At 60.3% G+C, this 90,124-nt stretch carries 82 protein-coding genes (1 of these 82 running past the window's edge); 46 read left to right on the top strand and 36 right to left on the bottom strand.

The features are described 5' to 3' along the window. Together traF and traA are read right to left on the bottom strand one after the other, a co-directional pair. Window positions 1-340 (bottom strand): conjugative transfer signal peptidase TraF (gene traF / locus LQK81_RS22760; RefSeq protein ID WP_442967176.1); only part of this gene is annotated, 340 nt, incomplete at its 3' end. 14 nt (window positions 341-354) lie between these two features. Beyond that, complete coding sequence (gene traA, locus LQK81_RS22755; protein WP_230808701.1) at window positions 355-3,657, bottom strand: Ti-type conjugative transfer relaxase TraA; 3,303 nt, start codon at window positions 3,655-3,657, stop codon at window positions 355-357. 245 nt (window positions 3,658-3,902) lie between these two features. On the opposite strand from traA, the gene traC reads away from it, so the two are divergent. The 5 genes from traC (at window position 3,903) to LQK81_RS22730 (ending at window position 7,258) form a co-directional block, all read left to right on the top strand. After that, window positions 3,903-4,199, top strand: a complete 297-nt coding sequence (gene traC / locus LQK81_RS22750) for a conjugal transfer protein TraC (RefSeq protein ID WP_230808700.1) — start codon at window positions 3,903-3,905, stop codon at window positions 4,197-4,199. Between the two features lie 4 nt (window positions 4,200-4,203). Then, on the top strand, window positions 4,204-4,419 hold the full coding sequence (traD, locus tag LQK81_RS22745) for a type IV conjugative transfer system coupling protein TraD (protein WP_230808699.1): 216 nt from the start codon (window positions 4,204-4,206) through the stop codon (window positions 4,417-4,419). Further along, window positions 4,406-6,325: a Ti-type conjugative transfer system protein TraG gene (gene traG, locus LQK81_RS22740; protein ID WP_230808698.1), complete on the top strand. Its 1,920-nt coding sequence runs from the start codon at window positions 4,406-4,408 to the stop codon at window positions 6,323-6,325. Before traD ends, traG begins: the two co-directional genes overlap by 14 nt. Window positions 6,326-6,581: 256 nt before the next feature. After that, window positions 6,582-6,839: a WGR domain-containing protein gene (locus tag LQK81_RS22735; protein WP_230808697.1), complete on the top strand. Its 258-nt coding sequence runs from the start codon at window positions 6,582-6,584 to the stop codon at window positions 6,837-6,839. 140 nt (window positions 6,840-6,979) lie between these two features. Continuing rightward, entirely contained in the window at window positions 6,980-7,258 is a 279-nt protein-coding gene (locus tag LQK81_RS22730; RefSeq protein ID WP_230808696.1) for an HU family DNA-binding protein, read from the top strand. Window positions 7,259-7,301: 43 nt separating this feature from the next. On the opposite strand, the gene LQK81_RS22725 is transcribed toward LQK81_RS22730, so the two are convergent. Both LQK81_RS22725 and LQK81_RS22720 read right to left on the bottom strand, forming a co-directional pair. After that, the gene (locus LQK81_RS22725) at window positions 7,302-7,472 is read right to left on the bottom strand and encodes a hypothetical protein (RefSeq protein ID WP_230808695.1); all 171 of its coding nucleotides are present in this window, start codon (window positions 7,470-7,472) and stop codon (window positions 7,302-7,304) included. Window positions 7,473-7,786: 314 nt separating this feature from the next. Further along, window positions 7,787-8,095 carry a DUF736 domain-containing protein gene (locus tag LQK81_RS22720; protein ID WP_168808684.1) on the bottom strand — a complete coding sequence of 103 codons (309 nt, stop codon included), beginning with the start codon at window positions 8,093-8,095 and terminating at the stop codon, window positions 7,787-7,789. 495 nt (window positions 8,096-8,590) lie between these two features. Here LQK81_RS22720 and LQK81_RS22715 point away from each other — a divergent pair, with 495 nt between their 5' ends. Beyond that, window positions 8,591-8,779 carry a hypothetical protein gene (locus LQK81_RS22715; protein WP_230808694.1) on the top strand — a complete coding sequence of 63 codons (189 nt, stop codon included), beginning with the start codon at window positions 8,591-8,593 and terminating at the stop codon, window positions 8,777-8,779. Between the two features lie 3 nt (window positions 8,780-8,782). Here the strand turns inward: LQK81_RS22715 and LQK81_RS22710 are convergent, their stop codons facing one another. Next, window positions 8,783-9,706 (bottom strand): ArdC family protein, encoded by a 924-nt coding sequence (locus tag LQK81_RS22710; protein WP_230808693.1) that lies wholly within the window; start codon window positions 9,704-9,706, stop codon window positions 8,783-8,785. 274 nt (window positions 9,707-9,980) lie between these two features. Next, window positions 9,981-10,568, bottom strand: a complete 588-nt coding sequence (locus LQK81_RS22705) for a hypothetical protein (RefSeq protein WP_230808692.1) — start codon at window positions 10,566-10,568, stop codon at window positions 9,981-9,983. 312 nt (window positions 10,569-10,880) lie between these two features. Between LQK81_RS22705 and LQK81_RS22700 the strand changes: the two genes are divergently transcribed. After that, entirely contained in the window at window positions 10,881-11,111 is a 231-nt protein-coding gene (locus LQK81_RS22700; RefSeq protein WP_230808691.1) for a hypothetical protein, read from the top strand. Window positions 11,112-11,264: 153 nt separating this feature from the next. On the opposite strand, the gene LQK81_RS22695 is transcribed toward LQK81_RS22700, so the two are convergent. The 8 genes from LQK81_RS22695 to LQK81_RS22660 all read right to left on the bottom strand — a co-directional run bounded on the left by LQK81_RS22695 (window position 11,265) and on the right by LQK81_RS22660 (window position 22,276). Further along, window positions 11,265-11,447 carry a hypothetical protein gene (locus tag LQK81_RS22695; protein ID WP_230808690.1) on the bottom strand — a complete coding sequence of 61 codons (183 nt, stop codon included), beginning with the start codon at window positions 11,445-11,447 and terminating at the stop codon, window positions 11,265-11,267. Beyond that, window positions 11,419-13,188, bottom strand: a complete 1,770-nt coding sequence (locus tag LQK81_RS22690; RefSeq protein ID WP_230808689.1) for a ParB N-terminal domain-containing protein — start codon at window positions 13,186-13,188, stop codon at window positions 11,419-11,421. Before LQK81_RS22690 ends, LQK81_RS22695 begins: the two co-directional genes overlap by 29 nt. A 338-nt stretch (window positions 13,189-13,526) precedes the next feature. Beyond that, on the bottom strand, window positions 13,527-13,844 hold the full coding sequence (locus LQK81_RS22685) for a hypothetical protein (RefSeq protein ID WP_230808688.1): 318 nt from the start codon (window positions 13,842-13,844) through the stop codon (window positions 13,527-13,529). A 718-nt stretch (window positions 13,845-14,562) separates the two neighbouring features. After that, window positions 14,563-19,653, bottom strand: coding sequence for a DEAD/DEAH box helicase family protein (locus tag LQK81_RS22680; RefSeq protein WP_230808687.1), 5,091 nt, complete (start codon window positions 19,651-19,653; stop codon window positions 14,563-14,565). A 101-nt stretch (window positions 19,654-19,754) separates the two neighbouring features. Continuing rightward, window positions 19,755-20,156, bottom strand: coding sequence for a DUF3085 domain-containing protein (locus tag LQK81_RS22675; RefSeq protein WP_230808686.1), 402 nt, complete (start codon window positions 20,154-20,156; stop codon window positions 19,755-19,757). A gap of 13 nt (window positions 20,157-20,169) precedes the next feature. Further along, the gene (locus LQK81_RS22670; RefSeq protein WP_230808685.1) at window positions 20,170-20,778 is read right to left on the bottom strand and encodes a DUF1419 domain-containing protein; all 609 of its coding nucleotides are present in this window, start codon (window positions 20,776-20,778) and stop codon (window positions 20,170-20,172) included. Between the two features lie 138 nt (window positions 20,779-20,916). Beyond that, entirely contained in the window at window positions 20,917-21,879 is a 963-nt protein-coding gene (locus LQK81_RS22665; protein WP_230808684.1) for a DUF3991 and toprim domain-containing protein, read from the bottom strand. Between the two features lie 220 nt (window positions 21,880-22,099). Next, window positions 22,100-22,276: a hypothetical protein gene (locus LQK81_RS22660; RefSeq protein ID WP_025419229.1), complete on the bottom strand. Its 177-nt coding sequence runs from the start codon at window positions 22,274-22,276 to the stop codon at window positions 22,100-22,102. Between the two features lie 495 nt (window positions 22,277-22,771). Between LQK81_RS22660 and LQK81_RS22655 the strand changes: the two genes are divergently transcribed. Next, window positions 22,772-23,623 (top strand): DUF3800 domain-containing protein, encoded by an 852-nt coding sequence (locus LQK81_RS22655; RefSeq protein ID WP_230808683.1) that lies wholly within the window; start codon window positions 22,772-22,774, stop codon window positions 23,621-23,623. Between the two features lie 40 nt (window positions 23,624-23,663). Here the strand turns inward: LQK81_RS22655 and LQK81_RS22650 are convergent, their stop codons facing one another. From LQK81_RS22650 to LQK81_RS22640, 3 genes are read right to left on the bottom strand one after another with little or no spacing between them, the layout of a single operon-like run. Then, the gene (locus LQK81_RS22650) at window positions 23,664-26,927 is read right to left on the bottom strand and encodes an error-prone DNA polymerase (protein ID WP_230808682.1); all 3,264 of its coding nucleotides are present in this window, start codon (window positions 26,925-26,927) and stop codon (window positions 23,664-23,666) included. Further along, complete coding sequence (locus LQK81_RS22645; protein ID WP_230808681.1) at window positions 26,927-28,438, bottom strand: Y-family DNA polymerase; 1,512 nt, start codon at window positions 28,436-28,438, stop codon at window positions 26,927-26,929. Before LQK81_RS22645 ends, LQK81_RS22650 begins: the two co-directional genes overlap by 1 nt. Further along, a complete protein-coding gene (locus tag LQK81_RS22640; protein ID WP_230808680.1) occupies window positions 28,359-29,114 on the bottom strand; it encodes an ImuA family protein in 756 nt (251 codons plus the stop codon). Before LQK81_RS22640 ends, LQK81_RS22645 begins: the two co-directional genes overlap by 80 nt. A 207-nt stretch (window positions 29,115-29,321) precedes the next feature. Here LQK81_RS22640 and LQK81_RS22635 point away from each other — a divergent pair, with 207 nt between their 5' ends. From LQK81_RS22635 to dinB, 3 genes are all read left to right on the top strand, one after another. After that, window positions 29,322-29,582: a hypothetical protein gene (locus LQK81_RS22635; RefSeq protein ID WP_230808679.1), complete on the top strand. Its 261-nt coding sequence runs from the start codon at window positions 29,322-29,324 to the stop codon at window positions 29,580-29,582. Between the two features lie 82 nt (window positions 29,583-29,664). Further along, a complete protein-coding gene (locus LQK81_RS22630) occupies window positions 29,665-30,342 on the top strand; it encodes an SOS response-associated peptidase (protein WP_230808678.1) in 678 nt (225 codons plus the stop codon). A gap of 77 nt (window positions 30,343-30,419) precedes the next feature. Then, window positions 30,420-31,502, top strand: a complete 1,083-nt coding sequence (dinB, locus tag LQK81_RS22625; RefSeq protein WP_230808708.1) for a DNA polymerase IV — start codon at window positions 30,420-30,422, stop codon at window positions 31,500-31,502. 359 nt (window positions 31,503-31,861) lie between these two features. Here dinB and LQK81_RS22620 read toward each other — a convergent pair whose 3' ends face one another. The 4 genes from LQK81_RS22620 to LQK81_RS22605 form a co-directional block, all read right to left on the bottom strand. Then, complete coding sequence (locus tag LQK81_RS22620; protein ID WP_003551724.1) at window positions 31,862-32,008, bottom strand: DUF1127 domain-containing protein; 147 nt, start codon at window positions 32,006-32,008, stop codon at window positions 31,862-31,864. Between the two features lie 170 nt (window positions 32,009-32,178). Further along, window positions 32,179-33,159 carry a 3'-5' exonuclease gene (locus LQK81_RS22615; RefSeq protein WP_230808677.1) on the bottom strand — a complete coding sequence of 327 codons (981 nt, stop codon included), beginning with the start codon at window positions 33,157-33,159 and terminating at the stop codon, window positions 32,179-32,181. A gap of 637 nt (window positions 33,160-33,796) precedes the next feature. Continuing rightward, the gene (locus LQK81_RS22610) at window positions 33,797-34,825 is read right to left on the bottom strand and encodes a hypothetical protein (protein ID WP_230808676.1); all 1,029 of its coding nucleotides are present in this window, start codon (window positions 34,823-34,825) and stop codon (window positions 33,797-33,799) included. A 282-nt stretch (window positions 34,826-35,107) separates the two neighbouring features. Further along, window positions 35,108-37,864 (bottom strand): AAA family ATPase, encoded by a 2,757-nt coding sequence (locus LQK81_RS22605; RefSeq protein ID WP_230808675.1) that lies wholly within the window; start codon window positions 37,862-37,864, stop codon window positions 35,108-35,110. Window positions 37,865-38,364: 500 nt separating this feature from the next. Between LQK81_RS22605 and LQK81_RS22600 the strand changes: the two genes are divergently transcribed. Then, complete coding sequence (locus LQK81_RS22600; protein ID WP_230808674.1) at window positions 38,365-39,150, top strand: hypothetical protein; 786 nt, start codon at window positions 38,365-38,367, stop codon at window positions 39,148-39,150. A gap of 10 nt (window positions 39,151-39,160) precedes the next feature. Then, the gene (locus LQK81_RS22595; RefSeq protein ID WP_230808673.1) at window positions 39,161-39,991 is read left to right on the top strand and encodes a hypothetical protein; all 831 of its coding nucleotides are present in this window, start codon (window positions 39,161-39,163) and stop codon (window positions 39,989-39,991) included. A gap of 98 nt (window positions 39,992-40,089) precedes the next feature. Here the strand turns inward: LQK81_RS22595 and LQK81_RS22590 are convergent, their stop codons facing one another. Genes LQK81_RS22590 through LQK81_RS22570 form a run of 5 tightly spaced genes read right to left on the bottom strand, consistent with a single transcriptional unit; the run spans window position 40,090 to window position 43,345 of the window. Next, the gene (locus LQK81_RS22590; RefSeq protein ID WP_230808672.1) at window positions 40,090-40,599 is read right to left on the bottom strand and encodes a hypothetical protein; all 510 of its coding nucleotides are present in this window, start codon (window positions 40,597-40,599) and stop codon (window positions 40,090-40,092) included. Further along, window positions 40,596-41,078 (bottom strand): very short patch repair endonuclease, encoded by a 483-nt coding sequence (locus LQK81_RS22585; protein WP_230808671.1) that lies wholly within the window; start codon window positions 41,076-41,078, stop codon window positions 40,596-40,598. Before LQK81_RS22585 ends, LQK81_RS22590 begins: the two co-directional genes overlap by 4 nt. Continuing rightward, the gene (locus tag LQK81_RS22580; protein WP_230808670.1) at window positions 41,068-41,649 is read right to left on the bottom strand and encodes a hypothetical protein; all 582 of its coding nucleotides are present in this window, start codon (window positions 41,647-41,649) and stop codon (window positions 41,068-41,070) included. The genes LQK81_RS22585 and LQK81_RS22580 overlap by 11 nt, the downstream gene beginning before the upstream one ends. Further along, window positions 41,646-43,163 carry a DNA cytosine methyltransferase gene (locus LQK81_RS22575; RefSeq protein WP_230808669.1) on the bottom strand — a complete coding sequence of 506 codons (1,518 nt, stop codon included), beginning with the start codon at window positions 43,161-43,163 and terminating at the stop codon, window positions 41,646-41,648. Before LQK81_RS22575 ends, LQK81_RS22580 begins: the two co-directional genes overlap by 4 nt. Beyond that, a complete protein-coding gene (locus LQK81_RS22570) occupies window positions 43,160-43,345 on the bottom strand; it encodes a CopG family transcriptional regulator (RefSeq protein ID WP_230808668.1) in 186 nt (61 codons plus the stop codon). Before LQK81_RS22570 ends, LQK81_RS22575 begins: the two co-directional genes overlap by 4 nt. Window positions 43,346-43,563: 218 nt before the next feature. Here LQK81_RS22570 and LQK81_RS22565 point away from each other — a divergent pair, with 218 nt between their 5' ends. The 5 genes from LQK81_RS22565 to LQK81_RS22545 all read left to right on the top strand — a co-directional run bounded on the left by LQK81_RS22565 (window position 43,564) and on the right by LQK81_RS22545 (window position 53,375). Next, window positions 43,564-45,054, top strand: a complete 1,491-nt coding sequence (locus LQK81_RS22565) for an ATP-binding protein (protein ID WP_230808667.1) — start codon at window positions 43,564-43,566, stop codon at window positions 45,052-45,054. 4 nt (window positions 45,055-45,058) lie between these two features. Beyond that, complete coding sequence (locus LQK81_RS22560) at window positions 45,059-47,803, top strand: Z1 domain-containing protein (protein WP_230808666.1); 2,745 nt, start codon at window positions 45,059-45,061, stop codon at window positions 47,801-47,803. Further along, window positions 47,800-48,795 (top strand): PD-(D/E)XK motif protein, encoded by a 996-nt coding sequence (locus LQK81_RS22555; protein WP_230808665.1) that lies wholly within the window; start codon window positions 47,800-47,802, stop codon window positions 48,793-48,795. The genes LQK81_RS22560 and LQK81_RS22555 overlap by 4 nt, the downstream gene beginning before the upstream one ends. Further along, on the top strand, window positions 48,788-50,863 hold the full coding sequence (locus LQK81_RS22550) for an AIPR family protein (protein ID WP_230808664.1): 2,076 nt from the start codon (window positions 48,788-48,790) through the stop codon (window positions 50,861-50,863). The genes LQK81_RS22555 and LQK81_RS22550 overlap by 8 nt, the downstream gene beginning before the upstream one ends. A 112-nt stretch (window positions 50,864-50,975) precedes the next feature. Beyond that, the gene (locus tag LQK81_RS22545) at window positions 50,976-53,375 is read left to right on the top strand and encodes a type I restriction enzyme HsdR N-terminal domain-containing protein (protein WP_230808663.1); all 2,400 of its coding nucleotides are present in this window, start codon (window positions 50,976-50,978) and stop codon (window positions 53,373-53,375) included. 77 nt (window positions 53,376-53,452) lie between these two features. Here the strand turns inward: LQK81_RS22545 and LQK81_RS22540 are convergent, their stop codons facing one another. Then, complete coding sequence (locus tag LQK81_RS22540) at window positions 53,453-54,592, bottom strand: RHE_PE00001 family protein (protein ID WP_230808707.1); 1,140 nt, start codon at window positions 54,590-54,592, stop codon at window positions 53,453-53,455. 189 nt (window positions 54,593-54,781) lie between these two features. Between LQK81_RS22540 and LQK81_RS22535 the strand changes: the two genes are divergently transcribed. Then, window positions 54,782-55,930, top strand: a complete 1,149-nt coding sequence (locus LQK81_RS22535; protein ID WP_230808662.1) for a site-specific integrase — start codon at window positions 54,782-54,784, stop codon at window positions 55,928-55,930. A gap of 180 nt (window positions 55,931-56,110) precedes the next feature. Beyond that, window positions 56,111-57,754: a hypothetical protein gene (locus LQK81_RS22530; RefSeq protein WP_230808661.1), complete on the top strand. Its 1,644-nt coding sequence runs from the start codon at window positions 56,111-56,113 to the stop codon at window positions 57,752-57,754. 99 nt (window positions 57,755-57,853) lie between these two features. Here the strand turns inward: LQK81_RS22530 and LQK81_RS22525 are convergent, their stop codons facing one another. The 7 genes from LQK81_RS22525 to repA form a co-directional block, all read right to left on the bottom strand. After that, entirely contained in the window at window positions 57,854-58,912 is a 1,059-nt protein-coding gene (locus LQK81_RS22525; RefSeq protein WP_230808660.1) for a hypothetical protein, read from the bottom strand. A gap of 239 nt (window positions 58,913-59,151) precedes the next feature. Continuing rightward, complete coding sequence (locus LQK81_RS22520) at window positions 59,152-59,742, bottom strand: hypothetical protein (protein ID WP_230808659.1); 591 nt, start codon at window positions 59,740-59,742, stop codon at window positions 59,152-59,154. Continuing rightward, the gene (locus LQK81_RS22515; protein WP_230808658.1) at window positions 59,712-60,092 is read right to left on the bottom strand and encodes a hypothetical protein; all 381 of its coding nucleotides are present in this window, start codon (window positions 60,090-60,092) and stop codon (window positions 59,712-59,714) included. The genes LQK81_RS22520 and LQK81_RS22515 overlap by 31 nt, the downstream gene beginning before the upstream one ends. Then, window positions 60,070-60,450 (bottom strand): hypothetical protein, encoded by a 381-nt coding sequence (locus tag LQK81_RS22510; RefSeq protein WP_230808657.1) that lies wholly within the window; start codon window positions 60,448-60,450, stop codon window positions 60,070-60,072. Before LQK81_RS22510 ends, LQK81_RS22515 begins: the two co-directional genes overlap by 23 nt. Before the next feature lie 148 nt (window positions 60,451-60,598). Continuing rightward, a complete protein-coding gene (repC, locus tag LQK81_RS22505; RefSeq protein WP_230808656.1) occupies window positions 60,599-61,843 on the bottom strand; it encodes a plasmid replication protein RepC in 1,245 nt (414 codons plus the stop codon). Window positions 61,844-61,999: 156 nt separating this feature from the next. Next, entirely contained in the window at window positions 62,000-62,995 is a 996-nt protein-coding gene (gene repB, locus LQK81_RS22500; RefSeq protein WP_230808655.1) for a plasmid partitioning protein RepB, read from the bottom strand. A gap of 84 nt (window positions 62,996-63,079) precedes the next feature. Next, complete coding sequence (gene repA / locus LQK81_RS22495) at window positions 63,080-64,270, bottom strand: plasmid partitioning protein RepA (protein WP_077549911.1); 1,191 nt, start codon at window positions 64,268-64,270, stop codon at window positions 63,080-63,082. Window positions 64,271-64,645: 375 nt separating this feature from the next. On the opposite strand from repA, the gene LQK81_RS22490 reads away from it, so the two are divergent. The 12 genes from LQK81_RS22490 to trbI are packed head-to-tail and all read left to right on the top strand — an operon-like array spanning window position 64,646 to window position 74,975. Then, the gene (locus LQK81_RS22490) at window positions 64,646-65,281 is read left to right on the top strand and encodes an acyl-homoserine-lactone synthase (RefSeq protein WP_230808654.1); all 636 of its coding nucleotides are present in this window, start codon (window positions 64,646-64,648) and stop codon (window positions 65,279-65,281) included. After that, window positions 65,278-66,249 carry a P-type conjugative transfer ATPase TrbB gene (trbB, locus tag LQK81_RS22485; protein ID WP_230808653.1) on the top strand — a complete coding sequence of 324 codons (972 nt, stop codon included), beginning with the start codon at window positions 65,278-65,280 and terminating at the stop codon, window positions 66,247-66,249. Before LQK81_RS22490 ends, trbB begins: the two co-directional genes overlap by 4 nt. After that, complete coding sequence (gene trbC / locus LQK81_RS22480; RefSeq protein WP_230808652.1) at window positions 66,239-66,643, top strand: conjugal transfer pilin TrbC; 405 nt, start codon at window positions 66,239-66,241, stop codon at window positions 66,641-66,643. Before trbB ends, trbC begins: the two co-directional genes overlap by 11 nt. Further along, a complete protein-coding gene (locus LQK81_RS22475; RefSeq protein WP_230808651.1) occupies window positions 66,636-66,935 on the top strand; it encodes a conjugal transfer protein TrbD in 300 nt (99 codons plus the stop codon). Before trbC ends, LQK81_RS22475 begins: the two co-directional genes overlap by 8 nt. A gap of 9 nt (window positions 66,936-66,944) precedes the next feature. After that, the gene (locus LQK81_RS22470; RefSeq protein ID WP_230808650.1) at window positions 66,945-69,413 is read left to right on the top strand and encodes a conjugal transfer protein TrbE; all 2,469 of its coding nucleotides are present in this window, start codon (window positions 66,945-66,947) and stop codon (window positions 69,411-69,413) included. A 1-nt stretch (window position 69,414) separates the two neighbouring features. Beyond that, entirely contained in the window at window positions 69,415-70,194 is a 780-nt protein-coding gene (trbJ, locus tag LQK81_RS22465; protein ID WP_442967175.1) for a P-type conjugative transfer protein TrbJ, read from the top strand. Then, window positions 70,191-70,421 (top strand): entry exclusion protein TrbK, encoded by a 231-nt coding sequence (gene trbK, locus LQK81_RS22460; protein WP_230808648.1) that lies wholly within the window; start codon window positions 70,191-70,193, stop codon window positions 70,419-70,421. Before trbJ ends, trbK begins: the two co-directional genes overlap by 4 nt. After that, window positions 70,415-71,611, top strand: a complete 1,197-nt coding sequence (trbL, locus tag LQK81_RS22455) for a P-type conjugative transfer protein TrbL (RefSeq protein WP_230808647.1) — start codon at window positions 70,415-70,417, stop codon at window positions 71,609-71,611. Before trbK ends, trbL begins: the two co-directional genes overlap by 7 nt. A gap of 14 nt (window positions 71,612-71,625) precedes the next feature. Beyond that, a complete protein-coding gene (locus tag LQK81_RS22450; RefSeq protein WP_230808646.1) occupies window positions 71,626-72,303 on the top strand; it encodes a conjugal transfer protein TrbF in 678 nt (225 codons plus the stop codon). 16 nt (window positions 72,304-72,319) lie between these two features. Next, window positions 72,320-73,174, top strand: coding sequence for a P-type conjugative transfer protein TrbG (gene trbG / locus LQK81_RS22445; RefSeq protein ID WP_230808645.1), 855 nt, complete (start codon window positions 72,320-72,322; stop codon window positions 73,172-73,174). Continuing rightward, complete coding sequence (gene trbH, locus LQK81_RS22440) at window positions 73,174-73,647, top strand: conjugal transfer protein TrbH (RefSeq protein ID WP_230808644.1); 474 nt, start codon at window positions 73,174-73,176, stop codon at window positions 73,645-73,647. Before trbG ends, trbH begins: the two co-directional genes overlap by 1 nt. Window positions 73,648-73,658: 11 nt before the next feature. After that, complete coding sequence (gene trbI / locus LQK81_RS22435) at window positions 73,659-74,975, top strand: IncP-type conjugal transfer protein TrbI (RefSeq protein WP_230808643.1); 1,317 nt, start codon at window positions 73,659-73,661, stop codon at window positions 74,973-74,975. A 428-nt stretch (window positions 74,976-75,403) separates the two neighbouring features. Here trbI and LQK81_RS22430 read toward each other — a convergent pair whose 3' ends face one another. Next, on the bottom strand, window positions 75,404-76,477 hold the full coding sequence (locus tag LQK81_RS22430) for a LacI family DNA-binding transcriptional regulator (RefSeq protein WP_230808642.1): 1,074 nt from the start codon (window positions 76,475-76,477) through the stop codon (window positions 75,404-75,406). Between the two features lie 213 nt (window positions 76,478-76,690). Here LQK81_RS22430 and LQK81_RS22425 point away from each other — a divergent pair, with 213 nt between their 5' ends. The 3 genes from LQK81_RS22425 to LQK81_RS22415 all read left to right on the top strand — a co-directional run bounded on the left by LQK81_RS22425 (window position 76,691) and on the right by LQK81_RS22415 (window position 79,379). Then, window positions 76,691-77,698 (top strand): Gfo/Idh/MocA family protein, encoded by a 1,008-nt coding sequence (locus tag LQK81_RS22425; protein ID WP_230808641.1) that lies wholly within the window; start codon window positions 76,691-76,693, stop codon window positions 77,696-77,698. Window positions 77,699-77,754: 56 nt separating this feature from the next. After that, window positions 77,755-78,885, top strand: a complete 1,131-nt coding sequence (locus tag LQK81_RS22420; protein WP_230808640.1) for an NAD(P)/FAD-dependent oxidoreductase — start codon at window positions 77,755-77,757, stop codon at window positions 78,883-78,885. 278 nt (window positions 78,886-79,163) lie between these two features. Then, the gene (locus tag LQK81_RS22415; protein WP_230808639.1) at window positions 79,164-79,379 is read left to right on the top strand and encodes a hypothetical protein; all 216 of its coding nucleotides are present in this window, start codon (window positions 79,164-79,166) and stop codon (window positions 79,377-79,379) included. Between the two features lie 174 nt (window positions 79,380-79,553). Here LQK81_RS22415 and LQK81_RS22410 read toward each other — a convergent pair whose 3' ends face one another. Continuing rightward, window positions 79,554-80,447 (bottom strand): LysR substrate-binding domain-containing protein, encoded by an 894-nt coding sequence (locus LQK81_RS22410; protein WP_230808638.1) that lies wholly within the window; start codon window positions 80,445-80,447, stop codon window positions 79,554-79,556. Window positions 80,448-80,691: 244 nt separating this feature from the next. Between LQK81_RS22410 and LQK81_RS22405 the strand changes: the two genes are divergently transcribed. The 11 genes from LQK81_RS22405 to LQK81_RS22355 form a co-directional block, all read left to right on the top strand. Further along, the gene (locus LQK81_RS22405) at window positions 80,692-81,387 is read left to right on the top strand and encodes an ABC transporter permease (RefSeq protein ID WP_269065091.1); all 696 of its coding nucleotides are present in this window, start codon (window positions 80,692-80,694) and stop codon (window positions 81,385-81,387) included. After that, entirely contained in the window at window positions 81,387-82,094 is a 708-nt protein-coding gene (locus LQK81_RS22400) for an ABC transporter permease (protein WP_230808636.1), read from the top strand. The genes LQK81_RS22405 and LQK81_RS22400 overlap by 1 nt, the downstream gene beginning before the upstream one ends. Then, window positions 82,087-82,869 carry an ABC transporter ATP-binding protein gene (locus LQK81_RS22395; RefSeq protein WP_230808635.1) on the top strand — a complete coding sequence of 261 codons (783 nt, stop codon included), beginning with the start codon at window positions 82,087-82,089 and terminating at the stop codon, window positions 82,867-82,869. Before LQK81_RS22400 ends, LQK81_RS22395 begins: the two co-directional genes overlap by 8 nt. Before the next feature lie 55 nt (window positions 82,870-82,924). After that, the gene (locus tag LQK81_RS22390; protein ID WP_230808634.1) at window positions 82,925-83,767 is read left to right on the top strand and encodes a lysine/arginine/ornithine ABC transporter substrate-binding protein; all 843 of its coding nucleotides are present in this window, start codon (window positions 82,925-82,927) and stop codon (window positions 83,765-83,767) included. Between the two features lie 68 nt (window positions 83,768-83,835). Further along, a complete protein-coding gene (locus LQK81_RS22385; protein ID WP_330166574.1) occupies window positions 83,836-84,960 on the top strand; it encodes an NAD(P)/FAD-dependent oxidoreductase in 1,125 nt (374 codons plus the stop codon). Continuing rightward, a complete protein-coding gene (locus LQK81_RS22380) occupies window positions 84,941-85,246 on the top strand; it encodes a (2Fe-2S)-binding protein (protein ID WP_230808633.1) in 306 nt (101 codons plus the stop codon). Before LQK81_RS22385 ends, LQK81_RS22380 begins: the two co-directional genes overlap by 20 nt. Beyond that, complete coding sequence (locus tag LQK81_RS22375) at window positions 85,243-86,745, top strand: FAD/NAD(P)-dependent oxidoreductase (protein WP_230808632.1); 1,503 nt, start codon at window positions 85,243-85,245, stop codon at window positions 86,743-86,745. The genes LQK81_RS22380 and LQK81_RS22375 overlap by 4 nt, the downstream gene beginning before the upstream one ends. Continuing rightward, entirely contained in the window at window positions 86,742-87,086 is a 345-nt protein-coding gene (locus LQK81_RS22370) for a RidA family protein (RefSeq protein WP_230808631.1), read from the top strand. The genes LQK81_RS22375 and LQK81_RS22370 overlap by 4 nt, the downstream gene beginning before the upstream one ends. Before the next feature lie 36 nt (window positions 87,087-87,122). Continuing rightward, window positions 87,123-88,280 (top strand): mandelate racemase/muconate lactonizing enzyme family protein, encoded by a 1,158-nt coding sequence (locus LQK81_RS22365; RefSeq protein ID WP_230808630.1) that lies wholly within the window; start codon window positions 87,123-87,125, stop codon window positions 88,278-88,280. Window positions 88,281-88,930: 650 nt separating this feature from the next. Then, the gene (locus LQK81_RS22360; protein WP_230808629.1) at window positions 88,931-89,932 is read left to right on the top strand and encodes a LacI family DNA-binding transcriptional regulator; all 1,002 of its coding nucleotides are present in this window, start codon (window positions 88,931-88,933) and stop codon (window positions 89,930-89,932) included. A gap of 166 nt (window positions 89,933-90,098) precedes the next feature. Beyond that, window positions 90,099-90,124, top strand: the beginning of a protein-coding gene (locus LQK81_RS22355; protein ID WP_230808628.1) for an SIS domain-containing protein. 988 nt of this gene lie beyond the right edge of the window; only the first 26 of its 1,014 coding nucleotides appear in the window; the start codon lies at window positions 90,099-90,101; the stop codon falls past the right edge of the window.

The raw sequence follows: 90,124 nt of genomic DNA, 5'->3' as shown, positions 1-90,124 counted from the left end.
TCCGGACGACAGATGCGGCAAGGGAACCGCCGTCGATCACGACGTGATCCGTGATTTCGACATGCTGTCCGGGAAGTGCTGCGATCATCTTGATCAGCGGCGCGAACCCACCGGCGCACAAGCCTCGTCGGAGATACCCTCGCCGTCGTGCCTCCTCGAATATTGCGGTCGGGGGCGGGCAGATGAAGACGAGATCTCCGGCCTCGAGCGGACGATCGAGTTTCTCGATACGCCAGAGCCCGACCGGTTCGCTCGGCGTCAGGTTCAGCCTATAACCGCCGACAAACGCCGCTGTGATAAAGCAAGCGACAGCCACCATTGACGCGCTCAGCAGCATCATCGCGCCGCGCCGCCTCATTGTTTCACAACCGGAGTCTGGCGCTGCGCGAGACGCAATTCCTCGACCTGCCGCAGGGTCTCGGTCGTACGCTCATGGGCAGCGAGCTGCTGGGCCGTGCGCATGACTGGCCAGGCTTCCTTCAGGCGCTCTTTCTCCTGTGGCTGCATTCCCTCGGAGAGCTTGTCGAACGTTTTGCCCGATGGCTCACGTGCGGCATTGGTCAGCAGGGTGCGTTCGCCGAACCTCTCAGTCACCGCCTTATTGAACCCATCGATCTCCAGCTTCGTCTCCCGGTTGCTCAGCGCATATCCAAGGGCGGCGGGAAGATCGTTGCGGTCGATCGCATCGCGCACGCGCTCGAGCACGGTGCGTGCCTCAGGTGAAAGCGCCGGAATGTCGATCGAGACGCGCTGCCTTAGCGCCCTTTCCTCGGTCTCGTGCCGCAGTGCAACGCTCTCTCGCATCTGCAGATAGCGTTCGATGTCGCGTTTCACTGCGGGCACATTGACCTCGGCGATGCGGCGCGCCTCGCGATCCGTCTTGCTGGCAAGAATGCCGGTCTTGCCCTTGAGCGGGCCGATCGACGCCGGCTCGGTCTCAAGCTTCTGCAGCATTTGTCGCGCCGTGTCCCTGTCGGCCAACACGGCACCAAAGTTCATCGCCCGAAACGCCGTCTCGGGATCAGCGAAGACATAGCGGAAGCGGATCGAGACCTCCTCCCATTGCTTCTTCAGCGCCAGATCGGCGTCGAGTTTTTGCTCAACCGTGTCTGCAACAGAATTCTCGAACCGGGTGATGCCGGCGACCATGGGTTTCGACTCCTTGGCTGATTGTGTTGGCGGGGATTGCCGCAGGCCGAAACGTTCACCGATCTGGCGAAGGCGGTTGGTGAGATCGGTGAGCTTGCTTTTCTGGCGCAGCGTCCAGTCGAGCCGGTCGCGCAGCAGCGTCCGCGCCACTTGCATGATATGCAGGCCTCGGTTTTCGGCAAAGCGAAGCGCCTCGCGGTAGAGCGTGCCGCGCTCGTAATCGAGGGTCGTTTCCTTCACGTTTCGCCGCGACAGGATCTTCGTCAGCCCCCCGTTCATCTCAAAGGAGCGGCGACCGAAATAGACCTGAAGGTCCTCCCGATGGCGCGTCATCGCGACATAGGTCAGGTGGCGATCCAGAGAAAGGGAAGCCAGCACCTTCACCCGGTCGACGGTGGCGCCTTGGGCTTTGTGGATCGTGGTGGCATAGCCGTGGTCGAGATTGCAGTAGAACCGCTGTTCGACAATTACCTGCCGGCGCTGATCACCCTCCCCCACCGTTGCAACGATGCGGTTCGCCGCCGCCTCTACCACATGACCGATCATGCCATTCTTAACGCCGAGCGATCCCTCGTTCTTTAGGAAGACGATCTGGTCGCCGGCGTCGAAACGGCGGGGGCCGTCGGCTGTCTTGAAGACGTGTCCCTCTCCGACAACGCCTCGCTCGACCAGCTGTTCGCGTGCCATGACATTGAGCATGCGCACGTCGCGGCGCAGATGGGCGAGGATCAGCGTCGTCTTCGTCTGATCGTAATCGTGGTTCCAGTCGGCGATCAGTCTCTCGACGGCTTCAGACTTGAGACGCGCGCCGAGCACGCTGCCTTCACTCTGGTATGCAACAATCGCCCGCTCGACATTGCCGCGCGCAAGATCGAGCGACGCCTTGCGCATCCAGTCCTGGCGCTGGCGATAGATGGTTTCGAGTTCGGCGTAGCCGATGCGATCGACGATCGCCCGGAAAGCAGCACCCGCCTCGATCGGTTGAAGCTGTTCGGGATCCCCGATAAGCACGATCTTCGCACCTGCCTTGACCACGGCGTCGATGAACCCAGCCATCTGTTTTGAGGCAACCATGCCGGCCTCGTCCATGACGAAGATGGTCTTGTCGTCCAGAACGTCGCGGCCGCGGTTCCAGCGCAGCTCCCATGAGGCAAGCGTTCGGCTCTGGATCCCCGCTTCCTTTTCCAGACCTTCCGCTGCCTTGCCCGCAAGCGCACCGCCAACAACCCGATATCCAGCCAGTTCCCACGCCTCGCGGGCCGCCTTCATCATGGTGGTCTTACCCGCGCCTGCGCGGCCGACCACCGCCGCGATGCGCGCGGAACCGGCAACATGCTCGATAGCAGTCCGCTGTTCTTCCGACAGACGCGAATGAAGGGCGAAGGTGGCCTCCAGCACCTTGTCCGAGACGCTATGCGACGCCCTTCCCGCGAGCCAGACCGACCGACTCGCCATCTCCGCCTCTAGCCGGATCAGCGCGCGCGCCGTGTAACGGGCCGGCACTCTTTCCCCGGTCGCGAAGTCGATTGTTTCGCGCTGAAGCCGCAGCACCTCCGGGCTCTCGATGATCCGTGTCAGGAGCTGCTGGAACACGGACTGATCGTCGACATAACGGTTCAAAACCTTCGCAACATCTCGGGCGCCGAAGACGCTTTTCTCCCGCGTGATCAGGTCGAGCACGATCCCAGGGGTCCGAAGGATGCGGCGGGTGTTTTCGGCACGCCGCGCATCGTTCAGCTCGATCCGTTCCAGCTCAGGCTGAACGCCCTGCTTCTCCGCCTTGCGCTCGATTGCCTTGGCGCCGACGCCGAGATGGATGGTCGGCTCCAGATCGATGCCCTGCTTCTCGTAGGATCGACCATCGACACGCAGCGAGATCCCGTTCAGCGCCAGGTGATGGTTGAGGCGCTCAAACCAGGCGTCACGAAAGGCATTGAAATCATCCGTCGCGCCGGCCCAGAGCTCGTACACGATCTTTCCGGCTTTCGTCCTCAGCGGCTGGCCATCCTCCCCGAGAACCGCGACCTTCTTCGGGCCGAAACCGTCCTCGGTGAGCGGCCGCAGGGTCGTCATCAGGTGGATGTGCGGATTGCCGGGATTGTCGTGGTAGACCCAGTCCGCCACCATCCCCTTCGACAGGATCTGCCGCTCCGCGAAATCCCGCACCAGAGCAATGTTCTGCTCTGCCGTCAGCTCCAGCGGCAAAGCAATGGTCAGGTCCTTGGCAAGCTGGGCATCGGAGCGCTTTTCGAAAGCCTCGACCTTGTTCCAGAAGGTTTCCGAAGCACCGGCAATCGAACGATCGGCTGTCAGCAGCCGCACCCATTTCGGGGCATCCGCCGGGAGAGCAAACTCCTCGTGCAGAAGCCCTTCTTTCCGGGTGTAGTCGATGGTGCGGGCCTCCCGCTCGTACTCCATCCTGGCACAATGCCGGTAGGCAGCCGACAGCACTGCACTGCGGCCGTCACCACGGCTGACAATGCTGACGGAGAAGTGGGCGATGGCCACGGCGGTGAGTCTCCTGGTTCGAACCTCGTTCGTCGGGAACTGGCCAGGCCGTTCAGGCCTCAACGCAAGGCTTCGCGCCAGCGACGTATAATTGCGCCCTTGGAAGCCGCTCCTTCGGAACGGCGGGATCATCCACCAAAGTGTCGGCCTTGCCGACGTGCAGATCTGCACATTCCCTCCCAAGGGCATGCGGGAGAATCTGGGCATCGCAAGTGCAACGCCCAGACGTCATAGGAGCAACCGGAATGAAGAAACCGTCGTCCAGGATCAGGGAAGAAATCGCCAGATTGCAGGACCAGCTGAAGCAGGCAGAGACCCGTGAAGCCGAGCGCATCGGCAGGATTGCGTTGAAAGCCGGTCTTGGTGAGGTTGAGATCGAGGAAAGCGAGCTTCAGGCGGCTTTCGAGGAGATTGCCGAAATGTTTCGCGCAGCAAAGGCAAGGTCGGCTGGGAAAAAACAAGCCGGGGGGACCAGGACCATCGACGAAACATCTGCGGCGCTCGCGTCTGGCGCGGATGCGGGCGGGCCTAGTGAGGCTTGAGCGAATGGCGAAATCCATGGCGTCAGACGCGCGCAAAAAGGACACGCGCGAGAAAATCGAGCTTGGTGGCCTGATCGTGAAGGCAGGCCTCCGCTACGAGAAGCGCGCACTGCTGCTCGGCATGCTGATCGACGCAAGCCAGCGGATCAAAGGCAATGAGGGGGAAAAATCGCGCCTGATCGCGATCGGGGCTGAGGCATTCGGCGATGACGGCGAATAGATTGATGCTTCTCATACTGCCGATGCTGGTCATGCTCACCGCAATGTTCGCGACATCCGGAATGGAACATTGGCTGGCAGCACTCGGAACATCGGCACAGGCCAAGCTGATGCTGGGCCGAGCCGGTCTCGCTTTGCCCTATGTCATCGCGGCCGCCATCGGCATCATGGCCCTGTTCGCCACGAACGGATCAGCCAATATCAGGGCGGCTGGTCTGAGCGTGCTCGCGGGCAACAGCTTGGCGATCACTGTCGCCATCGTCCGCGAGGCATTCCGCCTGGCCGGCTTTGCCAACAGTGTCCCGGCAGGGCAATCGGTTCTGACCTATATCGATCCGGCAACCATGCTGGGTGCGGCCACCGCCTTCACCAGCGGCATGTTCGCGCTGCGTGTTGCACTCAGGGGCAATGCCGCCTTCGCGACCAGTTCGCCGAAGCGGATCACCGGCCGACGCGCCGTCCATGGCGAGGCCGACTGGATGAAACTGCCCGAGGCTGCAAGACTGTTTCCCGACACCGGCGGCATCGTCATTGGCGAGCGATACCGTGTCGATCGCGACAGTGTCGGGGCCATGCCGTTCCGGGCCGATGACAGACAAAGCTGGGGAGCCGGCGGAAAGTCACCATTGTTGTGTTTCGACGGTTCCTTCGGCTCGTCGCACGGGATCGTCTTTGCAGGTTCCGGCGGTTTCAAGACGACATCCGTCACGATCCCGACTGCGCTCAAGTGGGGCGGTGGTCTTGTGGTGCTCGACCCGTCGAGTGAAGTTGCGCCGATGGTCATCGATCACCGGCGCAAGTCCGGCCGCAACGTGATCGTGCTCGATCCCGCCACGCCTGCGATCGGGTTCAATGCGCTCGACTGGATCGGCCGCCACGGCAACACGAAGGAAGAGGACATCGTCGCGGTGGCGACGTGGATCATGACCGACAATGCACGGGCCGCGTCCGCCCGCGACGACTTCTTTCGCGCATCCGCCATGCAGCTCCTGACGGCGCTGATCGCCGATGTCTGCCTGTCCGGGCATACGGGCGAGAAAGACCAGACGCTGCGGCGGGTCCGGTCGAACCTCTCGGAGCCAGAGCCAAAGCTCCGCGAGCGCCTGACGCGCATTTACGAAGGTTCGGACTCCGATTTCGTGAAGGAGAATGTTGCCGTTTTCGTCAACATGACGCCGGAAACTTTTTCCGGCGTCTACGCCAATGCGGTGAAGGAAACGCATTGGATGTCCTATCCGAACTATGCGGCGCTTGTGTCGGGCGACAGTTTCTCGACCGATGATCTCGCGGAAGGCGGCGCGGACGTATTCATCGCGCTCGATCTCAAGGTGCTGGAGGCACATCCTGGTCTGGCGCGCGTCGTCATCGGCTCGCTGCTGAACGCGATCTACAATCGCAACGGCAAGGTCAAGGGACGCACGCTCTTCCTGCTCGACGAGGTCGCGCGCCTTGGTTATCTGCGCATCCTCGAAACGGCCCGCGACGCCGGCCGGAAATACGGCATAACGCTCACCATGATCTTCCAGTCGATCGGCCAGATGCGCGAAGCCTATGGCGGGCGTGACGCGACCAGCAAATGGTTCGAATCCGCATCGTGGATCTCGTTCGCCGCGATCAACGATCCGGACACGGCGGATTATATTTCGAAGCGCTGCGGCGACACCACGGTCGAGGTCGACCAGACAAATCGCTCCACCGGTATGAAGGGAACGTCACGATCGCGATCGAAGCAGCTCAGCCGTCGGCCGCTGATCATGCCGCACGAGGTCCTGCGCATGCGCAGCGACGAGCAGACCGTGTTCACCGCGGGCAATCCGCCGCTCAGATGCGGTCGCGCGATCTGGTTCCGACGTGACGACATAAAAGCCTGTGTCGGGCAGAACAGGTTTCATCGTGAAGGAGAGTAAGGGGAATGAGAGCGCGCTCGAAGGATTGCGATCTGCTGCCGGCGGCGAGCCGGTCCGCGAGAGGATCGCAACCCGCATGGGACGAAATCGCCTGGCGTGTTCGGTGCGCTCAAGCGCATAGAGCCGTGCGGCAAAGCCGCCTCGCCCACGCTCCTTTCATTTCGAAGGGAAAAGCATCAGCGAGATGAATCGATCATCCGGTACCGATTCATAGAAGTCGTTGGACGCCGGTTCGCGAAGACGCGAGAATCCGGGCATGCAAAACGAGGAAACATGCCCGGTACATCTTCACCGTATCGACGCTACACAGAATATGCGGCGCTTCTATATGCTCGCGATTCAACCGACCCTGTTTGGTGGCGCCTCCGTCATCCGCAACTGGGGACGTATCGGATCTAACGGGCAGACGATGATTGAAACCTTCGATAGCCAAGAGGACGCGAACACGGCTATGTCTCGCCTCGAGCGCACAAAGAGAGCCCGAGGCTATCGCGACGTCCGCTGCGCCGATTGATGTGTCTGGAACAATCGAAACCTCATGTTTCCTGTGGTTTTCCCGTGTCTGGCAACACTTCCAGCATTGGAGGCCCTATAGCTGCCATATCGTCGCCGTCATACCTGAAGGACATAAACAAGCAGAGGAGATTGTCCTTCATGACCACCACAAATGAAATCGCCGACAAGATTGCATCCGAGCAGAACCTGACCAAGGCACAGGCCAAGGCCATCGTCGAAAGCGTCTTCAGCCAGATTACAGAGGCAGCAAAGGCTGGCTCGGAAACGTCGATCCCGTCTTTCGGAAAGTTCAAGATCAAGGAGACACCCGAGCGTGAGGGCCGCAATCCCGCAACCGGTGCGACCATCAAGATCGCCGCCTCAAAAAAGCTGACGTTTGCGCCGGGCAAGACGGTGAAGGACGCGCTCAACGGCTGAGGCATTTATGCCGCCAGGGGTCTGGCTGCAAGACGGAAGCCTCCTAGAACGGAGGGACCGCACTGACGCGACCGTCCTGCTCAGCCTCGACGGCGGCAAGCTCGGCCAGAGCGAGTTCCAGCTCCGCCGCAATCTGGCGCCCCTCGTTCGCGTCGCAGGCGGTGTTCATCTCAGCCCGCAGTTCCTCGATCTGGTTTTCGAGTTCGTAGGTCATTGTCCGATCTCCTATGTGAAAGACGATCAGCGGCGCCGGGTAGGGAATGACGATGTCAGGGATCGCTCAGGCGACCGGCAGCGCCGGGGAGTGGGGGAGCCGATTTCGTGTTGGCGGCTCCGCTGCCAACTCGAAATTGGGGGGACCGCTCATCCTTGACGACGGCGGTCCCGTCGGCATCATCACCGAATACTGAGCAGGTTCTCCATCCTCTCCGGATGGCACCAAAAAGCCGGACCTGGCTCAATGCCTGGTCCGGCTTTGATTACTCGGTAGAGGAGAAGGCTCCGCCGGCGGCGGAGCCCGTGATCTCATCAGTCCCGGTTCGGGCGGGACCAGATGAGCTGGAGGCCGTCTTCGCCTTCGACCTCGGCGAGCGTTGCGTAGATAGGGGCCGGGAAGCTCGGATCGTCGAGCTTGACCGAGAGGTAGTCGCGGCCTTGCTCGGAGGTCTTCTGCCAGGCGGCGCCTAGCTCTACGCTACCGGCGTAGACGCGGAACTGCGGGCCCTTGTCGGAGGGGTTATCGACCCGTGCGATGCGGGCTTTGACGTTTAGGGCGAGAGTACGAATGGAGCCGGTGAAGCCGTTTTCGGTGGAGGTGAAGGTGCCGATAGTTGCCATTGTCGTATTCCTTTTCTCGTGTCGGGCCGCGCCCATCGCGGCCTCGATGGCTGTCGCAAAGACCGGTGACGATCGGACCGCACCCAGCCGGGGTCCCCAACGCGCTTGCGCGTTGGGGTGGCGATTGGGCCGGAACAAAGTGGAGGGCGGCAACTGCCACTTTTGTTAGTCGGAGAGGAATGGCGGCTAAGCCGGCAGGGGTAAGAAAAGTGGTGGTGGCCGTTGCGGGAAGACGATCTAGGCGCAGCCGGTCTCCGGTCAGACATGCCTCATCGAGCCCGCGGATGGGTCGCTAGAAACTCTGACGGGAAGGGATATGGCGATGGCATTCCGCTGCATTTGCCTTGGGTACGAGGCCATCCCGCGCCACGCGCGCCGGGACCGCTCTCATCGTCTGCTTCATCAGGGGACAAGCGTTTCAGCTAACATTGGCCCGCTTGCTGACTGCGCCCGGTGCGATATCGTTGCCCTCGCGAATCGCTGCCTGGAGGATCAATGCGTCAGCAGACCAAGCCGTTCATCGTCGAACGCAAACCGTCCCGCAAACCCAAGCCCGACACTGCAAAACCGTCGATCTGGGGAAGGCTGGATGCTGACATTGCACAAGGTCTCCAACAACAATTGCATAGGGACCAGCCGGATATCGACTACGGGGCCGCCACCGGTGGTGACGACCGCGCTTGAACCTCAGGCGGCAGCTTTCACATCCGCTTCCGGCTGCAGCGAATGCAGGAAGCTAACAGCGCGCTGCGCATGGGCCGCCGCCTGAAAAATCGCCCGCTTGTCGTTGGCCAAAACCGACAACCACGACTGCAGATAGGATGCGTGATCTGGCCGAGGTTCGAGCTCCGGTGCGATGCCAAGATCGGCGCAGAGGAAGCAACTGCCTAGCTCGGCGATGAGTTCCTCCCGTGCCCGCTCGGTCCGGTCCTTCGCATAGCGCGACAGGTCACGTCCCACGCGATGCTCCGCAGCCGTCCAGTGGGTTGCCTCATGACTGAGGACAGCCGCGTATCCGGCAGCATCGCGAAATGCCTCGAACGGCGGCATCCGAATATAGTCCATGACCGGGGAATAATAGGCCTGATTGCCGCCTTGCCGAATGACCGCACCGGTATTTCGGAAGAAGCGATCGGCGCTGTCGATCCGCTCGACCGGATCAAAGACCTGGGCGGACGGCGCATAATAGCTGACGGGCAAACCGTCGATTTGCTCCACGTTGAACACCGCATACGCCTTCAGGAACGGAATCTCCCGGTCGACCTCGTTGCCGTTTCCGTCCGATTCCGACTTGGTGAAACGACTGGCGAAGACGACAGTCGAGCCAATCTCGCCCTTGCGCACGGCTCCGCCCAGATCGAGCGCCTGCTTGAAGGTCATCCACATTGATGAGGCGAAGCCACGTGACATCTGCTCCGACCACAGGAGCAGAACGTTCACGCCTGAATAAGGAAGGCCGTTATGGCGCAGCGGCCGGGTGATCCGGCCACCGATGTTGGAGGGGCTCCACGGTTTCATCCAGGGGCGGACGCCCTTTTCCAGATCCTCGACGATCCGATCGGTGATCCGCGTGTAGATCTCCAATCGGTCCGCTTCTGGTTTCTTTGTCATGACTTCTCTCTCCTTTTCTTAAGGCCGCGCCTATCGCGGTCCGTCACGGAGGTCTGAAGTCAGGGGCCGTTGGTGTGGCCAATGCACCGAAGGCCGTAACAGCGTGGAGGACGGCGGAGCCGTTGCATGGGCGCCCGGCTCCTGCAGGACCGCCGAGCGGGACGGGCCGCGATTGGGGCGTCTCCAGAGTCGTTCTCGACATGAAAAAGGCCGGCGCCTGTTGGCGCCAGCCTGAAAAGAGGGAAATGGCGAGGTGTGATCCCCGCCAAGTGTGTCATCCGAGTGCCGCCATCTGAGCCTCGGCCGCCTTGCGGTCGAGCGATGCGCCCGGGTTCTCGACCGGTCGGTCGAAGGGTTTCCAGGTCTCGCCGACAACCTGCTCGTAGGCCGCCACCGCGCCCTCGGCTGCCATCCGCAGCGCATGGGACTGGATGCCCATGTCGGCCGCGAATTCCCGCTTACGCTGCGCGGCGCTGTCATAGCCAACCGGACCGTCGAGATCCTCGTCGCGGGCATCGTTGGAGGCCTTGGCCGTTGCGTCGCGCGCTTCGGTGACGGCGCGGGAGTAGAACTGGCCGGCGCCGTGCGCCGATCCGACGAAGGCTCCGACAATGCGCTGCAGATGGATCTGCATTGCCTTTTCGCCGAGCCCTTCGGAAAGGCTGTCGGCGGTGTCGACGATCAGCCGCTCGTGCAGACTGCGGATGCCATCGCTGTCGACAACCGCTGTGCCGAAGCTTTCAGCGATCTTAAGTGCCTGGGAGGCGTCGGGGCACGAGAGGCGAACCATTTCGAGGGTTGCGCCTTTGCGGAGTTGCGAGACCCGTGCGTTGGAGCGGTTGAGAGTTGCGGGCTTGGCCATATCAGTTCCTTCCTTGGCTACCGAAGCGGTTCCGGCCTGTGCCGGTCTGCCCTTCGATGCGGGTACTCAAGAACCGGCAAAGGACGGGCGGCTTCAGAGGTCCGGTCCGGCTGAACAAGCAGGGCAGGTTTGCGGGCCAGCAGGTTTTGACCTGAGCAGACCGCGCGCCTGCTCTCGCGCTGTGAGGCTGAATCGGCCGCTCCGCGGCGCGACAGCGGCCTTGAAACGCCCGGCCGCCGGTTCAGACCGCAGCGAACAAGAAGGGCAGTCCGGCACGGCCCGATATCTGGCTCTAGCGGGAAGGAACAGTTTATGGCCAAGCCCACCATGCCGACGACATCAAAGCCGGATGTTCAGCACCAGCGGCTTCTTATCCGGGTCTGCCTATGTCGCCGGATGATGCGGAGGTCGCTAATCGCAATGCTGCAGTTCGCCGATGACGGTTTCTTGCATCGCCAGCCTGTGGTGGATCATGTCGATTTCGATCCAACGCTCGAAGGTGAGGCGGTCAACGAGCTCCTGGTGGCAAATACGTGGACCTGATCGGCGACGCGCCCGGCTCCGGGCCTTCATCGTCATCGCCTGCCTTCCCGCGCGCGCTGTAATCTACCGGGTCAGACGTCCAGATGCCGCTGGGTCTCTCGCCGGGCGCCGATTGCTTTCGCCAGCGGTTTCGAAGCGCGAATGTCGATCATGTCACATCCCCCGGCTTCGGCAGCCGATGAAGAAGGATGGCCAGTCGTTTTCAGCATGGTGCGTGAGATTGACGACGAAGCCGTCCGCACTGGAGTTGAACGCTACCCCCGAAAATCGGGGGTGGGTGCTGCCATGTTCGACTGGCAGGCGGCGGTCATGCTGCCGCTCGCTGATCGAAGTCATCGTCGTGCTCTCCGTCGTCAGACAAATCCGGATCCTGTAGATCGTCCAGATCCGCAGCCTCATCGATCTGCCCGTCCTGCTCCTCAGCAGGGTCGTCGGCTTGGCCGCCGTCGTCGTCGTGCGAGGCCGTGCCAAGGGTATCGGTGGGGGAGCTTGCTCGGATCCAATCGAGTAACTCGTCGGCAGGTGGCGCGAAGCGGGCCGACGCATGGACGAAGTGCTCGCTCGCGAAATGCTCGACGAGCGCTGCGCGGGTCTCCCGAACCTTTGGCCGCGGCTGCACCGATGCCTCGGCGCAAGACGCCTCCAGCGCCTGGCGCGACAGGCACAGGAGGAACTCCTCCGAACCCATGTTCGGCAAGAACTCGTCGGCGCCGATTGCCTCACCTGCAATACGGGACACCATGCCGCTGTTCGACATGCCCCGGCGGCACGACAGAACGTCGATCAGCACGGAGCGAACGGCAACACGAAGCGTGTCCTGGTCGAAGGCGAGCTTGCCATGCTCGTCGAACAGAGAGCCAGCATGGCGCGAAAAGCGCTTGCCGCCGTAGAAGGTCCCATCCGCACCGGAGTCGACACGGACGTTCTGCCCGGCGAAGGCCAGCACCAGCAGCGCCATAAGCATGTCGTCCTCTATCGGCGCGCGGCCAAGCGCGTCGTGCAAAGCGTCAGTGCGGAAATCGCCGATCATGTCATGGCCCTTTTGGGTGACATCAGGGCGAGGCTTTGAAACATCAATTGCACCGACACCTTCGCCGCTCTCGGTGATTCCTTCCCTGCCGGTTGCCTTCGGCTTGGCCGCTTCCGGCATGCGGTAATGCAACGTCTGGACCTTGCCGTCGCGATCGAGGTAAAGCGCGGTGTGATCGGACTTGGAGGGTTTCCCGTAGACTTGGGCTGCCTTCTTCGGCAGCTCCGGCTGGCCCCAGCTGTTGACCTCGACGATGGCGCCGCGCTTCGGCAGGTTTCTGGTCATCCACTCGTGTTGGCCGCCGAGGAACCCCTCGACATTTGTGGTATAGCGTCCGTCCTGGTCGGCGGGTGCGAAGAGGTCCTCGACCCATTCGATGCCGTAGGCCTGGGCCAGATCGTCACCGAAACTTGCATCCCTTGCGTACATGCGCTTCTTGGTGAGCGCGGACGCGATCTGCCACCACGGAGCGGTGTCGTCCTTCTTCGGCTTATGCGCCTTCCAGACCTCCTTCTGCTCCACCTGCCCCGCGGCCGCGATGATCCGCAGCTGTTGCTCGGACGGCATGTCGCCGAGCGCCATCTGCTCAAGCATCGCAGGCAAGACATTGGCGAGCAGGCGCAACTTGCGGATCTGGCGGACGGGAAGCGCAAGAGCGACCGCGATCGCTTCCTCGGTCCAGCCGAGAGCAACGAGACGTTCGATGCCCCGCCACTGATCGACCGGGTTAAGAGGCTCTCGCGCGGAGTTCTCAACCATCGAACGCATGGCGCCCCAAGAACGAGGATTATCGTTAGCGGCATCCACGACGAGGATTTCGATTTCTTCCAGTCCGGCGGCAATGGCGAGCCGCACGCGGCGATGCCCAGCGTCGATGATGTACCCGTTTCCGCCATCCGTTTCGGGGGCGACCACCGGTGGCTGGACGATGCCAACGGCCTTAATGGTCGCCAGCATCAGCGCATCGGCCTGCGGCGACGACTTCGTTTGGCGCATCCGGTCGGGATTTTCCTTGAGCGCGCGCGGGTCAACTTTCATGATCTGCATGGGATTTGTCCTTGTCTAGAGGGTTCCAGACCGGCGCTTTGCCAGCCCTTCCTGTCTTCCTTTCTTCGAAGACACCTCCCGGACCGCCGAGCGGCCGGACTGCCGCAACTGCGGCCGAGCATCCCTGCTGGGAAGGGCAAGCGGGGCTAACGGCCCTGCGAAGGACAATCAGCCGGGATGGCGCAGGCGGCGGTTGAGCGCTAGCGCCGACAGGAGGACCGATCTGCGACCGGTTCATCCTTGCTGCTTTCCTCTTTTCTCAAATTCTCATTTCTCAGTTCGTGCCAACCGCTCGACGACCGGAGAATGCCGGCGGCCGCCATACTCCGAGGATGGGACTAGGTTCGGCGCCCAAGAAGAGCCAGGCCATCGGCGAGCATGCGCTTCAAGATCAGTTTCCTGCTTTCCGGTGCGACAGAAACCGCTTCTGGGATAGCAATTGCAGAATGCGGTGGATTGACGGCTTCGGGGGGCGAGATCGGGAGGGGCTCCTCGACCATTGCGGCGACAACGACGTGCGTGATCGTTGTTTCATCCGATTTCACCGAAACGGTGACCTGTCCTCCGGAGCGAAGGCGGTCGACGCCCGTTTGAGCGGCCTCCTGCTCGTCTCGAGCTTCGACCAGCGATGTCTGCGTCACCAGAAAAAATGGCATGTGTCCCTGCGATGTGTTTTGCTGCAGATCTCATCCGCAAAGCGGTTGCGGTCAAGATGCAGCACCTCCTCAGCGGACGCCTCCGATACAAAAAAGGCGCTCGACCCGTGAGGGGAGCGCCTTCTTCTGTATCCCGGGACAATCTCAAACGCCGCGGCGATTGCAGCGAGCAGGACATCGTCTCATCGGGAAGTGATGCTCAGATATTGTTGACGAAAGGCAGTTTCAAGTCGTGATTCAATTTGCCGCCTGATAGATCTCGCCGTTCATCATGAATGCAGGACTAAACCGCATGAGCACAGATCCCGAGACCCGGAGAGCCATCGCAAAGCGTGCGATTGACCGGGCACGGGTGCATGGTGTGCCGATCGACACGGATCCTGCTTTCCTAGACCTTTCGGAGGAATGGATTCGCGGAGAAATCGATATGAGGACCATGCGCGAACGGTACCTTGCGATAATTGCGCTTCGATCTGCCGAGCGGCGGGACCCGCGCATAAGTCGTTTCGGCATAAACCTCCCGGATTCGTCCAACGAGGCGAACGGAGAATAAAAAAATGGGCCTCCGGAAAACCGCGGCCCATGAAGTGTGGAGATCTAAAACCTCCAGAGGGGAACAGCTGCTGCGACGGAACTGGGAGGTGACCGTCATCTGCATCAGCTGAAGGCACTATGCCCGAATTTTGACCAACTGGAAAACATTTATTGTGCAACGCAGCTATGCAGCTGCCGCGACGGTCACGTTGTCCAGACCTTCCGCCAGCTGAGCCTCGATTGCCCCCAACTTCAGCCGCTTTTCCTTGAGGTCGTCTGCGAACGCGAAAGCGCCTCCGTCTCGGGACCGGTATGACACCAATCGCCGCTCGGCCTCTTCAAGCCGCCGGCGATACTGGTTCTGTTCCACATAGAAGCCGCTGAGAGCGTGTTCCAAGCGTGATATGGCGCCGAGCGGTGTGACGGTGATCGCCAGATCGATTTCGTAATCGGCGCCGGTGCGCTGAAGCAGCGTCTCATAACGATAACCATCGCCTTTGCCGAGGCGCTCACCCTCATAGACAAGGTCGAAGCCACCAATCGTCCCCATATGCACCTCGCCCTCTTGCCGCAACTGCAGAAGCGTCAGGATCTTTTTCATCAGCGCGCGACCCGCTTCCTTTCTCTCAGCATGGCTCTCGCCGAGCACCGTCATGCTGAAGGCCTCGCCGCCTGTCGGCTTAAGCCGCGCGATATCCTGGCCGATCTCGGCGATACGCCGGGTCGAGACCTCGATCTCTCGCTCTGCATCACGCATCTGCCGACGAACGGCATATTGATCGTCTTCGTGGGCAGCACGCAATCGTTCAAGCCTCGCGATGTCGGCCTCCAGTCCGGCCTTCTGCATCAGCCGCTCGTCGCCGGAGGCGATGGCCTTGGCCATCGCGAACTGGTTGGCAGCTCCTTCGCCGATGTCCTCCAGCCGCCGGATCGACGTGTCGCCTGAAAGGGCGGCGGCAATGAATCGCGCCTTGCGCTCATTGTTCTGCCACATAGAGGCGTCCAGCGAGCCTTCCGTGGCGTAGGCAAAGATATCGACCTCGTCATGCTGATTGCCCTGGCGGACGATTCGGCCCTCGCGTTGCTCGATCTGCGATGGCAACCATGGCACATCGAGATGGTGGAGTGCCTTCAGCCGGAGTTGGGCATTAACGCCGGTGCCCATGGTCTCTGACGAACCGATCAGAAACCGCACCTTGCCTGCCTTGATATCGCCGAACAGTCGCTGCTTGGCTTCGGTCTTCTTGTAGTCCTGCATGAAGGCGATTTGCGAGGAGGGCACACCGAGCCGGATCAGCTCATCGCGAATGAAGCGATAGGCCGAGAATCCGCGGGACTTTTCGACATTGATCGTGCCGAGATCGGAGAAGATCATCTGTGCGGCGCCCGGCAGGTCGAAGTCCTTGCCGTCGGGGCGACGATAGATGGTTTCGCCGGTCTCCTGCCAGATCCTGTGGGCGTTGCGAACGAGCAGATTGAGCTTGTTGTCCTCTTCGTTGTCGGTCCCCGGCATGACGAAACGGAGGTCGATCGCCGCATGGCGTCCATCGGTGATGACCGAGAGCAGGATGTCGTCGCCCGGCTTGGCGGGACCTTCGCGCTGCTCGATCGCCTTGATCCTGGTATCGAGCATCTGCTGATAGGTCTTGAACAGAGCCGTCGGCTTGGCCGTCAGGATCTGACGGCGGCCGGTCGAGATGTTGGGCACCTTCACATATTTCCGGAGATCCTCCGGCATCACGACATCGGCGAACGAGCGGAACATCGCGATCAGTTCCGGCACATTAACGAAGGAGGCAAAGCGGCTGACCGGCTTGTATTTGCCGGATGGCTGGATCTCGAGTTCGGTCGTCGTGTCACCGAAGCAGGAGGCCCAGGCATCGAACTCGTGGAGCCCGCGTTCGGCAAGGGCAGCATGGCCGAGCAGGCGCTGGATCGAGAACATCTCGCCGAGCGTGTTGGTGATCGGTGTGCCGGAGGCGAGAACCAGCGACCGACCGGGATTCCTCATCTCGATATAGCGGGACTTCACATAGAGATCCCAGGCGCGCTGCGAGCCGTTCGGGTCGATGCCTTTCAGCGTCGACATATTGGTGGCGAAGGACAATTTCCGGAACTCCTGCGCCTCATCGACGACGATCTGATCGACGCCGATCTCCGAGATCGTGAGCAGGTCGTCCTTGCGGGTCGCTAGGCCCTGTAGCCGCTCCTGCAAGCCTTCCTTCAGCCGCTCGAGCCGCTTGCGCGAGACGCGGTCCTCGCTGTCGACTTTGGTCAGCAAATCCTCGTAAAGCTGCAATTCGTCCTGGATCATCTGTTGTTCGAAGGCCGATGGTACGGAGATGAAGCGAAACGCCGAATGGGTGATGATGATCGCATCCCAGGTCGCGGTCGCTGCCCGCGACAGAAACCTCGCGCGCTTGTCCTTGGTGAAGTTGGTCTCGTCGGCGACCAGGATGCGCGCGTTCGGATAGAGCGCCAAGAACTCGCGGGCCGCCTGCGCCAGGCAATGGCCGGGAACGACGAGCATCGCCTTGGCGATTAGGCCGAGACGGCGCTGTTCCATGATCGCTGCCGCCATGGTCATGGTCTTGCCGGCACCGACGGCATGAGCAAGGTAGGTCGAGCCATCGGCGATGATCCGCCAGATGCCGCGTTTCTGGTGGCCATAAAGAACAAAGGCGCCTGAGGCGCCGGAAAGTTTCAGATGCGAGCCGTCGAATTTTCGCGGCGCGATGTTGTTGAAGCGATCGTTGTAATCCCGCGCCAGTCGGTCGGTGCGATCGGGATCGGTCCAGACCCAGTCCTGGAATGCCTGCTTGATCCTCTGCAGCTTGTCGCGCGCCGCCTCGGTATCGACGACATTGAGCACCCGACGCTCGCCATCGGCGTCCTTGAACACGTCGAAGATCTGCGGGACCCGGCTGTTCAACGCATCGGCCAGCAATTCCCCGGCATGCCGCCGGCTCGTGCCCCATTCGGATGTGCCCGCCGCCGAGTAGCCGAGCTGCCGCGCCTCGACCGTCCAGGAGCCGAGCTCCGGCATATGATGGATGCGGATATCGGCCTCCATCGTCTCCTTGACGAAGGCGACGACATCGGTGGCTGGGATCCAAGGCGCACCGAGACGGGCGGTGATGTCCGATGGTCGCAGATCGGCCGGCTGCACATCCTGAAGCGTCCGCACGTTGCGCTCATAGGCCGTATCGAGCTCGGCTGCCGCTTGTGCTGCGGCGAGCTTGGTGCGCACCGTGCCGGAGAGATAGGCATCTGCCGTCTGCCAGGATCCATCGGCAGGATCGCGGAACACTTCGTCGCCGAGCTCGGCGATAACGGTGGAAGCATCGAGATGCAGGAGTTCGGCGATATGATCGAGATCGACATGGCCGCGCTCGTTGAGTACGACGGCCAGCGCATCAGCCGCATTGGTGATGACAGGCGACACCGGCGGAGCGATCACGCGGGTTGCGAATATCGGACCTGGCTTCGCCATGTCGGTCTCCAGATCATAGTCCTCGATCGAGGCGACCAGCCAGCAGTCGGGATCGTCGCGGAAAGGTGCGAGGTTCGGCTGCCGATGGGTTTCCTTCACCTCGCCAGTCTCGGCATCCTCCTGGATGGAGACGGTCGTGTGGTTGATCGGCCCGAAATCGCGCACGAAACTCGACCAGGCTATGCGAAGCCGGACCTGAAGATCGCGCCATGGCCGGTCGGTTTCCTGGGCCTTCAGCACCTCGCGCACGGCGTCACGGATCGGGATCAGCTTCGAAATGATCCGGACACGCTTTTCCGAGATCCCATCCCCTGTATGACGCTTTCGCACCGTCACAGGCACGGCAGCTCCATCCAGCATCTGCATCAGGCCCTTCGACCGGTCGATGAAGAAGCTGCCCTCGCGGATAGCTCTGTCCCTCGGCTGCAGATCAACGATTTCGCCGAGCTCGTCCTCCAGATCGATGTCGATCGGCGTCGGCTCGCCGTCATAGAGATCGGCCGGGAGAAGATCGATCGCAGTGGCAAGGGCGGCTTCCAGATCCTCTCCAGCGCGCGGCAAGCAGGTATAGACTTCGCCGAACGGTCCAGACGTCAGCGCATGGGTGCCAAGCACAAAGCCGGGGTGCCGGGCAAACCACCTGTTGACGCGGATCGCACTTTCGTCCTCCGTTTCGGGGCGAACCTCGTCAACGTCGAGCCAGGTCTGATCCCCCTGCGGCTCACCGGGCTTGCGCTTGCGGAAGAACAGGATGTCGACGACGACATCAGTGCCGGCGTCCCGGCGAAAGCTGCCCTCGGGCAGGCGGACCGCCGCGATCAGGTCGGCGGACTTGGCGATATGCCCCCGCGCCGTCGTATCGGCCTTGTCCATGGTGCCATGGGAAGTAACGAACGCGGCCAGCGCGCCCGGCTTCAGCAGATCGATAGACCGGGCGATGAAGTAGTCGTGCAGGCGCAGGCCGAGCGACCGATAGTTTCGGTCTGAGCGGACGGTGCGATCGGAGAAGGGCGGATTGCCGACGGCGAGATCGTAGATCGGAGCAAGGTCGGTGCGGGAAAAGTCGCCCTCGATGATCCGGGCCTTCGGCTGCAGCAGCTTGACGATCCGCGCGGTGACGGGATCGAGCTCGACGCCGGTGACGTAGCTGCTGTTTCGAAACGCTTCTGGCATCAGCGCGGGGAACAGGCCCGTGCCGATGCCTGGTTCCAGCACGCGGCCGCCGCGCCAGCCAAACCTCTGGATGCCGGCCCAGATCGCCAGGATAATGAACTCTGGCGTGAAATGCGCATACTGCGTGCAGCGGGCGAGCGATGCATAGTCTGCTTCGGAGACTGCGTTCTCCAGCGAGGATCCTAGATTGTTCCAGCCGTTACGGAAATCGCCCTCGCCCGGCCTACGGAACATGCCATTGGCCAACTCGCCGGCGCCAAAGCCGGTGAAACGGATCAGCTGCGCTTGCTCCTTGGGGGTTGCTGGGCGGTCCTGCTTGGAGATGTTATTGGCGACAATGATGGCCGCAACATTGGCGCGGGCGCGATCCTTCCAGGACGGAGGTAAGCCGCGATCACCCTCAAGATAGAAGTTTGCCTGAAGTCCTACCCGCCGAATGGGAGTGCCAGCGACCGGCGTGGCAGGTGCCGGCGCCGGCGGCGTGGGTTCCGGATCGTCGTCATTTGCGGCTGCAGGCGAAAAGTCGCCGAAGGCAGTGACGCCAAGGCCAAGCCCTGAAGAGAGTGCAGAACTACCGAACATGTCGAGCGTGAAGGGATCGTTGCTCACGATACAAACTCCTTGTGAAAGCGCGCGTCATCGTTCCGCCGGTGGAGTTCGGCGGCGAACGGACGCTGATTGATGTTGAAGATCCCGCTGCGGCGGGGACGTTACGACCACTCGATGATGAAGAGCTCCATCGAGTCATCATCGAAGGTGATGCCGAGGTGCCTCGCATTGGGGGTGGCAGCGATCATCGCCTCCAGTTGCTCGGCATCGATGAATTCGACGCCGTCATCTCCCCCGAAGGTCTTACGTTTGACCTCGAACCAGTCGTCGTTCGTGCGAGGATCGCATTCGAGTGCGTAAGCGACGAACGGCTTTTCGCCATCCGGCAATGCACCGTTCGAGCACAAGTAAACACCGTGGTCACCGACCAGCCATAGACCTGGCCGTTCGTCGCGCCCGGGCTGAAGGCCATAGTGGGGATTGCGAGAGCCGCCATTGGCTTCTGCATCGGCGCGACCGCGGGCGATCACCGCCCGCACGGATTCAATCGGAAAGGACAGCATGGCGCCCATCCCCTCACGCTGCGGCTGCCGCATCGGGAATACGGCGCAGTTGGACGGGCAGTTTGGTGGCGATCTCGTCGTCGGTCAGGTCGTCGAGAAGCTTTAACCTGGTAGCTCCAGCCCCTGTGTAGAGAGCGATGACGCGCTGGCCCGGCAGATACTGCGCGGCAGTTTCATCGGAATAGCCGCGATAGGCGTCCGCCGTGGCGCTCCAGATGTGCTCGAGGCGTTCGTCCCGCGTCATCGCTCTCACCGGGCGCGTCTCCCGCTCGATGATCGCCAGTCGCATGTCTTCCACAGACCCACGGTCGGAGAGATCACAATAGCTATGGAAGTAACGAATGACCCCGTCGATCCGCAACGCAAAAAATACCGATGTGACGGATCCGATCAGGAATTCCCGCATTGCGAACATCGAGCCCCGGATCCACAACGGCGGCAGGATCTCGTACATGTAATCATGTGCACGCTCGGTGATTTCAAACCACTCGCCAGCATAAAGCGCGCTCGCGTTACCCTCGAAACGGTGAGGACGCTGTGCATGCCGATCGAACATTCGGAACATCTGATGGCGCTCAGTGATGCCCTGGTAGACTTTACGGATTGCGGAAGGGGTGCTCATTGGCGGCTCCTTTGGCCCTGTCCGAACCGAAGTGCGGCGCTGCCCTGCCTCACCATCCTCTTCAGTCCTTCTTGACCCCTCCCCTCAAGCCGCAGCGTGTTCCGCCCGGGTCAAGGGCCGGCAAAGCCGGGCGCAGCTTCATCCTTGATGCGGGCGGCGCGACTGCGGCAGGCCTCGGCTTGTGTCCATTCTTCTCTCCCTCTTTTCTTTCTCCCGCGCTTTCAGCGCTTCATTCCAGTCCTCGGCCGGCGGCTTCAGGCGCAGCCAGTCACGGCCCACCTCATCAGCGATCTCACGGAGGCGGCCGGCAAAGGTCTCGCCTTGGCTATTGGCGTCCGTAGCCGCGACCAGAACAGCACCGCGACGCGCGGCCAGCTTACGGACCGCGGCGTCCGTCGCGGGCGACCAACCACCGCCGGTGCTGAGATAGACGCTCCCCTCGCGAAGTCCCTCGAATGCCGCAAGGCTCATGGCGTCGATCGCCGCTTCGGTGACGCAAAGACGCAAGGCGTCGGAGGAACCAAGGCGAAACAGGATTTTAGAACCGCTTGTCGAAAAGCCGCGCCAGTCGGGACCGCGCTCCTCCCAGCCGGTGACAGCGCCATCGCCATCGACATGCGCGGCCCACATGCTGCCATAAGGGCCTTCTCTAAGAGCGTCCCTTCGGATGGCCTCTTGAATGATGGTTACCGGCAGGCGGCGCTCGGTGTGCAGATAGCGCCAAGTCATGGATCCCTGCCACGGCTTACGTCGTGAGGTCCAGCGTTCCGGGACGGATGTGCTATAAGCGGGCTTTTGGACCGCACGAGACCAGACAGGATCCCTGGCGATGACCCCGACGAGATCCGCCACCCGATTGAGCGCTTCGACAAAGGTCACGCCGTCCAGATGCTCCATGAGACCGAAGACATCGCCTTTCGCGTCGGACAGTGGATCAAACCATCCCCGCCCCTCATGGATGACGATGACGATTTCCGCACCGCGCCGGTATTTTACTGCCTTGCGGGTGCTTTCCTTGACATCGATGGAAAAGCCAGACTGTTCCAACACGGCTGCGCACGGGACACGGTCCCGAAGTTCTTCCAGTTTCTGTTTCTCCATTATTTTCCCGGCGCTCTTGGCGCCGCCCTTCTCTCCAGATCCATTCTTCCCGCAATTTGCGGACCGTTCCCGGCGGTCCGCGAAGAGCAAAGGAGGCAAGGGCGCGCCATGGCAACCTGCTGATCTGCAGCTTGGCACCTCCTGTCGGTGCCACGGCGCGGCGAAGCTTCCCTTGTCGCCTGCCGCGCGCAAGCGGCATCAAGGAGAGGAAAATGCCGGCTCAATGAGCCGGCCAGGGATGAAATTCATGCACGATCTCCAGATCGTCTTCATCGTCGAGTTCGTCGCTCGGCAGAACGCCGAACTCGTCGCCGGACCTGAACAGTGTGACCGGAACCATCAGGGTGCGGGAAAGCTGGAAGGCGTGGTTTTGCGCAAGAGAAAGATCGGTGTTCATCTGAGGCTCCATCTTTGGAGCGGGCCATTCCCGCTCGATGGCTCCCGTCAGTGTCCGGAACCGGTCGCGATCACCGCGAAGGCAAAGCCGAAGCGGCGGCAGCTTGCTAGCGGACCCCGTCAGCGGGTTGATCGACGGAGATCCGGGGCCGGACCAGGAAGCCATCCATCAAGAGCGGGATTGGGACGCCTCGATGGACCTGCCTTCGACAAACAACGATCGTGCTGATGCGGAACTTTTTGTAGCCTTCGGGTACCTGATGCTATCTTCTTTTCGATCCGGTCATCAGGTCAGACTCGATGCCCATAACTGCTGGAGGCGGATCACAGACGAGGTGAGGCCGCAAATGCTGGACGTCTGCGATTGTGAGCCATGCGGAGCCGCCTCTTGAAAAGCCGACGCGTAACCGATATATATTGAGCATAGTCGAGAGCGCTGATCCGTCGGTGCGTTGAACGATTGTTTCACTCGGCTTACCGAATTGGAGCGGACCGCATGCGGTCCGCTTTTTCGTTTCAGGGGGATTCGTTGCATCTACTATATCTCGACGAGTCTGGTCACTCGCATGATCCAAGCTCCGACTTCTTTGTCCTTGCAGGCTTTAGCATATTCGAGCGCCAAACGCATTGGCTGGAAGCCCAGATAGATCCTGTAGCGGCGCGCTTCAGCTCGACCAATCCTCGAGAAATCGAGTTCCATGGAAACCCAATGCGCTCGGGCAACGGTACCTGGAAAGGTGTGCCTCCCAACGACAGAGTTCAAGCCGTCGTCGATATCCTGTCGCTACTGGCAGACAAGCAATTGCAGTTGAAGGTCTATGCCTGCGTCATCGAAAAGAAGCTCTTCTCTCCGAACGATATTCTGGCTCGGAGCTTCGAAGAGGTGGCTTCGTGTTTTGATGACTATCTGAAGACGCTTTATAAGAAAAAGAACCCCCAGCGCGGCTTGGTCATCCTCGACAAGAGCAACTATGAGGAGAAAATCCAAACCCTTTCTCATGTGTTTAAGCACGTGGGGCATGCCAACGGCCAACTTCGCAACTTTGCTGAAGTCCCGCTTTTTCTGGATTCGAAGGCATCGCGCCTGATTCAGATGGCGGATTTGATCGCCTACTGGATTTTCCGTCACTTTCAGTCAGGCGACCAGCGTGGCTACGACCTCATAAGGCCTTACTTTGCCCGGTATGGCATCGGGCCAGTCTCAGGTCTGCGCTGTCACGTCTCGCCGGAGACAGAAGCGCGCCTCGCTTCGCTTCCAGTTCCAGCTCACCCTTTTCCGAAGGCAACGCCGAAAACTATTGCCGCCGCATCCCAAGTCTCTACGCCTGAGGATCAAAGCGGTTTTTGAGGTGCATGCGCTCCCTCGACACGCCCGGTTTGAGCATTTTTCAGTGAAAATTCCTGCTCTTCACTTTCAGCGTGTCGATATGGAGATCGGGGACGAACAAATCCCTCGACTTCACACCCATAGACGGCCGCTCGCGGCTATCCGGGCTGCCTGGTGAACCATGGGCAAACTCATCGCCCCGGCCTGACGGCAGGCGGAAACCATCCCGCTCGCCAAGGCTTGCCAGATCTGTGGTCAGATCGAACATCCGTTGCGCCACCAGATGCACGACGCCGCCCTCGCGCTGGATCTTGCCGTTGATCGCCATCATTGAGGATCCGAGCACGACGCGACGCTGCTTTTCGAACAGGCTTGGCCAGACGACAACGTTGGCGACACCTGTTTCATCCTCGATAGTCATGAACATCACGCCCTTGGCACTACCTGGCTTCTGTCGGACGAGGACGAGGCCAGCGGTCATCAACCATCGCCCGTCACGAGCCGTTGTCGCCTCGGCGCAGGTGACGATGTTTCGGCGGCCGAGATCCTCCCGCAGGAAACTGACCGGATGGGCTCGTAGAGTGACACCCGTATGCCCGTAGTCCTCAACGACATTGGCGCCCTCCGTCATCTGCCGAAGCGTCACGTCCGGTTCCTGCTGTTCGGCAATCACCGCCCGCTCACGATCGGCAGCAGCAGCGAATAGTGGAAGCGGTTCATCGCGCAAGGCCTTGATCGCCCATAGCGCATCGCGTCTTTCAAGTTTGAGAGAGGGCCGGAACGCATCGGCTTCGGCGAGCTTGACCAGAGAGGCCGACGAAACGCCGGCACGCCGCCACAGATCGTCGACGGAAACGAACGGATCCTCGCCACGCGCCACCGCGATTTTTGCCGCATCCTGTTCAGGCAGCCCCTTTACCAAGCGCATACCGAGCCGCACGGCATGGTCATCGGATCCCCTGATCTCTTCGAGCGTGCAATCCCACCGCGAACGATTGATGCAGACCGGCCGGATCGCAACGCCGTGGGCCCGAGCATCCGAAACAATCTGCGCCGGCGCGTAGAACCCCATCGGTTGCGCATTGATGAGGGCGGCACAGAACACATCCGGATAGTGGCATTTGATATAGGAGGAGGCGTAGGCGATCAGGGCAAAGGACGCAGCATGGCTCTCCGGAAAGCCATAGGAGCCAAAACCCTCAAGTTGCGAGAAGGTCTTTTCGGCAAACTCTTCAGTGTAGCCGTTTTTCACCATGCCCTGGACAAGCTTGTCCTTGAACTTGCTGACCCCGCCGGTGAACTTGAACGTCGCCATCGAGCGTCTGAGTGCGTCGGCCTCGCCGGCGGTAAAACCGGCACAGACGATCGCCACCTTCATCGCGCTCTCCTGAAACAGCGGCACGCCCAGCGTCTTGCCAAGCACGGCCTCCAGTTCCGGCTTCGGATAAACCACTGCCTCCTTGCCCTCGCGCCGTCTCAAGTATGGATGGACCATATCCCCCTGGATCGGACCGGGACGAACGATCGCCACCTGGATCACCAGGTCATAATAGGTCTGGGGTTTCAGCCGCGGCAACATCGACATCTGCGCGCGGGACTCGATCTGGAAAGTGCCGAGCGTGTCGGCCTTTCGGATCATCGCATAGGTCGCCGGGTCTTCCTGCTCGATTGTCGCCAGATCCAGCTTCACTGCCTTGTGCTCTTCCAGAAGGGCAAAACCCTTGGCCATGCAAGTCAGCATGCCCAAGGCCAGCACATCGACCTTCATGAACTTGAGCGCCTCGATATCGTCCTTGTCCCATTCGATCGTTTGGCGGTCCTCCATGCGGGCCTGCTCGATCGGCACCAATTCGTCGAGGCGGTCATTGGTCAGGACGAAACCGCCGGGGTGCTGGCCCAAATGACGCGGAGCCCCCATCAACTGCTGCGCCAGCTCGATTGTCAGCCGCAGGCGGCGATCGGACATGTTCATATTCAACTCGCTGACCTGCTTTTCGCCGACGCCCTCCTTGCTCCAGCCCCAGACGCTGGCCGACAGCGCCGTGATCATGTCTTCGGGCAGGCCGAGCACCTTGCCGACATCGCGAAGGGCGCCCTTGGCGCGGTAGCGGGTGACGGTCGCGCAGAGGGCAGCCTTCTGCCGGCCGTAGGTCTTGTAGATCCACTGGATGACCTCTTCGCGCCTGGCATGTTCAAAATCGACGTCGATATCGGGCGGCTCGTTGCGCTCTTCCGAAATAAAGCGCTCAAACAACAGATCGTTGGCGGCCGGATCGATTGCCGTGATCCCCAGCACATAACAGACGGCGGAATTGGCAGCACTTCCCCGACCCTGGCAGAGAATATCCTGAGATCGCGCAAAGCGGACGATGCTGTAGACGGTCAGGAAATACGGCGCGTAGTCGAGTTTGCGGATCAGATCGAGTTCATGGTTGAGGGTCTTCACCACATCATCCGGAACACCCTCGGGGTAGCGATCGCGCACGCCCTCCCAGGTAAATTTCTCCAGCGACTGCTGCGCCGTCAGCCCGGGGATGATCGCTTCCTCCGGATATTGGTATGTCAGCTCGCTCATGTCGAAGCGACAGCGGTCGACAATCTCGCGGGTACGGGCGAGCGCCTCCGGATAGCGGCTGAACAGCCGGTGCATCTCCTCGGGCGGTTTTAGAAAGCGATCGGCGTGCCGTTCACGCAAGAATCCGGCCTGGTCGATGGTCGTGCGATGTCGAATGCAGGTGACGACATCCTGCAGCTGTCGCCTGCCCGGCTCGTGAAACAGCACGTCGTTGGTAACAACAGGCCGAACCTTGTGCCGGATCGCCAGCGTGTTGAGCCCATGCAGGCGCAGCTGATCGTTCGGACGCCGGCGCAGCGTCAGTGCCATGTAGGCGCGGTCGCCAAAGATATCCCTCACTTTTCGCAGCTGGACAGCGCAGGCATCATCAGCCTCGTCGGGGATCAGGATGGCGAGCAGTCCCTCTGCATAAAGGGCGACATCCGACAGATCGAGGATGCAATTGCCCTTGCCGCCCCGCTCTTTGCCGAGCGACAGAAGCCGACAAAGCCTCGAATAGGCAGCCCGGTCTATCGGGTAAACCAGTATTGACATGCCGTCCGTCAGATCGAGCCTGCAGCCGACGACGAGGCGGACACCGGTTTCCTTCGCCGCTTCCCAGGCGCGTACAATCCCGGCGAGGCTGTTGCGATCAACGATACCAAGTGCCTCGATGCCGAGTGCCTTGGCGGTAGTGAACAGCTCATCGCAGCCTGACGCACCGCGCAAAAAGGAAAAATGACTGGTGACCTGGAGCTCGGCGTAGCGCATCAGCCATAGATCCCGTGCAGGAACCATTTGGCCGTTCCGGTCGCGGGATCTACGCCATCGCCGGAGCGATAGACCCAGAAGCGATTGCCGTCCTCGTCCTCGACGGAATAATAGTCCCTGACCGCTTCCATCTCGGAGGAACGCACCCACCACTCGCCGAACACCCGTTCCGGCCCGTCACCACGTTTGATGCGCCGGCGTTTTCCCCGCCACGTCATGGATGCTGGTGGATGGTCGGGCGTGAGCGCAATCACCTCGATCCGTTCCGGGTGCGCCAGCATCCGGCTTGGCCGGGGCCAGCGGGTTGGCCAGGCCTGACCGAGTTTTGCGGCAATGGGAGAAACGCGCCCGACATTGCGCTCCGGAACATCGCTTTCAACCGGCGCCAGCCGGTACATGCGTTGGCCGCGATTTCCAAAACTGTCGAGCAGCGGTGTGACATCGACGATGGTTTCTTCGACCAGTGAGGAGATCGACTGCTTTTCTTCGAACGGCTCGATCATGGTAGCAGTAAGGGACAGCTTTTCGATACCGAAACCGGGATCGATCCTCTCGATGCTGGAACAGAGAAGCTTTGTCAGATGGGGGATATCGCGCACCGGCTTTGCCGTGCCGGCACGCAGGGACTGCAAGGTGTTGTCGACGCGGTAGACAATCAGATCGGCGCGGCGAACGCCCTGCCCGCGCGTCTCCAAAGCGGCGCAGAGTTCGACCACCAGCTTGCCAATATATTTGGCGATGGTTTCGGCCGCTCCGATCGGCTCGGAGAACGACCGGACCACCTCGATCAGGTCCGCGGTGCGAATGGGGTCGATCGGTTCAGCAAGTCGCCCGAACATCTGATCGAGCCGGCGGCCGACCTCCGGCCCAAAACGCAGCGCCAAAGGCGCCCGCGGCGTTGCCGACAGTTCGCCGACGGTGCGAAACCCGAGCACGGCGAGGCCGCCGATGATGTCAGGAGGCAGACGAAGGCTGGAAATCGGCAAGTTGACGACGGCTCTGGCGGTCTCACCAACCGGGACGATGATCACCTCGCGCCGCGTGGCACGGGCAATGCCATGGGCGCTGCCCCAGGTGTCGGCGATGGCGCCACGTGCTTGAAGGCCGCGGTCGCGCAAGGCGTTGACCAGACCGGTCAGCATTGGCAATTCGCCGCCGCGCAGATGGTCGGCACCTTCCGTGTCCATGACTATCCCGTCGGGAAGATCCACGGCAACAATCGGCGTATATTGGCGCAGCATCCACAGCGCTAGGCGCTCGATCGCCAAGGCGTCGCCGCCCGGATCGGCATCGACTATGTGCAGGCCGGATATCATCGCCTGGGCTTTGGCGGCGGGCATGCCGATGCGGACGCCGGCCTTGAAGGCCGCAGCGTCGATTGCAGAGACGGTGCGTTTTGATCCACTGCGGGAAACAACCACAACAGGTGTTTCAGCCGAAATTCTGGGATCGGCGCGCCTGATCCTGTCCGTCGCGAGCGTGGGGAGAAAGACTGATACGACCCGTGGCATCGCAGGCACCTATTTCAAATTCTGCGGCTTCTCCCGCCCTTGCTCTGATCAATTCCGCCAGCCACCGCGCCCGCCCGATGCCCGGCACGGGAAGCGGTTCGGAAGGCAGGACGCTGATGCGCCATCGTGTCGTGGCCGCCGTCGGCTGCCCGAAATCAGCGGCCTCTGTCGGGCGCCTCCATCGTCTAAGCGCAATGCCAATCGTTCCTGAAGCTTCGGCGGCCAGCTGCAGCCGCCGTGAGGCGGTCATCGGCAGACGTACGAGCTCGGCAACGACGGCGCCAAGCCCGCCGAAACGCAGTCCTTCTTCGAAATTCGTGAGCACGTCCTCTTCCCGGTCGGCCTCGACATAGATCACCCGATCATGGTGAAGGCCCGCCTGTGCCAATGCCGGCGCAAACAGATCCGGCCGTGTCAGACACCAGAGGATGTCGCCTTTGGTGCGCGCAACGATTCCGGCGACAAACAGAGCGGCGGCCGCGCCATGTACGGCATCGGCGCCACCACCGGCCACCTCATGCAGGGCGCCGCGGGCCAGCCCACCACCGGGTAGCTTTGCGTCGATCTCGGCAATTCCGAACGACAGCACCTCGCCCTTGCGCGCAGCTCCGCCTTCAAGCCGCCGGATGCGGTCCTGAAGCTCGGAAATGACGGGGTTGGCGGCAGTGATTGGCATCGGTTTCCAACGTCAAGAGTGCATTTGCATAGCCAAGAAAAGCTGATATGTTCTGTTTTTGTTCTTTAAACAGCGATGAGTCAACGGGCAAGAATCGGGTGGACTGCAGCCGGCATCACGAGACGGCTGTTGCTCAATCGATTCATCAAGCAGATTCAATTCGATGCTGAATGTGACGAAAAATATCGTAGATGAGAAAATAGAAATATGCCCGACCTGCTGACGCTTAGAGATTTCAAGGGACCGGTGATTACCGTCGAATGCAAACCGTGCGGGCAACAGCGTGAGCTTGATCGCAAGGCTTTGGTGAAACAGTTCGGCGCCAGCATGCGTTTTGTGGATCTGCGCCGGCGCATGGCGATGGGTTGCGACAAGATGCATTGTTCTGACGGCCAGGATAGATGCGGGACGGGATTTCCCTGTTTGCTGGAGGCGGCCGTAGTTCTTGAGCTGCAAAAGCCCACGTGATCGCTGGAGCTCTCAAAGCTTGGTTGCATTCCGAAAGAGTCGGAAACTTCGCCTTGACACGCATTGGATAGGAGGACTGGTAGTGTGTAATCTCTATAATGTGACGACCACGCGTGACGCGGTTCTGCAATATACAAAGGCGTTCCGGGATCGAGCCGGCTGGAATGAAGCCTCATTCGATGTTTATCCAGGTTATCAGGCGCCGATTGTCCGCGTTGCCGAGGACGGACAGCGCGAGATTGCCCGGGCGACCTGGGGAATGCCCTCGCCGCCAGCTTATGTGAAAAACTACGATCCGGGCGTCACCAATATCCGCAATGTAAGTTCGCCGCACTGGCGGCGCTGGCTCGGACCAACCAGCCGCTGCGTGGTTCCGTTCACGTCTTTTGCCGAACCGGATCCAGCCAGCAAGATTGAGGGCGGACGGGTGCCTAATGCCTGGTTCGCGGGCAGCGAAGATCGGCCGCTGATGTTTTTCGCCGGCTTCTGGACGCCGTGGAAGGGCGTGCGCAAAGTCAGGGATGGCGAGCAGGAATACGAGCTGTTCGGATTTCTGACGACATCGCCGAACGAGGTCGTCTCTCCCATCCATGAAAAGGCTATGCCGTCGATTCTGACCACGCCGGAAGAGGTCGACACCTGGCTGACAGCACCGTGGGATGAAGCCCGCCACCTACAACGTCCGCTACCGGGCAATATGCTGGTGATCGTGCCGCCACAGGCCAAACCGAAGCCGGACGAAGAAGGTCTGTTGCTGTGATCACCAGCACTCAGCACGACCAGTGCAGTCAGATGCCCGTTCACGAAATGCCGGTTTACCGCCTGAAAACTGACGGAATGGGTGGCGTGCAACCCGTGCGCAAAATCATCCATGTGGACATGGACGCATTTTATGCGTCGGTCGAGCAGCGCGACAATCCGGACCTGCGCGGGCGACCATTGGCGGTCGGTGGATCGGCGGCACGCGGCGTTGTGGCCGCCGCAAGCTACGAAGCGCGTGTCTTTGGTGTGCATTCGGCCATGCCGTCGGTCACCGCCAAGCGCAAATGCCCGGATCTGATTTTTGTGCCGCCGCGCTTCGACGTCTATCGGCAGGTCTCGCAGCAGATCCGGGAAATCTTTGCCGAGTACACACCTTTGATCGAGCCGCTGTCACTGGATGAGGCCTATCTCGATGTCACCGAGAATTTGAAGGGCATGGAGATCGCCACCGAGATTGCGCTGGAGATCCGTGCGAAGATCAAGGCGGTCACCGGCCTCAATGCGTCGGCGGGCATTTCCTACAACAAGTTCCTGGCCAAAATGGCGAGCGACCTGAACAAGCCAAACGGCCAGGCCGTCATCACGCCAAAGAACGGCCCGGGTTTTGTCGAGGCCCTCCCCGTCAAGAAATTCCATGGCGTGGGGCCGGCGACGGCCGAGCGGATGAAACGGCATGGAATCGAGACGGGGCTCGATCTCAAATCGAAATCACTGGCCTTCCTTCAGCAGCACTTCGGCAAGTCCGGCCCGTATTTTTACGGCATTGCCCGTGGGATCGATGAACGCCGGGTGAGACCCGATCGCATTCGAAAGTCTGTTGGCGCCGAAGACACGTTCGTTGAGGACATCGGCAATCTCGATCTTGCCAAAGCCGAGTTGCGGCCATTGGCCGAGAAGGTCTGGCGCTATTGCGAGGCCCATGACATCACGGGAAAGACGATCACCGTCAAAATCAAATATTCGGATTTCAGTCAGGCGACACGCAGCAGAACAGTGTCAGGGTCCGTTTCGGACATCGAGATGATCCTGGAGATAGCAGAGACCCTGCTCGCCTCGGTGTTCCCGTTCAAACATCCGGTGCGGCTGCTTGGGATCACCTTGTCATCGCTGAACACCGAAGAGAGCGGCCAGGAACCGCAGCTCGCTCTCGAACTCTGAGACGGCGGTCCTGAAAACGAAAAAGCCTGCCGCGGGAGGAGGTGCGGCAGGCTTTTCGAAAAGAACCGAACAGCGACTGGGAGGAGGAGTGCCGCCGTTCCGACAGACGCCCCTGGGAGGAGGAGTGGGCCGTCTGAATTCGAAGCTCTGCGGGAGGAGGTGCATCGCTTCGATGAAACCAAGATACCCATTCTCGCCGCACATTAAATAGACTTTGCTGCAGTGCAGCTATGCGAAAATGCTCGTCATCTTCCTGGCAAAAGTACCCCCTAACTCAGTGCTTCGTGCCAGGCCAGATACAGAAACGCCCGCGTCATCAGCGGGCGTAGATTCAATAGGCATGGGCAGGAAAAAGTCGCTTAACGAGCGACCGACTGGCGAGCGACGCTGTGGATGTCGGCGCGATTGATACCGAGGTCCTGCAGTTCGCGCGAGCTCATGCGGCCGAGTTCGGTAACGGTCTGACGATACTTGCGCCAGTTATTGAAAGAGCGTGCTACGTTCATGATGATCCCCTTTCGTGAGGTCTCTTGACGCCAGCAACCTTGCTTCAGTTCCGACGTCGTTTCGATGGTTGGAATATAGGCTCTTGGGCGCTCATCGATAAGACACAAGGTCTCAGGTCGGCCATGCGCTCAAGGCATGGGTCCAATCAGAGATGAGCTGAAGGGGGCTATCAGGCCCGGAACCGGTCGAAGGCGGTGAGGCGTTTGATTGGAGGATCGGCGTCTGGATAGCGGTAGATTTCGGCCCTGAGATAGCGAAGCTCATCATCGAGCGCTTCCTCGCCCACCTCGATCCACCAGGACTTCGGGCGGCCATCGCTTCCGTCACACCAGCGATAGCCTCGCCCCTTCAAATGATCCTTCATGTCGAAGGGGCTGTTTTCCGCGAATATCCGGACACGCGACCGTTGGCTTGCTTCGTAGAGTTCCGCGAACGCGGTGGAAGCCGATCCACCAGCCTCTCGGGCGAGGACCTCCAGGAGCGCGAAACAGTCGTCGACCGCGCGATGACCGTCATGGAAGTAGCCCGTCTGCCCGATCAGGTAGCCGAGCTTGGTCCCTTCATAGCCACGCGACGACCAGTCGATCTCGGAGTTGGAGCACGCCCAGGCCTTGCCAGAAAACAGCTGAGAAAATGCCTCACAGAATGGCCGGTCGAAACCGGCATTGTGGGCGATCACCAGATCCGCTGGTTCGATCAGCGACTTTAAAGCAGCCATATCGATCGATTGTCCGGCCACCATCTCGTCGGTGATGCCGGTGAGCTTGGTGATGTCGGAAGGAATCGAAACGCTCGGCTGCTGAAGTCCACCGTATATCCCGGTGACGTCACCCATGTTTCCTTTGGCATCGAACGTGAAAGCGATCACGCCAATCTCGACGATCTCATCCTTGCGCGCATTGAGGCCCGTGGTCTCGGTATCGAGAATGATGCCCTTGAGGGAGTACTCCGGGCGTGGGAATGGCGCGATTGCGCGCGGCACGAGTTGCCGCAAGATCCGATATCGACCTGTCTCCGACAGATACCGAACCATGTCCTCTTCATTCATGGGGATGGTAGGTTGTTCGAGCTTGACGACGCCGGAGGCGGCACGCGTGATCACCCGATCGCGCGAAGCCTCTTCCGAAAACATATCGAACTGTTCTGCCATTCCTGTTGTCAAATCCCCGGCGCCAATGTGCCACCTTCAAAACACGGCATGATCGGCAGATCAACCGTGTTGGTGGGTGTGCGATTTCCGCCAACCTGGCGACCAAGGCTTAGAATCGAGCGGTTTCACGCAGTGGCAGCTCTTGGGTCGTCGGGCAGCAGCGCCCAAGATGTGAATGGGCATACCAGCTGTAGCGGGAACCGCAAAAGCCGTTCGCCTCCCGCAAGACCGGTTAAAAGGGTTGCCGCAGGAGGTTCAGCATAGCGCCGGCAAAAGGCCGGGAACCGGGACCGACAGCCCCCGGCGCGCGGGGCCACTCTTAAACCAGCGACCGCCGCAGTGGCGCTTTCGGCGCGTTAGATGTGAACGCCTTGAACGGATACGAACCGCCGACCCCGTTATTTGGCCGATAAGTTCGCGCTGAATTTCAGTATAGGGGCAACTACTTGCCCTCGGGAATGGCTTATATCGGGCCGTGAGCGAACTGTCCGGTTCTGGTCCGGAAACTGGGAAAGCCGACGTTCGTTCAACTGCCCCATTATAGACGTTCGCAACGTGGGTAGGATCGCGACTAGGGTACGCGAGTCTAAGGCGACCCCTGCTAGTGGAAGATAATGGCCCGTGGGGATTCCTTCGATCAATCGGGTAGGTTGATCCACACAATGAACTCGTGAGGCTGATAATCAACCTGCTTAGCGTCTTCAATGGGAATGGCGTCGAGCGCTTCCATCAGGAAAGCATCGAGCTGCGTGCCGCCGATATTCTGACACCAGACGTTCGGCAGGCCTCCATTAACATGATCGAGCCGAAAAAAGCCAGGCCTGTGCGCGTGACCCCGCTCCTGCGCGCCGGCATGGAGCACTGCGAGATGATTCATGATGATCACCCCGTCGACAGAATCGAACGGAACACGCACACTATTAAACTGATAAAAGGAGTGCTCGGTCAGTAGACCTGATTGCGGGTAGGTTAGAGCCGAAATGGGTTCATACATATAGGCGTCCCAGAAAACGACGAGCACACCAATCGTCTCCTTTGCGGAGAAGCCCGAGAACTTGTCATCGGCGCTTTCGAGAAAATCCTTCAGGACGTTGTCACGCGGCCAAGTGACGGGCTCGTTCGGGTTCGGGTTCGCGCGAAGGGTATCTCCCAGTTTGGAACGGGCGGGGATCTGTCGCGGATTCGCTCCCCGTGCTGCCTGATGATCGACGAGGGAGGGGCATTTGACCTCGAATAGATAGACACGCTCTGCGAGTTCAACGGCGAGTTCTGGCCGACGACCGGTGGTGGGATTGGCTGGTTCATGCTGGAATTGTGCGCCTGCGGGCCAAGGTGCTTCGAGCAACACCCTAAGCACCAAGATTTCGGCGAACTTCTGCAGCAGTTGCTGGAAGCCCGCTCTCCATGCCCCAGGGTTCTGCGCCGCAGGGGTGTACCCCGTACCGATCAGCTCATCGACAAGGCGTTCGCCCAAACCAGGTAATCGATACTCGCAGGAAGCCAAAGCGCACATGAGCGCTTCGCCAAAATCCGTTACGCGAGCTTTGTTAAGGTGATAGGTCAGCCAATGGGTTCGGCCATCGACGCCGGCACGATACCGGTCGGCGAGAATTTTCGAAATATCTGAAATATCTTGATCGGCTACGCTTTTCTGATCCTGGTTCAAACCTAGCCTCCAGTGTTTGAAAGAAGTAAGAAACGAGGCGAAGACGTTAGTCCTAATTTCTCCGCACAATGGAGTGAGACCTCACCTTGTTGCCAGACACAATCAACCCAAATTGCCGTTCGATGGCCCACTGTAAAGTTTTAGCTGCCGTTTAGACTAGGCGGGGGCCGCATGAGACCGGATCGGTATGAGCAGGCAAAGCTTGTCGGGCGTGCAGAAACACCGCCTGTGTAGACTCATGAACGCGATAAGCATCGGCAATCAGCGGTGGCAGAAGCGTGTCTACTGTCGTTGCGATAGTGACTTGTAGTAAATCCTGGCCGAGCCAGGCGTGGGCTCGAAGGTGAAGCAATCGCAATAGTCATCGATCGCCTGCATTACGCCGAGCAGGGATGGGCCGGAGAATGCCGCTGCCTGGCCGGTGCCCCAATGGCTTAGGAAGTTTCCAACGATCGTCACCATATTGGTGTTCAAACCGGCTTGCTGGGCCGCGTCGAGTTCGAGGCTGTTGCCGGCCTTGTGCAGTTTGACGGCCGCCTCAATGGCCTTGAGGAATTCACTCGACAATTGCTTGTCGTCGTTGAAGGCGATGTCCACCGGCACCGGGATCCGAAGCTTGCTGATAAGATCGCTCAATCGATATTCCAAATACTGCCGCACGCCTTCCTTTGCGGAGTCGACCTGACCGGCTTGAAGCATCGAAATGGTGCGGTCGCGCACCTTGTTGACCGCTCCAGCCTGCGGCAGGACGGCAACCTGCGGCGATCCTTCGAGGCGCTGGTGCCACCACGTTCCCGAACCGCTGTGCTTGTTGAACAGCTTTTCGAGCATCGTGTCGTGGCTCAACAGGATCACCTGCGGTCCTGTCGCGTTTCCAGGCCTCGCGAAGGTGGTTCTGATGAGTTCAACGAGAAAGTGCTGGTGCCCGGCGTCGAAGCTGGACGTCACATCATCGAGAACCACGAATTTCGGCAGTCCGCCGTAGAGAGACGCGGCCGCCAGATAGAGCGAGATCGCGAAGGCGTTGCGGAAGCTCTCGGAGAGAAGCGCCTGAGGTGAGACGTTCGTTAGCCCGTAGAATTGGGTAAGGCCGATGCGCAGTTCCTCGCTATCTGCCTTCTTGGAAACCCCCGGCTCGACGCCGTGAAACGACATCTTCTTGAAATAGTCCTTGAAGACGGGCTCGACTCTAGCAAGGCGCGCCTTGCTCATACCTGCCTCCGCCGTCGCGAAGGTCTTGGATGCATCAACAAGAAAGTCACGAACCCGATCGACACAGGCGTCTCTTGCGGCTTCTTCCGCAATCACATTCCGGGATCGCTCGAGCTTATTCCAGCTATCCTGCAACCGCCGCGCGGTCTCCACTTTCTTGGTCACCTCGACCGACGACGGCGGCAATTCTTTCTCGAGATGGGCCTGCTCTGCTGCCAACTGCGCATCGATCTCGCCAGCCTTGGCGCGCAGCGCCGCAAGATGTTCCACCAACGCCTCGGCTTCCGCCTTGGTGATCGAGCCAGCGGCGGCTCGGGTATGCCGGGCGGCGAGCAGGCGTTTTTCGGCGGTGGGCTCCATCGTGGATTCCAGTTGAAGAAGCTCAGTCCACCCGGACTCGCTCCATTCCGTCGCCAGCGCCGTAGCCGCCTTATCCAAGGCCTCGAACTCGGAGAGCTTGGAGGCAATGTGGTCCCGCAGGCTGTGAGTTCCCGTCCCATCGCAAAGCGGGCAAAGATGCGGATCCTCCCACTGTTCGGTTTCCACAACCTTCGAGCCTGCCTGATAAAGCTGGAGCATCAGATCGCCGGCGGTCCTTGCCAGCGCGTCCTCCCGCTCGGCGGCAAGCGTGGTCAGTTGCGCGGCCCGCTCCGCAGTTGGAGCCTCATGATTAACTTTAGCGAGATCACCACGCTCTCGGATGCAGGTGCCAAGGCGCTCGCGTTTCGGCCCGCCCTCGGCATCCTTGATCGCCTCGATGCAGGCGTCGATGTCGATGGCTCCGAATGCTTTTCCTTCACAGACAGGTTTCAGCGGCGCGATCTGGGCCAGCGCGTCCTGGCACTTCTCTTTCGCCGCCGTTGCATTCAACTCTCCAATGGCCGCGCCAACTAGAATCTCGTAGTCCTTGGCAATTGCTGCTGACAGCTCACCGGCGGTCCGCTCCTCGCGCGTCTTGTTTTGTGCATGGGCGGCAACGCTGAAGTGATTGTTGAACGCGCGCGTATTCACTAGACCCGCGAGAGCCTGGCGAAGGTCGCTGTATGCCGATAGCCCCAGCAACCCGGAAAAGGTACGTCCGCGTACGAGTGGCGCCGCAGTGATGAACTTCTGAAATGTCGGTCCATCGAGGAATACGAACTCGCGATTGAGCGCGGTCAGAATCGCGCTGGCATCCCATGGCGGAGTGGCTGCGACCGAGCGAAGGCCCAGCGTGGTCCGGCTGACGGTGATCGTGCATCTTTCTCCGCCGGGTTCGGCGACGAGCAGGAGCTTTATAGTGGACTGACCGGTCGAGTGGAATCGATTCTGGTAGTAGTCTTTGTCCCGCTCGGCGGCTGGGAGTTCATCTAGCCAGGGTAGCTTTCCGGTGATCGCGTAACGCACAGCGTCGTAAACGGATGTCTTGCCGACCCCGTTCACCGCAGAGATACTGCTGACCTTGGTGGGCTGCAGTTTGAGCTCAAGGGGGTGCCCCTCATTGTTCACGCCTCTGAAGCCCTCGATCGAAACGCCTTCAAGTAACCAGCCGGTCACTGGCGGCAAGGGCGCGGCCAATGGTTGGGCGATAGCCGCGTTGGCGGGCGCTGCCACGACCTCTGCCTCGCTTGTGTTTTTGTCCTCGGTGGGCGGCGCGGTGCAAATCTCGAACAACCGATCCCAGACTTCATCCGCCTTGTACCTCCCCTCGAGAAGCGCCGAAAATTGCTTTCGCATATCCGCTCCCAGCACGGCGTCCATCTGGTCGATATAGTTTCCGAACGCGGATAGATTGTCATCGAGACTTGCATTCTCGTCGAATGCGAAGGCCGCTGCCTGTACAGCCATAATAGACACCCCCCATTTCTGCCCACCTCAATCATGACGTGAGGACTTCATGGGCACAAGTGTCGCAGGTTTGATCGGGGTGAGTCGCGCGGCGGTAATAAGCCTCCGCCAGCAGCCCCCAAGATGCCAGAACCGGTGAGTGCCACGCGGTCAGCGTCGCAAAGTACGAGCCGGCCGCTTCTTGGTGATGGCAGAGTCTAGCTGAAGGTCCGCGAAGGAGGCGCAAAGACGCCGGTACCCGCACTTCGCTTCGATGTTTCTTTGAACTGCAGACCACACCTTACGAAATCAGATCGGTTGATGTGAAGGGATTTGAATCTGCGGCCTTGTTATTACAAAGGTCCTTCGCCGCTAATTAATCAATGGCACAATCGGCTCGACCTTAATTGAGTGACTGATTATGCGCCGAAAGGGGTTCGCAGCATTCGGTTTTTACGAGGGCCCTTGCCTTCGTTCAAGTGATCGCCCACCCTGAAGACAGACAACGAAGGATCCGCCGGGTGCGAGAAATTGAGGATTTCACTGACGATCGGCTGAAGGCGTGGTGCATCCATTGTGGCGCGGTAATTGCCGACATCGAAAGCAATCGCGACCATGTTCCGACCAAGTCGCTCCTGACGAAGACACTCCAAAAACGAGGCGCTGACTATGACAGCGGCGCCGGGGATCAAATGGATTATCTGCCACAGGTTATCGTCTGTAGGCGCTGCAATTCCAGCTTCTCACCAGACGAGAACTACTTTCTCTGCGTGCTTCACGCGGTTATGGCTGGAAGCCTCTACCCCGATCCGACGAAATATCCCGAAGCGGCGACTATTCTGCGGAGCAACCGGCACGTAGTCCGATCCCTGAAGAGAAGGCCGGACGGACAGCTTCTTTTGTTCGAAAACCTCGAGCCGTTCACCCTCTTTCCCGACACCAACAAGATACGGCGCGTCATTGTAAAGAACGCTCGGGGCCACGCCTATCACGAGATCGGCGAGCCGCTGCTCGACGCGCCTGATCACGTGGCATTCCTACCGCTGGAGCAGTTGAGTCGAGAGCAGCGTGACGCCTTCGAGGCTGTCGGTACCGGTACAGAACTCTCAGTCTGGCCAGAAGTCGGAAGTCGCATGTCCGTCCAACTGCTCGACGAGGAAGCGATGGTCGGCGGCTGGATTACGGTCGAGCCGGGTCGCTACCGCTATTCTATAGACTGGTCCGATGCCGTGACGGTGAAGACTGTCGTATGGGAGTATCTCGCTACCGAGACGCGCTGGGAGCGCGAGACATTAGCACGCGCTTAACGAGATGGTAATGAAAGCCTACGTGATCGACAGCAATATGCTGCAGTCGGACGAACTCCGCCGCTACTTTACGGAAGAAAGCGGCAATCTGGCTATACTCCCGGATTTCGCGTGGTACGAACTCTACAAGCAGCAATCCTTGGAAGGGCTGAGATTGGGGCTATCTGTCGTCGGCGATCATCCTGAGCAGGTGATCCTCCTTCGGTCCGGCGGCCATATATCGCGCTTGGATCCGGCGGTCGCTGAGGATCTGAACCGACTGGTCTTCAACGGACATGAAGGCGAGATCGGCGAACTTGTTCGCCTTGTAAGATCTGACGAACCAATGGGCGATCTGGCGGCGGCTCGATTGACCTCGTTATGGGACTGGGCACGAACACTGCAACCTTCGTTGATCGACGGCGCGACGGACATCGCCGTGTCTTTTCCTGAGATGCAGGAGCAAATGTTCAATCATAAGGAGATTCGGATTATCAGGACGGCCGGCAAGTACACCGAACAGATGATCCTCACCATCTTCGGCGCCGCGCTGCAGATTTGGGAAACTTTGGCAGACCATTATGAAATCGAGTGGGAGGGCCTCGACGAAACCGTCGTATGCCGGGCCTATCTCTTTCGGTATGCGTTGGGCATAGTGATCAATCTGCTCTGGTGGATCCGGGGCGGTAGTCAAGTGGTGGTGCGCATGGATCGAATGAGCAATGACCTCATCGATCTCGGTTTCGCTGTGTATGCCACGTACTTCGACGGACTTTTCACTGGTGACGAGAAGGCCGGCTGGGTTCATGCCAATCTCGTCGCAGCAATCACAAGTTTTCGCGACATTCACAGCGCGGATTGAACTCCTGCCGCACATGCTTCACAAAGGCCGCAAGGTCGTCGCTCGGTCGCGGCTAGGACTACGAGGCGCAATGAGTTTCGGAAGCTCATGGCGAAGCACTATTCTGGCTGGGGCGTGAACAGCGTCGCTCGCGAAAGGGTCTTTGCTGCAAGCCCCACATACCAGGCATTCATCCGTCTGTCCCAGCTGCGCACCTCGCAGAACGTCTTCCAATCGAACTCGTAGACTGCGAGCAGTTGCCAATCGGAATCAATCCGCACGACAAGCAAATATTCGAACAGCTGCTTTTCCGGGTCATCGCGATCCGGATAGACAGTGCCGGTCTTACGCGCATCGAGCACGCCCTTGATCGAATAGCGGTCCCCGCGCCGTGAGAGGGCGTCGACGTTCTGCGTGCCCGTCGGCGCAGATTGAAGATTGGGACGGCCCGGCGTGGCGTTATAGAGGGCAATCGCAAGGCTTTCCGCGACCTGCCCGACATTCGACGCCAGCCCGCGTCGCTTGAGCTCCGCCGCGACCCTACCGCGCAATCGAAGCAGCGCGATATCGCTCAGGTCACCAAGAGCGTCCGACGGATCTGCTGCCGGAACCGGCAGGACTTCACTCATAAAATCTCCTCCGCTGATGGTGAAATTCGGTTCTCCGCAATCTCTTTAAATATGGCATCGCTGTTCAAGAAGGCTGTTACTTGCTCCGCGAGCTGGCTTTCCGGCAGCCGGCCGCGGCCCTTGAGCGCGCATTCCCAAATCCACAGGCTGCGCCAGCCGAGATCTTTGAGCGCGGTCATTGCAGCGGCATCGCGCTCACGATTGACAGCGATTTTCGCCGACCAAAACTCCGTGCGAGTTGCCGGCATGCGAAACAACGAGCAGGCGTGACCATGCCAGAAACAGCCATGCACAAAGACCGCCGTTCGAAACCGTGGAAGAACTAAATCAGGCTTGCCCGGCAGCTCCGTTCGATGAAGCTGGTATCGAAAGCCCCGGCTGTGCAGAAGCCGACGTATTGTCCATTCTGGCGCTGTATTCTTCGCGCGGATGCGGCTCATATTGAGCCGGCGCTGCTCCGGGGTAAGTCTATCGGCCATCGCTCCCAGCAGCCTGCTCCTGGGGTACGACATCGACCTCAGCCAGGGGCGCTCCAATCGCTAGATCAGCTGGAACGGCAGGAAAGGCCGCTGAGAGTGCGTTGAAGGCATCCGACCCTGCTGAAACCATGGCCACGCTGTCCCGGAATTCATCGACAAGGCTGGCAACGATCCCTGCGTGGAGAAGACGCTCGCGTTGACGGCCGATGAACGTCATCAGGATCGGCTGAACGCCGTCATTTCCCGCAACGGACCGCAGCAGCACGAAATCCTTGCTGTCGAGGAAGGCGCAAGCGTTGGCTGTGATCTTGCGGCCGCCCAAGCGCCAGTTCTTGCCGACTTTGCCGATATTCCTGAATTCCCGGTTTCCGTAGCCGCCATAGACACAGATCAAATCCATGTCCGCGCCGCCTTTTTCAAACAACTGCGCGCTCAGGAGCTTTCGCGCCACAGGTGTGGTCAGTGCGATCGCGCGCTGCTTACTGGTGGCGCTCAAGCGGTGCGCCGAGAAGAGACCCAGGTCCGATTCCGCAAGTGACCTGACGACGATTATCTCCTCGCGCCGGCTCATAAGCGACCTGCACCTATCACGCGCGGCAGGTCCTCTGTCGCCACTCCTCGGACAAGCTGACTGCGCAGGGTCAGAGCGATCGCGCGAGCGAGCAGCGGCGGGACCGCGTTGCCAATCTGACGGAATGCAGGGTTCATCGTTCCGGCAAAGCGAAAGCCATCAGGAAACGACTGCAAGCGCGCTGCCTCGCGTACCGAGATCGGCCGCGCCTGCCGGCTATCGTAATGAATGTGACTGTAGCCATCCTTGCCGAGATGCGCGAGGAGGGTGCGGGCAGGCGTGATTGCTTCCATTTTGCGCCACTTGTTCGGAAACTTCCCCGCATCGTACGGAGGCACGAAAGCTGCCTTGAGCGCGTCCCATTCGGAACTGCCGTCTTCGGGGCGTTTACCCTGGGCATGAAGTCGTTCGAGCTCGGCTTCGAAGAGACTCAGCGCATAGCGACGTGCCTCAGGATACTGATCGCCCGGCTTCAGGCCAGCAAAGATACGATAGTCGCGCGGGAGATATCGGATCACATGGTCACGCACATGCGAGCTACCCTCGAACCCGGGCCAGGTTCGCATCTCCTTCACATAGTCGTTCTGCTGATTATGCCCGCCATAAGGAAGCATCGCGTCAAGACGACGCGTGCCACGCCGAAGCGCCCCTTCGGCAAGTAATTCCCGCGCCATTATTTCCGGAAGATCCCCGATGGCCTGTTGGGTGGAGACGGCGGGCGTCAGGGTTTCAACAGCCTCCGGAGCGGCCTTGTATGCGCTGCCGCCGGTTGCTTCGGTGAGCAGATCCCTTCCTGTGGCCAGTTTAAGCGCTACAGCGCGCGAACCCTGATAGCCGGACGGTAGTTCAATCCAGTGTGTCGGCGCGGGAAATTCGACATCGTCCGCAAGTTCTTTTCGGATTGCGATGAGAATCATCCGCTCACGCATCTGTGGCACACCGTAGAACGCTGCGTTGAGCAGCGTGTAGCGAACGACATAATCCTTGCTCGCTAGGATCTCACCGATCTCTGCCGCGAGGTTGTGTCCCCCATGATTGAGCATGTCCGGTACGTTTTCGATCACCACGGCGAGCGGTGCGCAAGCTTCTACGTAGGTCAGATACTCAATATAGAGCCGGGCGCGAGAATCATGTCTAAAGGCCTCCGGATGTTCGGCGATCTCGCGCAGTTTTGAGCGCCCGACACGCGCAAATGCCTGGCAGGGAGGGCCGCCCACGATCACATCGAACGCGCCTGCCGCAGGGCCAAGGCCGAGCGCCGTGGCAAGGGCAGCTGGCGACGTTGCGGTGATGTCACGTGGGATACTATGGCGGTCCTCTCCATGATGGAAGTTGAGTCCGTGCGAGCGGGCCGCGTCGGGATCATTCTCGACCGCTGCGGCGATCTCAAAACCCGCCGACTGAAAACCAAGCGAGATCCCACCACAGCCTGAGAAAAGATCAAGCACACGAGGGCGCGCGCCGGAGTTTAACCGCTGAATTTTCTGGCGGATAACTTTCGGATCAATGCTCATGACCGATCACTTCCAAACGGCAGCTCGGCTTGGCCGGCTTTCGTGGCAAGATATTGTAGAACTGCCTGCCGAATCACCCAGGCAGCTGATACATCATTGGTAACGGCCAGCGCCTGCACTTGGCGATAAACGCCTTCCGGCAATAACACTGTAGTGCGGACGGTCTTACCTGTTGCCAACATTGAGATACTCCCTGGACGTCTAGGCTACATCAGATTGCACCAATATGCACCACTTTTCACCACGAAGGACGCAGTTGTACAGGATCTGAGTAAGTCACCAAGCTGGCTTCCAAAGGGCGAAAATCGCAGTTTCGCTCTGTCGGGCTTACTCTCAGCATTTCCGACTTGGTGCGCGTCGGCATAAATGCATTCCACCGTCTGCCACCGGAGGCTGTCTGTTGCGTACTATCGAAATAACGCCATCACCGTATGCATTACTGAAATCTCTACGGGGTCTTGGCTATTCCCCGGAGACAGCGCTCGCTGATCTGGTTGACAATTCGCTCGCCGCTGGTGCGCGAAAGGTCCGCATTCACCTAGATTGGCGCGATGGCAATCCGCTCGTTGAAATTCTCGACGATGGTGTCGGAATGAGTTTCGACCGACTCGTTGAGGCAATGCGCTTTGGGGGTGCTGGACCCGACGCCCAACGGCAGGCTGGCGATCTCGGCCGGTTCGGACTCGGATTGAAGACCGCCTCACTCTCGCAGTGTCGGGAACTGACCGTGGCGTCTCGCTGCGAAGGCTTTGTCGCGCGGCTGACCTGGGATGTCGATCGCGTTAGCCAGGGATGGTCCGCTGCGGCGCCCGATGCATCGCCGTCGGGTACGTTGGCGACCGAATTCCAGTCGACAGGCAGTGGCACTCTGGTGAGTTGGAGTCGAATGGACCGACTCGGTGGCTTTTGGGGCCTCGATCGCGATACCTTTAATGAGAGGATATCTAACATATGCGCGCATCTCGCGATGACCTTTCACCGTTTTTTGAGCGGCGAGGCGCGGCGACTGGCCATCAGTGTCAACGGCCGCCCACTCGCCGCCTGGGATCCCTTTTGCAGATGGCATGATGCAACCATAGCAATGCCACGTGATATCATTCGCGGTTCTGACGGCAGCATTACAGCACGGCCCTATATTCTCCCTCATCGAGACCGGTTCACCAGCGAGCGTGAATGGGAAGATGCTGGTGGGCCGGGCGGTTGGGTCGAACGGCAGGGATTTTACGTTTACCGGGGCGATCGTCTCGTCTCGGCCGGCGGCTGGCTTGGGCTCGGGGGCGCTCGGGCTTGGACCCGCGAGGAATCGAGCCGCCTCGCCCGCATCGCACTAGACCTCCCCGCCTCAATGGATGAGGCTTGGCGGATCGATATCCGAAAATCTGTTGCTCGACCGCCCGCGTGGGCTCGGGGGCGCTTAGCAGGTCTTGGTACAGACTGCCGGAGGCGCGCTCGCGAGGTCTTCGCCTGGCGCGGTGTCGGGGCGGTTGGCAAAGGCCGCCGGAGCAGCGCTGACGGGGAAGCATGGCCATGGGAGGCGCGCAGCGCCAAAGCTATACCACGGTATCGCGTACGGCGGGACCATCCTGCAGTTTCTGCTGTGGCGCAGGCGCTTGGTTCCGAATCGAAGCTGCTCGAAGGACTGCTCTCTGCCCTTGAGCTTACCGTTCCGGTTGAACGTATTTGGTTGGATGTGGCCGAGCAGGGTGGCGCAGAGTTTGTGCAACCGGCAGCTACGGAGATTGCAGAACTCGCAGCACCGCTTGCAACCCTGGTACGCAGCATGGATAACATGGACGACACTGGAGACCGACTCGACTCGGTGCTGCGCTCCCTAGGGATCATGCAGCCCGCGCTTCGCGCCGCAGTTATCCGAAAATTGGGGGAGAAGTGAGCTTATGGATCCGGTCACACAGCTTGCGAATACCGCCCGCGTTGCACTTGGTCCACGAGCCGGCGACCGCACGCTGGGCACGGATGAAATCATGGCCGTAGTGTGCGCCTCGGCCCCGCTTGTGGGGTTGACCAGCGGGCACAGTTTCACCGAAGACGAGATACAAGCAGCGACGCGCGACCTAGAGGCACTTTTCGTGGTTGCGCAGGGGCCGTCGATCCGGCTGCTTGGTGAAACGCAGCCGCCGCCGTGGTATCTTGGCGAACGCCGTCGGCCGGGCGCCTTCTTCTCACGTTATCTGCAGAAATTGAGCGAGAACGGGTGGGCGCCGCGTGCGATTGAGGCGCTTGAGGAAAGCACGGCTGATGTTCTCGAGCTGATCGATGATCCAAACCGGGATGTGCCATGGAATTGGCGCGGCCTTGTAGTCGGCAATGTGCAGTCGGGCAAGACCGCACACTATGCGGGGGTCATCAACCGGGCCGCTGATGCCGGCTATCGCGTAATCATCGTCCTGGCGGGCATGCACAATATCCTGCGTCGCCAGACCCAGCTGCGTCTCGACCAGGATTTTCTCGGCTTCGATACCGCCGGCATTGCGGGAAGCGGAGGGCGCCGGCCGGTCGGCGTCGGCCTGTTGCCGGGACCGGTACAGCTGGTGGACAGTCTGACTACCTCACAGTTGAACGGCGACTTCAACCGAACTGTCGCGCAAAATTCCAACTTCGCGCCGGCCAACCGGCCGTTCGTGTTCGTCGTCAAGAAGAACGGCGCAGTGCTCAGGAACCTCAATCGGTGGATCGCGCGGCTGCCCGAGGAATCGCGCAACGCGCCACTGCTCGTTATCGATGATGAGGCGGATCAGGCATCGCCTGACACCGGCGATCAGGGTTTCCTCCCGGACGGCAGCTTCGATGAAGACTATGATCCGAAACGCATCAACGGCGAGATCCGCAAGCTGCTCGGCGGGTTCAGGCGCAGTGCCTATATCGGCTACACCGCGACTCCCTTTGCCAACATCATGATCCATGATGAGCGTGCGGCTGAGGATTATGGTGCCGACCTGTTTCCTTCCTCCTTCATCGTGTCGCTGTCCGCTCCGGACGACTATTTCGGACCACTGGCGGTGTTCGGTCGCGACGACGACGCTGAAGCAGTAGGGCTGCCAGTCATTCGCCATCTCGACCAGGCCGCTGAGAACTGGATTCCTGACCCGCACGATAAGAACTGGCGGCCCATATACCGGGGCGAGGCACGCATCCCGCCAAGCCTCGTGGAAGCGATCCGCAGCTTTGTCGTCTGCTGCGCGGCACGCGCAGCCCGCGGCCAAGCCAATGCGCACAAGACCATGCTGGTCCATGTTTCGCGTTTTCAGGATGTTCATGACCCGGTTCATGCTCAGGTCGAAGGAGCGCTTCGCTCGATCCGCAATGCTATCGCTGCGGCCGATCCGATCGAAATGGCGGAACTTGAACGGCTTTGGTGCGAGGATTTCGAACCGACAACTGAGGCAATGGCGTCCTCCGTATTCGCGCGTTCTGTTCGACAGGTCGGCTGGGATGAGGTCGCACTACAGCTTGGAGATGAGGCTGACCGCATTCAGGTCGTGGTATCCAACGGCCGCAGCCGTACGGGCATTGATTATGATGCTGCCGACGCTGCCGGACAGAGCCTCTCGGTCATTGTCATCGGTGGTGACAAGCTGTCACGAGGGCTGACGCTTGAAGGTCTTTCGACCAGTTACTTCCTGCGCGTCTCCCGTCAGTATGACAGTCTGCTGCAGATGGGGCGCTGGTTCGGTTACCGGCGCGGTTATGCCGATCTCTGCCGGCTGTACACCACCACAGATATGGAGATTTGGTTCCGGCACTTGGCCACGGTGAACGAAGACCTCCGCGCGCAGCTGGCACATATGCGCGTCACCGCGGGCACGCCTAAACTCTACGGTCTCAGCATCGCTGACCATAGTATTATGAACGTGACGGCGGCGAACAAACGGCGACACGCTGCCCTCCGTCCCGTCACCTATGCCGGCGAAGGCAAGATCCAGACCGTGCTATACCGGGACACTGATACTACGATTGCGAACGCTGCAGTTGTCAGCGGTCTACTCGAAGAACTAGGAGAGCCGGAGATCGATCCGGCCCGGCCGGGAGGCCGCCCGCCGGCAGCCGGGTTCATCTGGCGGAATGTACGTGGCAACCGCGTCGCCGCGCTGCTTGAGGCTCTGGCGTTTCCGCCTGAGAGCAGCGACGTCGATGGGAAACGTATGGCGGCCTATATCACCACGCAGCTTCAGCTGGGCGAACTGAGTGACTGGGCGGTGTTCGTACCCGCTGGTGTCGGAGCCAATGTTCAGGTGGCAGGGCGCGACCTGCGCAGCGTTCGTCGCTCGCCTATCGCCCGTTCGACCACTGCGCGCTTTATCACCAAGTCGATCCTCAGCCCGCTCGACGAGGCCATCGATCTGAGCGACGACCAGTATCGCCGCGCGCAGGAAAATACCGATCAGGTGCTGGCCGACGAGGGGGAGCCGCCCGCTGACCGTCCCTCCGGCCCTTGGATCCGAAGAGCCCGTGGTGAAGATCCGCGTCGCGGTCTGCTCCTTCTCTATCCGATCGACCCGGCAGGTGCTGGCCTGGAAGCTGGAATCCCGCTCTGGGGTGTAGTCGTGAGTTTCCCGACCTCCCCGACAGCTTCGGCCGAGTGGCGCTTGGAAAATACCGTCCAGCAGCGGGCGACGCAATGAGCGTCACTCCCGATGCGGCGGCGTTACTGAGGGAATGGGACGAGCTGGCCGCCGTAGCCCCGGGGGATCGGCTGTATCGAAGCCGACGGCTTTCTCGCCCGATGCAGCTCGATCTCCGCGTGGGTCTGCGGGAAGCTGACGGCGCACCTTGTCTCGTTGCGTTGCCGGGTGTCGCTGGCAATTCCATTGCTTCTTTTGAGACCGCGGGCCTGCGGCTATCCCGAACCGCTGATCCCGGTGGCTTCCTGCTGGTCCTTTCACTCGAGGAGACCTCCCGACGTGATCTTTTCGCCGAGATCTGCAGCGACTGCGTCCGCTCCGTCCTGCGCGCTGAGGATGAAGGCGAAACTGAATTGGTCACAGTCTTCGCCGCCCGTCTCGCTGCGTGGCGAGCGTTTCTGCGCGATCAGGCCGCTGGCCTGTCGAGAAACGAAATAGTTGGGCTGATCGGTGAACTCCTCGTCCTCGATCGGATGCTGGATGAAAACGCTGAAGCGGTCGCCGCGTGGAAGGCACCTGATGACGGGTTACATGACTTTGTGCTCTCGGGTCAGGGGCTTGAGGTGAAGACCGCTCTGGGAGCGGCGCGGCGACTCCATATTTCGACGCTCGATCAGCTTGACGACGCCGGTCTTGTCTCCCTGCACGTCGCGCACGTCCGTCTGGTGGAGTCGGTTGCCGGCGAGACGCTCGGCCAGATCACCGCACGGATCGAACAGCGGCTAAATGGCGAGCGGGCGCGTGGGGCTTTTCGCAACGCGCTTTTGCGTCGCGGTCTTGCACCCGGAGGCGATACGAACTCCGGGCCGCGAGTCGCCCTCGCGGGCATTGATTGTTACGCGGTAAACGATGGCTTCCCGCGGCTTCGAAGGAGCGATGTAGCGCTCGGGATCGCGGAGGCGACCTATCAGATCGAGGTGCGCGCGCTCGTCAGATTTGCCGTCGATGCGGCAGCGGTATTCGATACGTTCGGAGGAACGGGCGATGAGTGAGGATGCGACGTCGGAATTTGCTCGAGCATTGGCGGAAGAAGTCGACGAGGCTCGTGATGACCCGACAATAGACATCCCGTCGACCGAAGCGCTCTTCACACGCCTAGTCATTGATGAGCTGGAGGAGATTGGTCACTTCGAGGCAGCGTTTGATCTTCCCCAGGAGGGAAAGGTCGGACGGTCACCGTTCCGGATCAGCGGGTATGCGATCGATGAGGACGCCGGCCAGCTGACGCTCTTCGCAACGCATTATTCTGGCGACGTGCCGCCGCGTCGAGTTCCCGCCTCGGACCTGCTGAAGACTGCGGAAAGAGCCGGCACATATGTAGCGGCATGCATTGGTGGCTTGGCAGATCGCATCGAGCCGTCCAATACAGAAGCTGGGGACTTGGCGCGCCGCGTGGCAGTGCTTGGCGAGCGCATTGATCGCTTCCGGATCGTCGTGCTGACAGACTGCATTGCCGGTGGCACACTCCCCGCGACGGTCGACAGTCATGGAAAGCCGGTCGAGATCGAGCTCTATGACATGGTCCGGTTGCATAGGGTTCTTGGAGAAGGCCAGACCCGCGCTGATATCGACGTAGACCTCGTAGCTCTGACCGGCCATCGCATCGCTTGCCTGCCGGTCGCCTCGGGCGCAGGGCATTACGAGGCATTCCTTGCCGCTTTCCCGGGAGAGGCGCTGTCGCGCATCTACGATCGATACGGCACGCATCTCCTCGAGCTGAATGTGCGCGCATTTCTAGGACTTTCCGGGCGCAAGTCGGTGAATGCCGAGCTGCGGCGCACGCTGGTCGAACAGCCGGAGATGTTCCTCGCTTTCAACAACGGCGTGGTTGCAACCGCGGACGAGGTGCGACTCGAGCGTGAAGGCGGCGCGGTGTACCTGACCGGTCTGCGGGGCCTGCAGATAGTCAATGGTGGACAGACGACGGCGTCGCTGCACCGCGCCCGGCGCAAGGAAAGCGTGGCGCTTGGTGCGGTGGAGGTACCGGTCAAGATTATCCGAGTGACAGAGGGGGATCTGGAGCAAATGGTTTCCTCGATCTCTCGCGCGGCCAACCGGCAGAATACCGTGCAGCAGGCCGACTTCTCGGCCAATGATCCCTTCCATCGCGAGGTGGAGACGCTGGCGAACAATGCGTGGCTCGAAAACGGGCGCGGGCGCTGGTTCTATGAGCGGGCGCGCGGATCATGGCTTGCGGCTGAGCAGAAAGCTTCATACCGCACCACCGAGCAGCGCGCGTTCCGGGAGCAGACACCAAAGGCTCGACGCTTTGGCAAGCTCGACCTCGCGCGTTATCTGTCGGCTTGGGACGGCTTCCCCTGGCGTGTCGCTTTTGGCGGTCAGAAGAACTTTCAGGCGTTCATGCAGCGCCGCAAGGAGGTGACGGCTCCGCCCCCGGACGCCGCCTGGTTCCGCCGGCTGATTGCGCTAACCATCCTCTATCGTACTACCGAGCGCTTGGTCAGAGCGATGAAGTTTCCGGCGTATGGCGTTAATATTGTCGCATATCTGATCGCCGCGCTTGGAGAGCGCACGGGCGGTCGTATCGATTTTGACTTCGTCTGGCGCCAGCAAAAGCTGTCGACCGAGATGGAGGCCCTCATCTCCGCCTGGGCACCCATGATCGATCAGGCACTGCGCGCCAGTGTCGGTAGCCGCAATCCCACGGAATGGTTCAAGAAGGAAGACTGCTGGGCTGAAGTCCGCAATCACCTTCCGACACTGTCGGATCCGCTCCCGGCGGAGCTCAACGGCACCTCGCCAAGCACGGCCGGCGCTGTGACGGATCGACATGGACAGACTCTGCAGGTCGCTGACTATGATCGGATCGAGGAATGCATGCGCATCCCATCTGCGGTCTGGGTGGCAGCGGCCGAGGCCGGTCAGCGCAGCGGAGTGCTGCACTTCAAGTTGGCCAGCATCTGCATGACGCTGGCCAATTATGCCGCAGGGGGTTGGAGCCGACGTCCTTCGATCAAACAAGCGAAGCATGGGCTTGAGAGTGTTGCTAAGGTGCGTGCCGCCGGCTTGTTCGACGAGACACAGCGCGAACCAGGATAGGAGCACCAATCTCCACCGCTGAAGCTGGCGGTTTATCAGGTTTGCGCGACCTCTCGTTTGCGCGCACGTGTTCGTAACTCCGAAGGTTAAAACCATTGCAGAAGCTCTAAAGATGCCGAGACCCAAAAAGCCGAGATCGGCGAAACGACGAAAGAAGGTAGAAAGCCAAGATGTCCGCAGGCTGCGTACTGAAGCGGAGCTAGAGAGCCGAATTACCAGCGCTCTAGCAGCCGCTCTGCCAACGTTCTCACAAGGCGATTTTGTTCAGCAACGACGGTTCACAATTCGACTCGGGCACGAGAGCTTTGAATTCGACAGCGCGGCACTTTGGGAGAAGACAGGCCGAGCCGATATCCTGATCTTTTACGGTGACCGACCGCTGGCTGTCCTTGAAGTGAAGCGGGAAACGGTCGCGTTACAAAAAACCGACTACGAGCAGGCGCAAAGCTACGCCAACATGCTCACGCCGCGCCCACCTCTGTTGATCGTTAGCAACGGCAAGCACACACAGCTTTTCGACAGCAACACCACTCGGCGATTGGATACTGGAGACTACGACAAGGCCGCCATCACGAACTTGCTAGAGAATGTTGGTAAAGTCGCCGCAGCCGACATGCGCTGGGCGATTGAGGCGTTGATGGGTCGCGAGGTCGACATATGGCCGCGCGCGGTTCGTAAATGCACCGCCGCATTGATCGAGACGTGGACCGATCCGCCAGGCGCTACAGGACGGCCCGTTGCCCGCGACCTGATTTTTCCGCGCGAGGCCACTGAGCAAGCAACTAGTGCGCTTACTGGAGCCGACCTTTTCACTGTCGTGGTCGGACCACCAGCAAGTGGCAAGACAAACTTGCTCTGCGAGTTAGCTCTGCGGACGACTGCGAGCGACGAGCTGGCGGTTCTGATGCTTCAGGATAGTGGTCCGGGCCTCTTTCAGGCCGTGTCGAACCTCTTTTCGCGAGAACTCGAGTGGACACTGACTCCTCACGATGCTCGACATTGGCTGCGCCGAATGTCGAGGGGACCCGCGGGGCCAACTCTCGTCATTGCAATCGATGGCGTTAAGCCAGGTAGTGCGATCGCTTCGGATCTGCAAGAACTGCCCGATCTTGGACTCGGAGAACGGCTCAGAGTAATCTTGACGACAGATCAACCTGAGGGGTTGACGCGAACGGGAAATGGGCGCGGTGTCACCAAGCTTGGATCATTTAGCCAGGAAATTGAGCTTGGTCCTCTGAACCTCAAGGAATTCAAAGCCGCTTGCTCGATAATGGAGAACAATCGGATCTTCCTTGTCCGCGGCGCATCGTTCTTCGAAGAAAATCGCGTCCCGTGGATTTTGCGCACGATCTATGATCACGTTGCGGGAAATTCGCGCTTCAAGGACGAAACATGGGGCGTCACGCTTCAACCGACGCTCGGCGTAGGCTTGATCGACTATGTGCAGAACGCTTTTGCCGGCCAATCGGAGCTCCTGCGAGCTTACCGCTCGCTTGCCCGTGACGCCCTTGCCGACGATCAAAGGGTTTCGGGGGATCTCGCGCTTGAGCAGTCGAATGGTTTTGTTATCCGTCGGGATGCATTATCGGTAGAATCACATGCCTCGCTGGGAGAACTTCGGACGAGAGGTCAGATCCAGACTTACCGCCGCGGCCGTATCGATGTCGTCGTACCGACAATTCCTGCTTTGTTTGTAGCCGAACTTGCGGAGGCCGCCAGCGAGATGTTGAGTGCCATGGTGACCGAAAATCCTTACGACGGAGGGCGCTGGCTCGGAACACGGCTGGAAGGCTTCTTTCTTGGAGAAGTAATCGGTGCTCAAGCTATTCGCATTCTTGCAGAGACCACGGGTGGCTTCAGCCGAGAAATCGTTAGGGCTCTCATCGACATCGAACCGCAAGAGGACACATTTGAAGATAGGCATATCGCGCTCCAAGCGGCGAATGGCGAGGTCGTTGATCTCGTTGTGCGTGAGGGTAAAGCGTGGAGATCGGACCGGGCAGGGAACCTCTACGGTGAGCCTGTCGAGCTTGATGAGCTGCCCCGTACGTTAGCGAACACGACGGCCTGGATGATGCTCGCGCATCTGTCGCTTCTTCCGATGGCATCCGGTGGCGACATCGACGACAGGCTAGATGCCCAGATCCTATTTACTGTCGGGCAATGCGCATTTCCGCTGATGCGTGCTAGCCTGGACCCGGAGGGGCATCTTGAACACGAGATTGAAGGTTTCGGTCGCGTCCTTTGTCCAACACAAGGTCCAATCGAAATAGCAGCCGTATCACTGGCAAGGCTTTTTTCACACGAGTGGGACAAAGCTGACGAGTTTATCGAAGCAATAATAGCGGAGGGATCATTGCCGCTGATGAACCGCACCTTGATTGCCCTCCGCACAGTCCACTCCTACCAAATTCCCACCCGGTCCGATTGGGCTGCATTTGTAGAGAAAGACAAACTGCTGCCCGCGATCGAGGCGTTGATCAGCACCGTAAGAAAGCAGAAGGCAAACTGAAATCACAACGAGTAGCGAGACGTTTCCGGGAACAGGACAAACGCCCGGGATATATGAACCGGGAAGCGCTAAGAATGCTACAACACCCCCCACGCGCGAAACCTCCCCCTCCCGGTCATCTCCCTCAGTCCCAGTTCCAAAACAATCCGCCGCGCTGCCTGCGGCGTCACCTCAAGCGTTTTTGCGACCATGCCGGCCGACACCAATGGCTTTGCCATCACCAGCTCAACCAGCTCCGGCAGTTTTGACGACGTCCTCCGTCCCTCCAGTTTTCGGTCCATCATCGTTTTCGCCAGAGTCAGTCGGTCATGCTCTTTCAAGCCGATCTCGGCGGCCGCCAAGAACCCGTGAGCAATGGCGAGCAACCGGGTCTCCCGATCACGATGCCGGCGCCGGTCGACCGGAATGGTTTTGAGGCCCAGATTGATGGCGGCCAGGTGCGCGCCGGTGGTGACGCCGGCCTGGCGCAGGATGGAGGCGGCAAATAGCCGGCCGAGCCAGGGTGCATGCTGCAAGACGGCAAGCTCGGTCCAGGCATCGAGGGCGACGATGGCCTGCAGCACCGCCGGCAAGTTTTCGGCCTGACGCAACACGCCACGCCATTCATCGAGCCGGACATCCTCGTCCCAGTCGAGATCATAGACCAGTGCGTCTCTGTCTGCCGAGCTGGCGCGGCCGGGCTTTTTGGCTCGTTCGATCGCAGCGTCAGAGCGCGCGAGCAACGCATCGATAGCCGCATAGTCGACGCCGGGGAGATCTTGGGCGTCGTCGGCGTCATCCCCCTCCCCCTCCGCGTCGATCGCGATCGCCGGCCGAATAACTCCGCTCGTCGTAGCCTCGTCCGCGCCGCCCGCCCCGATCTCCGAGGTTTTCCGCAGCGAGCGGATGCCGTCGGCGGAGAACGCCCAATCCGGGGTTTGGCCGGCGATGCGCCGGCGGGTGCGAAGCACGTCGCGGGCGATTGTCAGCTCGTGGGTGGGCGTGCGAATATCGCGGGTGGCGTCATGCAGGACGAGGTCCTCCAGGTGAACGAGTTCACCGCCGATCCACAAGGACGCGCAAGCGTCGGTGAAGTGGGACCGCTCGATCCAGCCCTGACCAACCGGCGAACGGACGATGCGCTCGTCCAGACGCGTGAGAGCGATACCGGCGTCAAAAGCCGGCCGCATCAAGCTACTCATGCTGGTTTTCACGAGATCGTAAGCCATTGATATTATGGTAAACGATTCCCTAACGGAACTCTATATGAATATTGTGGTTCCTCACATGGTATTATTGAGGGTTGGGCTTCTAACAACCGATAACTATCGCTTATCGATGGTAGTTGATCTGGAGACGCAAATCAGCAAGAATCGGGGCAAATCACGGCCCTGGAGGCCGCCGAATACAGCGATTTCGGAGCGTCCGTGGCCAAAGCCAAAACATCACTCACCGCCGTCGAGCGACGCGCCGAAGAGCTCGACACCATCGCCGCCGTGCTGCCGATGGAGCGCCGCGACGAGCTGGCCGAGCTGCTCAACGACCACGACGTCGAGACTCTACGCCATCTCGTCAACCAGGGCATGGGCGACAACACACTTCGGGCGCTGACCTCGGATCTCGCCTATCTCGAAGCCTGGGGACTGGCCGCGACCAGAAAGTCGCTGCCCTGGCCAGCGCCGGAAGCCCTGCTGCTCAAATTCGTCGCCCATCACCTCTGGGACCCGGAGCGGCGTGAGACTGATGCCGATCACGGCATGCCAGCCGATGTCGACGAAAAACTGCGTCGCCAGGGTTTTCTCAAATCGGTTGGTCCGCACGCGCCGGCGACGGTACGCCGGCGCCTGGCGAACTGGTCGACCCTGACGAAATGGCGCGGACTCGACGGCGCCTTCGCCTCCCCTGCCCTCAAGTCCGCCATCCGCCTCGCCGTGCGCGCCGTCCCACGTCAGCGGCGCCGCAAGAGCGCAAAGGCCGTGACCGGCGACGTGCTTTCCAAACTACTTGCGACTTGCGCGACCGACGGTCTGCGCGATATCCGCGACCAAGCGATCCTTATGGTCGCCTTTGCCTCAGGCGGCCGCCGACGCAGTGAGGTCGCCGGATTGCGGTGCGAGCAACTGGTCGCCGAGCCGCCGATCGAAGTGCCGGGCGGCCCTCCCCTCCCCTCTCTAGCCATCCATCTCGGCCGCACCAAGACCTCGACCGGCGAGCGTGATGACGTCGTCTATCTCACCGGTCGGCCTGTCGAGGCGTTGAATGCTTGGCTGGCCGCGGCGAAGATCGACAAAGGCAGTGTGTTTCGGGCGATCGGCAGGTGGGGAACAGTCTCGCGGCGGGCGCTCGATCCGCAGTCGGTCAATGCGATCCTGAAGCAGCGAGCGGAGTTGGCGCGGCTGGATCCGAGAGAATTTTCTGCGCACGGGCTAAGGTCCGGGTATCTTACCGAAGCTTCCAACCGTGGCATTCCCCTCCCCGAGGCAATGGAACAGTCGCGTCACCGTTCCGTCCAACAGGCTTCAGATTACTACAACAGCGCGGCCCGGCGAAGTGGTCGGGCAGCACGGCTTCTCTAACCGCGCAGCCGGCCCGACGCGTACTTTTCCTGCCGGGGCGTACTCGTCGCAGACATAAGCTGCCCGCACTTTGTGAAGCTCGAGGACTGAAAGGCCTCATTTTCTCCCGTCTTAAAGCTATTGCAACATCGTTGATCGTAATCGTGGTCGATTAGATGTCGACAACCGGAGCGATAGTGATTGTTCGAGACGCTGTTTGAGAGTGACATCGGCGGGACTGACGCTGAAGAGTTGCGGGATCGTTACGCAATCCCATTATCTGTCCTCGTCCAAAAGGCGGCCGTGATTGGCTTCGTTCCGATCATAGATCGCGACGTAACAGCGAGCGACGTTATCGGTTGGCGGTGCAGCGAAGGGCACGAATTCCAAGCATCTTGGCGGGAGCAGCGTCATCGCAGATGTCCAGATTGTCCAGCCTTGAGTTACGGTGAACGGCTTGCTCGCGCACTATTCAACTACTACCTCCCAGAAGGAAAATGGCACAAGGTTCGCGAAAAAGGCTTTGACCCTGACAATCCTGATTTAAGGCTTGAGATTGATCTGGTTTCTGACCACCACCGGATCACGGTAGAGTGCCAAAGCTCGTTGCACGATCCCGACGCACCGAAGCAGGGTCTCGCGACGAAAACACCAATTGACGAAATCGTCCGACGCGACGAGCTCAAGAGGGCGCTGAGTTCGACGCACTCACGATTTAAGGACTACAGGCATGTCGAGTTGTGGCTGGAACTTGCGGAGGTAAGCAAGGTCGTCAAAAGGGCCGTGAATGAAAGAGTCGATCCAATTCAGGAAATCGTCAGAATCTTCTTCGAATCCCTTGCCGACAGCAATGTTGAAGTCCCGGGCCGACCGCTTCCAGGATTTGAGGAGTTGTTCTCTGGTTTCAGCGAAGCCCGGCGAACCTCAGCACTACTTGACGAGAACGGTCTGGCGTTGCGCTCCGGTCCTTGGTTGGGCCTCACCGACCTAGCGGTGACGTGCCGAAGTTGTGGGCATGATTGGAGAAGCTCGTTAAGCCAACTGCGCCGGGGATGGTCTCGCGGCCGATCGGGCTGCGCCAACTGCTGGAGCATCGTCCTCGACCAGTTGTCCGCAGAACGGAGCGACGCTGGATGGGCTGCCTTCCAAGAGCTTTGCGCCGACCACGGATATGTCCTTCTTGGCCCGGTTTCCGGACCAGGCAATGTAGAGGTAAAGGTCAAAGAGAAATCGACTGGACGAGTTGCGACTGGTAGGCGCCACTATATAGCCGGACGCTTATTAGACGGACTTGTCGTCGTTGACGCGAAGAGGATCGAATACGACAAGCGCCGCGACCGTGTCGCAGAAACTATTTCGAAACATCGCGCCTTTCTAGAAGCCTATGGCATCCGCCTTGCGTTGGGCCAAGATCGTCCGACGACTTCGCGCGGGCCAGACAAGCAAATTAGAACGAACAGGTTCACGATTCAGTATTTGGGCTGCCAGCATTTTGCTAAGGTGCCGCTCGGTCCTTTTGTTCAGAAGCTTGCGAGGCACAAAAGCCGCACCGCGGATGGGTCACCCGGTCTATGCCCTCGATGCCGGCGAGAGAAAATCGCACAAGAGAAGACCGCAAAAATGGTTGCTCAAGCAGCAAAGTATGGCGTGACTTTCTTAGGCCCAAGCTACATCAACGCGACGAAAACGCGTTACAAATTCAGCTGCCTTCCGGACTGTGAAGAAGGTCTCTACTCAGCTACGTTTTCTAATCTCGAGAAGAATGGGGTGGCGTGTCGCGGCTGTAAAAGGATCCGAAAACGGCAACAGAAAGCCGCTCTGAGACCACCACGAAATCGGCGTTGATCTTTGCGCGTGGCGTTTGATCTTCGAAAGATACGTAACTGATGTCCGGACAAGCTCCATCTGCTAGGCCGATCCTTCGCCCTCAGCCGGCCTACGGCTTTACCAACCCTCAGCTGATTTCGGTGCGGGAGGCCAGAGGATCTTGAAATCGCCCTTGCCAGAAGGCCAGGCGAGACCGAAGCCGTTCTCCAGCGCCAAGGCTCTGTCGTCGGCTTTGGTCACTTCAGTTTCCACCACGATCAGTTGCTTCCCTTCCCACCGTTGTTGTTGACGATAGTCGAGTAGCTGTCCCATCGCTGTGCGGATAGCAAACCGAACAATTGATGTCTCGGTAGGCTTGACCTCGACCATCACGTCCAGGCTCTTCCCATCTGTAAATCGCATGTCGTCGCAAAAGGTAGGAAGAAATTGAACACCAGGGATTGTCCGTTGCAGATAGTCTTTAAGTAGCCTTTCGAGTTTGTTGTGCCGGGGGCTGATCTGCACCTCATGACGTTTCACATACCTGGTGTAACCGTCAGCCGCTGCTTGACCCGCCCGATGCTTCACCCTACTGCGCGCGGGTGGCCGATCAAAAGCGGGCAATTCCCCCCCAATGATCGCGCGGATATTTTCTACAAAGCTCCTTGCCGCCGGGTCAGACGTGTCATCCGCATACCACCAGCTCGCCTGCCCGCTCCAGCCTTTCCCACGTTCAAGGTAAAGGCCTTCATCACGCTTTTTCACGGGAATGAGATGCGCGTCCTCGGCCCGCGCTCGTACCCGGAAGCTCAGGACTTCATCATCCTCATGCTGGCCGGAAGGGTATACGCCATCAAACCTCTGGCGTTTACGATAGACTCGCGCATTCTTGTACCATCCGATTACGCAGCGCGGATCCCTTCCATCGACAGGGGCAGTCCAGACGACATCGACACCATCGATGAACTCGGCTGAGGGCGACGCCCCCAATCTCTCGATTTTTACATCGCGATCGACGTCGTTCTTGATTGTTTCGAAGTGGCCGTAGACATAGCCATCGTCGGCTTCAACGAAGTTCAATTCCTCCCCGGCTCTTCCCTCGGAGACTACGTAGCCACCCCCACCTTTCGGAGGGTCCTTGGCATCGCGGCCTGCATAATTCTTCATCCAGGCGATATTGCAAAATAGGAGCGGCATGAGTTCTTCCGGGTCCGAGAACCTGTTGTGTCAATTCATCTCTTCATCTGCGCTAGTACGTTGCAGACCGTGTCTGCGGTTCGCCGCGGCCGGCTCCATGGAACAGGAGCTCGCCGGATCCTCGAAAGCACACAGAAGGCGACGACGGTCAGACAATCCTTCTCCGAGGAGCCGATCCCGGGCTTCTTAGTTGGGGCAAGCGACGACTTCAAGCATAAGTGGCCGGGCAAATTCCACCCCTAGTCCCGAGTGATGTAAAGCAGCGTCTGCTTGTCCTCAGCGACTTCAGTATGAGGGGCAGCATACGAGCGAGCATCGATCACCGAAATTCCCTCGGCGAAAAGGCCTTCTGCCTCTGGCTCGCGTTCGACCAAGGCAGGCTCTGCTTGCGCCGGCGGCTTCACCAATATCGTCGAATAGAGGATTAGATCCTCGTCGCGACCCAAGACCGCGAATCCGTCTGGAAAGATTGCTCCTCCGGATCGCTTTGCTGCCTCGACGATATCCGTCGGAAACTCTGGAAGTTCTGCCATGAGGTCGATCCCGACTTGGCTCGACTCGATGAAGGTAAAGATGCGCTGAGCAATTTCCAGATCCAGCGCCATGCCATTCACGAGCCTCACCGGTCCTGACCTGAAGATCAAGTGCTCTTTGGCGGTGATGACCAGCGGCTCCCACTCTGCGTCTTCTCCAACAATCCAGGTTCGGCCGAGCCATTCAACCGTGGTAAAGCTCTGCTCCGAAGGTTTCCAGGTACGATCGCGGGCAGCCTCCCCGACCTCGGGCCCGAAGAGAAGAGTCAGCACACCGCAATAGCTGCCAAACAGCACGTCTCCTGGATCAGAGCGTTCGGAGGGGCCGTCGTCCTTGTCCCGGGGGGTAGTCCATCATGTGCCGTGTGGTCGATGAATATCTCCGCTTTCTTTACAGATTTCATCCAGCTGCCGACCGCATAGCCATGCGACGCTACCCAGGAACCGATTTTGCGACCCAGATAAGGCTCGACCTGCTCCTTGTAGCCTTCCCTGACAGTCTTCGTGAAAGCTGCCCTGGACGCTCCCTTGGTCGCTTTCGACTCCGCAAGGGCGACAAACATATCCCCCGAACGGCTGAAGACGTAATCCGGAGAACGAGTGGTCGGACGTTTGCCGTGGACTTCATGGTTTTCGAAATGATCCATCCAGCGGTATCCATCCCGGACCATCTTGGAGGTAGGCAATGCCGTCGCCGACCAGGCCGGTCATCGTCTTTCCGACGTAGTCCTTGAGGGTCCGGGCAGTATCTAGCAACGCAAAGCGCTCATTCTTGTCATCAACGTGCCGGGCGATAAGGTGTCGGCACATCTGGACCTGAGCCCTCGCGGCGCGCTGGTCCATCTTCGCCCTGCTGGAGCATTGCGCCATCGCACCGTACAGCTCGGCGGGTGTGAACAGCATTTCGATATTCTCCGGCGCTCGACCGGTGATCAAGCGGTTCCTCCTGGGCACATGACCGTTGATCTGCTCGACGCCGATCTGCTTTTCCTTTGCTTTCCACATAGGCTGGCGACCCCTCAGAACTGGCGTTCAGTGCCAGTAACTCCCTGTATCAGAAAAGAAAATCACGAAAAAAAACGGCTGACAAGTGACCTATTGAAGGCTCGGGAGCGGATTTCGCCGCTTGTCGGCCCGCTGCGTCGCTCCATCGTCACGCAGTTCTTTGGTCTCTTTGGTCAGTTGCCTTCATCAGAGCCATCAACATAGGCCCAAGGGAAAACTCGCCGCGCTCAGAGCGCCTGGTAAGATCCCGCAGATAGCCGCCTGCCGACGTTATGAATTTTGACCGCTCGAGAATACATGCCATCGCCACCGCGGCATTTTCCGGTCCCATGGCGTTGCACGCCTCCTCGTAGGCAGAGGGGCTGACGCCGAGCATTGAGCGCACAACGATGGCCGCCTTCATGAGTTCGCGCCAGTGCTCGATGCGCCCGCCGGGCCCATAATCAGTTATCTGGGGGCAGGCCCGGAGAACCATTCCAAGCGGGAAAGCCTTTATCGGTTCAGGCTTCGCCTTCTCCCGCTCGATCGGCGCGCTGTTAGCTTGTGGCTTATACCCGAGGCTTCCGCCCTGCTCTTTTCCAGAGCTAGGTTCAAGTTCATTTATGGATTCGGTATTTGAATTCTGTATGTGGCGGTCATCCTGAATGGCATTGCCGTGCATTCCATCTGTTTTAAGCTGCATTTCCAGGATGTTGAGCACCTCTTCCCGTAGGAGCTGCATTTCGTCGAGCGTGGTCTCAACTTGTAACCGGTTCGGGTAGCGCGGGAGGCGTGCGAGGATGCTGACGTACTCGGACTCCACCTGATCCCAATTGCCCGTAGCGCCGTCTTCCAGCGCGGCCGAGATCAATTTGCGCACATCGCGACGGCAGATCGTCAGCGCTTCCCTTGCCCTACGAAAGCGCACGCGCTCAGCGGCGACATCCTGTGCCATCAAGGCGAGTTCCGTGGCACGAGCCAGCAGCGGCGTAAGGTCAAACCCGTAGGCCTGTTCGATCTCGCCATCCCGGTTGCGGTGCGCGTAGCGTTTACCGTTCGGGCTGTCGCGCCGCAGGATAAGGCCGGCATCGACAAGCGCGGCGAGTTGCCGGCGTAGCGTCGTCTCGGTGATTCCATGAGCCCGCACTGACAACTGGGCGTTGGATGGGAATACGACCAGGCCCTGGCTCGGATCGAGTTCCGCGTGAGGGTGAAACGTCAGCAGGGCATCAAGGACGGCGAGTGCCCGGTCCTGGATTCCCAGCCGTTCCCGTGCCTCACATACGTCTCGAAAGACCTTCCACTTCTCGATGCTCGTTTCCGGCCGCGGATTCTCGATCGCCATTTGGCTGCGTACCAAGGCGAGCGACATCGGCCGCCGCCCAAAGGGCGTCGTCACATGTCCCGTCTGCATTTTTCTCTTACCTTGCTTCAGGCAAAGGAAATCCGCTCACCAAATCGGCGCCAAGACTCTTGACTGTGATTCCGGGAAATGCGATTCTCGATCCTGCTAGAGATGACGAGAGAGGCTTCCACGGTTCGCCGTTCGGGGGCCTTTTTCTTTTGCGGTTCAGTCTCCGTTGGTTTCGTTCTTCGACCCCTTGTACTCCTCGTACAAGCGGTCCATGCGAGAAGACAGCCATTCGCTGAAGGGCTTGGCTTCGACATTCGTGAGCTCGATGGCAACTTTCTTTGCTTTGGCGGTCATCGCGAGATTCAGAGAGCGATCGGACGATACCCAGCCTTTTGCTGCGGTATCGGCTTTGGGCTTTTTCGCAGCCGATTTGGCCTTGTACCGCTTCACGTAATCATGAAGCTCATCGAACCGCTCGGCTTCGGGGACCTTCTGGAATTCGGCCGATGCTGCATGCTCAGCAGCGGCCTTCGAGAGGGCAGGGGCCAGGATCAACTGCCGGAGGCTGAGCCATCGGTCACGGCCAATCTTCTTGGATGCACCCAGGGCTTGAATGACGGAGGCTGGCACCGCTTCGACGACTGCGAGCATCTTTGAGAGCATCGCCTCGTCGATGGCGAGCGATGACCGAACAGTTTCCTTGGTCATTCCAGACGCGATCAGGTTCTGGGCGAAATAGGCGCGTTCAATGAACGACAGGTTCGAGCGGGCCGCGTTTTCCTGACCCTGCACGATCGCCGAAGTGATATCATCGAGCTTCTTGACAATAGCCTTGACTGGAACTCCAAGCTCACGAGCGACCCTGAGACGACGGTGACCGAACACCACCATATAACGCTTGGCATCTGTCGAGCTTGGGCGAACCAGAATAGGCGTCGTTTGACCCGATCCCTTGATCGCCTCGAGCAGCTCCTGAAACTCCTCTCCATCATCTGAAAGACGATCAGATACGAAGGACACGTCGACCAAGTGTGGATCGAGGTCGACGATCACCTCGCCTTCCATGAGCTTCTTGGTGTTCTCGGCCATATCTTCAATGGAGCGAACAACCGTCTTGGCGGCGCCTGTCATGCCATAACCAGGCTTTGTCGGCGTCTGGCTCGCCGAGATTGCGTCCATATCCAGATTGGCGAACGGATTTTTACGGGACATGGGCGCACTCCAAATCTTGCGTCAACGCCGGTAAGGGACTGGCAAAGCTAGAACAATTGGCGAAAAAAACGGCTGACAAGTTGCTCATTTTCTCCCCCAAACCCCATGGATGAGCTCCACGATCTCGGCGTTGGTAGAATTCAAGCTCTCCATGGCCCTGTCATAGGTTGCCCGGACAAATTCACCCCGCTCAACCTCGTACAGGGTTTGCTTCTTGATGGACGCGTCGGAAATCGCAGTGGACTTCAGAACGTGGTTTCTCAGCATCTGCTGTGCGAACATCGACTGCATGAATCCGACCATCTGGGCCTGCGGAATATCCGTGGGCTCAAAGCGGGTGATAAGATACCGGAACCACTGAACACGCATTTCGGCCCCGGCCTCCGCAACCGGCCCCATGATCCCCCCGAGCATCATAAGAAACTGGCTCATCGACATGATGTCCAGCATCTGAGGATGAATGGTGATAAGGATCCCGGTGGAAGCCATGAGGGCGGTAATCGTCAAATAGCCCAGTTGAGGCGGGCAATCGATGACGACTACATCGTACTTGTCATCCACCTGCTTCAGAGCGCTGGCGATCCGCATATAGAAGAGTCGGCCATCCTCCCCCTTCTTGGATGAAATCGCCAGTGGCACGTCATATTCGTATTCCTGCAGAACCAGGTTAGCGGGCACGACATCCAGTCCAGGAATGTTGGTCGGCTGGATGACGTCAGCGATTGACTTCCGTTCGTCGTCAAATCGAAGAGCCTCATAAAGAGAGGCAGTATCATCAAGCTCCGGCTGGATCCCGAAAAGCGAAGTCAGGGAAGCCTGCGGGTCAAGGTCGATCGCTAACACACGATGGCCGGTGAGGGCGAGATACTGCGCCAAATGCGCGGCAGTGGTGGTCTTGCCGCTTCCGCCCTTGAAGTTGACGACCGATACGACCTGCATCGGCTCTCCTTCTTTACGCCTCGGCACATAGTATCTCTTGTCCGACTTCTTGTTGGCCTCGAGATAATCCCGGAGCTCGAGCATCTGGTCAGCAGTATAATATCGGCGTCCACCGATGGACTCGATTTCCGGTCCTTTCCCGTCAGAATGGAGTTGCCTCAGGTGCGTCTGGGTGACACCCATGAAGTCTGCAACTTCAGCAAGCTGAAACTTGCGTAATCCCTTGCGAGCATCAGGCGGGTACTGCTGGCTGCGCAACATATGCAACGCGCTTGAGATCTTCGCCCCTTGCTCGGCAATCTCAATATCAAATCTGTTGGGCAGCAAATTGCTCATTTTGCGAACTATTTCCCGGAGGTCGTCAGTTTCGAAAAAATGGCTCGAACGCCATCATTTGCGAAACTATCCTGCGATTCCGGCATCGTCGCAAGAGATTTAAAGTTAACAAGTAGTTAACGGAACTCCAGGAGTGGCTGACATAATATCGATTCATCCAAAGACTTCCGCATGTTAGCCCAGCTTTGTCCGCCGGCACCACTGACAGAGAAATGCAGATCTGCACCTCTTATCAACATCCTAGAACCCGGTTCCCAACCGGCGTTTGAGACGTATAGCGCCGATTCGGTAGAATCACCGGATGCAAATCTGCACATAGCCACACGCAGCACGAGATGATCTTCCTTCGCCTGACCAGTTCATGCGGAGATCACAATGCAGATTCTGAGCGTCTCGGCCGACCACTACGCAAGCAACCACAACTACCTGAACCAGATGCACCGTCTTCGGGCCGCCGTGTTTGGCGACCGCCTGGAATGGGATGTCACGATTACGGACCAGGGAGAGCGGGATCAGTACGATGATCTCTACCCAACCTACATCCTGGCGATCTCAGCCGACCAGAAAGTCGTCGGCTGCGCGCGCCTGCTGCCTGCATCTGGCCCGACGATGCTGGAGCAGACATTCCCACAACTGCTGGAGCGCGGTTCGCTCGACCCCCATGCCGCAATGGCCGAGAGCTCACGCTTCTGCGTCGACACGTCGCTTAAAGCGGGGAGGGGAGGTAGCCTCCATCAGGTCACGCTCACCATGTTCGCCGGCATCATCGAATGGTCGATGGCGAATGGTTACAGCGAGATCGTCACCGCGACCGATCTTCGTTTTGAACGTATCCTGAAGCGTGCGGGCTGGCCAATGCACCGCGTCGGCAATCCGGTTGCGATCGGGAACACCGTCGCCGTCGCGGGCAGTCTGCCGGCTGATCGCGCCAGCTTCGAACAGGTCTGCCCGCCAGGATACCGCTCGGCAATCGTGCGCAACGGTTCCGGCCCCTTCAGGAGCGCCGCGTGACCCAACTCCGCTCCCATCCCCGCCTCGTGCGCAAACTCCAGGACGCCCTGGGAGACCAGCTTTGCGTCGCACTCGACGATGCAACGGTCGTCGAGATCATGCTCAATCCCGACGGAAGGCTATTCATCGAACGGTTGGGGCATGGGGTCGCTCCGGCCGGCGCCATGAGCGCTGCCACGGCCGAAATCGTCATCGGCAGCGTCGCCCATGCGCTGCAATCGGAAGCAGACGATGAACGGCCGATCATTTCAGGCGAATTGCCGATCGGTGGTCACAGGTTCGAGGGGTTGCTGCCGCCCGTAGTATCGGCGCCAGCGTTTACGATCCGGCGGCGAGCATCGCGGCTCATCCCGCTCGGCGACTACGTGACGTCGAAGGTGATGACCGAAGCGCAGGTATCGGTTTTGCGAAGCGCCATCGCCTCGCGCATGAACATCGTCATTTCAGGCGGAACCGGATCGGGCAAGACGACGCTCGCCAATGCCGTGATCGCCGAGATTGTCGCAACGGCGCCCAACGACCGCATGGTCATCCTGGAAGATACCGCCGAGATCCAGTGCGCGGCCGAAAATGCCGTATCGCTGCACACCACCGACACGGTCGATATGGCGAGGCTCCTGAAGAGCACGATGCGTCTCAGACCCGACCGCATCATCGTTGGCGAGGTTCGCGATGGCGCGGCTCTTACGCTGCTGAAGGCCTGGAATACCGGTCATCCCGGAGGCGTCACCACCATCCATTCCAATACGGCAATGTCAGCACTCCGCCGGCTGGAGCAGCTGACGGCGGAAGCGAGCCAGCAGCCGATGCAGGAGGTGATCGGCGAAGCCGTCGATCTTGTCGTTTCCATCGAGCGCACGGGCAAGGGCAGACGGGTCCGGGACGTGATCCATGTCGAGGGATTCAGCAATGCCCGCTACCGGACCGAACACTACGCCCAGATTGATGAGGACAGCCATGCCGCATGAGACAAGGATAAAACTCGCCACCCTGAGCCTCGCCACCATCGCATTAACCCTTGCAGAACCGGCACTGGCCTCCTCGGGCGGCGGCGGCCTGCCATGGGAGTCGCCGCTGCAGCAGATCCAGCAATCGATCACCGGACCCGTCGCCGGCTTTATTGCCCTGGCAGCCGTCGCCATCGCCGGCGGCATGCTGATCTTCGGCGGCGAACTCAACGATTTCGCGCGGCGACTTTGCTTCATCGCCCTTGTCGGCGGGATCCTGCTCGGCTCCACACAGATCGTCGCCCTGTTCGGCGCAACCGGTGCATCAATTGGAGCAGTCGACACGACGTCAGCGACCGACATCGCTACGCCGACGCGCGCACGTTCAAGAGAAGGGGAGGGAGCGCATGGCTGAACCTGGCTCCAACCTTTCCCGCTCGCCTGTACACAGGGCGCTATCGCGTCCGAACCTGCTGATGGGCGCGGACCGCGAACTCGTGCTGCTGACTGCCCTTGCCGCCGTCATCCTGATCTTCGTCGTTCTAACCTGGTACGCGGCGCTCTTCGGCCTCGCGATCTGGATGATTGCCGTCGCGGCACTGCGCATGATGGCGAAAGCTGATCCTTTGATGCGGCGGGTCTATGTCCGCCATATCTCTCACAAGACGTTCTATCGCGCGACGTCGTCGCCTTGGCGCAAGTTCTGAGGGTTTTCGATGGTTGCCCTCAAATCATTTCGTCATTCCGGTCCGTCCTTTGCCGATCTGGTGCCCTATGCCGGCCTAGTCGACAATGGCGTGATCCTCCTCAAGGACGGCTCGCTGATGGCCGGCTGGTATTTCGCAGGGCCGGACAGCGAGAGCTCGACCGACGCCGAGCGCAACGAGGTGTCACGGCAGATCAACGCGATCCTGTCGCGGCTCGGCTCCGGCTGGATGATCCAGGTCGAGGCCATCAGGGTTCCGACCGGAGACTATCCGGCCGAGGACGATTGCCACTTCCCCGATCTGGTCACGCGGGCGATCGACGCCGAACGGCGAGCCCATTTCCAGAAAGAGAGGGGGCATTTCGAGAGCCGGCACGCAATGATCCTGACCTGGCGGCCGCCCGAGCCGCGGCGCTCGGCGCTCACGCGCTATGTCTATTCCGATGCGACCAGCCGTTCCGCGACCTATGCCGACAAGGCGCTCGAGACATTTCTGACCTCGATCCGCGAGGTCGAGCAATATCTCGCCAATGTCGTGTCGATCCGCCGGATGATGACACGGGAGACTACAGAGCGCGGCGGTTTCCGGGTCGCCCGCTATGACGAGTTGTTCCAGTTCATCCGCTTCTGCATCACCGGCGAGAACCATCCGGTGCGCCTGCCCGAGATCCCGATGTATCTCGACTGGCTGGTGACGGCCGAGCTGCAGCACGGTCTCACGCCTTTGGTCGAAAACCGCTTTCTCGGTGTCGTGGCGATCGACGGCCTGCCGGCAGAAAGCTGGCCGGGAATCCTGAACAGCCTTGACGTGATGCCGCTCACCTATCGTTGGTCGTCGCGTTTCGTCTTCCTCGATACCGAGGAGGCGAGGGGAAAGCTGGAACGCACCCGCAAGAAATGGCAGCAGAAAGTCAGGCCCTTCTTCGATCAGCTCTTCCAGACCCAATCCCGCTCCGTCGATCAGGACGCCATGCAGATGGTGGCGGAGACCGAGGACGCGATCGCCGAAGCGTCATCACAACTCGTTGCCTATGGCTACTACACCCCGGTCATCGTCCTCTTCGACGAGGACCAGTCTCGCTGCCAAGAGAAGTGCGAGGCGATCCGCCGGCTGATCCAGGCGGAAGGTTTCGGCGCACGGATCGAAACGCTAAATGCAACCGACGCCTTTCTCGGCAGCCTGCCGGGTGTTTCCTATGCCAACATCCGCGAGCCGCTGATCAATACGCGCAATCTCGCCGATCTTATCCCGCTCAATAGCGTCTGGTCGGGAAGCCCAACGGCGCCTTGCCCCTTCCATCCGCCTGGCTCGCCGCCGCTGATGCAGGTGGCCAGTGGCTCGACGCCGTTCCGGCTGAACCTGCATGTCGATGATGTCGGGCACACGCTGATCTTCGGGCCGACCGGTTCAGGCAAATCCACCTTGCTGGCACTGACCGCCGCGCAGTTTCGGCGCTACAGCCAAGCCCAGGTCTTCGCCTTCGACAAGGGCGGCTCGATGCTGCCGCTGACGCTCGGAGTCAATGGCGATCACTACCAGATCGGCGGCGATATCGAATCCTCGGCAGAAGGAGAGTGGAGGGCGCTTGCCTTCTGCCCGCTTGCCGAGCTGACGACCGATGGCGACCGCGCCTGGGCGTCGGAATGGATCGAGACCCTGGTGGCGCTTCAGGGCGTGACCATCACACCGGACCATCGCAACGCCATCTCCCGGCAGATCGGGCTGATGGCGGAATCGCGCGGGCGGTCCATGTCGGATTTCGTGTCGGGCGTGCAGATGCGTGAGATCAAGGACGCGCTGCATCACTACACCGTCGACGGCCCCATGGGTCAGCTTCTCGATGCCGAAGAGGATGGTCTGGCGCTCGGCGCGTTCCAGTGCTTCGAGATCGAGGAACTGATGAACATGGGCGAGCGCAATCTCGTGCCGGTGCTGACCTACCTGTTCCGTCGCATCGAGAAACGCCTGACCGGCGCACCCAGCCTGATCATCCTCGATGAGGCCTGGCTCATGCTCGGCCATCCCGTCTTCCGCGACAAGATCCGCGAATGGCTGAAGGTTCTGCGCAAGGCCAATTGCGCCGTGGTTCTGGCCACCCAGTCGATCTCGGATGCGGAGCGCTCCGGCATCATCGATGTGCTGAAGGAGAGTTGCCCGACCAAAATATGCTTGCCGAATGGAGCTGCCCGCGAGCCCGGCACGCGAGAGTTCTATGAGCGCATCGGCTTCAACGAACGGCAGATCGAGATCGTCGCGACGGCGCTTCCAAAGCGCGAATACTACATCGTCTCGCCCGAGGGCCGCAGGCTCTTCGACATGGCGCTCGGGCCCATCGCGCGCTCCTTCGTCGGGGCATCCGGCAAGGAAGATCTGAAGCGCATTCGCGCCCTGCATTCCGAACATGGGGCCGCATGGCCTTGTCCTTGGCTCCAGCAAAGGGGGATCGCCCATGCCGAACCATTCTTCCCGGCCAAGTAAGATGGCGTGCGCCACAATTATCTCGGCCATCATCCTCTCCACGACACTGCCTGTCCGGGCTCAGGCCGGCGGCGTCACTGGGCAGGCGACCGAGTGGACACAGCTCGCCAACAATGCCGAACTCGTCTCGCTGGTCGGCAAATCGGCTGAGCAGGTAAACAACCAGATCACCCAGATCTCCCAGCTTGCCGAGCAGATCCAGAACCAACTCAACATCTACAACAATCTCCTGCAGAACACGGCCCAGCTTCCGAACCATATCTGGGGCCAGGTCGAAGGCGACCTGAAAAGCCTGCAGAACGTCGTGGCCCAGGGACAGGGCGTCGCCTTCTCGATGGGCAATATCGATGACGTGCTGAAGCAGCGTTTCCAGAGTTTCTCGGAGATGAAGAGCAATCTGCCGGATGGGGCGAGCTTTTCCACGACCTATCAGAACTGGTCCGACACCAACCGCGACACGATCGCCGGGACGCTGAAGGCAGCGAACCTGACCGCCGACCAGTTCTCGAGCGAGGAGAGCGCGATGTCGTCGCTGCGCTCGATGTCGGAGTCGGCGGATGGCCAGATGAAGGCGCTGCAGGTCGGACACCAGATCGCCGCCCAACAGGTTGCGCAGATGCAGAAGTTGCGGGGCCTCGTCTCACAGCAGATGACCATGATGGGAACGTGGTTTCAGTCCGAGCAGGCACAGAAGGACTTGGCCCAGGCGCGTCGCGAGCAGTTCTTCAACGGGACCGAGCGTGACATCCGCGGCGGCCAGACCATGGAGCCACGCTGGTGAGCCCGCGTCTGATTATCATCCTCGTCTTGGCGGGGCTGGCCGCACTCGGCGCCGGCATCGTCACCTGGAACATGGTCCAACTCCGCCCGGCCCCCGTGTCCGGATCCGGCGCAGCCGCTACGCGAACCACCTCCGATGTGGAACGCCGTGAACATCGGGAAAAGTTCTTCAGCGGTGATCCGGATCGCAACGTCCGTGGCGGGCAGGAGATGAAACCGCGATGGTGATCGTCCACCCCTCCCGGAAGCTGGAGCTTTCGTTCATTTCGATCGGCCTCATCCTGCTGGCGACGACACCGGCCCTTGCCCAACAGGGTTCGGTTCTGACCACACTGGAAAACTCTGTCGTCACGGCCGCGAAAGGTTGGGAGACGACTGTGATGAACGCGGCGCGTTCGCTGTTCTGGATCCTCGCCGGCATCGAGATCGGGATTGCCGCGGTATGGCTGGCGATCAACGCGGCCTCGCTCGACAGCTGGTTTGCCGAGCTCGTGCGGAGGATCATGTTCATCGGCCTCTTCGCCTTCATCCTGGACCAGGGGCCGTCCTTCGCCAAAGCCGTGGTCGATAGCCTCTACCAAATTGGCGCCGGCGGTGGCTCGGCCTCACCGGCAAACATCTTCGACGCGGGCATCCGGGTCGCGACCAAGATGTCCGAACAGGCAAAGTTTGGTCTGTGGGAGGACAATGCTCTGGCGATCGCCGCCGTCTTCGCCATGGTCGTGGTCGTCGTATGCTTCTCGTTGGTCGCCGCGATTTTCGTCGCCGTCATGGTCGAGATGTATGTCGGCCTGCTTGCCGGAATGATCATGCTGGGTCTCGGTGGCTCGTCCTTCACCAAGGACTTTTCCGTCAAATATCTGGTCTACGCCTTCTCCGTCGGCATGAAGCTGATGGCACTGGTGATGATCGCCAAAATCGGGTCCGACATTCTGCTGGGCTTGGCCGAGGCGCCGACGGCCACATCCGAGCAGTTCATCACCACACTTGCGATCGCTGGCATCTCAGTCGTGGTCTTCGTGATCGCCATGTATGTGCCGCCGATCCTGCAGGGCGTGGTCCAGGGCGCCTCCATCGCCGGCGGCATGGAAGCGATCCGCCACGGCGGCCAAGCCGCGACCTTTGCAGCCGGCGGGGCGTTCCTCGGCGCACGTGCTGCAACGAAAGGGGCGCAGACGGCAAGCTCGGCGCGGGCAGGGGGCTCTTCGATGGCGGGAGCGGCACTTCGCGGTATGGCGTCCGGCATTGGAAGCGCGGGATGGGCTGCCGGATCGGCAGCCAAGGAAAAGGCGATCGCGTCTCCCGGTGCCTATGCCGGGTCGCTGCTCGGCCTTGCCAACGCCAAGCTCGACCAGTCGCGTCAGTCGGGCCGACCAACACCGTCACCTCCGCCCCCACCCATCAACGACACCAAGTAGAAGGCTGAGAACGCATGGCTGGACGCAACCCGCCAGATAATCCCTATATTGCCAATCCCTATCTCGCGGCGCGCAACGAATGGAACGAGCGCTATGGCTCCTATGTGAAGGCGGCCGCGGCCTGGCGCATCGTCGGCGTCACCGGCATGGTGATGGCAGTGATCGGCTTCACTTACGCGCTCTACCAAAGCACGCAGGTGAAACTCGTTCCCTATATCGTCGAGGTCGACAAGCTCGGAACGGCCTCCGATGCCGGCTTCCCGCAGCAGATCGAATATGCCGATCCGCGTGTGGTGCGCGCCACGCTCGGCAGCTTCGTCTCGAATTTCCGGAGCGTGACGCCGGATGCGGTGGTGCAAAAGCAATATATCGACCGGACCTACGGCCTGCTCCGGACCTCGGATCCGGCGACAGAGAAGGTCAATGCCTGGTTCCGCTCCAATTCGCCCTTCGAGATGGCGAAGGCCGCCACGGTCGCTGTCGAGGTCAACAATATCGTCGCGCTCTCGAACCAGTCCTATCAGGTCGATTGGACCGAGTTCGAGCGCGATCGCCGCGGCAAGGAGACAGCCACCCGCCGCTTTCGCGGCATCGCCACCGTAACCCTCACGCCGCCGCAGGACGAGGGGGTCATCCGTCTTAACCCCATCGGTCTCTATGTCAGGGACTTCGACTGGACTGCGCAGCTTTGAAAGGCATGGCCCGAACATGAATATCCGACTTGAGAACTATTCGGCCATGCTGACTGCCAGCGCCATCATATCAGCGGCGCTGGCGTTCTCCGCCCTTGCACCTCTCGATGCCGTTGCGGCCGACGGCGTCACAGCCAATGAGGCGAAGGGCGTGAGCATCTCCGGCCAGTGGCGCGGATCGCGTGGTCTCGTGACCAAGGGCGCCGACGGCAAGGTGATCTTTCTTTACGGCGAGGTTCAACCGTCGGTCGTCTGCTCACCTCTGCAGGTCTGCGACATCGAGCTTCAGGGAGGCGAGGTCGTTCGCGACGTACTCGTTGGCGACACTGTGCGGTGGAAGGTCGAGCCGGCGACATCAGGTGCGGCGGACGGCCAGGCGATCCACCTCATCGTCAAGCCGTCTGAGCCCGGTCTCGTCACCTCGATGGTGGTGACGACGTCGCGGCGGACCTACCATATCCAGCTCAAGTCGCATTCGAGCCAATATATGGCCCGTGTCGGTTTCGAGTATCCGGAGGACGTCTCGGCGAAGCTCGCCGATATCAATGCCCGTCTCGAGGCGAGCACCATTCCAGGCGCCGGCGTGCCAGCCGAGCAGCTCAACTTCTCATATTCGGTCTCGGGAAGAGCGGGCTGGCGGCCGTCACGGGTCTATTCCGACGGCCTGAAAACCTACATCCAGTTTCCGCGCTCGATCTCCGGCCAGGATGCGCCGGTGCTGTTCGTGACATCCGGCGGCCAGAACCGGATCGTCAACTACCGCATGAAGAACGACATGATGGTGGTCGATTATCACATCGATCGCGCGGTGCTCGTCTCGGGCGTGGGCTGGAAACAGGAGAAGGTGACGATCAGAAGGGGAGGACGGTGATGCGAACCTTTGCCGACAATCTCCTCTTGCGCCCCATCCGCGCCCTTGCCGCAGCCGGCACCTTCGCCATCCTCCTCTCCGGATGCCAGTCTATGGGAACTGACGGTCTCGTCGCCAGCAACGCGCCGCCGGAAATCTCCGGCCCGGCGGCAAGCGCCATTGCCGACGATATGGTCAGCCGGCTTGCCGAGCAGATCGGACCCGGCAAGGCGACAGTTGGGCTGAAGGCGGACGCCTCGCCCTTCGGGCAGGCGCTCGAAGCAGCACTCAAAGGATGGGGTTATGCCGTCGTTACCGACCAGAAGACGGACGACGGAACGAAGATCATCCCGCTCGCCTATGTGATCGTGCTCTTCGACGGACAAGTGCTGGCGCGTCTTTCGACCGATAGCGTCGAGCTCGGCCGGGCCTACACCGTGACTGCCAGCGGTGCTGCGCCGGCAAGCGCGCTCTCGCTGATGCGACGTGGCTGAAGGGAAGCATCATGGTCCAATCCTTGCAACTTGGCGGCGCCGCAAATGCCGAAGCCGAATCTGGGCTCAAGCGGATCAACCGCCTGCCGATTGTCGTGGTGATGGTGCTAGTCATCGCTTTCCTGGGCGTGATTTTCTACGGGCTCTCCTCCCGTGGACTCTATTTCGGAAAGGACAGCGGTCCGGAGACAAGTTCGGGTAATCCGGCATCGACCTTCGCCGATCAGATCAAGCGCGGCGTAACCGACGGCATCATCGGCGAGCCGCAACAGCAGACCACGTTCCAAGCGACACCCACCGAGACCAAACAGGAAGAGAAGGCGAACAATCCCTTCACGCCCCAACCGGGACAAAACCAGGAACAGCAGCGCGGGCAGGAACTAGAAAACGAAGAGGTCTGGCGCGCACGGCTCGAGCGCGAACAACAGGAGCAGTATCTGCGTGAGCGGCATCGCCAGCGCATGGCCCGGCTGCAGGCGAATGACGCAGCCTATGACGCGCCGCTTGCCATCGATCGCAGCAAGCTCGAAGCGAGAGCTGACGAGATCACCTCAGCCGGAACGACGACAAACACGCCATCATCAACGACCGCCGGCGCTACCTCTGATCTTTATGCCGCCGCGTTGCGGGCCGGTCTCGGCGGGCAGAATGCCGATCCGAACGGACAATCCTCCAAGGAGGATTTCTTCAACGCCGATCTCAAGGAACTCGGATATCTCCCAAATCGTGTCGTGCCGCAGCAGTCGCCGTATGAACTAAAGCGGGGTTCGGTCATTCCGGCAACGTTGATATCAGGCATCAATTCGGACCTGCCCGGTCGTATCACAGCCCAGGTCAGTCAAAACGTCTACGACAGTGCGACCGGGCATCGCCTGCTGATCCCGCAAGGAGCGAAGCTATTCGGGCGCTACGACAGCAAGGTATCGTTCGGTCAAAGCCGAGTTCTCGTCATCTGGACCGATATCATCTTCCCAAACGGCTCCACGCTGCAGATTGGCGGCATGGCGGGAACGGATGCACAAGGCTATGGCGGTTTCCAAGACAAGGTGAACAACCACTATTGGAGAACATTCGGCTCGGCGGCACTGATCGCTCTGATCGGAACCGGGGTCGACGCGTCCATACCCGAAAGTTCGACGCTGGCCACCCAGGATACGGCCTCCGATGCGGCGAGGCGGAATTTCGCCGAGAGCTTTGGCCGCATCGCCGAACAAACCATCAGCCGCAATCTCAGCGTCCAGCCCACGCTCGAAGTCCGAGCGGGGTACCAGCTGAACATCCTCGTCGATCAAGACATTGTGTTTCCGGGCGCTTATCGACTACAGTGAAGGTCATCGGGAGTAGTAGCACCGTGTCGACGGAGCTAGTGAGTGTTCAACGAGAAACGGGGCCGCAGGTTATCCACGCCACCAAGATCGCCGATGCCGCGACACCAGGTTACTTATTCAACAAATGTCGGGCTAGTCGATATTGCGGGCGTTACGCAGGCGCATGCAGCGCGAGGTGGTGCTGCAAACCGGCCGGGAAATGCCTGAAACCTGTGCGCAGGCCATTGTCGAACATTGCACGGTGCGGTGAACGACCTCTTCGAAGCCTTGCGCCGGGCTTTGCAAATGACGGTGTCACAACTAGCGAAGGCCTGATCGGCCCGACGCCGCTGCGGGTAAGCAGTTCTCCCCCATTGAATCCGCAACTTTGTCAGCAGCCGCTCGGTTCATGCGGCCATGCCGTATGCTCTACCGGCTTGGCGACAGTTCTAAGATTGCTCAAGCCTAGCAACTGAGGCGCGCTCGACTACCTCTGTTTCCAGAACGATGCAACTTGGTTGGCCACTGCTTCCATTCAGGCGTTTAACCAGCATAGAGGCAGCCATCTCGCCGAGCTGGTAAACAGGCTGGCGAACGACTGTGACAGGGGGAGACGTAACCGACGTCCAATCGGCATCATGGAACGACACCAACGATAGGTCTTTCGGTATGCGAACCCGTAACTCTCGGCACACCTTGAAAACTTCGAGTCCGATAACGCTGTCCGACGCAATGACTGCGGTCGGGCGCTGCAACGAGGTAAGCATGTTTGTGATCGTTCGGCGGGTATGGTCTGGGGTTGCAGCACCTATTTGTATCGAGTCTTCTGTCAATTCAAGATGCTCTTTTTGGCAGACATCGAGGAATCCCTCGATGCGCCGGCGGACCGAACCGGTAGTTATATCGGTCGGTGTGTGAAACCGCTGGCCTGGGTCGCCGCAGCCCGTAATATAAGCGATGCGACGATGGCCTAGCCTAATCAGCCAGCGAGTGATCTCCTCAGCCGCCTGGCGGTCATTGGCGACCACCGTATCGACTTCTACCACCTCGCTGGCCCGATCAAGCAGCACTAGCGCTCTACCGGAGCGGGCGACTTGCCTGAGATGTTCGATATCGTTTACATCTGCGGGCGAAACGATCAGGCCATCGACCCGCTTTGTAAGCAAAGTGCGGACCGCATCCTTTTCGATTTCCGCGTCCTCGCCGGAGTTGATGAGGACGACGGTGAAGCCGGCCTGCCGCGCTACATCGTTAATCCCCCTCATAGCAAGACTGAAGAAGGGGTTCTCTATATCGCCGACCACGACTCCGATCGTGCCGGAACGCCCCGTGGTCATGCTACGAGCAAGCTCGTTAGGGTGGTAGTCAAGCGCGCGCGCAGCTGCAGCAACAGCTTCGCGAGTTCGATCGCTGACGATTCCATATCCGCCTAGAACTCGAGCGGCCGTGGCCTTTGATACGCCTGCCTTAAGCGCCACGTCGGCCACTGTAACTGGGGTGTTTCGAGCTTGGTTTTGATTCATGACGCCTCGCCTTTATAGGAGATATTGACGTCTAGCAATTCGAAGGCTAAATAACCAGCCAACAAAAAGAGACCGGTCTCATTGTTGATGAAACCGGTCTCTTTCCGGAACACACGACACATCGACTAGGGCACCACGGTTGGCGCTACTGCGTATCAACCAGATACTTTCTCCAACATTGGTCTTCCTCCATCACAATCGATAAGGGGCAACATGACACGACAGATACGATGGGGCGTCCTGGGCTGCGCCGGCATCGCCGCGAAGGCGGTCATTCCGGCGATCCAGTCGAGCCGACTCGGCCGAGTTAAGGCCATCGCTTCCCGGAATGGTGACAAGGCACGGCAGATGGCCGAACGCTTCGGCATCGCCAGGGCCTACGGCTCCTATGAGGACCTGCTGGCCGATCCCGAGATCGATGCGATCTACAATCCCCTGCCCAACTACCTACATGTGCCCCTGACGATCAGGGCGCTCCAGCAAGGCAAGCCGGTACTTTGCGAAAAGCCGATCGCGCTCGATGCGCAGGAAGCCGGAACGCTTCTGGACGCACAGAAGGCTGCCGGCCTGCCGGTCGCGGAAGCCTTTATGGTACGGCATCACCCACAGTGGAAACAGGCAAAGGCGCTGATTGCCGAAGGCCGGCTCGGCGAGGTCGGCGCCATACAGACAATCTTCTCCTATTATCTCGACGACCCCGGCAATGTTCGCAATCAAGCGGATATCGGCGGAGGCGGCCTGTTCGATGTCGGCTGCTATGCCATCAACACGGCCCGCTATCTTTTCGATGCCGAGCCGCTGCGGGCGATTGCGCTGATCGAACGGGACCCGGCCTTCGGCACTGACCGCCTGGTGAGCGGCCTGCTGGCCTTTCCGAAAGGCCGCCAGCTCGCCTTCACCTGTTCCACCCAGTTGGCGCTGACGCAGAAGATCACCGTTCTCGGCACCCGCGGGCGCCTCGAAATCCCCGTTCCGTTCAATGCGCCTGCCGATCTGCCGACCCGTCTCTTTCTCGACGATGGCCGAGATCTCGACGGCGGCGGACGCATCGAAATCGCCGTGGAGGCGGTCGACCAGTACCGCGAACAGGCCGATGCCTTCTGCGAGGCCGTGCTCTTCGGCACGCCGCTTGCCACAGGGCTGGAGGACGCCATTGCCAACCTGAAGGTGATCGACGCGCTATTCCGCTCCGCCGAAAACGGCCGCTGGGAAGAGCCCTGACCCGACCAATCCCTGCCGCACCTGATGAACATCACAAACCGACTGAAAGACAGACCATGACAGACAAGACCATCTCCTCTGCCGTTATCATCGGCGCCGGCATTTTCGGCGTTTCCACCGCCGTTCAGCTTGCCAGGCGCGGCATATGCGTCACCATTCTCAATGATGGCCCGGCGGCCAACGGCGCATCGGGCCGCTCGCTTTCCTGGCTGAACTCGTCGCGCATGCGCTCTGAACCCTATCACCGGCTGCGCATGGCCGGCATCGACCGCTATCGCACGCTGTTCGCGCGTAATCCCGATACCGACTGGCTGCGTTTTGACGGCGGTCTCACCTGGGATGCCGACGATGCGGGCAACGAGATCGCCGCTGCCTATCGCCATGAGGTTTCGCTGGCTTATGATGCACAGCACCTGGCCGCCGGCGAGGTAGCGGGCGTCACGCCGGGCCTCGATGCACGCGCGATTACCCCGCAGGGCGCGATCTTCAATCCCGGCGAGGGCTGGGTGGACCTGCCCGTCCTGATCGGCCTGCTTCTGAAGGAGTTGTCCGCTCTCGGAGGCGTGCTGGTGACGGATCAGGGGGCCGCGAGGGTCATCGTCGAAGATGGCCGCGCCACCGGCGCGCAGACTGCAAGCGGCGATCGTTTCAAGGCCGATGCCGTGGTGGTCGCCACCGGTCCGGCTGTGCCGAAGATGGTGGCGGAGAGTGGGGAGACCATCGGCGACGGAACGCCGATTGCGCTTCTGGTGCAGACGAAGCCGCTCGATCATCCGCTGCGCGCCGTGCTTAACACGCCGCGCATTGCCGTCCGCCCAGCGCCCGGCGGGACCTTTTCACTGGACGCCGATTGGGCCGCCGACGAAGGCGTGACGCTTCACCCCGATGGCAGCTACGCAATCGATGATGCGGTTTTGGAGGCGCTGATGGCAGAGGCGAGCAGGGTGATGCATGGCAATCCGAAGCTTGAGATTGCCTCCATCGGCATCGGCGGAAAACCGATCCCCGGCGATGGGGAGCCGGTGATCGGCGCTCTCAAGGCCATCCCCGGCTACTATATCGCCTTCAGCCACAGCGGTGCCACGCTCGGTCTCATCGTCGGCGAACTGCTCGCCTATGAGATTGCGACTGGAGCGGAACATCCGATGCTCGCAAAGTTCCGTCCTGAGCGCTTCGCATCACAATAAGGCGATAGTCTTTCCAGACCAACGCGCCCGTTCTGGCCAGGATCGGCGGTCGCAGATCGTGTGCCAGTTTCAGCGATGGCATGCCTATGCGAACCTTCGACGCGGCGCTACAAGGGGATCCCGAGGGATCCTCCTTGTACGATAGCGAAAGGTGAAACGGCTGGGAAACCGGCGAGTTGAGGGATGTTGCGGCGCTGGCGAATGTATGGCAAGTACTGCTCGCGCCCTAGACAGTGATGGGGTGTGGCGCAATCCCGACAATTCTTTTCGACGATCCCTTGAAGGATCTCAAGATAGCTTTGCGCGGGGCGACGCGCTCTGAAATCGTCAAGCTCGGACAAAGCATGTCCAGTATCACGATAATCTATGTGCCTCACGACGAGAGGAAAGCGATGCCTTTCGGCAGGCGGCAAAAAGTCAAGGGTCAGCTCGGCGTCCGCGCAGAAAGCACGCGTATCGACAAGGGCAGCGGAACAATTTTAGCATTCATTTGAACTCTCGATCTCGCCGAACATCTCGGCGAGGTGGAGACCCTCGCTGTAGACCTACCACGCACCAGCTACGGTCAATGGGGATGGGCCGCTTCTGCAAGCGCGTGCAAGGTAGTGGTTTTACCGCAGGACTTCGGGCCTACATTCCTTTGATGCTAAAAAGACCGCCTCACAACGCTACAGGCCCACTTTCTTGATTGTCTCGTCGTGAAAATCCCAGAATTCGCGCAAGAACCGGTCGATGATATCGGAGCGGCTCTGGTTTGCGGAGCGGATGGCGAGGAAGCCGGCATCGATGAAAATACCGAAAGGGCGGACGATCACGCCCCTCTGCGTAAACTCGCTGGCAGAGGTCGGGTCGATGATAGCAATCCCCGCTCCTTCGCTGACCAGTGTCAGCGCCGTGTGTGACAGCCGCGTTTCTAGTGTTGCAAGACGGCGCACGCCGGCCAGCGCCACCTCAACCCGCATCGCGAAGATGGTGCCCGGTTCGAGGCTGATCATGCGCTGCTCCTCAAGATCGCCGGGATGGATCGTCTCCTTGATGCAAAGCGGATGGCCTTCGGGAATGGCGACAACGGCGGCCAAAGGCCGGGTCTCGATCACGAATCCCAGACGGTCGAGCGGACCGTCGGCGTAACCGATGTCGGCCTGTCCCGCAGCCACGGCCTCTATGACCATGGAGGAGGGGAGACCGCTCAGCGAAGCATGCAGGTTTGGTTTGTCACGCAGGAAACGGGCGAGGAAACGGGGAAGAATGCCGTTGGCCAGCGCCGGCATCGCAGCAATCCGCAAAGTTCCCGCGGCGTGCCGTGCGATCTCCTCCGCCACGGAAGCAATTCGCTTCAAGCCGATGAACGCCCGATCCACCTCCTTCCACAGGGTCAGGGCCTCCTGCGTAGGGGTAATCTGGTTGCCCCGGCGCTCGAACAACCTTAGACGCGTTGCGTGTTCGAAGTCCCGGATCAGTCGGCTCACCGCGGGTTGTGTGACGGACATCAATTCTGCAGCAATCGTCATCTGGCCGGTGAGCATGACCGCCCGGAATGCCTCGACTTGTCGGAGGTTCATCGCAGACTCCATAACATTGGGTTATTCTTGTGCCGTTTTTTTGAATTTGACCGCATGGTGGGCCCGTGCGATCCCTTCTGTCAATAGAAGGGGCAAGCTTCCGAGGCCTTCTGAGTTCACGGCAGCAAGACAGTCTCTCCGGACAAGAAAGCGCTAAGAACCGGCCGCCTCGTGCGTCGGCGCGATGACGCGCGCAATCACGCATCGGAAATGAAAGGCTGGGCGGGTGGACTATGTGCGGCTCATGGGCTTCTGGCCCGGTGGATGGGGATACAGCCTGCTCACGGCCACCGCGATGACGGTCGCGGTCGCGCTCTGCGGCTTCCTCGTAGGAGTCGTGCTCGGCTGTCTTGGCGCGGCGGCAAGCTTCTCGCGCTTGCGCGCATTCCGCTGGGCCGCCGACGTTTACACCACGCTACTGCGCGGTATTCCCGATCTTCTGGTCATCTATCTCTTCTATTTCGGCTCGAGTTCGCTGTTAACGACGGTCGGGGCTTTGTTTGGCGCTGAAGGTTTTGTCGGTGCTCCCGCGTTCCTGACGGGTGCCCTGGCGATCGGCGTCGTCTCCGGCGCTTACCAGATGCAGGTCTTTCGCGGCGCCGTGTTGGCGCTGCCGAAAGGCGAGATCGAGGCCGGGCGCGCCTATGGCATGAAGTCATTGCTGCTGTTTCGCCGTATCGTCCTGCCGCAAGCCGCCCGCTTCGCCATTCCCGGCGTCGGCAATGTCTGGCAGCTGGTGTTGAAGGAATCGGCGCTCATATCGGTTATCGGTCTCGTGGAATTGATGCGGCAGGCACAGATCGGCGCCGGCTCCACGCGCCAGCCCTTCAGCTTCTATCTGACTGCAGGCGCCCTCTATCTGCTCATCAGCTTCATTTCCGGGCGGGGCTTCCGGCTGGCCGAACAGCGGGCGATGCGCGGCATACGGAGGGTTGCCTAATGCCCTTCGATCTTCCCTTTCTCGCCGAAAGCTTCGCGGCGTTGCTCAGGGGCATTCCGCTTACGTTGCAGCTGGCCGCCTTGTCCGTCATTGCGGGCGGCTTCCTGGCCTTCGCGCTCGCCTTCATGCGCATTTCCGGAAAGTGGTGGCTCGACGCGCCGGCGCAGTTCTACATCTTCGTTTTCCGCGGCACACCGCTCCTGGTTCAGATCTACATCATCTACTACGGCCTCAGCCAGTTTCCGATGCTGCGTCACAGCCTGCTCTGGCCTTTCTTGCGCGAAGCCTATTGGTGCGCGGTGCTGGCGCTGGCCTTCAATACCGCTGCCTACAGCGCGGAAATCATCCGTGGTGGTCTGCTTTCGGTACCGGCCGGCCAGATCGAGGCAGCCCGCGCCTGCGGTATGTCCGGTCACTTGTTGTTTCGCCGGATCGTCATGCCGTTGGCTCTGCGGCAAATGCTTCCGGGATATAGTAACGAGATCATTCTGATGGTGAAATCGACGGCGCTTGCCTCGACCATCACGCTTCTTGAAATCACCGGCATCGCGGCCAAGCTGATATCCGTAAGCTATCGCACTGTGGAAGTCTTCGTCTGCGCCGGCGCCATCTATCTTGCCATCAATTTCCTGGTCGCCCGGCTTTTTGCCTGGCTCGAATACACCGTGTCGCCGGAGACCAGAAGGCCGGAGGAACACCATGCCTGATGCCACCGCCACACCCGCAGTCGCGCTGTCCGGCATCCGCAAGAGCTACGGCCCGCTTGAAGTGCTGCATGGCGTATCGCTCGAAGCGCGGGAAGGGGAGGTGATCTCCATCCTCGGCTCCTCCGGCTCGGGAAAATCGACGCTGTTGCGCTGCATCAACATGCTTGAAGTCCCCAATGGCGGTTCTGTTGCGATCCAAGGCGAGGCGATCGCGCTCGACCAGACGCCGGGCAGAACTCCGCGTCCGCGCGACAACGCTCAGGTCAACCGCCTGCGCGCCAAGGCGGCGATGGTGTTTCAGTCCTTCAATCTTTGGTCCCACCTGACCATTCTCGAAAATCTCATCGAGGCGCCAGTCCATGTGCAGAAGCGCAACCGCAAGGACTGTCTGGCCGAGGCCGTGGCGCTGCTGGATCGCGTCGGCATCGCCGACAAACGCAATAGCTATCCGGCGCATCTGTCCGGCGGCCAGCAACAGCGTGCCGCGATCGCCCGGGCGTTGGCGATGCGGCCGAGCATCATGCTGTTCGACGAGCCGACTTCGGCGCTCGATCCCGAACTTGTCGGCGAGGTGCTGAAGGTCATGCGCGATCTCGCAGCCGAAGGCCGCACCATGCTGATCGTCACCCATGAAATGGCCTTCGCCCGCGACGTCTCCACCCGCACGATCTTCCTGCATAAGGGCCGGATCGAGGAGGAGGGCCCGCCTTCGGAAGTGTTCTCGAACCCGCGATCGGAGCGCTTCAGCCAGTTCATTTCGCGGGAAAACACCTAAGGCCGCAAGGCCAGCGGTCATTCTAGCAGCAAAACCAAACCAGAGGTGAACCCATATGAAACTGAAATTCACACTCGCCGCCCTGCTCCTCGCCGTCGTCGCCACAGGCACGGTTTCCGCGCAGGAACATAAGAAAGTCACTATCGCCACCGAAGGCGCCTATGCGCCCTGGAATTTCTCTGGCCCGAACGGTGCTCTCGAAGGGTTCGAAATAGACCTCGCCAAGGTGCTCTGCGAGCGCATGAAGGTCGAATGCGAGATTGTGGCGCAGAATTGGGATGGCATCATCCCTTCGCTGACGGCGAAGAAATACGACGCCATCATGGCGGCGATGAGCGTGACGCCGAAGCGAGAGGAAGTCATTGCATTCTCGACTCCCTATGCCGCTGGCATCAATGGCTTTGCCGTCGCCGCCGACAGCCCGCTCGCCGATATGCCCGGCACCGGCGAGAGCTATTCGCTCGACAGCGAGGCAGCCGAGGCTCAAAAACGGATCGACGAAATCGCCGCCCTTCTCAAAGGTAAGGCCGTCGGCGTGCAGGGATCGACCACCGCGTCCACCTTCATGGAGGCCTATTTCAAGGACGGCGTCGATATTCGGGCTTACAAGACCACGGAAGAGCACAATTTCGACTTGGTCAGCGGACGGCTTGACGCCGTCCTTGCCAACGCCACCGTTCTTGCCGCGGCACTCGAGAAGCCTGACATGCAGGGTGCGAAACTCTCCGGCCCGCTGTTTTCCGGCGGCGTCTTCGGCGTGATCGCCGTCGGCTTGCGCAAGGAAGACACTGCGCTCAAGGCGCAGTTCGACGAAGCCATCAAGGGCGCGCTGGCGGACGGCACCATCAAGGAGCTGTCGATCAAGTGGTTCAAGGTCGACGTCAGCCCGCGCGGCTGACGTTCTGATGCGAACCGGTGCGGCCCTCGGGGTCGCGCCGTACGCCGCACGCAAACGGACATTCTCTGATGCCTTTATTGGACAAAAGCGATATCGCGGTCGTCGGCGGGGGACTCGTCGGCGCTGCGCTGGCTTGGGGGCTTGCCCGCGCCGGCCTGAAGACCATGGTTCTGGACGGAGCGGATCTCGATCCGCGAGCGTCGCGTGCCAATTTCGCCCTCGTCTGGGTACAGGGCAAGGGTCTGCATGCGCCCCACTACGCGCTGTGGTCCAAAGCTTCGGCGGAGCGCTGGGCGGCCTTCGCCGCCGCGCTTGCCGAAGACACCGGCATCGATGTGGCGCTCAGCCAGCGCGGCGCCTTTTCCTTTGCGCTCTCTCTGGGCGAACTTGATGGGCTAGCGGCGGAGCTTGAGCAGATTGCCATCGAGACCGGTGGCGCGGCTGCACCTTATGAAATACTCACCGCGCAAGAGACGCGTCGGCACCTGCCGCTTGTCGGCCCCGATGTCGTCGGCGCGGCCTATTCGCCGGCTGACGGACATGTGAATTCGCTGCGCCTCTTCCGCGCGCTGCATGCGGCCATGCGCCATCGCGGCGTCGATTACCGCTCCGGTCATGCGGTCGAGCGCATCGAGCCGCAGGGCAACGGTTTTCGACTTGTCGGCGCATATGGCGCGATTGCCGCCCGCCGCATCCTGCTGGCCGCTGGCACCGACAACCAGCGCCTGGCCGCGATGGTCGGGCTTCACGCGCCGCTCAAGCGCAGCAAGGGCCAGATCTTGGTTACCGAGAAATGCCGCCCGTTCTTCGAATACACCTCTGCGACGATCCGACAGACGGACGAGGGCGGCGTGATGATCGGCGACAGCGAGGAGACGCACACCTCCGCCATCGCCACGAAACAGGAGATCAGTGCAGTGCTCGCCAATCGGGCCATGCGTGTCTTTCCCTGTCTCGCGGAGCTCAATGTGGTGCGCAGCTGGGCCGGCTTCCGCGTCAAGACCCAGGACGGTCTACCGATCTACGAACAGTCCGCCTCTCATCCCGGTGCCTTCATCGTGGTCTGCCATTCCGGCGTGACGCTGGCGGCCAACCACGCGCTGGTTGTCGCTCCGCAGATCGCCGCCGGCACTCTCTCGACCGATCTCGCACCCTTTCACTCGCGGAGGTTCCATGCTTCTGAGAATTCGTGAACCCGCCGAGATGGTAACCTTCTCCTTCGATGGCAGACACGTGACGGCAGCGCGCGGCGATACGCTGGCTGCGGCCCTTCTTGCCGCCGGTGTCGATACGTTCCGTGAGAGCGTGGTGGGCGGAGAGCCGCGTGCACCCTATTGCCTGATGGGCGTATGCTTCGAATGCCTCGTCACCATCGACGGCATCCAGAACCGCCAAAGCTGCCTGATCGAAGTGCGCGAAGGCATGGTGGTCAACAGTCAGCTCGGCGCCCGCCTGGTGACGGGGTGCGCAGATCGATGAGCATGCGCAGGATAACCGATGCGGGCACACTTGCCCCGCACTACGATCTCGTCGTCGTTGGCGCTGGCCCGGCTGGCCTGTCGGCCGCGACCGAGGCGGCCGCGGCCGGCGCCTGCGTGTTGGTGGCCGACGAAAATCTTGAGCCGGGCGGCCAGATTTACCGCGCCGTAACCCGCAATACGCAGGGACGGCAGGATTTCCTCGGAAAGGATTACTGGAAAGGCCGCATTATTACCGAGGCATTCTGCGCGTCATCGCTCGATTATGCCGCCGCGGCCACCGTCTGGAGCTTGGATGCCGCCGCGGCCGGGGAAGATCACGCGACCCTCGGCCTGACGCTCGGCGGCGCAGCACGGATGATCTCCGCCCGCGCCGTCATCCTGGCGACCGGCGCCATGGAGCGGCCTATGCCGGCAATTGGCTGGACGCTTCCCGGCGTCATGAGCGCAGGCGCGGCGCAGATTGCGCTGAAATCCGCTTCTGGCATTCCCGGCGGCCGCATCGTGCTCGCCGGCTGCGGGCCGCTGCTCTACCTGTTAGCCGATCAATTGTTGCGGGCGGGTGCCAACATATCTGCTCTGCTCGATACCGCTGACAAAAACCAACGGATGGCGGCGTTGCGTCATCTTCCGAATTTTCTGCTCTCCCCTTATGTCGCCAAAGGTCTTTCCCTGCTGTTCAGTGTGCGACGGCAGGTAAGGGTGATACCTGGGGTAACGGAACTGGCGATCACCGGCGCCCGGCGTGCGGAAGGCGTGCGTTTCCGCTCCGGCAAACGACAGGAAACGATCGCTGCCGATTGCGTGCTCTTGCACCAAGGTATCATCCCAGGCATCAATCTCGCCAGCGCCAGCGGTTGTATCATCGAATGGAACGACACCCAGCGGGCCTTTCAGCCATACACGGATAGCCATGGCCGCACCTCGCTTGCCGGTATACTGTCGGCAGGCGACGGGGCGGATATCGGCGGGGCCGAACATGCCGCGGTTTCTGGCCGCATTGCGGCACTGGCGGCACTTGCGGATATCGGCTTGCTGCCACCGTCGCAGATTGCCACTCGTCTCGAAGAGCTTGAAAAGCAACGCCAGCTCTACCGCCGCGGCCGAGCCTTTCTCGACACGCTCTACCGGCCGGCCCGCCAGTTTCTCGCGCCGCCAGAGCCCGACACCATGGTTTGCCGTTGCGAAGAGGTGAGTGCCGGAACCTTGCGGCAAGTGATTGCGCTCGGGGTACCGGGACCGAACCAGCTCAAAACCTTTTTGCGCTGCGGCATGGGTCCCTGCCAAGGCCGCATGTGCGCCTCGACCATTACAGAGATCATGGCAAATGAGCGAGGTGTCAGCCCCGCGGAGATAGGCACTTACCGCCTCCGGGCGCCTGTCAAGCCGCTGCGCCTTGCAGAGCTTGGTGCCCTGCCACAGACGCCGGCTGCCGTGGTCGCCGTCACCGGTCGCCCACCCGAGCACCGTTCAATTGAGGAAGAAGGAAAGAAGCAATGACGACACGTCACAGTCAGACCCCGATCATGCACCGCGTCGTTGAGTACAACGGCATCATCTTTGTTGGCGGCACTACCTGCGACGACGAGAGCCTCGACATGGCCGGCCAGACCCGCGAGATTCTTGCCAAGCTCGATAAATACCTCGCGGAAGCTGGCTCGGAAAAGTCAAAGCTGCTTTCGGCGACCATCTTCATTACCGACATGACCTTGAAGCCGCAGATGGATGCTGTCTGGAAGGAATGGCTTGCGCCGGAAAGCTTCCCCACCCGCGCCACCGTCGGCGTTGCCGATCTCGGCGGCACGACGCTTATCGAAATCGTCGTCACCGCGCACAGCTGATCCCGCAGCACCGAACCCTGTTAGGAAGGCAATCCGATGAAGATCAGCAATATCAAGATCTATCGTGTCGAGGGCGGCGGTCTGCGCCCGGTGCTCGTTGAGATCGAGACGGATGAGGGCATTTCTGGGTTCGGCGAGGCAGGCGTTGCGTATGGCTACGGCGCGCCCGCTGTTGCCGGCATGCTCGAAGACATGGCCTTGCAGCTTTCCGGTCGCAACCCGCTGGAAATCCGGCGGATCTGGCAGGATCTATACGACCATTCCTTCTGGGCTAAGGGAGGAGGGGCGATTTCGTTCGCTGCCATCAGCGCCATCGAACTGGCGCTCTGGGATATCAAGGGAAAGGCTGCTGGCCTGCCGGTCCACGAACTTTTGGGTGGCGCGGTGCGCACCGACATCAAGGTATATGCCAATGGCTGGAATCACGAACACGATGATGTGGTCAGCTGGGCGAAGGCTGCAGGCCGGCCATTGGCAGATGGCTACCACGCACTCAAGGCCTATCCGTTCGCCTATGAACTTCCTGATGGCACGTTCCGCCACGTCTCGGCGCGCATGCTGGACGATGGCCGCTTCCGCCAGGCGATCGAAAGAGTCAAGGCCCTGCGCGCCGAGGTCGGCCCGGATATCGAGCTGATGCTCGACCTGTCAGGGGGCCTCTGCGACGACCAGTTGCTGCGCTTTCTCGATGTCTGCCGCGATCTCGACATAACCTGGATTGAGGAGCCCGTCGATCCCTTCAACCTCACTGGCCTGTCGCGGGTTGCGGCCCGCAGCGGCATTCCGATCGCGCTCGGCGAGCGGGTCTATGGCCGCAGCGGTTTCCGCAACGTGCTCGATACCGGCGCCGTCTCGATCGTCATGCCCGACGTCGCCAATTGCGGCGGCATGCTGGAGGCGGTGCAGATTGCCGGCATGGCGGAAACCTACAACGTGCGCGTTTCGCCACACAATTGCGCCAGCTCGCTGTGCACCGCCGCCTCGCTGTCGCTCTGCGCCGCGATTCCGAATGCGATGAACCTCGAAGTCTATCCCTATTTCGCCGACTCCAACACCTACGTCCAGGTGCTTGAAAACCCGCCTGAGCAGGCTGTTAGGCGCGATGGGAAGTTGCAAGCGAACTCAATGCCTGGGCTCGGTATCACCGTTGACAGGAGACGCATCGAAGGGTGTTTGAGCTTCGCTCTTGTTTGACTTTCGCTCGTTTAACTGCATCTAGCTGAATAGCGTCTGGCACACCCGGAGATCCGTTCGTCGGCAGACAGAATGTAAAACTGTCAGCGATCACAGCAGGTACGTGGATGCGAAATGCCAAACGCGACAACATCCCCGACGCCAAGATTTGACCTAACCACGTCTGGGCAAGGTTGCGAATGTCCTGAAGTGACTTCAAAACGTCGTCGCGCGAGGGCAGGGGAGCACATTCTCGATCGGCAATACCAACCCACGTGCTGAAGCAGCGCTTCCAGAGCTCCGCTGAGATGAAGATCCGACTGCCCCACGGCGCCAGCTTTTCCATGACCTGCCAGGATTGGTCCGGCACCAGTCGTCATACGCTTGCCAGCTCGTTGAGGACCGTGAACCTGATCGCCGAGCAATTCTCCAACTAGAGAGAACACGAGGTCGTCGAGGTGCTCTCAACGTTTCGCCCTGAGCGCACCGCAGTGCAAACGAGGCAATAAATCTCTCAAGACGAGCGCGCCCGTTCTGAGCTAGGATCGGCGATCACAGAGGGTGTGCTTTCCACGAGGGCTGCCTATGGAAACCGTCTATGCACAATGAAGATTGTGAGAGATCGTCAACGTACGATAGCGAAAGGTGAAATGGTTCGGAAACCGGCGACTTTGAAGGATGTAGCGGCGCTCGCAGATGTTTCGCGCGCGACCGCGGCCCGTGCCTTGAACAGCTATGGTTATGTCGGCGACGAGACCGCCCAAAAGGTCCAGGCGGCGGCGGAGAAACTCGGCTACCGGGGCAACCGCCTGGCGCAGGCGCTGCGCAACGGGCAGTTGCCGATCGTCGGCTGCATTCTCGGCGACATCCAGAACCCGTTCTTCGCCCGGATCGCCCATGATATCGAGGTCCTTGCCCGCGAATGCGGGCACAATCTCGTCATCGGCAGCAGCGAGGAGGAACTGGGGCAGGAGATTTCCCTTCTCGCGAGCCTGCGGTCGCTCTCCATACGAGGTTTTGTCGTCGCGCCGACATCGGCCGACAACAATGCGCATCTGCAAGGATTGATTGCGGAAAACGTGCCTCTCGTCCTGATCGACCGTGTTGCCGAGGACGTCGAGAGCGACCATGTGGTGGTGGATAACGAGGGGGGCGCGCGCAAGGCGGTGGAGTATCTCATCGCCATGGGCCATCGCCGCATCGGCCTGCTGCAGGACGATATGCGCATCTTCACCTCGCGCGAGCGCATGACCGGCTACCGGACCGCACTTGCTGCCGGCGGCATCGAACCAGACGACCGGCTGATCGCCGTTTCACAATCCACGGTAGAGCACGCCGTCGACGCGACAATACGGCTCTTCAGTCAGAAGATGCCACCGACGGCGCTCTTCACGGTCGACAGCCTGATGACGCAGGGCGCTCTTCTTGCCTTCCGTTCGATGGGAATCTCCATTCCCCACGACGCCTCGCTGATCGGTTTCGACGACTTCAATCTGGCGACATTTACCGATCCGCAGATCACTGTCGTCTCGCAACCGGTTTCCGAAATCGGGCGGGCCGCCGCGCGGCTTCTGTTTGACAGGCTCTCCGGAAAAAGCGATCCGCCACAGAAAATCCGCTTTGAAACCAAGCTGATAGTTCGCGGCTCCGTCAGCCGCCACAGCGCCGGCTAAAGGCCGGAAACTGCCTCCCAGATTTTTTTGATGCCCTACTTGTCAGCGGGAAATTCTTGTGCGCTAAATATGTGTGAGATCGATCTCACATTGTCTCAAGGATCACTGCGTGAAGACGTCAGCTCGCTTCGAGGACGATTGCGGAGCGCAAAACGGGAAGGTTCAAATGCTCAATTTCGATAGGGATCGCTT

It is taken from the genome of Rhizobium sp. GN54 (genome assembly GCF_021026345.1).
GTDB lineage: Bacteria > Pseudomonadota > Alphaproteobacteria > Rhizobiales > Rhizobiaceae > Mycoplana.
Note: the sequence above shows the minus strand (reverse complement) of the source record. Positions and strands in the feature narration are given on the sequence as shown.

Coding starts and splice junctions, on each gene's coding strand:
- LQK81_RS22635 (WP_230808679.1), top strand. CDS start 29,322: ATGCCCGACCTGCTGACGCTTAGAGATTTCAAGGGACCGGTGATTACC.
- LQK81_RS22665 (WP_230808684.1), bottom strand. CDS start 21,879: ATGGAGAAACAGAAACTGGAAGAACTTCGGGACCGTGTCCCGTGCGCA.
- LQK81_RS22580 (WP_230808670.1), bottom strand. CDS start 41,649: ATGAGCCGGCGCGAGGAGATAATCGTCGTCAGGTCACTTGCGGAATCG.
- LQK81_RS22545 (WP_230808663.1), top strand. CDS start 50,976: ATGCCGAGACCCAAAAAGCCGAGATCGGCGAAACGACGAAAGAAGGTA.
- repB (WP_230808655.1), bottom strand. CDS start 62,995: ATGTCCCGTAAAAATCCGTTCGCCAATCTGGATATGGACGCAATCTCG.
- LQK81_RS22690 (WP_230808689.1), bottom strand. CDS start 13,188: ATGCAGATCATGAAAGTTGACCCGCGCGCGCTCAAGGAAAATCCCGAC.
- LQK81_RS22420 (WP_230808640.1), top strand. CDS start 77,755: ATGACAGACAAGACCATCTCCTCTGCCGTTATCATCGGCGCCGGCATT.
- trbL (WP_230808647.1), top strand. CDS start 70,415: ATGGTGATCGTCCACCCCTCCCGGAAGCTGGAGCTTTCGTTCATTTCG.
- LQK81_RS22650 (WP_230808682.1), bottom strand. CDS start 26,927: ATGCGCTACGCCGAGCTCCAGGTCACCAGTCATTTTTCCTTTTTGCGC.
- LQK81_RS22725 (WP_230808695.1), bottom strand. CDS start 7,472: ATGACCTACGAACTCGAAAACCAGATCGAGGAACTGCGGGCTGAGATG.
- traC (WP_230808700.1), top strand. CDS start 3,903: ATGAAGAAACCGTCGTCCAGGATCAGGGAAGAAATCGCCAGATTGCAG.
- LQK81_RS22640 (WP_230808680.1), bottom strand. CDS start 29,114: ATGCCAATCACTGCCGCCAACCCCGTCATTTCCGAGCTTCAGGACCGC.
- LQK81_RS22470 (WP_230808650.1), top strand. CDS start 66,945: ATGGTTGCCCTCAAATCATTTCGTCATTCCGGTCCGTCCTTTGCCGAT.
- LQK81_RS22405 (WP_269065091.1), top strand. CDS start 80,692: ATGGGCTTCTGGCCCGGTGGATGGGGATACAGCCTGCTCACGGCCACC.
- LQK81_RS22385 (WP_330166574.1), top strand. CDS start 83,836: ATGCCTTTATTGGACAAAAGCGATATCGCGGTCGTCGGCGGGGGACTC.
- LQK81_RS22450 (WP_230808646.1), top strand. CDS start 71,626: ATGGCTGGACGCAACCCGCCAGATAATCCCTATATTGCCAATCCCTAT.
- repC (WP_230808656.1), bottom strand. CDS start 61,843: ATGCAGACGGGACATGTGACGACGCCCTTTGGGCGGCGGCCGATGTCG.
- LQK81_RS22710 (WP_230808693.1), bottom strand. CDS start 9,706: ATGACAAAGAAACCAGAAGCGGACCGATTGGAGATCTACACGCGGATC.
- LQK81_RS22700 (WP_230808691.1), top strand. CDS start 10,881: ATGGCCAAGCCCACCATGCCGACGACATCAAAGCCGGATGTTCAGCAC.
- trbC (WP_230808652.1), top strand. CDS start 66,239: ATGCCGCATGAGACAAGGATAAAACTCGCCACCCTGAGCCTCGCCACC.
- LQK81_RS22515 (WP_230808658.1), bottom strand. CDS start 60,092: ATGGATCATTTCGAAAACCATGAAGTCCACGGCAAACGTCCGACCACT.
- trbJ (WP_442967175.1), top strand. CDS start 69,415: ATGGCGTGCGCCACAATTATCTCGGCCATCATCCTCTCCACGACACTG.
- LQK81_RS22720 (WP_168808684.1), bottom strand. CDS start 8,095: ATGGCAACTATCGGCACCTTCACCTCCACCGAAAACGGCTTCACCGGC.
- LQK81_RS22375 (WP_230808632.1), top strand. CDS start 85,243: ATGAGCATGCGCAGGATAACCGATGCGGGCACACTTGCCCCGCACTAC.
- LQK81_RS22605 (WP_230808675.1), bottom strand. CDS start 37,864: ATGGCTGTACAGGCAGCGGCCTTCGCATTCGACGAGAATGCAAGTCTC.
- LQK81_RS22390 (WP_230808634.1), top strand. CDS start 82,925: ATGAAACTGAAATTCACACTCGCCGCCCTGCTCCTCGCCGTCGTCGCC.
- LQK81_RS22410 (WP_230808638.1), bottom strand. CDS start 80,447: ATGAACCTCCGACAAGTCGAGGCATTCCGGGCGGTCATGCTCACCGGC.
- LQK81_RS22695 (WP_230808690.1), bottom strand. CDS start 11,447: ATGACTTCGATCAGCGAGCGGCAGCATGACCGCCGCCTGCCAGTCGAA.
- traG (WP_230808698.1), top strand. CDS start 4,406: ATGACGGCGAATAGATTGATGCTTCTCATACTGCCGATGCTGGTCATG.
- LQK81_RS22685 (WP_230808688.1), bottom strand. CDS start 13,844: ATGCCATTTTTTCTGGTGACGCAGACATCGCTGGTCGAAGCTCGAGAC.
- LQK81_RS22585 (WP_230808671.1), bottom strand. CDS start 41,078: ATGGCCGATAGACTTACCCCGGAGCAGCGCCGGCTCAATATGAGCCGC.
- LQK81_RS22365 (WP_230808630.1), top strand. CDS start 87,123: ATGAAGATCAGCAATATCAAGATCTATCGTGTCGAGGGCGGCGGTCTG.
- LQK81_RS22490 (WP_230808654.1), top strand. CDS start 64,646: ATGCAGATTCTGAGCGTCTCGGCCGACCACTACGCAAGCAACCACAAC.
- LQK81_RS22425 (WP_230808641.1), top strand. CDS start 76,691: ATGACACGACAGATACGATGGGGCGTCCTGGGCTGCGCCGGCATCGCC.
- LQK81_RS22575 (WP_230808669.1), bottom strand. CDS start 43,163: ATGAGCATTGATCCGAAAGTTATCCGCCAGAAAATTCAGCGGTTAAAC.
- LQK81_RS22655 (WP_230808683.1), top strand. CDS start 22,772: ATGCGGTCCGCTTTTTCGTTTCAGGGGGATTCGTTGCATCTACTATAT.
- LQK81_RS22560 (WP_230808666.1), top strand. CDS start 45,059: ATGGATCCGGTCACACAGCTTGCGAATACCGCCCGCGTTGCACTTGGT.
- trbH (WP_230808644.1), top strand. CDS start 73,174: ATGCGAACCTTTGCCGACAATCTCCTCTTGCGCCCCATCCGCGCCCTT.
- LQK81_RS22715 (WP_230808694.1), top strand. CDS start 8,591: ATGCGTCAGCAGACCAAGCCGTTCATCGTCGAACGCAAACCGTCCCGC.
- LQK81_RS22380 (WP_230808633.1), top strand. CDS start 84,941: ATGCTTCTGAGAATTCGTGAACCCGCCGAGATGGTAACCTTCTCCTTC.
- LQK81_RS22730 (WP_230808696.1), top strand. CDS start 6,980: ATGACCACCACAAATGAAATCGCCGACAAGATTGCATCCGAGCAGAAC.
- LQK81_RS22735 (WP_230808697.1), top strand. CDS start 6,582: ATGCAAAACGAGGAAACATGCCCGGTACATCTTCACCGTATCGACGCT.
- LQK81_RS22660 (WP_025419229.1), bottom strand. CDS start 22,276: ATGAACACCGATCTTTCTCTTGCGCAAAACCACGCCTTCCAGCTTTCC.
- LQK81_RS22400 (WP_230808636.1), top strand. CDS start 81,387: ATGCCCTTCGATCTTCCCTTTCTCGCCGAAAGCTTCGCGGCGTTGCTC.
- LQK81_RS22670 (WP_230808685.1), bottom strand. CDS start 20,778: ATGAGCACCCCTTCCGCAATCCGTAAAGTCTACCAGGGCATCACTGAG.
- LQK81_RS22550 (WP_230808664.1), top strand. CDS start 48,788: ATGAGTGAGGATGCGACGTCGGAATTTGCTCGAGCATTGGCGGAAGAA.
- dinB (WP_230808708.1), top strand. CDS start 30,420: ATGGGTGGCGTGCAACCCGTGCGCAAAATCATCCATGTGGACATGGAC.
- LQK81_RS22370 (WP_230808631.1), top strand. CDS start 86,742: ATGACGACACGTCACAGTCAGACCCCGATCATGCACCGCGTCGTTGAG.
- LQK81_RS22475 (WP_230808651.1), top strand. CDS start 66,636: ATGGCTGAACCTGGCTCCAACCTTTCCCGCTCGCCTGTACACAGGGCG.
- LQK81_RS22620 (WP_003551724.1), bottom strand. CDS start 32,008: ATGAACGTAGCACGCTCTTTCAATAACTGGCGCAAGTATCGTCAGACC.
- LQK81_RS22570 (WP_230808668.1), bottom strand. CDS start 43,345: ATGTTGGCAACAGGTAAGACCGTCCGCACTACAGTGTTATTGCCGGAA.
- LQK81_RS22615 (WP_230808677.1), bottom strand. CDS start 33,159: ATGGCAGAACAGTTCGATATGTTTTCGGAAGAGGCTTCGCGCGATCGG.
- trbG (WP_230808645.1), top strand. CDS start 72,320: ATGAATATCCGACTTGAGAACTATTCGGCCATGCTGACTGCCAGCGCC.
- repA (WP_077549911.1), bottom strand. CDS start 64,270: ATGAGCAATTTGCTGCCCAACAGATTTGATATTGAGATTGCCGAGCAA.
- trbI (WP_230808643.1), top strand. CDS start 73,659: ATGGTCCAATCCTTGCAACTTGGCGGCGCCGCAAATGCCGAAGCCGAA.
- LQK81_RS22590 (WP_230808672.1), bottom strand. CDS start 40,599: ATGAGTGAAGTCCTGCCGGTTCCGGCAGCAGATCCGTCGGACGCTCTT.
- LQK81_RS22395 (WP_230808635.1), top strand. CDS start 82,087: ATGCCTGATGCCACCGCCACACCCGCAGTCGCGCTGTCCGGCATCCGC.
- LQK81_RS22510 (WP_230808657.1), bottom strand. CDS start 60,450: ATGTGGAAAGCAAAGGAAAAGCAGATCGGCGTCGAGCAGATCAACGGT.
- LQK81_RS22555 (WP_230808665.1), top strand. CDS start 47,800: ATGAGCGTCACTCCCGATGCGGCGGCGTTACTGAGGGAATGGGACGAG.
- traD (WP_230808699.1), top strand. CDS start 4,204: ATGGCGAAATCCATGGCGTCAGACGCGCGCAAAAAGGACACGCGCGAG.
- LQK81_RS22525 (WP_230808660.1), bottom strand. CDS start 58,912: ATGCCGCTCCTATTTTGCAATATCGCCTGGATGAAGAATTATGCAGGC.
- LQK81_RS22595 (WP_230808673.1), top strand. CDS start 39,161: ATGAAAGCCTACGTGATCGACAGCAATATGCTGCAGTCGGACGAACTC.
- LQK81_RS22645 (WP_230808681.1), bottom strand. CDS start 28,438: ATGCCACGGGTCGTATCAGTCTTTCTCCCCACGCTCGCGACGGACAGG.
- LQK81_RS22705 (WP_230808692.1), bottom strand. CDS start 10,568: ATGGCCAAGCCCGCAACTCTCAACCGCTCCAACGCACGGGTCTCGCAA.
- LQK81_RS22430 (WP_230808642.1), bottom strand. CDS start 76,477: ATGAATCAAAACCAAGCTCGAAACACCCCAGTTACAGTGGCCGACGTG.
- LQK81_RS22675 (WP_230808686.1), bottom strand. CDS start 20,156: ATGCTGTCCTTTCCGATTGAATCCGTGCGGGCGGTGATCGCCCGCGGT.